The sequence below is a fragment of the Actinomadura rupiterrae genome (genome assembly GCF_024172125.1).
In the GTDB taxonomy this organism is placed as follows: Bacteria; Actinomycetota; Actinomycetes; order Streptosporangiales; family Streptosporangiaceae; genus Spirillospora; species Spirillospora rupiterrae.
Genome location: NZ_JAMZEA010000004.1, coordinates 343,507 through 456,881, shown reverse-complemented (window position 1 = coordinate 456,881; position 113,375 = coordinate 343,507). Strand labels below are relative to the sequence as shown.

The window sequence follows — 113,375 nt, the reverse complement described above, 5'->3', positions numbered from 1 at the left end:
ATCGCCCACTGGTTGTTCTGGCAGAAGAACACGATCGGCGCGTTGAACACGCTGGCGAACACGAACGACTCGTTCACATCGCCCTGGGACGTCGCGCCGTCGCCGAAGTAGGCGATGGTCGCGCCGGCCTTGTCGGACCCGAGAACGCCGTCCCGCTGGACCCCCATCGCGTACCCGGTCGCATGCAGCGTCTGCGACCCGATCACGATCGTGTACAGGTGGAACCCGTGCTCCTTCGGGTCCCAGCCGCTGTGGTTGACGCCGCGGAACAGTCCCAGCAGACTCAGCGGCTCCACATTGCGGCAATAGGCGACGCCATGCTCCCGGTACGTGGGAAACACCATGTCGTTGCCGGTCAGCGCCCTGCCGGAGCCGATCTGCGCGGCCTCCTGGCCCAGCAGCGACGCCCAGATGCCCAGCTCGCCCTGCCGGGTGAGCGCCACGGCCTCCAGGTCGATCCGCCGGACCGTGACCAGGTCGCGGTACAGTCCCCGCACCTGCTCGGCGGTGAGCTCCAGCGGGTAGTCGGGATGGTCGACGCGCTCACCCTCCGGGGTGAGCAGCTGCACGAGTTCGGAGTCGGCGAGCTCGCCGCTGCCCGGCGCGCCGCGCACGGAGTCGATCGTCATTGATGACACTCCTCGTTCGGGGCCGGTCCTCGGGATCGCCGCGAACCGACCGACCTCAGTGGCCTTCTTCCCCCGGGTAAAAGGGGACGAATGCCGCTCATGCCATCGTGGCAGACATCACACCCATGAACGCAAGACCCTGCTTACGAGGTTCCCTACCCCGCCCAGCCCCCCGCCATCCTGCCCTCCCACGTCACAGCCCCCTACACAAAGGCTCTAGCGCCCCCCACCACCCCCCAAACCAAAGATCAAAACCCCACCCCCACCCCCGCAGCCGACCCCACCAAACCCGCCGGGGCCACATCGCCCTCCAGCCGACAACCCACCGAAAGCGCACCCGCCCACCGGCACCGCAAGAGCCCCCCACCATCCCCCGCCCCCAACCACGCAAGGCCCGCAAGCAGCCGCCAACCACGCAAGCCCCCTTGAAGCACGCCGACCACGCGAGCCCCATTGGGAACCCAGCTGCAACGCCTCCGCCTCCGCGCCTTACCGCCCTCCGCCCCCACCGGCCCTCTGCCCCCACCGGCCCTCTGCCCCCACCGGCCCTCCGCCCCCACCGGCCCTCTGCCCCCACCGGCCCTTTGCGCCCGACCAGGCCTCGGCGTCTTCCTAGGCGTCAGGCGTGGACGAGCGTGACGGGGCGTCCGGACGGAGTCGTTGCAGCGTCGATCACGGTCCGGTCGGCGATCGCCGGGGCGTTAGTCCGGCGATCGAAGACGATGAGCGTGCCGGTATCGAGACCGAGATCATCGAGGTAACCGTCAAGCTGGTCCAAGCCCTTCGCGACCTGATCACCGGACTTGTCGGTGCGCACCTTCAGCTCGAACGCCGAAAGCTGGACGACCCGACGCCCGTGCTCGTCCAGGTGAGGCTTGCGGACGGCGATGTCCACCCGGTCGCGGCCCACGGCGTACTCGCGGTCGATGAATCCCCCGCCGTTCACCACGCGCTGGAGGTAGGCCATGAAAACGAGCTGGCAGGCGAACTCGTGATACGTCTCGCGCTTGTCCAGGATCTCGCCGTTGGCCTTCCAGAAGGCCACGAACTCGGTGATGAGGCGTGGAATGTCGAGCCGCCCGTCCGGGAGCAGGAAAGTGCGCGGATCCGCGTCGATCGAGGCTTCCACTCCCTGCGAGAGGACCCGGACGATGACCTCCTGGTAGATCGGATTGGCGATCTGAATCGGCAGGTTCTGGGAGACCAGCCCCAGATCGCGGACGAACGAGAGGTCATCGTTGTAGCTCTGGTCCACCGGCGGGAACGTCCCGGCCAGGATCGGCTCGATGACGCGCTGCACGCGAAGCTCCCCGAGCCGCTCGACCAGCGAGTCGAGATGGGTCGCCCGTTCAAGGATGAGGCGCTCGACGGCCTCCTCGATATGGGCGTCGGTGATCGACTCACTCACGGGGACTCGCATCTCACGGGTGACATGCCGTGCCAGGGCGTTCACGAGCCATGGCTGCCCCTGGCTGGCTTCGTAGGCGCGCTGGACGGCGTGAGGCTCGAACTTCTGCCCGGTGTCCTCGGTGTGCTGGCCGTACAGCTCCGCGACCTCGCCAAAGGTGAAATCGCCGAGCCGAAGTGACTCGGCTTTGATGTTGAACGGACTGGAGCCGTCGCCCGAGGCCATCTTGTACTCGCGGACGTCGCGCAGCCCGCAGAGCGCCACCGAATGAGGAAATGCCTCGGGATGGGTCGTGTATCCGCTGCGAAGCTGGCTGAGGACGCTGACCAAGCCCTTCCCGCTCAGGGCGTCGAACTCGTCGAAGAACAGGACGAGAGGACGTGGCGATCTGAGTGCCCACGCGGCCAAGGCACCACAGAGACGCGTACCCGGAAACGATTCAGGCCAGGGCGTCGGCGGTGCGCAGTCCGGCGGGATGTCGAACGCCGCGCAGGACTCGCGGATCGCGGTCAGCACCGCCTCTTCTGCGGCGGCGTAGTCGTCGCCCGTGACCTGTGCGTCCTCGCAGGAGAAATGGGTCGCAACGTATCGTCCCTCGGAGTTGAGGGCCCGGGCCAGAGACGCCAGCGTCGTGGTCTTGCCTGTCTGCCGGGGCGCGTACACGCTGAAGTACAACCCCTCCTCGATCAACTCCCGGGCTTGGAGGAGGCGCGGCTCCGGCGGGAGCATGTAATGCCGACCTTGACGACACGGCCCCGCGATATTGAAAGACCTCACTCTGAGTACGCTATCGGTCACTCAATTGCGTCCGGCAAGGTTTCGCACAGGAAGATCCGCCTTTCGAAGTGCTCCTGGACCGCGAATCAGCGGAGCCGTGTCCGAAGGAAGGCTTCGACGTCCGCACGCCGGAAACGGAGGTGCCCGACGGCGTCCGGGCGTAGGGGAGCAGACCGCGCGCCGCCCACCCGCTCACTGTGGAGCGCGCGACCCGAAACATCGCGGCGACCTCGGTACTGGTGAGCAGCTCGGAGTCTCCATCGCGGGTCACCGCGCGTCGAGATCCTCGTTGCACTGGACGACGACCTCGGCCAGTTCGGTGATGTCGTCGTACGGGTACCGGACGGTCCCGGTGTCCGGCGCGGTGAGAAGCAGCCCGCTGGTCCGCGCCCACAACGTGATCTCAGGCCGGACGGACAGGACGGCCATGCCCCAGCCCTCGCACCGATACACCGGCCCGATCCCGCGCGCGACCAACTCGTCCTCCAGCAACCGCACGGCCGCGTGGCACCCCGGCACCTGCGGCACCGGCCGGCCGCGGGTGTACTCGCCGGCGAGCGGCACGGTGAAGTAGACCGCTTTGCCAGGGCTCGCGACGCTGCCGAGTCGGGCCCGCGAACGCTGCACGCCCCACGCGCCGTTGAGTTCGCGGGACAGTGCGGCCACGATCTCCAGCCCCCCCCGCCCGCCCTCGTCGTCCGGTGCCGCCTGCGGTGGCCGTCCCGGACACGGCCCGCGCCAGGCCGCGGTGTCGAAGATCTTGATGACGAGCTCGGACCGCCGGTTGCGAAGGTGTATCCGCAGTTCAGGAAGCCCGACAGGGGACGTCACGCTCGGCGCCCTGCCGCCGTAGGCGTGCACGAACACGTTCGTCCCGATCTCGGACACGGCAGTGCACACGTCCCCGACAACCTCGGAGCCGAACCCGAGCGCCCCCATGACCTCACGCACCCGCCGCCGCGCCTCGCGAGCACAAGTCCCGTCCACCGGCAACGCCCAAGCGGCGCACCCACCGCCGACCACGACGTCCCGCGCATCCCGAAGTTCCGCATTCTGCTCCTGAGCCCACATGACATCTCCTCCAGTGTCGTCCGTGCACGGAGCGTGTCGTGACGCTTGCATCGTGTGGTCATCCTCTGGTCCAGGGCAAGTGAAACGGCAAATTTGCTACACCGAATTCCGGCGAGTCCCCGCACGGACTGTCAGGAGCCCTGCACACTGAGCGCATGACCGATCGCCCGACGATTCGGATGCGGAAGCTGGCCGGCGAGCTGCGCCGACTGCGTGAGCGCTCGACGCTGACGCTGGAAGAGGCCGTGGCCGCGCTGCGCGCCCGTAAGGACGGCGGGCAGTGGTCGCCTGCGAAGCTGTCTCGCATCGAGACATGTGCTCGCCGGGTGCGAGCGCCGGACCTGGAAGAACTTCTGGAACTCTACGAAGTCCCAGAAGACAGGCGAGCGGCGCTGCGTTCCCTCGGCGCGTCCGCCCGCCAACGCGGCTGGTGGGACGCCTATGCCGACACCCTCAAGGGCGAGGCGCTCGCCGCCATTGAGCTTGAGGCCGAAGCGAGAACGCTGCGCTCGTTCGATGGCCTGGTGCTCAACGGGCTGCTCCAGACGGACGACTATGCGCGCGAGGTCATTCGGGTCGGCCTCATGCAGTTCGCCTCCAGGGCGGAGATGGACCGGAGAGTGGACGTGAGGCGGGAGCGTAGGAGGGTGCTTACTGACAGGCGGCCCGAGCCGCTCCGGCTCTGGACCATCGTGGACGAGGCGGCGTTGCGGAGAGTCGTCGGTGGTCCGGAGCTGATGTGGGAGCAGTACGAGCACCTCCTGTCGGTGGCTGAGCTGCCCAATGTGATGATCCAGGTGCTGCCTTTCGCCGGGGGAGCGCATCCCGGGCTCAGCGGCGAGTTCTCGATCCTGGACTTCGCCGACTCGGCCGTCCCTGACGTCGCCTACTACGACAACCTCTCCGGTGTCGCCTACGTCGAGGACGAGGATGAGGTCTTTCGCTACTCGCTCGCCTTCAATCAGCTCGCGACCGCGGCCCTCGGCCTGGACGAGTCCCTGCGGCTGATCGCGACCCTGGCGCAAGGTCCCCAGTGAGAGGTATTCAGGGTGCATGTACCTGAATGCGGAGATTTGCTGGCGTCGCAGCTCCTGGTCCGGCGAAGGAATGAACTGTGTCGAGCTCGCGGCGCTCCCACCTGGGGATGGGTTCGCGGTGCGTGACTCGAAGGATCCGGACGGCTCGCGCCTGCCGTTGGAGGCGTCCGGCTTGGCGGCGCTGCTGGCCGGGGTGAAGGCATCGGTGAGGTGACCTGTTGGCCGGGCCCGCGCAGGCTCGTGGTGGGGCTGCGCGGGGCGGGGTTCGGTGCCAGGATGGGCGCGTGAGGTGCCTCCGGTCCATCGCCGCCACGACCGTCGCTGCATCTCTCCTCGCCGCGTGCGGTGGCGGGCACAAGAAGTCCGAGCTGGGACACGAGCCGACTCCGCGGCCGACGCGTCCCGGTCAGGTCGTCGTCATCGGTGGCGATCCGGACGCGGCCGGTGCCCGAAGCGGTGCTTACGCCGTGGATGTGCGACTTCCGTCGAACGGCGGCCTCGCCTACGACGCGGCCAAGCACATCGTCTACTTCAACCTGCTCAGTGGCCGCCCGGACGATGCCTTGGTCGGTGGCATCGGGCCTGACGGGCGCCTCGTCACCCGGGTCGTCCCCGCTCAGGCGGATCAGCTCGCCTTCCATGGCGGCGACCTGTGGCCCATGTCGTCGCACGATGGACTCCGTCTGGACCGAGTGAACACCGAGACGGGGCAGGCCCGCACCTACCTCAAATGGCAGGCCGGCGCCCGGGACGGCATTCGCGTTCGTGATGTCTCAGGCGGGACGACCAGCGCGGACGAGGCGGACCGGCTGGCGCGCTACTGGCAGGGGTCGGTCTTCACGGTCCTCAACGATGGCCGGGCTGTGGTGGCGAACCGGCGCGGTGAACTGTTCCTCGTCCCGGCCGAGGGAACGCTGCAGGCTTGGGCGCCCAAGGGGTTCGCTGACGCCTTGACCAAGGCGTCAGGCGGCGCCGACTTCGGCCCGACTGCCGTGACCGCCGACGGTTTGCATGGGTTGGTCGTCCTCGGGCGGCGGGGGCTGATCCGGGTCAGCGACGACGGCGTGACCTCGGCTGTCGCTTTCCCGAAGTCGGTCTGGAGTCTGCCTCCTTGGACGGCGGTGACCGACATCGGAGACGGGACGCTGCTGCTGCTCGGCGGTATAAAGGCCCCCGAGTTCATGCAGGCGCGGCCCGTCCTGGTTCGGCCTGATGGCGCATTGGAAAGCCTCAAGCTCGGCGGCTACACGTCGTGTGGACGCTTCGACGGGTCGATGAATTACGTCGCTGGCGGCAATCCGGGCGGGATTGTTCGACTTGCGGATGGTACGTTCGTTGCATCCGATATTGATTGTCGAAGGATCTATCGTTTCAGGCTGCCCGAGGGGCTTTCGGGGACGCCGCTCAGGTGAAGCCTAGTTTTGCGGAGCATTGTGATCGGCGGGGTTCTGTATCGCCTCGACGAGTTCCCGGCCGGTGACGAACTGCCCGCCCGTGCGGCCGAGGCGCAGGTTCAGCGCCCATCGGATCACTCGCGACGCAGAGGCCTCGTCGAGGGAGGACCGGCGAAGCAGAGCATCGATCTCGCCGTTGCCCGTGTGCTTGTCGTGGGCGAGATAGTAGGCGCGTGCGAGGTCGATGTAGAGCTGGTCTGAATAGGTGGAGACCTTCGCCTTGATGGCTTCGACTCGTTTGTCGAAGTCGGCATCGTCCACCCGGGTCAGGCCGAAGTTCGTGAGCGCGTTGGTCCCGTCCACGGCGCCTGGAATCTCGTCGAACTTGGTGGTGGCCAAGTAGGCGACGATGACGTCGCGAAGAATGCTCAGGTGCTTCGCGGCGTCCTGGTATTGCTGCTGGGTCAGCTTTTCATTATTGGTGCGCTCGGCGATGTATCCACTGATGAGGTTGCCTTCGAGGTAGCCGGAGCGCGTCTCGGCGTCGCCAAGCACCCCGTTGCGCAGCCCCCAGGCCAGGAGGTGCTGGCGGTACTGCTGCGCCGCGAAAGCCAGTTGGGCATAGGTCTTGTCATCGGCCGCGAGCGTCCGGAGGAAGGCCTGGATCGTGTCCCCGGACAGGTTGATGTAGGTGCGGCCCGTGACGGGATCGGTGTCGGGCAGATCGGTTCCGCGCGAGGTCTTGTTCGCATCGGCCAGGGTGGCTAGGTGCATACGGGCGATATCGAGCAGTCCGGCACGCAGACCCGGACCTAGTTCGGCCGCGTAATGCTTGCTGTGCGGCACCCAGCCCGGGGCTTTGCTCTGGTCCGGCAGGATGTCGCCGAACGGCCACCAGTCGGGCGGATTGCCGCTCCTGAGATACGCGCTCAGCTTCTCGCGCCCGCTCTGGTTCCACCACGCGACCGCCTTCATCGCATCGGCGGCATTGCGGGCGGCCTGTCCTTCGTGACCTCTTTCGGGTGTCGTGGCGAGACGGATGACCGAGCCGGCGGTCGTTCCGCCTTCTGGCCAGTCCGGCGAGATGAGCAGCGCCATGTAGGTGCCGCCCATGGCGCGGGTCAGCCAGGTGAGCGGCCTGGCCTTGTCGGCGTCGGCGATGGTGAACGCCTTCTCCAGGCGGGTCGCCGCAAGTTCGCGCGCGGCGGCGAGGTCGTGTTGGGCGGCGATGCGTCCGAGCACGTTCAGCGCCGGGTCGTACTCGCGCAACGCCTTGGCGCGCGGCTGCCCCACGAGATTCGTCAGCCCCCAGTCCTGCCACCACGGATGGTCCGGCTGGTTGACCACTTCGCTATGCGGCTCCCCGGAGAGCACGCCGCTGGACTGATGGATCTCGTAGGACGGGTGGGTCTGGCGCCAGCGGAGGGAGGCTCGGGCCAGATCCAGGAGGATGGATGAGCTCCAGCGGACGTTGGGGGCGCTGAGGCGGACGAGGAGGCCCTGGCCGGGCATGTCGGAGCCGATGGGGCCCAGGGCGTTGTCGACCGGTTGGCGCTGGCGGCGGGAGAGGGCGGCCAGGGCGGTTCCCATGTCGCTGATCAGTGCTTTGTCTTGGACGGTGAGCGGGGTGCCCTCGTGGTGTTTGTAGAGGGTGTAGGGGAGTTTGCCGATGGAGCCCGGCGGGACGCGGGAGAAGAAGGCGGCCAGGTAGTCCGGGTCGTCGGCGTGGTCGCGGAGGCTGCGGGCGATGTCGGTCAGGAGGGGGGACGGGCCGGACGTGCCCGGGGCGGCGCTGAAGGCGAGGGCCTGCATGCGGCCCAGGTCGGCCATCTCGCGGGGGCCGAAGCGTTCAGGGATGGGGACCAAAGGGCCCTGTAGGAGGAGGGCCGGGTTCGCTCGGTTCTCGGCCAGGGCGTAGTGGATGCGGGTGCGCATGCGTTCGGCTTCGGTTTTGCACCACGCGGCGGTGCGCGCGCACTGGCCGACGTCCGGGTCGTCCGGGCAGGTGAGGAAGAGGCGGCGTAAGCGGGAGGCGCAGGCGGGGAGGCCGTCGGCGGCGCGGTTCAGGGCTGCTTCCAGGCGCTGCATGCCGGTCGGGGAGGCCGAGGCCATGCCGGGGGAGCCGGATGCGGGGACGACTCGGGGCATCGGGGGCGGGGCGGTCACCAGGGGGATCTGGTTGTGCGCGGCGACCTGGTCCAGGAGGCGGGACATCATCCGGTCGAGGGAGCGGAGGTGTCCGGCGAGGTCGGTGGTGAAGGCCGCGGCGCCGCCCCCTTGCCAGACCTGGGGGGACAGCGCCCGGCAGACCGCGCCCATCAGCCCGGACACGGCGCGTAACTCGGACTGCACAGCGGCTACGTCGATCTTGGTCGCGACCATCCGGTGCCGTCCCTCTCTGCGCGCGTACGGCACAGATAGCGCAGAGCGTCAGGTGCGTCAACGGCGTCGGTCAGGCACAGCGGGACGATTTCGACGCGTGATGCGCCTTCGTTACTCGCGGGAGAGGGCGCGGGTGATGCCGGCGGCGGCGGTGAAGCCGAGGACGAGGCCGAGCATGGAGATCGTGTAGGCGATCCACTGGTCGATGCCCTTGGGGGCGTACTGGCCGGTCAGGCCGATGTTCCCGATCGGCAGTATGAGGTCGATCGTGTACCAGAACGAGTTGAAGTGGGGGTTCTGGCCGGTGTCGAGGCGCGTCGGGGTGCGGAAGTGGAAGTAGACCGAGCCGAAGACGATCAGGGCGATCAGCCAGGACGCGGCGCGGAACGGGAGGTAGCCGTAGCCGACCAGGATCTCCTGCATCCAGCCGATTGCCTTGCGCGCCGGGCCCTGGGACGCGCGGCGGTCGCGGGACTTGGCGAGCAGCACGTTGCGCCCGTCGGCGTCGAGGCCGAGGGAGCGGTAGGCGGTGGCGAGGCGCTCGTAGGGCTGCGGGGCGTAGCCGTCGGTGTCGCGGTGCAGCCAGTCGAGGCGCTGGCGGGCGTTCAGCGCGGGGTCGAGGTTGTCGTACTGGAAGCCGTCCAGCTGGAGGCGCTCGGGCCATGTTCGCGGGTCGTCGCGGAAGAGGCTGATCTTGGCGTAGGAGAGGTCGACGGCGCCGCGGATGGGCTCGGTCGGGCGGAGCAGGACCTCCTCGGCCTGGAGGCGCTGGACGTTGAGGGCCGTCCCCTCGGCGACGCCGAGGCGCGCGCCGCGCAGGCTCAGCTGGCCGGTGATGCGGGCGCCCGCGAACGAGACCGTGCCGTCCGAGGAGAAGCCGTCCGAGCAGTAGACGTCGGTCTCGACGCCGAGGTCGTCGGCGTTCAGGGCCGTCCCGGACGGGTGGGACAGCTCGGCGCCGACGAACGACAGGTAGCCGCCGACGCGCGCGCCGCGCATGCGGAGCTCGCCCTGCGCCTGGAAGCCGCCGTCGCAGAACACGTTCGCCGCGACGTCCAGCCGGGACGCGTAGAGCGCGACGCCGCCCGGGTTGTGCAGCCGGGCCTCGCGGAAGATCAGCTGGCCGCCGACGCGGGCGCCCGGCAGGCGGACCTCGCCCTGCGCGGTGAACCCGCGGTCGCAGTAGACGTTCGCGTCCACGAGCATCCGGTCGGCGAGCAGCGCGTCGCCCTGCGGGTTGGTCAGGTACACCCCGGACATGTTGAGGATGCCGCTGATGTGCGCGCCGTCCAGCCACAGCCCGCCGTGGACGCGGCTGCCCTCCAGCCACAGGTGCCCGTCGATCCGCGTCCCGGACGCGACCAGGCCCGGCAGGCGGCAGCGCATCAGGTGGACGCTGTTCATCTGCGCCCAGTACAGGTGCGGCGCCTCGTCGAACACGCAGCCGGTCAGCGCGAGCGGGACGGAGACCTGCGCGTGCCCGAGGTTCAGCGACCCGGTGATCCGCGCGCCGGTCAGCCGGACGCCCGGCACCTGCCCCGGCGACTGCTCGACCGCGCCGAGCAGCAGCGCCACCAGGACCTCCGCGCGGACGGTCCGGTCCGGACCCCAGTGCGCGATCTGGTCGCTGACCGTGGGATCGCCGCCGGTCAGGTCCACGGCCTCGCCGCGCGGGAAGGCCTCCCACAGCCTGCGCTCGGGGGCGGAAAGCTCATCGAAGTCCATGGGCGCTCCGGGGGACGGTGGCGGGTCTTGCGGCATGTGCCCTGCCATGGTGCCGTACGCTTCACTTTCGTAGGTAGGCGCAGATCAATGAGGGGGGCGGCCGTGGCTCGCGTCGTCGTCGACGTCATGCTCAAGCCGGAAATCCTGGACCCGCAGGGCCAGGCCATCGCCCGCAAGCTTCCGCAGCTGGGCTTCGAGGGCGTGCCGGCCGTCCGCCAGGGCAAGCGTTTCGAGCTGGAACTGGACGGTCCGGCCGACGAGGCCGCGCTGGAGCGGGCCCGCAAGATCGCCGAGACGCTGCTGGCGAACCCGGTCATCGAGACCTTCGAGGTCCACGCGCTCTGACGCGTCCTCCGGATGTTGCCTTTCTTGTGTGGAAAGGTACGCGTTCGGCGGGGTGCGGCCTGGTTCTCGCCGCTTGACCTGATCTGTCAGCGGCATCTGACCCGGGATCAGCGGTGCGGACGGCCCGGCGGAACGCGCGTTCGTCCGAACAGGGCCCGGCTTCCGTTCTGCTGGCCGTCCCGGGCGTTTTTTGAGCGCTCGGTCACGGTGGACGGGGTCCGGGCGGCGGATGTGGTGCGTTCCACAAAACCCGCGCCCCCGGTCAGTCGATCAGACTTTTTCTTCGTCTCACACGCAGTTCACGTAAAGACCTGACACCCTGGCGATTACGGCGCTTTGGGGCGGGGAAGCCTTACATGAGTTGAGACGTTGCCAGCGAGCGCGCTCCGGGCCGAGTCCGCGCACGGCGTGACGCGGCCCGGGGGACGGACCGAGGTGCACGGTGGACATGAAGTTCTCCCTCGCCTTGCCCCGAGAGGCCCTGAGCATCCCCGTGGTCAGACGGGTCGTGGGGGACGCGCTGCGCGGGCTCGGCGTCGCCGAGGACTGCGTCTCCGACATCCTCGTCGCGACCTCCGAGGCCTGCACCAACGTCGTCCAGCACGCCCGCAACTGCAGCGACTACGAGGTCGTCGGGCACGTCGACGACGGCGTCTGCCTGCTGCAGGTCACCGACTGGGGGCACGGGCACGGGCCCCGGCACACCCCCGAGCCGTCAGGGGACGGCCTCCCGCTCGACGCGTCGGGATCGTTCGACCCCGGCGCTTTGCGCGAGTCCGGCCGCGGACTGCGCATCATGCGCGCCCTCCTCGACGACCTCACCATCGAGACCGCCCCCGACCGCGGGACGGTCGTCCAGATGCACAAGCGCCTGACCTGGCGCGACGAGTCCCTGATCCGCCGCCTGGAACACCCCCTGGCCCGCAGCGCCGGCTAGGCGGTGTTTACGCAGTCACGGCCCACTGCGCTCGCCTAGCGGCTCGCTCCGTGACCGTGCCGGGGCGAACGCGGCATCGCTTCGCGATCAACCCGGGTGCCGCTCGCCTTCGGCGTCGCGGCACCCGGGTTGGTCACGCGTTCGCGCGCGTGGCCGAGGCCACTTCGAAACAGGCCCTAGCCCCCGCCCGTCCCGCCGACGCGGACGCGCGGCGGCGTCGGTCTCAGCGCAAAGGCGTGGCGTCGCTCAACGGCACGAGCAGCGCGGGGCGCGGTGCCGGTCAGCGGCCGGGCGCGGCCGGGCGCGGACGCGGCGGAGGGTAGGTGGTCGCGCTGGGTGAGGGGTAGGGGCTTGTGCGCAGTGTCGGGCGGGGGGATGCGCGGCGCCGGTAGGGCTCAACGCGTGACGCCGGGTAGATTGGGACACGCGCGGGGGGATTGTGACGCGCGCGCGGGAGTGATCGGCGGCGCAGAGCTGCAGCTCAGGGCTGGACCAGCCCGTCCCGGCCGCCCTCATTTCGGAGGAATGACAAGAGATGGACGCTGCCCGGGTTGGGGTCATCACCTTCCCAGGTTCTCTCGACGACCGTGACGCGGCACGCGCCGTACGGCTCGCGGGGGCCGAACCGGTCTCGCTGTGGCACGCCGAGCACGACCTGCAGGGGGTCGACGCGGTGGTGCTGCCCGGAGGTTTCTCCTACGGCGACTACCTGCGCGCGGGCGCCATCGCCCGGTTCGCGCCGATCATGACCGAGGTGATCGCGGCCGCCAGGGACGGCCTGCCCGTGCTCGGAATCTGCAACGGCTTCCAGGTGCTGTGCGAGTCGCACCTGCTGCCGGGCGCCCTGCTGCCCAACGCCGGGCTGCACTTCGTCTGCCGCGACCAGCGGCTCCGCCTGGACAACACCTCCACCGCCTGGACGGGCGAGTACCGGTCCGGGCAGGAGCTGGTGATCCCGATCAAGAACGCGGACGGGCGGTACGTCGCCGACGCCGACACGATCGACGAGCTGGAGACCTCCGGCCGGATCGTGGCGCGCTACCTCGACGTGAACCCGAACGGCTCGCAGAACGACATCGCGGGCATCACCAACGAGGCCGGGAACGTGGTCGGCCTCATGCCGCACCCCGAGCACGCCGTGGAGTCCCTGACCGGGCCGTCCGCCGACGGGCTCGGCTTCTTCACCTCGATCGTCAAGAGACTGGTCAACGCATGAGCGAGCAGCGCCCCGACAAGTCCGGCGCGGCCCACGAGGAGGCGACCTACGAGTGGTTCGCCGACCTCAAGGACGACTCCGACGACCCCGAGCTGCAGCCCGTCGACCCCTCGGTGACGCAGGCGTTCGCGGCGGTCGTGGACGAGGCCGACGCCGCGCCCTCGACCGGCCCGATCCCGGGCGTCCCGGGCGAGGAGGGCGCGGCCGCGGACGAGGCGTCCGACGACACGCCGCTGCCGCCTCCCCCCACCACGCCTGACCCCGACCTCGTCCGCGCCATGCGCGACGAGGCCGCCGACGTGCCCGTCCCCGGTCTGGACGACCAGGCCGCCGCCGCGCAGCAGGCCGCCGCCGGGCACAGCGCCTCCGGCCCGCGCGCCGCCGCCGCTGCGTCCCCGTCCGCGTCCGGGCCGCTCGGTTCGGGTTCCGGCCCGCTCGGCGTCCCGCACGGCGGTTCCGGTTCGCAGGCCGCTCCGGTTCCCGGCGCGTCCCCGGTGCCCGGCTCGGACCCGCAGGCCGTGATCTTCCCGGACCCGCAGGCCGCCGCGCTGTTCGCCGCGTCCGCCGCCAACGCCGGCGAGGGCGCTCCTGCCGCGCAGCCGACGTTCGGCTCCGCCTTCGACTCCGGCCCGCAGGCCCTCGGCCAGGACCTCGGCTCCCAGGCGCCGCTCGGCTCGAACCCCGCGCCGCAGCCGCCCGTCCCGCATGCCGAGTCGCCGCTCGACGGCGGTTTCGGTTCGGGCCCGCAGCCGTCCTACGGCTCCGGTCCGCAGGTCGTCGCCGCATCCAACACCGGCCCGCAGCCAGCGGTCGGCTCGAACACGGGTCCTCAGCCCGCTGTCGGTTCGAACACTGGGCCTCAGCCTGCCGTCGGTTCCAACACCGGGCCTCAGCCCGCCGTGAACACCGGTCCGCAGCCGACCGTCGGTTCCAGCACGGGCCCGCAGCCTGCTGTCGGCTCCAACACCGGGCCGCAGCCTGCCGTTTCGGACGACCCGAATGCCGCGGGCCAGGACGCGACCGCCGCGCTCGTCGCGATGTCGAACGCCCAGCAGCAGCCCGGCCAGGCCGGTCAGCCTGGGCAGCCCGGCCAGCGCGACAGCCGGCCGACCCCCGTCCCCGACCAGGGCACCGACACGGTCGAGATCGCCGCGCGGACGCCCGACAAGCCGCAGCCGTGGGCCGAGCTCGGCATGGCCGAGGACGAGTACCGGCGCGTCCGGGACATCCTGGGCCGCCGCCCGACCTCCGCCGAGCTGGCGATCTACTCGGTGATGTGGTCGGAGCACTGCTCCTACAAGTCGTCCAAGGTGCACCTGCGCCAGTTCGGCGACAAGGCCCCGCAGACCGACGCGCTGCTGGTCGGCATGGGCGAGAACGCCGGTGTCGTGGACGTCGGCCAGGGCTGGGCGGTGACCTTCAAGGTCGAGTCGCACAACCACCCGTCCTACGTCGAGCCGTACCAGGGCGCCGCGACCGGCGTCGGCGGCATCGTCCGCGACATCATGTCGATGGGCGCGCGTCCCGTCGCCGTCATGGACGCGCTGCGGTTCGGCCCGGCGGACGCCCCCGACACCCACCGCGTCCTGCCCGGCGTGGTCGCGGGCATCGGCGGCTACGGCAACTCGCTCGGCCTGCCGAACATCGGCGGCGAGACCGTCTTCGACGCCTGCTACGCCGCGAACCCGCTGGTCAACGCGCTGTGCGTGGGCGTGATGAAGCACGAGGACATCAAGCTCGCCACCGCCCCCGGCCCCGGCAACCAGGTGATCCTGTTCGGCGCCATGACCGGCCCGGACGGCATCGGCGGCGCGTCCGTGCTCGCCTCGGCGAACTTCGACGACGCGTCCCAGGCCAAGCGGCCCTCGGTGCAGGTCGGCGACCCGTTCATGGAGAAGCTGCTGATCGAGTGCTGCCTGGAGCTGTTCCGGGCGGACCTGGTCGTCGGCATCCAGGACCTCGGCGCGGCGGGCGTGTCCTGCGCGACGACCGAGCTCGCCGCCGCCGGCACCGGCGGCATGGACGTGGACCTCGACGCCGTCCCGCTGCGCGACCAGACGCTGCGCCCCGAAGAGATCCTCATGTCGGAGTCGCAGGAGCGCATGATGGCGGTCGTCGAGCCCGCCAAGGTGGACGACTTCCTGGCGATCTGCGGCAAGTACGAGATCCCCGCGACCGTCATCGGCGTGGTCACCGACACCGGCCGGCTCACCATGACCTGGCGCGGCGAGAAGATCGTCGACATCCCGCCGGGCACCGCCGCCGACGAGGGCCCGGTCTACGAGCGGCCGATCGCGCCGCCCGCCGACCTCGCCGCGATCCAGTCCGACACGCCGGGACGGCTGACCAGGCCGTCCAGCGGCGACGAGATCCGCCGGACGGTGCTGTGGCTCGCCGGGTCCCCGAACCTGGCCAGCAAGACCTGGGTCACCTCGCAGTACGACCGGTACGTGCTGGGCAACACCGTCCTCGCGATGCCGGAGGACGCGGGCGTCGTCCGCATCGACGACGCGTCCGGGCTGGGCATCGCGCTCTCGCTGGACGGCAACGGGCGCTACACGCGGCTCGACCCGTACGCGGGCGCGCAGCTCGCGCTGTCCGAGGCGTACCGGAACGTCGCCGCGACGGGCGCCCGTCCACTCGCCGTGACGAACTGCCTGAACTTCGGCTCCCCGGAGGACCCGGGCGTCATGTGGCAGTTCGCCCAGGCCGTGACGGGCCTCGCGGACGCCTGCCAGTACCTCGGCACCCCGGTGACCGGCGGCAACGTCTCGTTCTACAACCAGACGGGCGACCAGGCGATCAACCCGACCCCGGTCATCGGCGTCCTCGGCGTGCACGACGACGTCCGCCGCCGGGTGAACATGGCGTTCGTCAGCGAGGGCGCGACGCTCGCGCTGCTCGGCGAGACGCGCGAGGAGTTCGGCGGCTCGGAGTGGGCGCACGTCGTCTACGGCCACATGGGCGGCCTGCCGCCGAAGGTGGACCTCGCCGCCGAGACCGCCCTCGCGTCCGTGCTGGTCACCGCCGCCCGCGAGGGGCTGCTGTCGGCCGCGCACGACCTGTCGGACGGCGGCCTGTCCCAGGCGCTCGTCGAGTCCTGCCTCCGCGGCGGCCTCGGCGCGCGGATCACGCTGCACGGCGACCCGTTCGTCCAGCTGTTCAGCGAGTCGGTCGCGCGCGCGGTCGTCGCGATCCGCCCGGGCTCGGAGTCCCGCGTCGCCGCGCTGTGCGAGCAGTACGGCGTCCCGGTCAGCCAGATCGGCGTCGCGGGCGGCGACTCCCTCACCGTCACCGGCGGCGACCAGCAGGAGGTCTTCTCCATCTCCCTCGCCGAACTCCGCGAAGCCCACGAGCGAACCCTGCCGAGCTACGCGTCCTGATTTGAGCCCCGGCTCCGAGAGGCTCGCCTAGCGGCTCGCCTCTCGGCCCGGTTGCTCATGCGAGCGCTGCATCGCTTCGCGATCTACCGTGCCGCGCTCGCTGTGCGGGATGCGGTTGTCGCGTTGAGGGGGGCCCAGGCCGTTGGTCTGGGCCCCCTTCGCGCTTGGGGGTCAGTCGCCGAAGGCGAGGCGGAGGCCGAAGGCGGCTATGACGGTGCCGGTGACGCGGTCCATGAGGCGGCGGGCGGACGGCTTGGCGAGCCACGAGCGCAGCGCGTGCGCGAAGGTGACGAGGACGGACGACCAGGCGAGGCCGAACGCGACGTGGATGCTCGCCAGCGCCATCCCGAACGGCAGGTGCGGGACGTCCGCAGGGATGAACTGCGGGAGCAGCGCCATGTACATGGCGCCGACCTTCGGGTTGAGGAGGTTCGTGAACGCGCCGCGGCGCAGGCCGTCCCGCAGTCGGTCGGGCTCGGGTTCGGCGTCCGCGGCGGCCTCGGCGGACAGGTGGCGGCGGCTCGTCCAGATCATGCGGACGCCCATCCACAGCAGGTAGGCGGCGCCGACCCAGCGCAGCGTCGTGTAGGCGAGGTGCGAGGCGGTGAGCAGGGCGGTGATGCCGAGCGACGCGAACGCGCCCCAGACGAGCGTCCCCGCCTGGATCCCGAGGACGACGCCCCAGGCGCGGCGGCGCTGCCCGAGCGCCGCGGTCCGGAGGATGAGCGCGGTGTCGAGGCCGGGGGTGAGCGTCATCAGCCCGGCGACCAGAGCAAAGGACCACAAAGCAGTGGAAATTGTCACGGAAGCCCAGCATATTGCCTGGGTCGCTGGTCAGGGGCGGTTGAGCTTCGAGCGGCGCCAGGCGTTCCTCACGACGTTCAGGTTCGTCTCGAACTGCGCCGGAGGCCCGCCGAACGACCTGCCTTCGGCATAGAGGCCGGGGAGCTTCCGGGACCGGCCCTGCTTGAGCCGCACCCGGACGATCCAGTACCCGCTGCCGCGTCCCGCGTTGACCGGCTGGATGTCGGCGACCCGGTCCCACGGGATGAACCCGCGGGAGAACATGCCGTCCAGCCGCAGGCCCTCGTCCTTGATCACGGTCGTGCCGAGCACGAGCGAGACCAGGTAGACGACGGTCGGCACCCAGACCACCAGGAAGATCGTCACCGGCCCGAGCGCCATCATGTCCCCGCGCCGCGCCATCGGCAGCGCGAATGCCGCCCAGGGCGCCGCCCAGATCACCGAGAACACCCCGAGCCCGATCCACACCCGGCGCCGCGTCTGCGGAATGATCCCGATCCGCTCGTCCATCATGCGCCCGAATGGTACGGCCTGCCCGGCGCGTCCTCTACCGCCGCTCGGGATCCGCGGCCTGGGCCTCGACGGCGCGCATGACCTCTGCCGGGACGTCCTTCCCGAGGTCGCTGCTCAGCCACCTCTCGGGGAGCATCCGGATCAGTACGGATTCCTTGGTGAGGGCGCCGTCCACATAGACGTCCGCCACCTTTCCCGGCAGGTAGCGCCGCGCGATGGTGAGCGCCTGCTCGCGGGACGGTTGCTCGTCGGCGGAGACCACGCGGCCTTCCACGGTGACGTACTTGTAGGGCAGCTCCTCCGACTGCGCCGCGAGGCTGAACCGTCCTGCCGCGCGGATGGCCTTGCCCTTCACCGAATCGCGTCCGGTCCAGAGGACGATCTGGCCTCCGGGCTCGTAGTCGTACCAGATCGGAACGGCCAGCGGCGCCCGGCCTTCCCTTTCGACGGCGAGAACCCCGACGTGCGCCTCGGCGAGAAACGCCTCGCGCTCCTCGACCGTCATCACCGCAGGCATCGCCCACTCCCTCGCGCCGACGCTCCTCACCTTTGTACATCGACCGTCCGCGTCCGCAAGGCTCTGTCGGAACGAGCGGAGCCGGCGCGGTCGGAGCATGCGAGGTCACCGTCGCCGCCTTCGCCACACTCTCCGGCCTGGTCACGCAGGCCGTCGGGGCCGCCCCCGCGCCGCAGTGGCGCATCAAGCGTCACGCCGCTGCCGTCCGAGTTCCGCCGGACGAACGACAGCCGGTGGCGTAACGAGCTGAACCTTGTCGCGGCGTCCGGGAGCAGGAACGCGTGGGCGTTCGGAAGCAGTTACGCCGGGAGCAGGAACCAGCGCTACCAGTACGCGTTCCACTGGGACGGCAAGCGCTGGAAGGTCGGCCACCGGTGGAAGACTTACGGGCAGTTCTCCGACGCGGTCGCGTTCTCGTCCAAGAACGTCTGGCTCTTCGGTAACCGCGGCGGCGGTGACAGCCCGGTCGGGGACTGGCACTACGACGGCAGGACGTGGACGCGCGTCACGCCGCCCGGGTTCGCCGTCCTCAAGGTCAGCGCGCTGTCGTCCAAGGACATGTGGGCGATCGTCGCCCAGCCCGACCAGATGGGCGAGGGCACGTCCCAGGTCGCGCACTACGACGGACGGTCCTGGAAGCTCGTCCCGACGCCGAAGATCGTCGGTGCGTACGGCGAGGGGCCGAAGCTCGTGGCCGTCTCCGCCCGCTCGTCCCGCGAGGTCCTGGTGGCCGGGACGCTGGAGATGGACGTCAACGGGGAAGCGAAGGCGCACCCGATCGTCCTGCGCTGGGACGGGAAGGCCTGGCGCCGTTTCGACGGCCCGGGCAAGCACGGCGGCGTCGCTTCGATCCTGCCGGACGGCAAGGGCGGCTTCTGGACGACCCTGGGGGCAGGACTCGGCTGCCCGGTTTACCACGTGACCGGCGGCAGGTGGCTTCCGACGCCGCTGCCGAAGGTCAAGGGCAAGTGGGTCGCCGCGCGCGACCTGTTCACGATCCCCGGCAGCCCGTCCCTCTGGTCCACCGGCCTCACCGAGTGGGGCGCCTACCCCGCGACGAACGGCCTCATCCTCAAGTACTCCCGCTGACCTGCGCCGGACGACGGACCCTGCGTCCTTCTGTGGCCTGGGCCGTCCTTCCGGAGAGCCGGGCGCCAATCGCGGCGAGCGGCCCGTGTGCGTTCTGAGCGGTGGCTTCGCGGCCACCGCTCAGGCGCGGTCGTTCCGGTCGTCCGCTACTGCGCTTATGCGGACGGGTCAGAAGACCGAGATGTGGACGTGGTCGAAGTGGTTGGCGGTGATGCCGCCGCGGTCGCTCATGCCGCGCCAGCCCGGGTTGCGCATGTCGTAGATCTGCTGGCGCCAGATGATGTACTTGATGCCGAGGTCGGACGCGTGCGCGATCGCGTACTTGGCGACGGAGTAGCCGTTGGCGATGCGGTCCGCGGTGGGCATGACGCCGCCGGACGACTCCATGAAGTCGCAGGCCGTGCCGGTCGCGTGGTCCTGGGCGTCCGCGCCGCCGCGGTAGCAGCCGATCGTGGGGAACGGGCCGAACTCGGCGTCGATGGTCTGCTTCACCTTGAGCATGCGCGGGGTCACGTTGCCCATGCCGACGCTCGGCGACTCCGGCTTGTACTTCTTGATGAGCTTCTGCACCTGGGACTTGCGGGTCTTCAGGTCGGCGAGGTTCTTCTGCAGGTCGGAGATCTTCCCCTGCGCGGCCTGGCGGGCCTTCTCCTGGTCGGCGACCAGCTTGGCGATCTGCTGCACGCGCGCGGACTGGTTCTGCGCGACGTGGCTGGCCAGGCTCATCGTGTTCAGCAGGTCGGACGGGTCGCCCGCCGCGACGACCGTGATGCCCGGGTCCTGCCCGCCGGTCATGTACTGGTTCGCGGCGAGACGGGCGACGAGGGTGCGCGAGGCGTCGAGCTGCCCGCGCAGGTCGTCGGCCTTCTTGATGGCCTGCTTAGCGGCCCACTGCGCGTCCTTGAGCTGGGCCAGGTCGCCGCCGTACTCCTTGTCGAGCTGGGCGATCTGCTTGTTCAGCTTGTCCATCTTGTCGCTGTCGCCGGGCGCGGCGTCCGCCGGGACGGTGCTCGACAGCATCGGCAGCACGACGGCGGCCGCGGCGGCGGCCAGCGCCGCGCGGCGTCCACGCCGGCGTCCGGTGGGGGCCTGGGGGGTGGCCAGGGTGAAGCGGCGCCTGCGTCGGGTGGAGGTCGGGCGCTCCACGTCCTCTCCTCTCCTGGTCGGCCTACCGGGTTAGCTGACGGGTTCGGGCGCGGGAGTCCGCCCTATCGCGGCGCCGTGCGGCGTCCGCGAACTCACCCCGGCCGGACGGGGAGGCGTCCGGCGGATGGGTCCCCGGCTCCCGGACGGGGGCGTCCGGGACTCGGCTCGTCCGGCCAGCCTGCCGCCTCGATCACGGGCGGTCACCGACCGGACACCAACAAACTGCAAGGAACTGGGTGTTGCCTCGCCAAAGATTAAACCCCTGGGGCTGCTGGGACGACCCCTGGCGCGGAACGGGATGGGGCGGTCCCGCCGGACGCGGGACGACCCGGCCCCGAAGGCGGGACCGGGTCGTCCTGACGGTGCGTGAGCGTCCTACAGTCCGCCCTTGTAGAGCAGGCGGTTGGGCGTGCCCGTCTTCAGGTTCTTGAGGACGTTGGTGGTCGCGTTGTCCTTCAGCCACTTCTGGACGGTCGGGAAGTCCGCCTTCGGGTGCGACTGGAGGTACAGCGCCGCGACGCCCGCGACGTACGGGGACGCCATGGACGTGCCGCTCTCGACCTCGGTGCCGCCGCCCGGCCAGGTGGACGTGATGCCGTAGCCCGGGGCCAGGATGTCGACGCACTTGCCGTAGTTCGAGAAGTCCGCGCGGTTGTCGTGCGAGGTGGTCGCGCCGACGGCCTCGACCCACGGGGCGCCCGACGGCGAGAACCGGCAGGCGTCCTTGTTGTCGTTGCCCGCCGCGACGGTCACGAAGACCCGCGACTTCGACAGGTTCGCGACGGCGGTGTCGAGCGCCGCGGACTTGCCGCCGCCGATCGACAGGTTCGCCACGGCCGGACGGGCCGCGTGGCCGCGCAGCCACTTCACCGCGGCGACGACGTCGGACACGGGGGCGCTGCCGTTCTCGTCCAGCACCCGAAGCGCGCGCAGCTGCACGCTCTTGGCGGCGCCGTACTTGGCGGAGCCGACGATGCCGGCGACGTGCGTGCCGTGGCCGTTGTAGTCCCAGCCGTTGCTCTTGAAGCGCGGCGCGGTCCACACGACCTTGGCGCGCCCGCCGAACTGCGGGTGGCTCCAGGCGATGCCGCTGTCGATGACGTACGCGGTGACGCCCTTGCCGGTCGCCTTGTAGGAGTAGGACTTCGACAGCGGCAGCCTGCGCTGGTCGATGCGGTCCAGGCCCCACGGGAGCGGCGACTTCTGGGTGGTGGTCGCGTGCACGAGCTGGTCCTGCTCGATCGCGGCGACGCGCTTGTCCTTGCGCAGCTTGTCCAGCTGGCCGGGGTTGAGGCGGGCGACGAACCCGTTGAGGACGTCGCCGAAGTCCTGGACGGAGGTCGCGCCGACCTGGCCCGCCGCGGCGGTGGGCGACGAGCCGTCCTTCAGCGTGACGATGTACTGGCCCGCGATGGGCGTGCCCTCGGCGGCGGTCACCTGGACCGGCTTGGGCTTGGAATCGGCGGAGGCGAGGGCGGGGATCGCCGCCGCGGCGCCCACGCAGGACGCGATCGCACCGGCCAGCAGCAGCCTTCGGGGGACGGCCCGCAAGAGAGCTCCTTCTGCCACGGCATCGGACGCACCGCGGCCAAGATCGAGGTCACCGACCCCGGAACCCTAATGCACCTTCCACACCACAATCCCCATAACGGACATATCAATCGGGTGAACTTCCCCCGCCCTTAATTGATCTTGCCCGCCCCCACCCCTGCTCAGCCGCCCCTTCCCCGCCCCCACCCCGTCCCATTCCGGACACCACCCCACCAGCCCAGCCCGGGCGAGCGGCGCTGGCGTGGGGCGTGGGTCATCCCTTGGTGAGGCTGCCCTGATAGGCGAGGCTCGTGCCCGGCTTCGTCCAGGCGTACTTGAGCGAGCCGTCCGGCTGCTTGCTGATCTTCACGTCGCCGCTCGTGCAGGGCTTGCTGATCGACAGCGCCAGCTGGAGCTCGGCGCCGGTGCCCTTCGTCAGAGCGAGCGTGCCGGAGCACCCTTCCTTGGGATACACCGCGGTGCCCGACTTCGCGCCCGCCTGCAGCGTGACCTGGAGCGGGAACGACTCGCCGCGCTGCGGGTTGACGGCCGTCCCCTTCCAGGTGCCGGCGAAGGCGTCCGGGATCGTGCTGACGGGATGCCCGTCCGCCGCGGTGTTGCGTCCGGAATGACTGTCCCCGTCGTCCCCGCGCAACTGCGGCCAGAGCACCAGCGCGATGATCGCGATCCCCACCAGGACGCCGATGGCCAGCGACACCGCGACACCGATCACATGATTGCCAGGCCGCCGCCACCGCGGCCGCGCCGCCCGCAACCCGGCCAACGACAGCACGGCCGTCTCCGGCCCCTTGTCATCGGCGCCCACAGGCCGCATCCCCGGAATCAACGAATCCGGCCCACCGGACCCAGCCCCCGGAACCGCACCCCCGGAGCCACCTGAAACCGCGCCGCCCGGTCCGCCGGGGCCTGGGGAGGGCACGCCGGAGCTCGGTGCCGCGCCGGTGACCGGAAGATCCCGCGCCGTGGCCCGACTGCTCCCCTGCCACCCACCAGGCGGACGAGGCGTGCTCGGCACCGGAGGCCCACCTGCGAGCGGCGGCGAAACGTTCCCGGAAGCCGCGTCGACCGTCCCGGGCGCAGCTCCCTGCGGAGCGCCAGGCGGCAACACCCTGGGCAGATCCAACATCGTGCTAGGCCCGTCACTTGCCGCCCCGGACGCCTTATCTCCAGACGACGTGCCCGAAGCCGAACCGACTTCCGCATCAAGCGCTGAGGTCGGCAACCCACCGCCCGAAGAACTCCCAGAAGCAGCCGCTCCGCCCCCGAACGCAGCAGGCACACCCCCATGAGACGCAGATGGCGAACCCCCCGAAACAGCGGCCCCACCCCCACCCTCAGACGAAGGCCGACCAGCCGCGAACGGCCCAGCCCCCGGCACGCCGGTTCCGCCGCCCGGGGAGTCCGCCCCAGGCACCGACGGAACGCCCGCCGCCCCCGGCACGCCGCCACTCCCAGACGGCACGCTGCTACCAAAGCCACCAGGCGCCCCGAGCCCGGGCGCAGCCGCCGAACCACCACCTCCCGAACCCACTTGCATAGCGCCAGAAGAGCCAGTCCCACCAGTCCCGCCAGACGCGCTGGGCGTGCCGGACGGAGTGGACCCGCCGGGCGTAGCGGACGGACCGGACGCGCCGGGCGAGCCGGACTGGCCAGGTGTGGAGGGCAGGCCGGGAGTGGCGGATGCGCTGGGCGGGCCGGGCGTGGCGGTCGGGCCGGGGGTGGTGGAGGCGTCTCGTGTGGATTGTGCGGGGTCGTGGGTGCCGGTGGCGGTGCTCGTGCTGGCGCCGGTGGCGAGGGCTTCGGCTTCGGCGCGGAGGGAGGCGGGCATGCGTCCGGCGAGCGGGCCGTCCAGGAGGCGGCGGAGTAGGTCGGCGGCCGTGGGGCGCTCGGAGGGGGACTTGTCCAGCGCGTCCGCGACCGCATCGCGGACGGCCTCGGGCAGGACGGCGGTGTCCGGGTCGTCGTAGACGATGCTCTGCATGATCTCGGCGGGGGAGCCGTCCCCGAAGGGGGCTTCGCCGGTCGCCGCGAACAGGAGGGTCGTCGCCCACGCGAAGATGTCGGCGGGCTCCCCGACCGCCTGCCCGCTGAGCTGCTCGGGCGCCAGGTAGGACGGACTTTCGGCGGCACGCGTCGCCGGGGCGGCGTTGACCGCCTCCAGCGCGGAGATCACGCCGAGGTCGGTCACGCGCGGACCGACCTGCGCGAGCAGCACGTTGGCGGGCTTGAGGTCATGGTGGACCGCTCCGGCCCGGTGCGCGGCGGCCAGCGAGACGGCGAGGCCGACCGCGAGGCGCTCGACCACGACCGGTCCGCGCGGGCCCTCGTCCGCGACCAGCTCGGCCAGGGACGGCCCGTCCACGAGCTCGGACACCACGTAGGGACGATCGCCCTCGACATCCGCGGCCAGGACCTCGGCGGTGCAGAACCCGGTGACGCGGCGGGTGCCGGCGAACGCGGCGGCGAACCGGGCGCGCGCCTCGGGCTCACCGCTCAGCCGCACATGCAGCAGCTTCACCGCAACGGACCGTCCGGACGCGGCGCGGCCGACGAAGACCGCGCCCTGCTCGCCGACGCCGATCCGGCCGGTAATCGGGAAGTCGCCCAGCCGCTCGGGATCGCCGGGTTGCAGGGGCAGAGCCTCTGCCATCTACGCACCCTCCGTGTTCTACCACCGGGGGAGAAGCCCCCCGTACTTCCGTGAAATCTGTTTCGTCCCCCGCGTCGGCACCGCTCCCCTTTCTACCGGTTGCCGGCCGATGGCGCGGCGGAGACGACCGCACCCGATCCGTCACCAGCCAACCCCCGCCCGCGCCGCCCCAACGAGACTCCAGTTCTTCCCCCACCTCCACCAGCGGCACCGAACGCCCGTTTCGTCACACTCGTCCTCACCCCCTGTCTTCCCCCACCAGCCCCCTCTCCCATCCAGCCCCAATCCGCCCGCACCCGCACCCGCGCCTTCCCTGTGTCCGCCCCGCGCCCGCTCCCGCCTGGACCGCGTCCGCGTTTGCGCCGCGCCCGGTTCGCGTCGACCATGCGTCCGCCCCCGCATCTTCGCCGCGCTGGTCCGTGCCCGCGTCCGGTCCGCTTCTGGCTGGCGCCCAGGCCGCGTCTGGCCGCGCTCGGTCCGCGAACGCGCTCGGTTCATGGGCTGGGTTTGGTCGGGGTTCTGGCGGTCTGTGTTGGGGGACGGCCGGGGGGTGTGGTTCTCGGCGCTCGCTGGCTTGGTTGCTTGATTCGTTTTGGGTCTCCTCTGTCTTTGTGGGGGGTTGGGGCGCTGTTCGGTTTGGGGCGCGGCATGTGGGGCGGGGGTTGGGTAGCGTCGGCGGGGATGCCGCGTAAACCGCTTTCCCGTGAGCTGCTGGATGAGCAGCGCGCCCTGCTCGGGCTGCCCGCGTATGCCGGGTCGGACGAGACGCCCGCTCTTCGCCTCGCCGCGCTCGACACCTTGCTCGCCGCCCGCGCGGCAGGTGTCGAGCCCGCGCGTCCGATCGTCACCGGGGCCGTCCGGCTGCTGCTCGACCGGCTTGCCGAGCTGGCTCCGGGACGGTCGGTGGAGGTGCGCGTCCCACCGCACGCCGCCGTCCAGGCGATCGAGGGGCCGCACCACACGCGCGGCACCCCGCCCAACGTGGTCGAAATGGACGCCGACACCTGGATCGCCCTCGCCCTGGGCGACCTGGCCTGGGACGACGCCCTCCGCGACCGCCGTGTCCGGGCCAGCGGGTCCCGTGCGGACCTCTCCGACCATCTGCCTCTCTCACCTACCTAAACGAGCGGCGGGCTTGGAACGTTGGGGGCGGATTTCTTGATTCTTCGGCGGTGGTGCCAAGCTCCGGCCCCGCCCGGTCCGGCTCACCCCTCTCGGCCCGGTCCGGTCCCGGTTCAGGCCGCCCCGGTCCCGGTCCGGTTGCCTCCGGTCCCGGTTCGGTCATGGTTGGGGGGCCGGTCCGAGGCGTTCTTGGCGGCCGGGTGCGTTGGGGCTTAGCTGCCCGGGTCAGCTGTCGGAGTCCAGGTGCCGGGTTGGTGGTGCCGAGGCTGGGCAGGGGATCTTGGGCGGAGGGGTTGGGCCTTGTTCGTGGGGGCGGGCGCTGGGACGGTGGAGGGCACCGGTCAGGCCCGGACGCCGCGCCCGGATGCCGGGAGGAGGTGGGCGCCGTGCTCGTCGCGCACTGGAGTTTCGAGGTCGAGGACATCGATGGCCGCCGGGTGGCCGACGCCACCGGCGGGGGGTCGGCGATGACCTTGGACGAGGGGGTCCGGATCGTCCCCGGAGGCGATGGGGAGGCGCTGGCCTTCGACGGGACGGGCGGGCGCGCGGTCGTGCCGGCGGTTCCGCAGCTGGTGCTCAGCCAGGTCTTCGGCTTCACCACGGCGTTCCGCGTCAGCGTCGCGGAGGGCCCGACGGGGGAGTGGCGCGCGCTGCTGTTCAAGGAGGTCGCCGAGGGGGACGCCCGCGCGATCGGGATCTGGCTGCATCCGGACGCGATGCGCCTGCGCGTCCAGCTCTTCACGATCAAGGGCCCCGAGTACATGGACAGCCACGCCCGCCTCGCCCTGGACGCGTGGACGCACCTGGCGTTCGTCGTCGACACCCAGGGCATGTTCCTGTACGTGGACGGCCAGCTCGATGTGGCCATTCCGCTAGAGCATCCGGTGGTGACGCCGAGCGGCCCGCTGTCGCTGGGGGCCGAGCCCGGAAAGCTCGGGATGTCCGGGATGCTGGCCGACGTCCGCGTCTACTCCGCCGCCCTGGACGAGCAGGCCGTCCGCGCTCTGGCGGCAAAAGAGTGACGATCGCCGCGTCGCTCCCGATCAGGCACGAAGGTGTAGCCGATCTCACATCGCCCCCAAACCGGAAGCCTGGTCCAAAGCCGGACCGGAGATCAGGGAGCGTGGGAGCCGCTCGTGAACGGGAACTCGCGGTCGATGCACCGCTGCCGCCCGTAGTCGTCCGGATACCGGGACGTATCGGCGCATTGGGCGGCCTTGCTCAGCAGCCAGACCAGGGACACCGCGCCGACCGCGAGTGTCACCGCGCAGCACACGACCCCCGCCACCGCCAGGCCCCGGGACTGCCCCCGCAGCGCCGCGACCGCACCCAGCACGAGCCCCACCAGCGCCGCCGCGAGCCCCGCCCCGCACAGCAGCAGCGCGGGGAGGCCGACCAGACCCAGCACCAGGGACGCCGTGGCCAGGCCCCGCCGCTCCGGAGCCCTCGGCGGCGTCCGCGTCTGGTAGCCCGGCATGGTCATCGGCAACGGCCCTCCCCCTGAAGTCGAGTCCCCACACTCGCGCGCCCGGACGTCCGGCCGTGGCGCGGGCGGGTAAAGGTCCATTAAGGACTCCACCGATCGGAGCAGAACGGACAGGCCTTTAGACTGGCCAGCGTGCCTCTCGGTGATGGACGACTGAGCCATGACATCGATCCCTCCGACCGCCCTCCGCAGGACGCCTGCGGCGTGTTCGGCGTCTGGGTCCCACAGGACCAGGCCGCCAGGGCGGAGGTCAGCAAACTCACCTACTACGGCCTGTACGCGCTGCAGCACCGCGGACAGGAGTCGGCGGGCATCGCGGTCAGCGACGGCTCGCGGATCGTCGTGTTCAAGGACATGGGCCTGGTCGCCCAGGTCTTCGACGAGTCCGTCCTGAACACGCTGCGCGGCCACATCGCGGTCGGGCACTGCCGGTACTCCACCACCGGCTCGCCGACCTGGGAGAACGCGCAGCCCACCTTCCGGTCCACCGACCACGGCGGGCTGGCCCTCACGCACAACGGCAACCTGATCAACACCCCGGACCTGGCCGCCCGGCTGGACGGCGGGGCGCTCACCGCGACCTCCGACACCGAGGTGCTGACCGCGCTGCTGGCCACCCGCGAGGGCGGCCCGATGGCGGCCGCGCGCGAGATCCTCCCGGTCACGCGCGGCGCGTTCTCGCTGGTCTTCATGGACGAGACGACCCTGTACGCCGCCCGCGACCCGGAGGGCATCCGGCCGCTGGTGCTGGGCTCCCTGGAGGAGAACGGCGGCTGGGTCGTGGCGTCGGAGACCGCCGGGCTCGACATCGTCGGCGCCCGGTTCGTCCGCGAGATCGAGCCGGGCGAGCTGATCGCGATCGACGCCGCCGGCGTCCGGTCCGAGCGGTTCGCCGAGGCCCGGCCCAAGGGCTGCCTGTTCGAGTACGTCTACCTCGCGCGCCCCGACACCACGATCGCCGGGCGGTCCGTCCAGGCGACGCGGGTCGAGGTCGGGCGCCGGCTCGCCGCCGAGCACCCGGTCGAGGCCGACATGGTCATCCCGACGCCGGAGTCCGGCACCCCGGCGGCGATCGGCTACGCCGAGGCGTCCGGCATCCCCTACGGGCAGGGCCTGGTCAAGAACTCCTACGTCGGCCGGACGTTCATCCAGCCGTCCCAGACCATCCGGCAGCTCGGCATCCGGCTGAAGCTGAACCCGCTGCGCGAGGCGATCGAGGGCAAGCGCCTGGTCGTCGTGGACGACTCGATCGTCCGCGGCAACACCCAGCGCCAGGTCGTGTCCCTGCTCCGCGACGCCGGCGCGGCGGAGGTGCACGTCCGGATCTCCAGCCCGCCGGTCGCCTGGCCCTGCTTCTACGGCATCGACTTCGCCACCCGCGCCGAGCTGATCGCCGGGAACCTGGACGTTGAGGGCATCCGCGACTCGATCGGCGCGGACTCGCTCGGCTTCATCTCCCTGGACGAGCTGATCGCCGCGTCCCAGATCCAGAAGGACCGGCTCTGCCGGGCCTGCTTCGACGGCGTCTACCCGATCGCCGTCGAGGAGGCCGCCCGCGGCAAGCACCTGCTGGAGACCATCCGCCGCTGACCGTCGCCTCAGCCCGTCCCGGACGGCGGGCTGAGGCGCATAAAAGGCCGACCGCCTTCAGACGCGCGGGCGCACGAGCCTCAGACGCGAGGGTGGACGAGCTTCAGACGCGCGGTGCACGACCCTCAGACGTGCGGGCGCACGAGCCCGGGCATACAACCGAAGAAACGCAGGAGCCCGCGGTAGCGCGGGCGTTGGTGGAGGCTCGCGGATCAGGGCGGGCCGAGGACGCGACCCGCCGTGCGGCGGGCCGGGGGGATCATGAGCACCTCGTACGAGGCGGCCGGAGTCGACATCGCGGCGGGCGAGCGCGCCGTGGAGCTGATGAAGGCGCGGGTGGCGCGGTCGCGCCGTCCGGAGGTCGTGGACGACGCGAGCGGCTTCGCGGGCCTGTTCGACGCCTCGGCGTTCCTGAAGTACCGGCGGCCGCTGCTGGCGACCTCGACCGACGGCGTCGGCACCAAGGTCGACCTGGCCCGCCGCCTCGGGACCTACGACACGATCGGGCACGACCTGGTCGGGATGGTCCTGGACGACCTGGCCGTGTGCGGCGCCGAGCCGCTGTTCATGACCGACTACATCGCCTGCGGCAAGGTAGTCCCGGAGCGGATCGCCGACATCGTGGGCGGCATCGCCGAGGGCTGCGCGCTCGCGGGCGCGGCGCTGGTCGGCGGCGAGACCGCCGAGCACCCGGGCCTCCTCGGCGCGGACGAGTTCGACGTCGCGGGCGCCGGTACCGGCGTCGTCGAGGCGGACGAGCTGCTCGGCCCCGACCGCGTCCGCCCCGGAGACGCCGTCGTCGCGATGGCCTCGTCCGGCATCCACTCCAACGGGTACTCGCTGGTCAGGCACATCCTCGCGAACAGCGACCTGACGATCGAGGCGCGTCCGGACGAGCTCGGCCGCACCCTCGGCGAGGAGCTGCTGACCCCCACCCGGATCTACGCCAAGGACATGCTCGCCCTGGTGAAGGAGACGGGCGGCGTCCGCGCGTTCGCCCACATCACCGGCGGCGGCCTCACCAGCAACCTTGCCCGCTCGCTCCCGGAAACCGTCGACGCCGTCCTGCGCCGCGACTCCTGGACGATCCCGCCGCTCTTCGAGATCCTCCGTGCCCACGGCGACGTCCCCCAGGCCGAGATGGACAAGACCTTCAACCTCGGTGTCGGCATGGTCGCGATCGTGGCCCCCGACACGGCCGACGCCGCCATCGCCCTCCTCAACGCCCGAGGCGTCCCGTCCTGGCTGCTGGGCGAAACCGTCGAAGGCACCGGCAACTCCACCTACGCCTGAGCAAGGCCCCCCACGCCTGGGCAAGGCACCTACGCCTGGGCAAGGCGCCCACGCCTGAGCAGGGCGCCTACGCCCGAGCGAGGCACCTACGCCTGCGCTACGCGCCGCTCCGCTCCCCGCGACCGGCGGTGGCGGCGCGAACTTTCGTGATCTCGGCCGCGTCTTACAGGGTGTGAGCGGTAGCGGGATGGGGACGCGGGCGGTGCGGGCCGCCGGGACGGCGCTGGTGAAGGCCAGGGCCAAGCTGCGGCACCGCGCCGGGCCGCTGGCGGTTCTGGCCGGTCTCGGAGTGTTCGCGGCTCTGCTGCCGACTGGCTGGGCTTATGCGGATACCGCCCGCTACCGGCATACGCCCGAGAGCGTGCCGGAGACGCCTGTCGCGCTGGTGCTGGGGGCCGGGATCGCCAACGGCGAGCCGTCGCCGCTGCTGGCCCGCAGGCTCGACCTCGCGGCCGAGCTGTACCGGCGCGGCAAGGTCAAGGTGCTGCTGGTCTCCGGGGACAACCGGACCAAGCAGTACGACGAGCCGACGACCATGCGCGACTACCTGATCAGGGCAGGGATTCCCGCGGACCGGATCGTCCGGGACTTCGCGGGGCTCGACACGTGGGACTCGTGTGTCCGGGCCAAGCAGATCTTCGGTGTGACGCGCGCCACCGTGGTCACCCAGCGGTTCCACCTGCCGCGCGCGGTCGCGCTGTGCCGGGCGGCCGGGATCGACGCGTACGGCGTCGGCGACCAGAGCATGGGCGGCGGACGCACCGATGCCACGATCAACGGCTACCTGCGGGAGCCGCTCGCGATGCTCAAGGCCGTCGGCAGCGTCACGATCAAGCCCGGCCCGAAGATCGGCGGCGCGCCCGAACCCGGCGTCCACACCGCCCTGGCCGTCCCCGAGCCCCGCCACTAGCCGCGCAGCCGACATCGGGCTCTTACGAACCGGCTACGGACTCGCCGCTAGCGGCCAATCACGAGCATTCCGCTAATGACCGGCGTGCTGCCGCCCGTCCGAAGGGCGAAACGGGCTGCTGCTCGTCCAAAGGACGAAGCGGACAAGCGGGGAGTGTGATGTGCGTCGCTTGTGGGACGGGTCACAGAAACGCGAACGCCACCGCGCGGGACGGGAGCGTCCCTGCGGTGGCGTTTCGCCAAGAGCCGATCAGTGACCCGAGGTGCCGTTCTTGCGCTGGCCCTCGTAGTCGTCGGCGTAGTCGGCGTACTTCTCCGCGAGCTCGTCATAGGCGTCGTCGGCCGGAGAGTCCGGAACACCCAGCTCTTTCTGCAGGCGGTCGAGGTCTGTGTTGCCGCTGCTGTACTTGAGCTGCCTGGCAACCTTTACCTGCTTGGCCTTGGCTCGGCCGCGACCCATTGGCTCGACCCCCTCGATGGTCAGGGCTTTCGTGGGCCCATCAACGCGCGCGTGTACCACACGAACCGATGCCTGATGAGCCATGCGTCAGTCACGGATACAACCGTACCCGTTTTGCGCCCGGCTCGGTACATCGTCAGCCCGTGGCGGAGATGCTCGTTGCGGAGGACACCAGTGTATCCGGTGGTCGGAGGGCGGATTCCGGGGCCCGACACGCGGCCGCGCGCCGCGTCGGCGGACGTGCCCGGGACGCCCCGGACCCGCCGGGGAGAGCCGCGTCGGAACCGCGGATCGCCCCGGCGGGCAAGGGGATCAGAGCAGGATGCCGCGCAGCCGTCCGATCTCCGACATGCGCCGCTCGGCGAGCCGGTCGGCGGCGACCGCGGGCGGGACGCCCTCCTCGGCGGCGAGCGCGAAGATCTTCCCGGTGGTGTCGAAGATCTTCGTCGCGCGGGCCTTCGCGCGGTCGAAGTCGAAGCCCTCGATCTCGTCCGCGACCTGGATCACACCGCCGGAGTTGACCACGTAGTCGGGGGCGTAGAGCACGCCGCGGTCGGCCAGCTGCTTCTCGATGCCGAGGTGGGCGAGCTGGTTGTTGGCCGCGCCGCAGACGATCTTGGCGCTGAGCACGGCGACGTTCTCGTCCGAGAGGGAGCCGCCGAGGGCGCAGGGGGCGTAGACGTCCAGCTGCTCGCGGACGAGCGCGGCGCTGTCGGCGGCCGTGGCGACCTCGGGGTGCCGCTCGCGCACGCGCGCGACGGCCGCCTCGCTGACGTCGCTGATCACGACCTCCGCGCCGTCCTCCAGAAGGTGCTCCACCAGGCGGTGCCCGACCTTGCCGACGCCTTCGACTCCCACCCGCCTGCCGCGCAGCGTGGGCGAGCCCCACACGTGCTCGGCCGCGGCCCGCATGCCCTGGAAGACGCCGAACGCGGTCAGGATCGAGGAGTCGCCCGCTCCGCCGTGCTCGACCGTCCGTCCGGTGACGAACTCGCTCTCGCGGGCGACCAGGTCCATGTCGGGGCTGAAGGTGCCCACGTCGCAGGCGGTGATGTAGCGGCCGTTCAGCGACTGGACGAACCGCCCGTAGGCGCGCAGCAGCGCCTCGGACTTGTCGGTGCCGGGGTCACCGATGATCACGGCCTTGCCGCCGCCGAGGTCGAGCCCTGCCAGCGCGTTCTTGTAGGACATGCCGCGGGACAGGTTGAGCACGTCGGTGAGGGCCTCCTCCTCCGACGCGTAGGGGTAGAAGCGCGTCCCGCCGAGCGACGGGCCGAGGGCCGTGGAGTGGATCGCGATGATCGCGCGCAGGCCGCTGGCCTCGTCCTGGCAGAAGACGACCTGCTCGTGTCGGGGTTCGGTGCCCTTGTGGGGCGACCCGAAGACATTAGGCACGGTAGTGCCCTCCTCTCTGTCTTGAGATCAGCCTAAAGGTGGTGGATGTCACCACGGCGGCAGAACCCCGCTACGGAGCGCGGTGTCGTGTGGCGGGACGGTTCCCCGGGGCGGCACGGCCTGTCCGAAAGGACGGTCCGGACGTCCCGCGAGGCGCCCGGAACCCCTTGATCAGGGACGGAGAGGTAACACGCGCGTCTCACGCGGCCCAACCGGCCCGCATTTCGGCCGGACTCATGTAACGATGCGGTGGTGTTTCCGTACGCCGCGTACCTACGGGTATATGAGCCGGTTACCGCCTTCCCGGAACCGGCCCGGACCCTGTGGACGGCCTACGCCGACTCCCGGCGGCGGCCGCGGCGGATCCACGCCCTGGAGGTCGAGCACCGGCGCGCCGCGCGCCGCCTCGCCGGCTACCCGCCCGAGGTCGCGCCGCGGCTGGAGTGCCGGGACGCCTACGTCCGGCGGACCGGCGGCATGATCTACGTGTGCCCGTGGCAGACCCGGCTGCGGTCCTGGCTGGCGTTCGAGCGGTTCCGCGAGGAGACGCCGGCGTCGGTCGCCGCCGCGTTCGTCCCGCCGGACGAGGCGGAGCGGGCCGAGCGCGCGTTCGCGCACTGGCGGGACGGCGGCCGGACGCTGCGGCCGCACATCCGGACGAGCACCTGGCACGTGCCGATCGACTGGTTCGTGCCGTTCGACCCGTCCGAGCGGTTCCTGCTGCTCGGGCGGAGCGCGGCACGCGGCCACCTGGAGGAACCCGGCCTCGCCTCGCGCGGGACGGGCGCCGCCGCGAGCACCGGGCCGCCTTCGGGCGCGGGTCCGACCGCGACGGTCGGCGCCGGACCGGGCGGGGCCGGACCCGGCGAGGGCGGCGGACCCGGCGAGGACGGCGGACCGAGCGAGGGCGAAGCGCCTTCCGTAGGGGATTCGCCGGACGAATGCGGTGAACACGCCCGTCGCGGGCCGACGACGGCCTCCGCTACGCGTACCCTCATCTACGTCACGCCGATGGCGGAGGCGCGCCGCCGGATCGCCGCCGCGCTCCCCGTCGTCCGCGAACACCTCGGCGAGCGGGCCCACGAGCCGGTCGCGCTGGCGGCCGGACGGCTCGCGGCGCTCGGCTCCTGGCTGGAGGAGTTCCATCCGCGCTCGCTGGTGGAGCTCGACTACGGCGGGCTCGTCCACCTGCTGGACGACGCCGCGCTGCGGGCCGACGAGTCGGTCGGGGAGACCGCCGTGGCCCTCGCCGGGATGGCGCGCGGCGAGGCCGAGCTGACGGCCGCGATGTACCGGCGCCTGCTCGCCCGCTGGCGGCCCGTCCGGGCCCGCCGCACGGCGAACTGAACAAATTTCCTGAATCCCTGCGCGATACGACTATACGTGTCGCTAGAATCACTGAGCGTGACCCAGTGACCACACGGATGCGACACGAATCCCTACGAGGGGTGGCAAAGGTACTTGCTTGTTGCGATGAGTGGTGGCAAGGTTACACGTTGTGATGTCATAGTGGCTCTTTCGGGCCATAGGGGACATCAGTGACCGCGCGAGATCAAATCGCAGGATCGCTGTCATTCGGTCCACGGAGGAGAGGCCGCACACATGTCAGCACGTACACCCGAGGCCGAGCCGCTGCTCACGCCGGCGGAGGTGGCGACGATGTTCCGTGTCGACCCCAAGACGGTGACGCGGTGGGCGAAGGCGGGGAAGCTCACGTCCATCCGCACCCTGGGGGGCCACCGGCGCTACCGCGAGGCGGAGGTGCGGGCACTGCTCGCGGGCATCCCGCAGCAGCGTTCGGAGTGAGGCGCGCCGTCCCGCCGAGCCCTCGGCGCGGACGGTCGTGTACAGCAGGAACAGGGGGGCGGCCAGGAGGCCGCTGAACGGAACCGTCCGCAGGGCGGGGGTTCAGCCGCTTCCTGGCCGACGGTCCGGCACCGCGGTCATCCGAGAACCGCGGTCTCGGACCACTCACCGCTCGAAACGGATGTCCCGTTCGCCACGCGACCGGGACATCCGCCATGCCCGGCCCCTGACAGCGTTCCGTGACGGAGCGACCACCCTGTCCGCCGCGACATCACATCAACGCGCCCGCGTCGTCCCCTTCACAGTGACGATGTCCTCACCCCGCAGTGACCACACCCTCGACCGGACGCGGGCGTGGAACGGCCGGGCAGGGCGGCGGAGCGGACGCGGGTCGCGCAACGGCCGAGCGTGATGCCGGTGCGGGCTCGTAACGGCCGAGCGTGATGCCGGTGCGGGCTCGTAACGGCCGAGGGTGACGCGGGCGCGGGTGCGTAACCGCCGAGCGTGACGCGGGCGCGGGACGGTCGGGGCGGGAGGCTGCGCGCGCCGGGCGGGTGGGGTGGTCAGTCGGTGGTGCCGAGCTCGGCTTCGGCGAGGCGGTCGAAGAGCTCGGCGATGTCGGGGGTGTGCTGGCCCGCGACGTGCAGCAGGACGATCAGCTGGTCGACCAGGAGCCGTTCGAGCTCGGGCCGGGTGACGTCGCGGTTCTCCAGCCAGTCCAGGCCGGCGGTCTCGACCGAGGCCATCCACGAGCGGAGCGTGATGCGCAGGACCGGCGTCGGGGTCTCGACCTCCATCGCGGACAGGATGCGGCCGAGCAGCAGCTGCCGGATGCCGTCCACGATCTCGCCGACCTCGCCGGAGCGGTCGGCCGGGCCGCCGCGCAGCAGCGCGGTGAAGCCCGCGGCGTGGCTCTCCACGAAGTCGAAGTAACGCTCCAGCGAGATGCGGAGCCGGTCGATCGGGGTCCCCTCGGTGGGCGGTTCGAGCAGCACCGCCAGCTTGCGCGCGGCGTTGCCGAGGGCGGCGAGGTACAGCTCGTACTTGCCGCCGAAGTAGTGGTAGACCAGGGCGCGCGACGCGCCCGCCGCCGCGGCGACGTCGTCGATCGAGACGTCCTCGGGCGGACGGGTGCTGAACAGTTCGAGCGCGGCCTCGATCAGCTCGTCGCGCCGCTCGTCGACGCTGAGCCGGCGCCGGCCCTGGCGGGCGCCGCCGGGACGCCGCTCGCGGGTGTTCGGACGCCGAGCGCCCCCGGTCGCTGCACGATCTGCCACCCAGGAAGGGTATCCGAGGCCGCGTCCGGGTACGGCCGCGCCGCCGCGCGCACGCTGTCCTTTTCCCCGGACGCGCCGGGCCCGCGACGGCGCGGTGACGGGCGGAAACGGCGGCGGCGCGCCGGGTAAGGCTGCCCTGAACTCCGATTGGCGGCTGCCCGTTACTCGCTGTCGCACCGAATTCGGGCGAAGCCGAGGCATCATGGCATCTCCTCCCGTGCGAGGACGGTGCTCCGGACGGCCCGTGCGTCCGGCGCGCCGCGTGTGGCATGACCCGCAAGGCCCCCCGGACGGAGTGCCATGTCTGACGGAGAAACGACCCCGCCGCGCGGCGGGGACCTGCGCAGGGCGATCCCGCTCCCGCGCGAGGGCTCGATGCCCCTGCCCGCGCCCAAGCCGACGATCCGCAACGTGGCCGAGCGCGCCGGGGTGTCCAAGTCGCTGGTGTCGCTGGTGATGCGCGGCTCGCCGCACGTGAGCGAACGCCGGCGGCAGGCCGTGCTGCAGGCGGCGCGCGAGCTCGGCTACCGGCCGAACGCGGTCGCGCGGAGCCTGGTCGAAGGCCGCACCCGGCTGATCGGCGCGATCGTCGCCGACCTGCACAACCCGTTCTTCGCCGAGTTCCTGGACGGCCTGCAGGAGTCGCTGCACGGCGCGGGCCTGCGGATGCTCGTCGGGTCCGGCCGCTGGGACCCGCTGTTCGAGGCCGAGGCCGTCGAGGCGTTCCTGGAGATGCGGGTGGACGGCCTGGTGCTGCTCAGCGTCGTCCCGGAGTCGCTGAAGGAGGCGGCCTCGTCCGTCCCGGTGGTGGTGGTCGGCGAGCGCGACGTCCAGGGCGTGGACATCGTGGTCGACGACGACGAGCTCGGCGCGTCCCTCGCGGTCGACCACCTGGTCGAGCTCGGCCACCGGCGTATCGCGCACATCGAGGGCGCGCGCTCCACAACGGCCCGGTACCGGCGCGCGGGCTACGAGAAGGCGATGCGGCGGCACGGCCTCGCGGACGAGATCGTCGTCGAGCCCGGCGACTTCACCGAGGAGGGCGGCTACCGCGCGGCGCGCACGCTGCTGTCCCGCCCGCACCGGCCCACCGCGATCTTCGCGCCGAACGACCTGGTCGCGACCGGCGCGCTCTCGGCTGCGGACGAGCTGGACCTGCCCGTCCCGCAGAAGGTGTCGATCGTCGGCTACGACAACACCCACCTCGCCGCGATCCGGCACATCTCGCTGACCAGCGTGAACCAGCCGCGCCGCGACATGGGCCGCGTGGCAGCCGAGCTGCTCACCGCCCGCATCGCCGACCCGGCGCGGCTCGCCCGGCAGAACCTGGTCGTCCCGCACCTGGTAGTCCGCTCCTCCACCGGCCCGGCCCCCACCGCCTAACCGCCCACCCTCGCAAGCCCGCGCAACCAACGCGCGCCGCGTGACCGACGCGCGCCTGCCTGACCAAGGCGTACCTGCATGACCGACGCGCGGTGCGGGACCAAGGCGCGCTGCGTGACCTGCGCGCGCCTGCGTGACCAACGCGCGCCTGCGTGGCCAAGGTGCGCTGCGTGGCCTGCGCACGGCTGCGTGGCCTGCGCACGGCTGCGTGGCCTGCGCACGGCTGCGTGGCCTGGGCGCTGGGCGTGGACGGGGTGCCGTGGGTGGTCGGCGCGTGCCGGTCCGCGTGTGATCGTCGTGCGGGTCGGGTGCGTTCCGTCCTGGAGGGTGGCGTTGTGGCGGAGAACCCGTCGGCGTGCCGCCGGTGCGTCATCGGCGGGTAGGGGACAGGTCGATCATCGTCCCGATGTGGTGGCGCGCAGGTAAGGGCACGGCCAAGCCTGGCGCATTCGCGGGCCCGCGCCGGGCCGTCCGGTGGTTAATGGTTCCACCGTTCGGCGGATTCGGGGGAACCGCTGGTCCGGGCCGGTTCTCGGGGGAGGCCGGCCCGGGCGGGGCCCCGCCGCCCGGCACGGGAAGGTCAGGTACACCCAGGGGGGTCGAGTGTCCGTGCGTGATCCGGAATTGGTGTCGTGCGCCCAGCGGGCGGCCAACGAGTTGGAACGTGCCTGGTCGGAGTGGCGCAACCAGCGCGGTCTCGACGAGCAGGCCGCGGAGTCGGTGGCCAGCTACGTGGCCCATTCCATCGACCATCCGTGGGGCCGTCCGCGCGTGGTCCTGGGCCTGGACGCCGAGGAGGCGCGGGCGCTCGCCGAGCTCCTGGCCGCCCCACGCGGCTTCTGATTTTTCGCGGAGTTCGTTTGACGAACGCCTCGCGGTGTGCAGACTGGCAGGGTCGTTGGTCACGGAAGCATCACGAGAGGACGGCTCGGTGCGCACTCTTTCAGCGCGCGGCCCGGTGGCGGTGGGATTGGCCCTGTGTCTCGGGGCGCTGACCGCCTGCGGGGGCGGGTCGTCCCACGACCGGACGCAGTCGACGGCCGATACGGCGACGCCTCCGTCAGCGGACGGAGGCGGCACCGGCGTGCCGTCCGGTGAGCCGTCGGCCGCGCCGTCCGCGCTGGCCGGGTCGCTGCGCGGCAAGACCGTCGCGATCGATCCGGGGCACAACGGCGGCAACGACAAAGCGCCGTCCGAGATCAACAAGCAGGTGGACGTCGGCAACGGTCACAAGGAGTGCGACACCACCGGCACCCAGACCGCCGGCGGCTACACCGAGCACGCGTTCACCTGGGACGTGTCGAAGCGGCTGCGCAAGCTGCTGGAGGCGCAGGGCGCCAAGGTCGTGCTGACCAGGAAGAACGACACGGGTGTCGGGCCGTGCATCACGCAGCGCGCCGCGACCGGGAACAAGGCGCACGCGGACGCGGCGATCTCGATCCACGGCGACGGCGCGCCGAAGTCCGGGCACGGCTTCCACATCATCGAGCCGCTGCCGGTCCCGGCGGGCGGCAACACCAAGATCGTCGAGCCGTCCGCGCGGCTCGGCGAGGCCGTCCGCGACGCCTACCACTCCGGGACGGGCATCCCGTACTCCACCTACGTCGGCACCAAGGCGATCGACAAGCGCGACGACCTGGGCGGACTCAACCTGTCCACGGTGCCGAAGATCTTCATCGAGTGCGGCAACATGCAGAACCCGGGCGACGCGACCAAGATGTCCGACCCCGCCTTCCGCCAGCGCGCCGCCGCCGCCCTCGACCAGGGCATCACCGCCTTCCTAAGCGGCCGCTAACCCACCCACCCCCGGCGCCCCGAGCCCGCCCGCATCCTGCGCACTCGCAACCGCCCGCGTCGCGCGCGCCCCGCCTGCGTCCTGAGCGCGCGGCTCGCCCACGTCCTGCGGCTCCACGCCTCTTGGGTGCCGGCGTATCCACGGCCCGCCCGCGTCCAGCGCGCCCGCGTCCTGTGCGTCTGCGGCCTGCCCGCGTCCTGCGCGCTGCCCGCGTCCTGGGCGCCCGGCTTCGTCCTGCGCGGTCGGCTCGGCCACGGCCTGCGCGTCTGCGGCGCGCCCACAGGGTGTCTGTGGCTCGCGCGCGGTCTGCGTGTTTGCGGCTCGCGCGCGTGCTGCGTGGCCTGTGGGCTGCTCGCGGCCTGCGTGTGCGTGTTGCGTGGTGGGTTCGGCGGCGGGGCGGGAGCGCGGGGTGGGGTGTTGGCGGGAGGATGGACGTGTGGGAGAACTGCTGGGGCGTCTCGGGGCGCGTTTCGAAGAGGCCGGATACACCGTTGCGGATGTCCGGGAAATGCTGGGGCCGGTCGCGGGCGGGGCGCTCGCGCGGGACGAGATCGTGCCGGCGCTGCGCGCCACGGCGGACGGGTCGCCGCTCGCCGAGCTGACCAGGCTGTTCTGGTTGCAGGTGCCGGTCGCGGCGTCGCGGCTGCCGGGGTTCGCCGGCGATCTGGTGGACGCGGGGCTGGCGACGCTCGATTCGGACGAGCTGTATCCCGCTTTCCATGTCGAGCCGGTGGAGTCGGTGGCGGGTTCGGGCCATCTGGGATACGTCGTTTCGGACCTCAAGGTCCGGCCCGGCGAGGGCCGCCTGCCCCGGCCGGATCACGTCGTCGGGACGGGCGGAGCGGCCACCAGCCTGGCCCGCCTCATTGTCCACAAGCCTGTGGATAACGTGCTCGATCTCGGTACCGGATGCGGCGTGCAGGTGCTGCACCTGGCCGACCCGGCGATCCGCGCGAAACCCGCGTCCCTCACTGCAACGGACATCAATCCGCGTGCTTTGGAACTGGCCGAAAAGAGCTTCGCGCTGTCCCGCCTGGACGGGGTGGAACTGCTCCGGGGATCGCTGCTGGAGCCCGTCCGCGACCGCCGGTTCGACCTGATCGTGTCCAACCCGCCGTTCGTCATCGGGCCGCCCGAAAGCGGCTTCACTTACCGCGAATCCGGCATGCACGGGGACGAGTTCTGTGCCCGGCTCGTCGCCGAGGCGCCCGCGCTGCTGAACGAGGGCGGAACGGTCCAGCTCCTCGCGAACTGGCTGCATATCCAGGGCGAACCGTGGCAGGAGCGGGTCGGCGCGTGGGTCGAGGCGTCCGGTTGCGACGCGTGGGTGGTGCAGCGGGACGTCCAGGATCCGGCGGAGTACGCCGAGTTGTGGCTGCGCGACTCGGCCGAGGCGGGCACGCCCGAGCACGGCCGCCGCTACAAGGAGTGGCTGGACTACTTCGACGCCCGGCGCGTCGAGGGCGTCGGCTTCGGCTGGATCACGTTGCGGACGCGCGGAACCGACCGTCCGGCCGTCCGAATCGAGGAGCTGCGGCACGCCGTGGACCAGCCCGTCGGCGCATATGCGGGCGCGGTCCTGGACGGCCAGGTCGCCGCGCGAGAGTTTTCCACAGCCTGTGGACGAGTGGACGGACTGGAGCAGATCCGGTTGCGTTCCGTGCCCGGGCTCGTCCAGGAGCAGATCGGCCCGCCCGGCGAGGAGCACCCCGAGCGGATCCTGCTCCGGCAGGCCGACCGGCTGCGCCGCGTGGCCGGAGTCGGCACCGCCGAGGCGGGCCTCGCCGGCGTCTGCGACGGCTCGCTCCCGCTCGCGCCGCTGCTGGAGGCGATCGCGCAGCTCATGGACATGGACGGGGACCAGATCCGGGCGCACGCCGCCGCCGTCCTACCCGAACTCATCGCCGACGGCTTCTTCGAGGTCGCCTCACTAGGCTGACCCGCCCGGCCTTGGCTTGGCCCTACCTGGTCCCAAGCTGGCCCGCGTCCTGGGGCCTGAACTGGGGCAGGGCGACGGTCGGGGCGGTTCGCGGGGTGGTCAGTCGTCGGGTTGGCGGGGGGTTGGGCGGACGACGGCGCGCATGGCGGCGGCCAGGTCGTCCCGCTTCATCATCAGGACGGTGAAGCCGAGCGCGAGGTAGACCAGCGAGAGGAACAGGCGCGCGCCCTGCCACGGCAGCAGGAACTGGATCACGAAGAGGCCGAACAGCAGGGCCGCCTCGCGCCGCTGGAACACCAGGTCGACGAGGATGGCGAGGCCGAGGACGGTCTGCGCGGCGGTCAGCAGCATCTCCTCGGTCTGCCGCGAGTCCAGCGGCAGCGACCATTCGCCGCCGCCGAGCCGGTAGGCGAACGGCAGCGTGCCGACCAGCAGCGTCCACTGGTTGACCTTGCTGGACAGGAGCGCTCCGATCGCGTCCCCGTCGCGCAGCCGCCAGGCGAACACGACCGCGACGATCAGCTCGGGTGCCTCGGACGCCAGCGGCGCGAGCCACTGGACGAGCAGGAACCGGTCGATGCCGAGCGACGAGCCCGCGTCCACGAGCGAGTCCGCGAACGGCTCGGCGCAGGCGAAGATGACGACCGCGCCGAGCAGGAACAGCCCGGCCGTCGTCAGGCGCCGCGTCTGCTGGGGGAGTTCGGAGAGCCGCGCGGCGATGCCGACCGGCTGCTCCTCGCCCTCGCCGCCGCCCTTCGCGATCCGGAGGACGTAGAGGACGTACAGCGCGATCAGGATGACCGCGACGTACCATCCGATCTCGCCGGTCAGTGCCGGGATGAACGCGATCACCGCGGCGACCGCCAGGAATCCCAGCTCGATCCGGTGATGCCGCCGCAACCGGACATCCCGGCGAACCTCGCCTGCGGCCTCGTCCCCGTTTCGGGCATGTCCTCGGGACGCGACGAGGCGACGCGTCCCGAGGGTGAAGGCGAGGACCACCAGAGCCCAGCCGACGCCGACGAGAAGCCGGTTCGCACCGGTCATGTTGGCGGCCGCATACGCCGTGTACTCGGGTTTCGACCCGGCGGCGTACGCGTAGTAGAGGTCGACGGCGTACTCGGGAAGCACCGCGATCAGCGCGAGCAGCGCCAGCGCGAGCGCCCCGGACATGTCGCGCCGCGCCGTTTCGGCCGCCCACATCAGCAGGATGGCCGAGCCCAGCACGCCGGCGCCGAAAAGGATCATGCCGGCCACCGGGGCCGGATGCGTGCCGGACAGCCGCATCAGGACCGATGGGACCACCAGCACGGCGACACCCGCGATGCGCGCCGCGACGGTCCTCTCCAGCAGCGCTGACTCAGCCGACATACCCCGATCCCTGCCGCCGACCGGGTAGAGCTACGTCCTCCCCACGGCAAAGAACCCGCCGCCGCCAACCCGCAACCCCCGCGAACAAGCCGACGCGGCATCCGCCCGGTCGCAGGTCAGCAGGTAGCGACGTGCGCAAGGTTGCGCGCGGGCCGCGCGGCTCGCGACGTCCGGAGGGCCGGCGAGCGTCAGGTGGTCTGCACGGCCCGGGGCGTCGGCGCAGGCCGGGTGGTTGCGACGTCCGCGATCGCTGGGCGCGGCTTGCAGCGTTTGGGGTGTTGGGTGGTGGTCAGGCGGCTTCGGGTGTTTTGGGGCGGGCTTCGGCGAGGGTGGGGAAGGTGCTCTGGCGGAGGCGGCGGGAGAGGTCGCGGTGGATGCGCCAGGCCCAGAGCGGGCCGCCGTAGATCATGCCGGTGAAGCCCTGCACGAGGGTGGCGCCGGCGCGGATGCGTTCCCACACGTCGTCGGCGGTCTCGATGCCGCCGACGGAGATCAGGACGAGCCGGTCGCCGGTGCGGGCGCGCAGCCGGCGCAGGACTTCGAGGGAGCGGGCCTTCACCGGCGCGCCGGACAGGCCGCCGGTCTCCTTGGTCAGCGTGGCCGGGCTCGCCAGGCCCTCGCGGGAGATCGTGGTGTTCGTCGCGATGATGCCGTCCAGGCCGAGCTCCAGCGCGAGGTCCGCGACGGCGTCGACGTCCTCGTCCGCGAGGTCGGGCGCGATCTTGACCAGGAGGGGGACGTGCCGGTCCGGCGCGGCGCGGTCGGCGGCCTCGCGGACGGCGGCCAGCAGCGGGCGCAGCACCTCGACGGCCTGGAGGTTCCGCAGGCCGGGCGTGTTCGGCGAGCTGACGTTGACGACGAGGTAGTCGGCGAGCGGGGCGAGGCGCTCGGCGCTCGCGACGTAGTCGGCGGCGGCCTCGGCCTCCGGGACGGCCTTGGTCTTGCCGATGTTCACGCCGACGATCGTCGCGTCCGGGCCGCGGCGGCGGGCGCGCAGGCGGCGCGCGGCGTCCTCGGACCCGCGGTTGTTGAAGCCCATCCGGTTGATGATCGCCCGGTCGGGGAGCAGCCGGAACAGGCGCGGGCGGGGGTTGCCCGGCTGCGCCTGCCCGGTCAGGGTGCCGATCTCCACGTGCCCGAACCCGAACGCGCCGAGGGCCTCGTAGGCGATCGCGTCCTTGTCGAAGCCCGCCGCCAGGCCGAGCGGTCCGGGGAACTCCAGGCCGAGCGCGGCGACCCGCAGCGCCGGGTCGCGCGGCGCGAGGACGCGGCGCACCAGCGGCGCCGCGCCGGGCGTCATCTGGATCGTCCGCAGTGCCCGCATCGTCAGGTGGTGGACGTCCTCGGCGTCCAGGAACCGGGCGACGACATGGCGGAAGAGCAGTGAGTACAGCATCCCCACGAGTATCTCAGGCGGCCCGACCGAAAACCGTTTGAGGGCGTCCGGACGGCCCGCCTACGCTGGCGCACATGATCGAGAACCTGCTGGTCACGGCGTGGCGGGGCGTTCCGCGCCGCGTCTTCCGCGACCGCGCCGCCGCCTGACGGACGGCCCCGCGGAAACCTCCCGCTCGGGCCGGACGAGGACGAGTCAGTCATCGCCTGCCATCACGGGAGCGGCTTCACCATGTCCAAGAACAGGAACGACATGCTCGGCGTCGGCGGTCAGCGGCGCAAGGTGTCGCGCGCTGACCTGCGCGGCGCGCCGTCCGGCGGCCGCGGGTCGGCGAAGGGCGGCGCGGACGCCAAGCGCGCCCTCGCCGACGAGATGCGCGAGCGCCTCGACAAGCAGCGGCTCGACGCGCGGCGGCGCGCGGCCGAGGACGCCGCCGAGGAGTGATCACCCCCGGCGCCCGTCCCCTCCCTGCGGAGGGGGTGGGCGCCGGTCTCTTTGCGTAGTCGAGCCGACACGCCGGGTCAGAATTCGGGATTTCCGCCACTTGTTGCAAGAAAACCATCACGATCAGTAAGGGACATGCGTCACGGTGGAGTCGTTGGTAGCTGACACCACTGGGGGGCGATGTGAAGCTGACCTTCTCCACCGGGGCCGGAACCGACGACGCGACGGGCCGCCATGCCCGCGTCCGGCGGCGCGACCGCACCGAGCCCTGGCCCGCCGAGCCGCTCTGGCCCGCGCCCGACGTGTCCCGCGACCGGGAGATCCTGCTGGACCTGGCGTCCCGCGAGGCCGGGGCCGAGGCCCGGCTCTACGACGCGTACGCCGCGCGCCTGCACGACTACGCCGCTTCCGTCCTGCGCGAGGGGCCCGCCGCGGACGTCGTCCATGACGTCCTGGTGGACGCCGCGCGCCGCGCCGCCCGCGTCCGCGACCGGGAACGGCTCGGCGCCTGGCTGTACGGGGCGACCCGCGCCCGGCTCCGCCGCCGCACCTTCCCGCGCCCGCACTGGGATTGGACGCCGGCCGCCGGGGAGTCGCGGCCCGCCGTCCCGTTCGAGGTCCGCGCAGCCCTGGACCACCTGATGGACGCGACCGGCCCGACCGAACGCGAGCTCCTGCTGCTCACCGGCCGACACGGACTCACCGCGGACGACCTCGAAGCCGTCCTCGGCCGTCCGGCCCGCCAACTCCGGCGCCGCTGCGCCCAGGCCTGGCGTCACGCCGCCGAGATCGTGGCGGCCCACACGGCCGCGCACATCCCGGCCGGCGCGCTGAGCACCGTCCCGATCAAGGTCCAAGGCGCGACCGCGCCCAACGGCCTGCCCTACACGACGACCCGACCCGCTCACCCTCCCTCGTCCTATCCCGTCGACCCGCAACCGCCGCACGCCACCCCGCCCTTCGGCACCCGACTTCCGTCCCTGCCGCCCACCGGTCTCGCTGGGCCGCAACCCCACAGCGCCCCGCCCGTCCCTGGCACTCCGCCTTTCGGCACGCGCGCTTCAGGCGAGGCGCCTGTCGTCCCGGACGCGCTGGGCAACGCACCCTTTGGAGCGCCGGGCGGCCCGCCAACCTCGCCGCAGGCGCTCGGGACGCCGAGACCTTGGCCCTTCGCGACTTCGGACGCGTCGCAGGAGCAGGCGGCCGAGACGCAGCCGTTCGGGACGGCGAGCACTTCGCCGTTCGCGACTCCGGAGGCGGCGCACGAGCAGGCGGCCGAGACGTCGGCGTTCGGGTCGCCGAGACCTTGGCCCTTCGCGGCTTCGGAGGCGGCGCATGAGCAGGCGGCCGGGACGCAGCCGTTCGGGTCGCCGAGACCTTGGCCCTTCGCGGCTTCGGAGGCGGCGCATGAGCAGGCGGCCGGGACGCAGCCGTTCGGGACGCCGAGCACTTCGCCGTTCGCGACTCCGGAGGCGGCGCGGAATCAGGCGGGCGGGACGGCCAGGTCGGACGAACCGTTCTGGGGGCGTTGGGAAGGCGCGCCTGGCGATCCGGCGCTGCGAGTGGAGGCCTTGCTGGTCGCGCCGGGAGCGGCGATTCCGCCGCAGCGGTTGCGGATGCGGGTGCTGCACACGCTCGCCGACCCTGCCCTCGCGCCCTACCGCGCCGAGATCAGCGCGCGCGGCGGACGGCTCACGCCCGAGGGCCTGCCTCGCCAAGCCGACGCGACCTCTCCGGTCGTACGCCGGACGCGCCGGGCGACGTTGCGCACGACGCTGACCGGGGCGGCCGCCGCGACCGGCGTGCGGACGTCCGCCGCCGCGACCGCCACGGTCGGGACGGCGCTCGTGCCGCTCTTCCTCGTTCCCGTGTCGACCCCGAGCGCTGGACCGGGCCTCTCGACCGGCGGACATGCCGGACACAGTGTCGCGATCCGGCTCGGCAACGACCTCACGCGGCCCGCGCTTCCGGCGAAGGACGCGCAAGACCCGGTCGCGGACGTTCCGCTGCCGACCGACGAGCTGCCGATAGCGCCCTTTGATCCGCCAAGCGGGCAGGTCACGCCGCCGATCGTTGAGCCGCCGAAGTATCCCGAGTTCCCGGCGATCTCCGGCGGGGTGCCGGGCGGCCCGGCGCTCCCCGTCCATCCGCCCGCCGTGCCGCTGCCGACCGAGCCGCATCACCTCCTCCAGGACGTCCCGCAGGTCGTGCGAGACGTCCCCACCCTCGTCCGGAACCTTCCGCAGGACGTCCCGCAGATGCTCCAAGACGTCCCGCGCGTCGTTCAGGACGTCCCCGAGACGGTTCGGGACGTCCCCAAGGCGGTCCAAGACGTCCCGCGTGTGGTCCAGGACGTCCCGAAAGTGGTGCAGGACGTCCCCCAAGCGCTGCCGGAGGTCGTCTCCGGGCTGACCGGAACGGCCGCGCCCTCCGCGAAGGGCGGCCAGGACGCTCCGAACCCCACGCCCGACGCTGGCAGCAGCGGCGGCGACGAGCAGCACTGACCCACGCCCGCCCGCCCGCGCCGACCTGCGGTCGCGCTTGCGTGGCTGCGGTCGGCGCGGGGCGGGTTGCTTGTGTGTGGGCGATGAGTTTGCCAGGGGGAGGTGGTCCATCTCGGGAGCGAACTGGAAGGTGGAGTTAAGGGGATCGTCTACACCGAAGCGTCCGTCTCGCTGGACGGATACATCGCGGGGCCTGATGAGACGGGCTTCGACCGGCTGTTCCGGTGGTACGAGAACGGGGACGTCGTCTGGGAGACGACGCGTCCCGGGCTCACGTTCCGGATGACCGAGGAGAGCATCCGGGCGATGCGCGAGACGCTGGAGAACACCGGCGTCTTCGTCGTCGGCCGCAGGCTCTTCGACCTCACCAACGGCTGGGACGGCAGGCATCCGTTCGACATCCCGGTGGTGGTGCTGACGCACGAGGTGCCGAAGGACTGGGAGCACCTCGGGACCGCGCCGTTCACGTTCGTCACCGAGGGCGGCATCGAGGCGGCGGTCGCGAAGGCCAAGGAGATCGCGCAGGGCAAGGACATCGGCGTGAACGGCGGGACGATCGCCACCCAGTGCCTCGACGCGGGCCTGCTGGACGAGGTGGGCATGGCGCTCGTCCCGGTGATGCTGGGCGGCGGCGTGCCGTACTTCGGCCCGCTCCAGAACGGTCCGCTCGACCTGGAAGGCCCGGTCAGGACCGTCCAGGGCAAGGAGGTCACGCACCTGCGCTACCGCGTCCGTCGCTCCTGACCACACGGGCATCATGCGGCGCCGGGCCAGTCCCAGCCGAGCTGGGCGAACAGGCCGAGCCGGTCGGAGACGCAGCGGATCTCGCTGATCAGGCCGTCCCGCAGCGTGAAGATGAAGATCAGCTCGGTCTCGAAGGCGCGGCCGGTGGGCTCCGGCATGCGGGGATGGGTGCCCGTGTGGACGCCGGTGTGCGTGCAGCGCGCGACGGCGGTCGTGCCGGACACCACGAGCTGGTCGACGCGGCAGTGGTAGTCGCCGAAGGCGGCCAGCTGCATGGCGATGCCCTCGAACGCGGCGCCCGGCTCGTCCGGCTCGCCGTGAATGATCTTGTTGTGGTCGACCACGTCGGCGGCCATGACGCGGCGCAGGTCGGCGAGGCGGCGCTCGTTCACGGCGGCGAAGAACTCGGTGACGACTTCGGCAACGGCGGACATGTTCGGCCTCTCTCTTACGACGTAAGACTCTCGGACGCGTCTATGATGCTCTTACGCCGTAAGAGAGTCAAGGAGCACCGTGGGAAAACCCGTCGGCCTGACCCGTGAACGCGTCCTCGACGCCGCGCTGGCCCTGGTGGACCGGGACGGCCTGGCCAAGCTGTCCATGCGCCGGCTGGGCGCCGAGCTGGGCGTGGAGGCGATGACGCTGTACCACTACGTCCCGAACAAGGACGCCCTGCTGGACGGCGTCATCGAGCAGGTGATCGCCGGAGCCGAGCCGCAGCCCGCGCCCGGGCTCGACTGGATCGCCGAGTTCGCGCGGTCGCTGCGCCGCGAACTCCTCGCGCACCCGCGTGTCGTCCCGCTGCTGGCGTCCCGGCCGATCAGCACGCCGGGCGGGCTCGACATGCTCGAACGGGCGCTGGAGGCGCTGGCCGGGGTCGGCCTCTCGCCCCTCGAAGCGGCCTGCCTGCTGAACGCCGTCGCCACGTTCACGGTCGGGCACGTCCTCGCGGAGATCCCGGACGAGGACGCGGCCGAACTCCCCGACCTCGCGCGGTATCCGCACGTGGCGCGGGCTGTCGCGGACGGTCTGGGCACGCCGTCCGACCACCGGGCCCGCTTCGACCGCGCGCTCCAGGCGCTCGTCGCCGGGCTGTCCCCGGGGCGCTGAATGGCGGCGCGGTGAGGGCGCTGGGGCGGAAGGTGAGTGAATTCCCGCCCCCGGGGAGGGCCTGGCGGCGCATGCTTGGGGTGTCCCGGTTCGGGTGCTGGCGGGAGGGCGCATGAGGGTGGTCACTCTGTGGCGCACTCGGGACGGCACCTACGCGGTGAGGGACGACCAGATGCGCCTGCTCGCCGAGTTCTGGGCCGAGAAGGAGGGCTGGTGGCGGGGCGAGATGGCCGACGGGACGGTCCGCCGGCTGTGGGTCCCGGTCAAGGACGACGACGAGGAGGCCGCCGCCCGCGAGGTCACCAAACGCCTGCTGAGCAAGTGACCGGACGCCGAGGGACGGGACGGCGTAGACCCACCCGGTGGCGCCCGCCGCCCGGTGGCGCCCGCCGCCCGGTGGCGCCCGGCTATCCGGTGGCGCCCGCCACCCGGCGTCCGCGTAGCAGCCGCCAGAACACCCAGGCCTGGACGGGGCTGGCGAACGTCATGTAGCCGACGAAGTCCACGTCGAACACGAAGAGCGGCAGGATCGCCGGCCCGAGCAGCGGGAAGAGCCAGACTCCGGCCATGCTCCCGTCCGTCGTGGACGCCTCGTACAGCACCCAGACGGCCACGGTGAACACGAGCGCCGCATAAGTCGCAGCCACTCGGAAAACCGCCGGGCCGTGGCTGAATTCGCGAACGTGTTCGCCGACCGTCTTCCGCCAAGGACGCGTCCGCCACCGCGCCAGCCCCCACACAGCCAGAGCCTGGAACAGTCCGAGAACCAGCAGCGCGCTTTCCACCGAACGGTTCGTCCCGTCGTGGTCGACGTGCAGGCCGAGCGGCTTGAGCAGGTAGAAGGACGGTCCGGCGAGTTCGGCCAGCGCCACCTGCCTCCCGTCCCCTCCGCCGGTGCCGGGGAGGAAGTAGAAGAAGACGAGAAGGGCGGAGTAGAGCAGGGCAAAGGCCGTGACGACGCGGCCGATGGTGATGCGTGGCATGAGGGTCTTCCTGATCGGGACCGGAGGAATTCGCGGTCACGACCAGCATTCCGAGCGACCGGACGCGCCCGGAATCCGTCGCGCTACTCAGATCGGGTGAGTAGTCAGCGTCCCGGCGTGGAGAAGATCTCGTTCAGCCAGCGGAAGACCGGGCCGAACGTCGCGTCCCAGACGGCGCGCAGCGCGCGGCCGACCGGCCGGACCAGGTTCGTCCAGACCCAGCGGACGGGCAGCGCGACCAGGTACTTCAGCGGGACGACCAGCGTGTAGTACAGCACGCGTCCGGCGGCCCACCACGCCCAGCTCAGCACCGGGAACAGGGCGTTCTCCCAGAACCAGGCGATGCCGCGTCCGATCGGGGCCAGCACGTACCGCCAGAGCGCCATCAGAGGCAGGACGATCAGGATGTTCAGCACCCAGCCGATCCCGATCGCGATCGGCCGCAGGACGTACCGGCCGATCCAGGCGAGTCCGGCCCACAGGCCGCGCCCGATCCACGCGAGGAACGCGCCGAGCAGCCGCAGCGGCGGCATCAGCAGCGTCTCCCACACCCAGATCACGGGCTTGACCAGCAGGTAGTAGAGCGCGATGCCGATCGGCCGCAGGACGAACCGGCCGAACTGGACCAGCACCCAGCCGATGCCGCGGCCGATCAGCTTGAGCAGCTCCCAGGCCAGCCGGAAGGGCAGCACGATCACCATGACCGGCCACAGCAGGCAGCTCGGCCCCGAGTAGTTGTTCGGCCTGGTCACGGTGTGTCCCCCATGTCGTGCGGTGTCCCGACTAGGACGGATTCGGGCGCGAGGTGGTTCAAAACCGTACCGGCGCTTGAACCCTCCGGGCGCGCCTCCTCGTACTGCCCCTCGTCCGGGACGACGGACGACAGCGGACGGCGACGGACGACGAGCCGGCGGACGACGAGGGGCCGGCGGACGAGGAACCGACTCACATGAGGGGACAGGCCATGCGGGACCAGCGGTGGACGATCTCGGCGGCGGCGGTGCTGGCCGCGTCGGGGCTGGCGCTCGGCGCGTGCGGGACGCATCACGCGGGGCAGAAGGACGCGGCGGCCGGATCGCCGGCGACGCCGGCGGCGGCGAACCCGGGCACGGTGCAGCCGGCGACCCTGGAGGTCGCGGCCATCGACAAGATCGGCAAGGTCGTGACGGACGGGCAGGGCCGGACGCTGTACCGGTTCGACAAGGACACCGCCAAGCCGTCCGGGTCGAGCTGCCTGGACGCCTGCGCGAAGACCTGGCCGCCGGTCTGGGCGGGCGCGGAGGACACCAAGGTCCGGGGCATCGACCGGGCGCTGCTCGGGAAGGTCAAGCGGCCGGACGGCAAGTGGCAGGTCACGCTCGCCGGATGGCCGCTGTACCGGTTCGCGAAGGACGCAGGTCCGGGCGAGGCGAAGGGCCAGGGTGTCGGCGGGACGTGGTTCGCGAGCGCTCCGGACGGCAAGAAGGCAGGTTCGGCGCCGTCCGGAAAGCAGCCGCGCTGGACGGGCTGGACCGTCCTGAAGGCCAAGGGCGACCCGAAACTCGGCAAGATCATCACCGACGGCCAGGGCCGGACGCTCTACCGCTTCGACAAGGACACCCCGAAGCCACCGACGTCCAACTGCTCCGGCGCCTGCCGCCAGACCTGGCCGGTAGTGGTGTTCAACGGCTGGAAGCACCTCAAGCTGGACGGCATCGACCGCAAGGCCGTCGGCTTCATCGAGCGCAAGGACGACGGCGTGTGCCAGGTGACCGTCAACGGCTGGCCGCTCTACACCTACTCCAAGGACGTCGTCCCCGGCGACACCAAGGGCCAGGGCGTCGGCGGCACCTGGTTCGCGAGCACCCCGGACGGCAAGAAGGCCATGGCCCCGGCCGGCAGCGGCGGCAGCGGCGACGGCTCGGGCGGTGGCGGGTACGGCGGTGGCGGGTACGGCTACTGACGCCCGTCCAGGTGGCCGGACGACGGCAGCAGATGGTGAACCGGCGCGCCCGGAACCCCGGTCGCGACCCCGCCCGGAACGCCGTGCTCGTACGCGGACTCGGCGTGCAGCGCCAGGTCGACGCCCTCGGCCTCCTGCTCCGGCGTGACGCGCATCCCGACCACCTTGTCCAGCAGCTTCCCCAGGACGAAGGTCACCGTGAACGCGTACAGCCCGACGGCCGGCACCGCGACCGCCTGCTTGCCGAGCAGCGCGAGCCCGCCCCCGGCGAGCAGCCCGGACGCGCCGCCCGTCATGATCTTCGCCGCGAGCAGCCCGATGAGCAGCGTGCCGATGACGCCGCCGACGAGGTGGACGCCCACGACGTCCAGCGAGTCGTCGTAGCCGAACCGGAACTTCCAGCCGACCGCGTACGAGCAGACGACGCCCGCGACGAGCCCCACGACCAGCGCGCCGAGCACGTTCACCGACCCGCAGGACGGCGTGATCGCGACGAGCCCGGCGACCGCTCCGGACGCCGCGCCGAACGTGGTCGGGTGGCCGTCGCGGCGCTGCTCGACCAGCAGCCAGCCGAGCAGCCCGGTGCATCCGGCGGCGAGCGTGTTGAGGAAGACCGCGGCGGCGACGCCGTTGGCGTCCAGCGCGGATCCGGCGTTGAACCCGAACCAGCCGAACCAGAGGAGCCCGACGCCGAGCAGCACCATGGGCAGGTTGTGCGGGCGCATCGCGTCCCGCCGGAACCCGATCCGCGGCCCGAGGACGAGCGCCATCGCCAGCCCGGACGCGCCGGACGCGATCTCCACGACGAGCCCGCCCGCGTAGTCGAGCGCGCCGAGCTTGGCGATCCAGCCGTCCGGGCTCCAGACCCAGTGCGCGATCGGGGTGTAGACGAGCAGCGCCCAGAGCGGGACGAACAGCATCCACGCGGAGAACTTCACCCGGTCCGCGACGGCGCCGCTGATCAGCGCGGCGGTGAGGATCGCGAAGGTGAGCTGGAAGGTGACGAACAGCAGCTCGGGGACGTGCCCGTGCGCGGTGCGCGGCGTGATCCCCTCCAGCCCGGCGTGCCCGAGGGTGCCGATCAGCCCGAGGCCGCCCGCGTCCGACCCGAAGGCCAGGCTGTAGCCCACCGCCAGCCACACCAATGTCACCAGCGCGATCGCGACCAGGCTCATCATGATCATGTTCAGCGTGGACTTGGCGCGGACCATCCCGCCGTAGAACAGCGCGAGGCCCGGCGTCATCAGGAGCACGAGCGCGGTGCTCGCGAGCAGCCAGGCGGTGGCTCCGGCGTCGATCGTGTTCGGCATGCGGCCCTCCTCGGTCCGGTCGAGGATCACCGCCATCCGTTTCGCGACGTATGCCGGATTGTTTCGAGTGTGTTTCGTGTTACTGGCGGGTTGCCTTTTCCTCACCAGGTCCGAAACGTTCCGGATGCGGTCCGAAACCGGTCCTCGACAGGCCCCGGCCCCGGTGCTGTGATGAAGCCATCCCGCCGCGACCGCGGGCGGGCGAGGGCGGACCGAGCCCCCGCCGCGCGTCCCCAGCGGACGTCCCGCGAAGCTGCTCCCGCCGTGGCGGGACGGCTTCGGGAGGCCGGATGGTCGAGCGAGCGAGAACGAGCCCCGGACGGGGCGCGCTGCGGAGCGCGGTGGCGCTGGCGCTGCTGGCGGGCGGGCTCGCCGCCTGCGGGGGAGGCAGCGGGACACCGGCGCTGAACTGGTACATCAACCCCGACAACGGCGCGCAGGACCGGTTGGCGAAGGCGTGCTCCGCCGCGTCCGGCGGGAGGTATCGGATCAAGACGTCGCTGCTGCCGACCGACGCGAGCCAGCAGCGCGAGCAGCTCGTCCGGAGGCTGGCCGCGAAGGACTCCGGGCTCGACCTGATGAGCCTCGACCCGGTGTTCGTCGCGGAGGCCGCCAACGCCGGGTTCCTGCGCCCGTTCACCGGCAGCGAGGCGCCGCAGTTCACGCAGGGCGTGTTCCCGGCGGCCGTGCAGAGCTCCACCTGGAAGGGGAGGCTGTACGCGGCGCCGTTCTGGGCGAACACGCAGGTGCTCTGGTACCGGAAGTCCGTCGTGGCGAAGGCGGGCGTCGATCCGAACGCCCCCGGCTTCACCTGGGACAAGCTCATCGACGTGGCCGAGCGGACCGGCACAACGGTCGGCGAGCAGGGCAACAAGTACGAGGGCTACATGGTGTGGATCAACGCCCTCGTCGAGTCGGCCGGCGGGCACGTCCTCACCGGCGGCGAGAACGGCGCGAAGGCGCAGATCACGATCAGCAGCCCGGCCGGGCAGCAGGCCGCGCGGATCGTCCAGCGGCTCGCGCACTCCAAGGCGGCCAGCCCGTCCCTCGCGACCGACATCGAGGAGCAGGCGCGGTCGATGCTGAACGGCCCGCACGGCGGGTTCCTCCTGAACTGGGGCTACGTCTGGCAGGCCGAGAACGGCGACGCCAAGTCCGGCACGATCCCCAAATCGGTCATCGGCGACCTCGGCTGGGCGCCGTACCCGCAGGTCACCGAGGGGGTGAAGGCCAGGCCGCCGTTCGGCGGGATCGAGCTGGCCGTCGGCGCGTACGGCAAGCACACGGCCGAGGCCGTGGACGCCGTCCGGTGCATCACGACCGCGGGCAACATGAAGAAGTACATGCTCGACTCGGGCAACCCGGCCGCGCGCGCCGCCGTCTACGACGAGCCGGACGTGATCAAGCAGTACCCGATGGCGCGCCTGCTGCGCGACTCGATCAATGTCGCCGCGCCGCGTCCGATCACCCCGTACTACGGCGACGTGTCCGCCGCGATCCAGTCCCGCTGGCACCCGCCGACCTCGGTGGACCCGGCGACCACGCCGCGCCGGTCGGCGTCGTTCATCGGCCTGGTGCTGCGCGACAAGGCCCTGCTGTGAGCGGGGCGGAGCCGAGGAGGCGGCGGCCTGCCGAACCGTCCGTCCCGTCCGGATTCGAGGGGCTTCTCAGGAGGCATCAGATGAGCGTGGCCGCGCGCGCCGCCGCCCAGCCGTCCCCGTCCCCGTCTTCGCGAGCTGAACTCTCCGACCGCAGCCGGTCCGAGCGCCGCCTGGGCCTGCTGCTGTCCGCGCCGGCCGTCGCGGTGATGCTGCTGGTCACCGCGTACCCGCTGGTGAACGCGCTGTACCTGTCGCTGTTCCGGTACCGGCTGACCGCGCCGGACGACCGGAGGTTCGTCTGGTTCGCCAACTACGCGACCGCGCTGAGCGACCCGCTGTTCTGGCAGGACGTGCTGACCACGCTGATCATCACGGCCGTGACGGTCGCCGTCGAGCTGGTGATCGGGTTCGGCTTCGCGATGGTGATGCACCGCGCGCTGTTCGCCCGCCGGACGGTCCGGACGGCGATCCTGCTGCCGTACGGGATCGTCACCGTGATCTCGGCGTTCGCCTGGAAGTACGCCTTCGACCTCCAGTCCGGGTTCGTGAACTCGTGGTTCGGCGCGGGCGACTACGCGTGGTTCTCGCATCGCTGGGCGTCGATGCTCGTGATCGTCCTGTCGGAGATCTGGAAGACGACGCCGTTCGTGTCGCTGCTGCTGCTCGCCGGGCTGGCGCAGGTGCCGCGCGACCTCGGCGAGGCCGCGACCGTGGACGGCGCGACCGCCTGGCAGCGGCTGTGGCGGGTGACCGTGCCGAACATGAAGGCCGCGATCCTGGTCGCGGTGCTGTTCCGCACCCTCGACGCGTGGCGGATCTTCGACAACGTCTTCGTCATGACGTCCGGCCAGCAGAAGACCGAGACGCTGTCGTTCCTCACCTACCGGCAGACGATCACCCGGACCGCGATCGGGCTCGGGGACGCCGTCGGGGTGCTGCTGTTCCTGTCCGTGGTGCTGATAGCGGCCGTGTTCATCCGGGGGTTCCGGGTGGACCTCTCCCAGGTGCGAGGTGACCGGTAGCGATGGACCGAACCAACCGGACAGTCGCGGATTGGGGTGACCGGTAGTCATGGAGACCGCTCGCTCGAAATGGCTGTGGGCCGCCGGCTCGCTGCTCATCCTGGTCTGGACGGTCTTCCCGATCCTGTGGATCGTGATGCTGTCGTTCAAGCAGCCCGGCGAGATCGGCAACCGGCACGGCTTCCTCCCGCACACCTGGACCTGGGAGAACTACCGGACGGTCTTCAGGACCGGCCTGTTCACCTCCGCGCTGGTGAACTCGATCGGCATCTCGCTGATCGCGACCGTCGTCGGCGTGACGTTCGCGACGCTCGTCGCCTACGCCATCGCGCGCCTGGAGTTCCCCGGCAAGCGCCTGATCCTGTCGTTCGCGCTCGCGATCGCGATGTTCCCGGTCGTGTCGCTGGTCGGTCCGCTGTTCAACCTGTGGCGCGACATCGGCCTGTACGACACCTGGCCGGGGCTGATCATCCCGTACATCTCCTTCGCGCTGCCGCTGGCGATCTGGACGCTGTCGGCGTTCTTCCGCGAGATCCCGTGGGAGATGGAGCAGGCGGCGCAGGTGGACGGCGCGACGACCTGGCAGGCGTTCCGGAAGGTGATCGTCCCGCTGGCGGCGCCCGGGGTGTTCACCGCCGCGATCCTGACCTTCTTCTTCTGCTGGAACGACTTCGTGTTCGGCATCTCGCTGACCTCGACGGACAACGCCCGGCCCGTCCCGGCCGCGCTGGCGTTCTTCACCGGGGCCAGCTACTTCCAGCAGCCCACGACCGCGATCTGCGCCGCCGCCGTGGTGGTGACGGTGCCGGTCGTGGTGATCGTCCTGTTGTTCCAGCGCCGCATCGTCGCGGGGCTGACCGCCGGCGCCGTGAAGGGATAGCCGCGATGGCCGCCATCACCATGTCCGACATCGTCAAGCGGTACGGCGACGGGTTCCCGGCCGTGAACCGGGTCTCCCTGGACGTCCAGGACGGCGAGTTCATGATCCTGGTCGGGCCGTCCGGGTGCGGCAAGTCCACGTTGCTCCGGATGATCGTCGGGCTGGAGGACATCACGTCCGGCGAGATGCGGATCGGCGACCGGATCGTCAACACCGTCGCGCCGCGGCAGCGGAACCTGTCGATGGTGTTCCAGAACTACGCGCTCTACCCGCACCTGACCGTGTTCGAGAACATCGCGTTCCCGCTGCGGCTGGCCAAGGTGCCGGGGGACGAGGTGGACCGGCGCGTCCGGGACACCGCGGCGCTGCTGGAGCTGACCGAGCACCTGGACCGCAAGCCCGCGCACCTGTCCGGCGGGCAGCGGCAGCGCGTCGCGATGGGCCGGGCGATCGTCCGGCAGGCCGACGCGTTCCTGTTCGACGAGCCGCTGTCCAACCTGGACGCCAAGCTGCGCGGGCAGATGCGCACCGAGATCTCCCGCCTGCAGCGGCGGCTCGGCGTGACGACCGTGTACGTCACGCACGACCAGACCGAGGCGATGACGCTGGGGGACCGGGTCGCGGTGCTCCGCAAGGGCGAGCTGCAGCAGGTCGGCAGCCCGCGCGAGCTGTACGAGCAGCCGGAGAACCTGTTCGTCGCGGGATTCATCGGCTCGCCGTCGATGAACTTCCTGCCCGCGACGCCGTCCGGCACCGAGCTGCGCACCCCGCTCGGCACCCTGCGCCTGGACGACCAGCGCAAGGTGGACGCGATCGGCGACCGGAGGATCGTGCTCGTCGGCATCCGTCCGGCGGACTTCGAGGACGCGTCGCTGGTCAGCCACGGGAAGCGGGCGCGCGGCGCGGTGGTCCGCGCCCGCGTGGACGTCACCGAATGGCTCGGCAACGAGCTGTACGCGTACGTCCCCTACGAGGCGCCGGAGGACGTCGCGATGCGGCTCCGGGACCTTTCCCGCGAGCTGGACAGCGACCAGCTCCGCACCCAGGCCGTCGTCGCGCTCGACCCGTCCAGCCGGATCCACGCGGGCGACGACGTCGAGCTGTGGGTGAACACCGCGCGCCTGCACCTGTTCGACCCGTCCAGCGGCCTCAACCTGACCCGCGACGAGGACGCCGTCGCAGCCCTCGCGGCCCAGTCCGACGCGTCCCGCGAGGCGCAGCGCGCGGCGCAGCGCACCGAGACCCAGGAGGTCCCCCCGATCGACCCGGACTGATGCCGCCCTCGGCGGCCGTGGAGGCGGCGGTTGCAGGTCAGCCTTGGAGGCGGCGGTCGCGGGTCAGCCTTGGAGGCGGCGGTTGCGGGTCAGCCTTGGAGGCGGCGGCGGAGGACGGGGAGGTGGCTCGCCTCGATCTCCTTGGTCGCGGTCAGCAGCGTGACCGGGCCCTTCTCGGCGAGCTCGCGCAGGTGGTCGACGATCTCCGCGCGCTCCGGGTCGTCCAGTTCGGCCCGGTAGCGGCGGGTGAACTCGTCCTTCCTGGCCGGGTCGTGGCCGTACCATTTGCGCAGTTCGTCCGAGGGAGCGACCTGCTTGTCCCACTCGGTCAGGTCCGCGCGCTCCTTCGACAGGCCGCGCGGCCAGAGCCGGTCGACCAGGACGCGCGCGCCGTCCGCCTCCTCGGGCGCGTCGTACGCACGCCGCATCCGGAATTCCCCCATGTCCGCCTCCTACCCGGGAACCGAAGGTTAGCCCCCTCCGCCCCCGGGGATCTTGCGGAAGATGATCGTTTCATCGGGGGAGGCGCGGACATGGCGACGGTCGCCGAGCAGCTCATCGAGGTCCTTGGACAGGCGGGCGTCAGGCGGATCTACGGCGTGGTGGGGGACAGCCTCAACCCGGTCGTGGAGGCCGTCCGCCGGACCGCCGGAATCGACTGGGTCCACGTCCGCAACGAGGAGGCCGGCGCGTTCGCGGCCGCCGCCGAGGCACAGCTCACCGGGCGGCTCGCGGTCTGCGCGGGCAGCTGCGGGCCGGGCAACACGCACCTGATCAACGGCCTCTACGACGCGCAGCGCACGGGCGCGCCGGTGCTCGCGATCGCGTCCCAGATCCCGAGCGCGCAGATCGGCACCGGTTTCTTCCAGGAGACCCATCCCGAGCACGTCTTCTCCGAGTGCAGCGTCTACAGCGAGCTGGTCAGCGGGCCCGGGCAGATGCCCCGGATCGTCCGGACGGCGATGCAGCACGCGATCGGCCTCGGCGGCGTCGCGGTGCTCACGCTGCCCGGCGACGTCGCCGACAAGGACGTCCAGGCGCCGGTCGGGCACTCCGACCTGCTGGTGGACAAGGGCGTGCTGCATCCGCGCGCGGACCAGGTCGAGCAGCTCGCGAACCTGGTCAACGGCGCGTCCAAGGTGATGCTGTTCTGCGGGGACGGCGTCCGGGACGCGCACGACGAGGTGATCGACCTCGCCGGGCTCGCGCTGTCGCCGATCGGGCACACGCTGCGCGGCAAGGAGTGGATCCAGTACGGCAACCGGTTCGACGTCGGGATGAGCGGCCTGCTCGGCTACGGCGCCTGCTACGAGGCGATGCATGAGGCCGACCTGGTCGTCCTGCTCGGCACCGACTTCCCGTACGACCAGTTCCTGCCGGGCAGGCGGACCGTCCAGGTCGACAGCGACGCGTCCCGGTTCGGCCGCCGGACGCCGCTGGAGCTGGCCGTCCACGGGGACGTGGGGGAGACGATGCGGCAGCTCATCCCGAAGGTCCGGCAGAAGAAGGACGTGTCGTACCTGGACGGCATGCTCCGCAAGCACACCCGCTCGCTGGAACGGGTCGTCGACGCCTACACCCGCGACATCGAGCACCACACGCCGATCCATCCCGAGTACGCCGCGTCCGTGCTGGACGACGTGGCCGCCGACGACGCGGTGTTCACCGTGGACACCGGCATGTGCAACGTCTGGGCCGCCCGCTACATCACCCCGAACGGGCGCCGCCGCATCATCGGCTCGTTCCGGCACGGCTCGATGGCGAACGCGATGCCGCACGCGATCGGCGCCCAGTTCGCCTACCCGGACAGGCAGGTCATCTCGGTTTCGGGGGACGGCGGGCTGAGCATGCTGCTCGGCGACCTGATCACGATCCGGCAGCACCGGCTGCCGGTGAAGATCGTCCTGTTCGACAACGGCTCGCTCGGCATGGTCGAGCTGGAGATGCTCGTGGACGGCCTGCCCGCCTACGGCACCGACAACGGCGAGGTCGACTACGCGGCCATCGCGCGCGGCGTCGGCATCGACTCCGAGCGCGTCGAGGACCCGGGCCGCGTGCGCGCCGCGCTCACCGAGGCGTTCGCGGCGGACGGCCCGTTCCTGGTCCACCTGCTCACCGACCCGAACGCGCTGTCCATCCCGCCGAAGATCACCGGCGCGCAGGTCAAGGGCTTCGCCCTCGCCGCCGGCCGGACCGTCCTCAACGGCGGTGTCGGCAAGATGCTCGGCATCGCCCGCAGCAACCTCCGCAACATCCCCCGCCCCTGACCCGGGAGCCCAGCCGGGACCTCAGCCGGACGGGACCGGACCTCAGCCGGACGGGCCGGGGGCTCAGCCGGGCGGGCCGGGGCCTCAGCCGGGCGGGCCGGGGAGGTCGACGTCGAACCACAGGTGGGTACCGGTCGGGGACTGCTCCAGGCCCCACTCGGCGGCGAGGACGTCGATGACGCCGAGGCCGCGGCCGTGGTCGATGCGGTCGGTGCCCTGCTCGTCGTCGGGGTGCCGGGCGGGGCCGCCGTCGCGGACCGCGACCCGCAGCCGCTTGCCGTCCGCCGCGATCCGGACCCGGATCGGTCCGGTGCCGTGCAGCACCGCGTTCGCTATCGCCTCGGCCCCCATCAGCTCGACGTCGTCGAGCAGCGACGGGTCGTCGATGAGCTTCGCCGCGCGCTCGCGGACGGTGCGCCGCGCGGCCTGCCCCTCCGTCCGTCCGCCGGTCAGGACGAGCTCGTCGCCGAGGAGCTGCATCACGCCGGTCACGACCCGCGGCCGATGTCGACGGGGCCGGACGGGCGGGGAGCCGATGCCGTTGTGCCGAGTGTCACTGGATCACCACACTGTGAGAGCGGAGACGCATCGCAATCATTCACCTCCGGTGCGTGACCGGGCAAGACGCCACGAGACTTGGTCTTGACCTGTTCCGGTCGGGTGTCTCGCCTGCCCCCGGGAGTGGCCGCGGCCGCCTGGTGGGCGGGCCGGGCCGGTGCCGGGTCCTCGGTGCGAGTCCCGGCGGGGACCGCTCCAAGATAGGCCGGAAGCCCGGCGCCGCGCAGGACAACGGGCCGGAACCCGCCGGTACGGCACCCGCGCGCACCCCCGCGACGTGCGCCGACACCGCGGCGGCGGGGTACTCAACGGGTGCTCAAGAACGCGGAAATCTCCGTCCCCGCCGACGATTCGCGGGACGTCACGGGCGTGTCACGATCGCAGTTCCGTGAATCCCACCCCGGAGTCGCGTCATGCAACCCGTGCTCCCGGCCTGCGCCGCGCAGGCGGTCTACGTCGTCGCATTCGTCCTGTTCCGTTCGGCCTCCGCGGGAATGGCGCCGCTGTCCGGCCGCCGGCCCGTCCTGGTGATGGCCGAGGTCTCGCGAAGCCCCCGCTGGCTGCTCGGACTGCTCCTTCTCGGTGCCGGTTTCGCCCTTGGCGACACCGCTCTGCTCCGCCTCCCGGTCGCCGCGTCCCTGCCCGCGTTCGGTGTCGCCCTGGCGCTGCTGCTGGGCATCGCCGCCGGACGCCTCGGGGAGCGGCCGACCGTCCGCGAGTGGCTCGCGCTCGCGCTGACCGTCGCCGGGATGGCCGCCGTCTCGTTCTCGATGGCGCAGGGGCTGACGTCGGCCCCGGCCCGCCAGGGCGACCCGGCCGCCTGGCAGCTCGGCCTGGTCGCCGCGCCGTCCGTGCTGCTGCCGGGCTGGCTGTTCTGCACCCGCGACCGGACCTCGCAGGGACGCCACGCGCGCCGCCAGACCGGCGTCGCCTACGGCATGGGCGCCGGGATCTTCCTGGGGGCGGCCGAAGCGGCGGGCCTGGGCTTCGCCCTGCGGCTTGCCCACCACACCGGGCCGGGCATCGTCGAGGCCGTCCTGTTCGTCGTGGCGGGTGGCCTCGGCCTGGGGCTCGCGACCGTGGGGCTGCAGCACTGCCGGATGATCGTCCTGGTGACGGTCACGACGGTCACCGCGAAGATCCACCTGCTGATCGCCGCGACCTGGCTGTACGCCGAGCCGTGGCCTACCGCTCCCGTCCCGCTGGCGACCCGGCTCGCCGGGGCTCTGCTGCCCGCGCTGGCCGTCGTCCTCTTCCCGCGGCACGAGCCGCTGCCGCCGCGCATCGCCCGCCACCGCCAGGTCCGCGATGCGCAGTCCGCCTCCTCCCGTTCCTGGACGTCGCAGCAGCGCGGCGAGGCCCCCGTCCAGAGCTGACCCGCCCTCCGCGCCGCGCTTCCCGCGCGCGCCGCGCTTCCCGCGCGCGTGCGCGCCTTGCCTTCTGCGCGCCTGCGCGCGTCCCTTCCTCCGCGGTGCGCGGGTGGTCAGCGGGCGGTACGTGGACGGTCAGCACCCGCCCCGACTCTGAGGTCACGCAAACGCGAACCGAGCGGATGGAGCGGGACCATGGAGAACACCAGCGTGCTGATCTCGGGTGCGAGCATCGGCGGACCGGCCCTGGCCTACTGGCTGACCCGGTACGGGTTCGACGTCACGATCGTGGAGATCTCGGACGGCCCGCGCCCCGGCGGCCAGGCGATCGACGTCCGCGGACCGGCGCTGGAGGTCGCCGAGCGGATGGGCGTCCTGGACGACATCAGGGCGGCGCGGGTCCGGATGCGCGGCATGTCGATGGTGGACGCCGAGGGCAACGAGCTGTTCCGCAGCGAGGAGCGCACGATCACCGGCGGCGACCTGGACAGCCCGGACGTCGAGATCCTGCGGGACGACCTGTCCCGGATCCTCGCCGAGGCGGCCGGTGACCGCGTCGAGTACCTGTACGGCGACTCGATCGCGGGCCTGGAGCAGGACGCGGACCGCGTGCGCGTCTACTTCGCGTCCGGTCTCCAGCGCGACTTCGACCTGGTCGTCGGCGCGGACGGCCTGCACTCCAACACCCGCCGGCTGGCCTTCGGCCCGGAGGACGCCTTCATCACCCACCTCGGCACCTACCTCGGAGTCTGGACCGCGCCGAACTTCCTCGGCCTGGACGAGTGGCAGGTCTTCCACCAGGTCCCGGGCAGCTCGTGGGGAGGCGGCGCGATGAGCGTCCGGGACAACCGGGAGGTCCGCGTCTACCTGGGCTTCGAGGCGCCCGAGCCGCTCGACTACGACTACCGCGACACCTCCGAGCAGCAGCGGCTGCTGGCCGAGCGGCTCGCGGGCGGCGGCTGGGAGCTGCCGCGCCTGCTGGAGACGATGAAGGACGCGCCGGACTTCCACTTCGACGCGATGGCGCAGGTGCACATGGACTCCTGGTCGTCCGGACGGGTCGTCCTACTGGGCGACGCCGGGTACTGCGGCTCGCCGCTCTCGGGGCAGGGCACGTCGATGGCGATGGTCGGCGCGTACGTCCTGGCGGGCGAGCTGAAGGAGGCGGACGGCAACCACCGGAAGGCCTTCGATGCCTACGAGCGCGAGCTGCGCGACTACGTCTCCGCCAACCAGGAGCTCGCCCTCACGAACAAGGCGCGCGTGGAAGCCCAGCAGGCCGCCGCCATGACGTCCGAGACCGACGCCGACGCCGACGCCGCCGGACACCCGGACCAGGCCGCGGTCGGGCACCCCGATGAGGTCATCGACTTCCAGGACTTCGGCGAGATCGTCAACTCGCTGACCCTCAAGGCTTACTGAACCACCTCCTGCCTGGTCGCCCGTCCTCGTTCCGGGGGCGGGCAAGGCGTGTTGGTGGTGCGGATGGCGGTTTCGGTCGGATACTCCCTGGGAGATGAGATCCACACGGGAGGACCGGCCCGGCGACTGGGGATGGTGGACGATCGCCGGGGGCGTGGCGGCGCTGCTGTTCGCCGCGCTCGCCGTGACCGTCGTGCTGCGGGACGGGCGGACGCTGCCGGGGGATCTGTGGCTGCATGACTGGTGTGTGGCGCATCGTCCGGCGGCGATGCGGACGGCCGCGACGGTCGTCACCGACACCGGAACCGGCCTTGTCCCCTACCTGCTGGCGGTCGGGTCGGGGGTCGTCGCGGGACGTGTTCTGGCCAGGTCCGGATGGGTTTGGCGGGTTTGGCGGGGTGTGGAGGGGCTGCTGCTGCTCCTGGTCGTCCAGATCGTCCGGTATTGGGTGATGGAGTGGATCGCAAGGCCGCGGCCGCCGCGCGCGGACTGGGTGAGCCATCCGTCCGGTTTGTCGTTTCCGTCCGGACATGCCACGACGTCGGCGACGGCCGCCCTGCTGGTCGCCGGCGCGGCGGTCCTGACCTTGCGCGGGACGGCGGCGCGTGCCGCGGTCGTGGCGATCGCCGCCCTCTGGGCCGTCCTGGTCGGTCTCAGCCGGATCTATCTCGGCGTCCATTGGCCGACGGACGTCCTCGGCGGCTGGCTCCTCGTCCTCACGGTGGGCGGGCTGGTCTGGACGCTGCCCTGGCGCCGCGTCCCTCCGCCTCCTTCACGAACGGTGCAAGACGCCCAAGAGTGACTTCCGTATAACGCACCCATAACCGTCGTGTGCTTACCATCGGCCTCATGACGAGAACCGAGGTTCCCGCCAACGTCGACATCGAGGAGTGGCGACGTTCGGGTGTCCGGACCGCAGCCCTCTGGATGTGGCCCTGGTGCCTGCTGATGGCGACCGCCGCGGCCTGCGCCGTCGCGGCCGTCGCCGCCGACGCGCCCTACGCCGACGACGGCGCCCTCGACATCCTCGGCGGATGGGGACGCGACGCCCTCGGCGGTCTCGACGGCGTGCCCTGGGCCGTCGTCCCGCTGCTGGTGTTCCTGACCGTCACGCACTACGCCTGCACGGCGAAGGCGCTGCGCTCGGCGTCCGGACGCCCGCTGCCCAAGGGCGAGACGTTCGCCGTGCAGATCGCCGCCGCCGCGGCGAGCCGGCTCGTCCCCGCCGGGATCGGCAGCCTCGCCGTCCTCAGCCGGTACCTGAACCGGCGCGGACACACCGGTGCCGAGGCCGTCGCAGCCGTCGGCCTGACCCGCCTCGCGGGCGCCCTCTCCAGCCTCGGACTCTTCTTCGCCCTAGGCGCGGGGCATCTGCCGAACCCGTCCGCGCTCGGTTCGCACCTGCGGCACGTGCGGGTGTCCGACTCGTCCGCTGCGGGGCTTGCGGTGGTGGTGCTGGGCGCGACGACCGCGACGTTCGTGGCGCGCCGCCGCTCCGCCCCGGACGGACGGTTCGCCGGCCTGCGGCGACGCGTTCGGCGGGCGGTCGGGGACGCCGTCCACCAGGCCACCGAGCTCCGGCACCGTCCGCGCGCCTGCGTGACGCTGCTGCTCGCGACCCTGGGCACGCCGCTCGCGCTCGGCACCGCCTTCGCGGTCAGCGTGATCGCCGCGCCCGGCGGCCCCGGATTCCGGCACGCCGGAACGCTGCTGCTCGTCTACATGGTCGGCAACGCCGCCGGTACAGCCGTCCCGCTCCCGGCCGGGACGGGCGCGAACGAGGCCGCCCTGATCGGCGCACTCGTCGCGACCGGAATCGCGGGAACCGCCGCCGTCCAGGGCGTCCTGCTGTTCCGCGCCGTCACCTTCTGGGCGCCCGTCCCGTTCGGCGTCGTGGCCGCCCGCCGCCTCCGCCGCTCCCACGCCCTCTGAAATCCCGTACCGCACCCCGTCCGGCCCGAAGCAGCCGGACGTGCCCGTGGGGCCAAAGCCGGGGACGTGCCTGCGGGCCGAAACCCGGGGCGTGCCCCGCCACCGAAACCTGCGAGCGTGCCTTCGGGCCGAAGCCGGTGGACGCGAGCCCGATCGAGGTCAGCGGACGTGGGCGCGCGGGCGGGGGCGGGGCGTGTGAGCGGGGGCGTAGAGGCGGGGTCAGCGGGCGTGGGAGCGGAGGCAGGGTCGGGTCAGCGGGCGTGGGAGCGGGGGCGGAAGACGCCGACCAGGACGCGCAGGGCTAGGATCGAGCAGATCACGAGCATCCCGTAGCCGAGGAACTGGTAGAGCGTGACCGCGTCGGTCATGTTCGGGCCGTTCTTGAGGCCGAGGAGCAGGACGGCCATGATCCCGGCCGTGGACGCCAGCAGCGTCAGCAGGAACTGGTGGAGCAGGCCGGTGACCGTGGCGCGGTCCCGATCGTCCCCGAACAGCCGGACGTTCACCGTGAGGCGGCCGCCCTCGATCGCCGAGGTGATCCGGTCCAGCCGACGGGGGAGGCGGCGCAGGGTCGGCAGCAGCGCGATCAGCTCGCCCGCCGCCGCGTCCTTCAGCGCGCCGGGATGCAGCCGCTCGGCGAGGTGCGTCCCGCCGAACGCGCGCGCCTCGCCGACCATGTCGAAGCCTGGCGCGAGTTCGGTCAGGCCGCCCTCCAGCGTCCCGAGCGCCCGGAACACCGCCGCGAACTCCGCCGGGACGGCCAGCGCGAATCGCGTCATCACGCGGAACAGCTCGGTGAACATCGCCGCGTCCGGTGCCTGGCCGACGGCGAGGTGGCGCGCCATGAACGCGCCGATCGCGCGTTCGAGGGCCTGCTCGTCCAACTCGTCCGGACGCGGCGTGACCTCCAGGAGCGCGTCGGTCAGCGCGACCGGATCGGCGCGGTTCACCGCGAGCAGGATGCGGCCGAGCGAGTTGCGCAGCTCACCGTCCAGCCGTCCCACCGAGCCGAAGTCGATCAGGCCGAGGCGGCCGTCGTCGAGCAGCAGCAGGTTCCCCGGATGCGGGTCGGCGTGGAAGACGCCGTCCAGCATGATCTGGCGCAGCATCTCGTCCAGCAGGTCGCGGGCGAGCGCCACGCGGTCCAGCCCCCTGCTCGCGATCGTCGGGCCCGCCTGGCTCAGCGGCGTCCCGGCGAACCGCTCCATCACCAGGACGCGCGCGGTGCACAGGTCCTCGTGCGGACGCGGGATCCGCACCTGCGGATCGCGCGCGGACGAGGCGGCCGCGACCGCCGCCATGTTTCGCGTCTCGACATGGAAATCCAGCTCCTCGCGTAGCGCGATGGCGAATCCGTCCGCCAGGTCGACGATGCCTATGGCGCGTCCCCAGCCGGCGCGCGAGTCGACCGTCCGCGCCAGCCGCCGGACGATGTCGAGGTCGCGCTCCACGACCGTCCGCACGCCGGGCCGCTGCACCTTCACCACGACCTCCTCACCCGTCCGCAGCCGCGCTTTGTGCACCTGCGCGACGGAAGCGGCGGCCAGCGGCTCGCGGTCGAACTCGGCGAACACCTCCTCGACCGGCGCGCCCAGCTCGTCCCGCAGGACCCGCTCGATCCGCTCCCACGGAACCGGCGCGGCCCTGTCCCGCAGCCGTCCCAGCTCGCTGACGAACTCCTCCGGCAGGACGTCCCGCCGCGTCGACAGCACCTGCCCGAGCTTCACGAACGTCACCCCGCCCCGGTCGAGCGCCGCCGCCAGCGAATGCGCCAGCCGCGACCGCGACTCGCCCCCGTCCGGCCGCTGCCGCCCGCGCAGGTATGGCCCGAGCCCGGCCCGGACGAAGATCCAGCTGATCTGCCAGTAACGCCGCGTCCGCGCCGCTCGCGCGCGCACCGACCGCACCCAGAACACCGGCGAAGGAACCGTCCCCGTCGGGACGAACGCCTCCCACACCACCAGCACGATCATCGCCGCGAGCATCGCGCACGCCCACCCGAGCACCCCGAACCACACCGTCGCCGAGACGTCCGGATGCGCCGGATCCAGCCCGCTCATCAGCCCCTTGAGCACCGGGCTCGACACGGCCTCCCCGATGCCCGCCGCAAGGACCGTCCTGAGCAGCGAGAACCGCGTATTGAGCAGCCGCCGCGCGCCGAACGCCAGCAGCCCGGTGATCAGCGCGGAACCCGCAAGGTAGCTGAACCAAAGAACCATGATCGAAACGTAGGCCCGCCACCCCACCCCACCCATCCCCCATCCGACCGACCCCCTTCCCCCACACGAACGAACTTCCCCCGCACCGACAAACCCCCCACGACAAACCACAAGCGCGGTGCAGGCAACCCCTCCAGCTCGGCGAAGCCCCCTGGACAGAGCGCCCACGAGGCACGAGCGAGCTTCCGCCGCTTCGACAAAGCCCACACGACGGAAGCGCCCGCGAGGATACGGACGAACTTCTCGCCGGACCGGCCAAGCGCCCGCCGCGTGCGAGCAATCCCTCCAGGTCGGCGAACCCTCTGGGCAGAGCGCCCGCGAGGTTACGAGCGAGCTTCCGCCCCTTCGGTGAAGCCCATGCGGCGGAAGCGCCCGCGAGGATACGGACGAACCTCCCGGCCGGCCGGCGAAGAAGCCTTCGGCGAAGCGCAGGCGCGGTTACGAGCAAACCTCTCTCCCGGTTGGCGAACCGCGTGCATCGAACGCCCCCCGCTGCGGGCGTCATGCGGCCCGCCCCGGACGGCGCGACCGGGTCTGTCCGGCGGGTCGCGCAGACCCTCGGCGCCGCGGCCGAGGGCCTGGCGTCGCTCCAGTCGGCCCAGGCCCAGGCCGCCCGCCGCCGCACCGACCTCGCTGCGGACGACCGCCCGCGAGGTTGCGAGCGGACTTCCCGCCGGACTGGCGAAGCGCGTGCGTCGAAGCGCCCGCGAGGTTGCGGGCGACCTTCTCGCCGGGCCGACGAAGCCCACGGGCGGTTAATGAAGTTCTTACGAGGTTCATACGGCTGGCGCTGATCCGGTCCACCGCGGGTCTCCGCGACCTACGTTCGCCCCATGCGAGTGCTGCTCACGGGATCAGCGGGCTTCATCGGCTCCCACATAGCCGACGCCCTCGAAGCGTCCGGCCACGAAGTCCGTCCCCTGGACATAACCACCTCCGTGCCTGCCCCTGCACACCCGCCCGCGACCGCCAACGTCACGCTCCGCACCGAGGAGCCGCGTTACTCGGCGCCGCCGCGCCACCCGAACGGGACGAACTGGCTGGACGCGACGGACCGCACGAACAGGTCGGGCTCTTCCGGCGTGCCGAGCCACGCGGACGCGCCGCGTCCCGGCAGCGCCGACAGGACGCGACGCACGAACGCAACGAGCAGCCCGGACGAGACGCGCGGCATCGACGGAACCCTCAGCCCGGACGGGACGCGCAGCCCGGGTGGGAACGGTGTTGCGGGCGGGAGCCGTGGCGCGGACGGGACGAGCCGGGCCGTGAGCGAGAACCGTGGCGTGGGCGGGACGCGTCCGGGCGTGCCTTGGGCTGGGGCTGGGGGCGGGGATGTGCGGGATGCGGAGACGGTCGCTCGCGCGCTCGAAGGTGTGGACGCCGTCTGTCACCAGGCCGCGATGGTCGGACTCGGCGTGGACGTGTACGACATGCCCGCCTACACGTCCGCGAACGTGCAGGGGACGGCCGTCCTCTTGGCGGAGATGGCGCGCGCGGGCGTCACGAAGCTGGTGCTGGCGTCGTCCATGGTCATCTATGGCGAAGGCTCCTACACGTGCGTCCGGCATGGCTCGGTGAGGCCGGGCCCGCGCGCCAAGGACGCCCTGGACGCCGGGGTTTTCGAGCCTCCCTGCCCGCACTGCGCGCAACCCCTGATGCCCGGAACGGTCGACGAAAGCGTCCCGGCCGACCCGCGCAACGTGTACGCCGACACGAAACTCGCCCAGGAACACCTGGCCGCCTCGTGGGCGCGCATGACAGGCGGCTCGGTCACCGCGCTTCGCTACCACAACGTGTACGGCCCGCGGATGCCGCGCGACACCCCCTACGCAGGCGTGGCCGCACTGTTCCGCTCAGCCCTGCTCCGTGGCGAGGCCCCCAAGGTCTTCGAGGACGGTCAGCAGCGCCGTGATTTCGTGCACGTCCGCGATGTGGCGCGAGCCAACGTCCTGGCACTGGAGCAGAAGGCCCCGTTCGCCGCGTACAACATCGCGAGCGGACGCCCCCGCACGATCGCCGACCTGGCGAAAGCCCTCTCCGCCGCCTGCGACGGACCGCCCCCGGTGGTCACCGGCGACTACCGCCTCGGCGACGTCCGCCACATCGTGGCCAGCCCGGCCCGCGCCGCCGCCGACCTGGGCTTCACCGCCGAGATCGCCTTCGAGGACGGCATGGCCGAGTTCGCGGCGGTGAACGCATGACGACCGTCGACGTGATCCTGCCGTGCCTGAACGAGGCGGACGCCCTGCCCTGGGTCCTGAGCCGCATGCCGTCCGGGTACGTCCCGATCGTGGTGGACAACGCGTCCACCGACGCGTCCGCCGAGATCGCGGCCCGTCACGGCGCCCGAGTCGTCCCCGCGCCCCGGCGCGGCTTCGGCGAGGCCTGCCACACCGGCCTCCTCGCCGCGACCGCCGAAACCGTCTGCTTCATGGACGCCGACGCCTCCCTGGACCCCCAACACCTCCCCCTCCTGGTCGCAGCCCTCTACACGGCCGCCCCGACTGCCGCAGCTACCCCGACGCCCACATCCGAGGCAGCGGCCCAGAAAAGCCCACCATCCATCCCCGCAAGAACGACCGCCCTTGCAGCGACGACCGACCTCCCGGCAACGACCGCCCTCCCCGCAACGACTGGCCTCAACGCAACGACTGGCCTCAACGCAACGACTGGCCTCAACGCGACGACCGGCGTCCCCGCGACGACCGGCGTCCCCGCGACGACCGGCGTCCCCGCGACGACCGGCGTCCCCGCGACGACCGGCGTCCCCGCGACGACAGGCCTCCCAGTAACGCCAGGTCTCCCGCCAACCACAGGTCTCCCAGCGACGACTGGCGTCCCGGCAACGACCGCCCTCCCGGCGACGAGTGGCATTGCGGGGGCGCCAGGCCCTGTGATGAAGACTGGTGTTGCGACAACGACAGGGCCCGCGACGACGGCAGGCGGTCACCTCGCCGAACCGTCGTCCGCTGGCTGGGCGTCGCCCCCTGCGGACCACCCCGCCCTGGTCCTGGGACGGCGCCGTCCGACCGAATGGCGCTCCTGGCCGCCGCACGCCCGTGCGGCGAACCGGATCCTCGCGCGCGAGCTGAACCGCCGAGCCGGGACGTCCCTCCACGACCTGGGCCCGATGCGCGCCGCACGCCGCACCGACCTGCTCGCCCTGGCGCTGGCCGACCGGCGCTTCGGCTACCCGCTGGAGATGGTCCTCAAGGCCGCCCGCGCGAACTGGCGCATCACCGAACTGGACGTTCCCTACCGCCCGAGGACGGGCCGCTCCAAGGTCACCGGCACCCTTCGCGGGACGATCCGGGCCGTCCAGGACATGCGCCGCGTCCTCTCCGAGGTCGATGCCGCATGAACGCCGACCTGATCGTCATCGCGAAGCAACCGATTCCCGGACGGGTGAAAACCCGCCTTACTCCACCTTTCACTCCCTTCCAGGCGGCCTCGCTGGCCGAGGCCTCCCTTGCAGACACGCTCAACACGGTCGCCGCGACCCCGGCGACCCGCCGAATCCTGGCCCTCTCCGGAACCCCGGGACCCTGGCTCCCGGACGGCTTCGACGTCATCGCCCAACGCGGCGACGGCCTCGACGAACGCCTGGCCAACGCGTTCGACGACGCCTACCGGGGCCGTCCCCTGGTTCTAGTCGGCATGGACACTCCGCAACTGACACCCGCCATCCTGGCGACCGCCGCAACAGCACTGGCTGGCCACGACGCCGCCTTCGCCCCGGCCGCCGACGGAGGCTTCTGGCTCCTCGGCCTAACCAAGCCGAACGCGGCCCTCCTCCGAGGCGTCCCCATGTCCCGCCCCGATACCGGTCATCACCAGCTGGCCCGCCTCACCAGCGCGGGCCTGAACATCGCGCACCTCCCCGAACTCACCGACGTGGACACCCTGGAAGACGCCGCAAAGGTCGCCGCCGAAGCCCCCCAAACCCGCTTCGCCGCCACCTACCAGTCCCTCACCGCCCCCTCCCACGAGGGACAGAGGTCCACAGCACCTACAGCTCACACGCCAGGCGGCCACCTTGAGAAGGCGGGCGCTCATGATCGGTGAGCTCTACGAGCGAGCCCTGGGCAACGCTCAGGACTACGCCATACCGACCAGCAGCGAACTCGGCTTCACGGGCAAACCGCACTCCCCGCTGTACCTGGACGACCGGTCCGGCGTCCAGATCGAGGACGCATCGGGCACGCGCCGCCCCCTTCCAGTCAAGGACTGGCTCCGGCTGCGCCCAGGCGACGAAGGCCTGCTGTCGCGCTCCGCCGGCCCCGTCCTGGACGTCGGTTCCGGACCGGGCAGGCTGACCGTCACGCTCACCGAACGCGGCGTCCTCGCCCTCGGCATCGACATCGCCCCGACCGCCGTGGCGATGACCGTCGCCGCAGGCGGTCCCGCTCTGGTCGGAGACGTGTTCGCCCAGGTCCCGGGCGCCGGCCTCTGGCGGACAATCCTCCTCGCGGACGGCAACATCGGCATTGGCGGCGACCCCGCCATGCTCCTGCGCCGCCTAGCCCAGCTCCTCGCGCCCAACGGCCGAATCCTCGCGGAGGTGAACGCCCCCGGCGTCCCGTCCCGCCGCGAACAAGTCCGCCTCCGCAGCGGCGAAACCGTAGGCCCCTGGTTCCCCTGGGCCCAAGTGGCCGCCGACGACCTCCCGCAATGCGGCCTGACCACATCCGAACACTGGGAGGAGGCCAACCGATGCTTCGTAGCCCTAACCCCCTAACCCCGCCCCACAAAACCAACCCCCCAACCAACCACCCCCACAACCCAACCCACTCCTCCCAAGAGCCGGCCCCCCTGCCGTCCCACAACCCCGCCACCCGAACACCCCACAGCCCTGCCGTCCAGCCGCCCCACGAGCCGACCGCCTGCCCGTCGCACGAGTCGGCCGCCTGGTCGCCCAGCGCCCCCGTCGCCGGAGCGTCCCAGGAGTCCGTCCGGACGCTCCACGGCCCCGACCCTCGGACGTCCTACGGCCCCACCCCACAGGCGTCTCACGAGTCGGCCGTCCGGCTGTCCTACGAGTCAGCCGTCCGGCCGTCCTGCGGCTCTGCCTCCGGGCCGTCGCACTCGTCGGCTATCTGGCCGTCCTGCGGCTCCGCCGCTGGGGCGTTCCACGGGTCCGTTGACTGGTCGTCGCGCGGTCCCATCGCCCGCACGTCCGCCGTCCGCACGTCTGGCGGCCCCGCCGTCTGGATGCAAGACGGTCCCGCCGTGTGGTGGTTCCGCGGGGCCTCTGTCGGGGCGTTCTTCGAGTCCGCTGTCTGGTCGTTGCGCGAGGTTGCCGTCTGGATGTCGCGCGGATCTGCTTTGCGGGTGTGGGGCGCTTGCGGTGTGAGGGGTGGACGAGCGCCGGGTGGGCGTTCGGTTTGCGTGGGTGATGGTGGGGCGGGCTGGGTGGGCGTTGGCTTGCGGGGCGCTTCGGACACCTCCTTTTTGGTTGTGGGGCGAGTGGCATGGCGATGAGGTCTCGGATCTCGGCTGGGGTTGGCGGGTTGTCTGGTGGGCGGCTTCGGGATCAGGTCGTCCGGTTCCCCAAGAGTCTGGAGGGACGCTTTAGGAGTCGGCTTCATGACGAGCGGATCGCGGCGTGGCTGGGCATCGCGCTCGGGGTCTCGTTCAGCACGGCGTTCATCACCGGGCTGATCAGCCACTTCATGCAGCATCCGCCGGACTGGCTGCACTGGCCGTCCCGGCCGATCAACTTCTACCGCGTCACGCAGGGCCTCCATGTCATCGGTGGCCTGGCGACGATCCCACTGCTTCTGGCGAAGCTCTGGACGGTCTACCCCAAGCTCTTCCAGTGGCCGCCGTTCCGCTCGCTCGCCCATGCGGTCGAGCGCGGACTGGTCTTCGTGCTCGTTGGCGGATCGTTGTTTCAGCTGGTCACAGGCCTCCTGAACATCTCGTACTGGTACGCCTTCCCCTTCTTCTTCACGGTCGCCCACTACTGGACGGCCTACCTCGTCTTCGGCGCGCTGATCATCCACATCGCGAACGAGTGGGCCAAGGCCCGTCACACCGTGATGCGCAAGCCGAACGACGACCTCGACCGTCGCTCCTTCCTCCTTTCGGTCTTCGCCGCGTCAGGCACGGTGGCCCTGTTCACGGTCGGCGAGGCGTTCTCGCCGCTGGGACGGTTGGCCCTGCTGGCTCCGCGCCGTCCGGGCGTCGGCCCGCAGCGGCTTCCGGTGAACCGCACCGCCCTGGCGGCCGGGGTCACCGTTTCCGCACGTGATCCGCGCTGGCGCCTGAGCGTGACTGGACGCGTCCAACGCGAGCTCTCGCTGTCGCTCGCGGAACTGCGCGCCATGCCGCAGCACACCGTCCGCCTGCCGATCACGTGCGTTGAAGGCTGGTCGGTCTCCGGAACGTGGACGGGCGTGCGGCTGAGCGACGTCCTGGCCCGGGCCGGGGCGTCCGCCGAAGCGCGCATCCGCGTCGTGTCCCTGCAAGGGGGCGGCGCCTACCGGACGTCCGAAGTGGACACCGCGCACTGGCGCGACCCCGACACGCTCCTGGCGCTGTCCCTGAACGGGGAGCCTCTGGCCCTGGACCACGGCTTTCCCTGCCGACTGATCGCTCCCAACCGTCCCGGCGTCCTCCAGACCAAATGGATCACCTCCTTGGTAGCCGAATGACTCACGACGACACCGATCCCACGCCGCCGCAGTCCGGCGGCCGGCCTCATGCCCGCGCCGATGCTGCCGCGAGCCCTTCTCGTCGTAGGAGTGATGGAGGCACCGATACCGGACGTCTTCGGCGCGGTGGTGGGAGTGCTGGTGCTGAGGTCGGCGCCCAAGCTCGTGACGGTGGAGGTGCTGCCGTCGGTTCTGGTCGTCCTGGGAGTGAGGGCGCGGATGCTGGTGGCGGTCCTGCTCTTCGTGGGGGAGGTGGGGCGGCTAACGGCGGGTCTCGTCTTGGCGGGGGAGGTTCCGGGGGGACGGGCCGGGGCTTGTGGAGGACGTTCGGAGGGTTCGGGGGCTGGGGGATCGGGCGCTGGGCTGCGTACGCGGTCGGTCTGGTGTTCATCGGGATCGGCCTTTCGGGTGTGGTGGCGCATTCGCGGCCAGGTGGATGGGCGGTGTGGGTCGGCGGCGGCGTGGTCGCGCACGATGCGCTGCTCACGCCGGCCGTCCTTGTTGCCGGGACGCTGTTGAGGCGTTGGCGGCGGCTCAGGTTCGGGATGTTCGTCGCGGGTGTCCTGGCCTTGGTGGCGTTGCCGATGGTGCTCGGGTACGGGCGGCATCCGGACAATCCGTCGATTCTTCCTTCGAATTACCTCCTCAATCTGGTGGTGGCGGTGGCTCTTGTCATGGGTGCTGTGGCGGTTCCATGGCGGTGGGTCGGGCGCGTTCTCGGGAGTGGGTTCAGGAGAGCGGCTGGTCGGTCAGGTGGCGACCGCAAGGGACGTGGCTGACGTGGGGGACGACGTGTTGGTCGGGGCCGGTGGATCGGGTGATGTGTCTTCGGTGAGTCCTCGCGGTTCGGCGGGCGGAGGTGGAGAGGTTGCGGCGCCCGAGGAGGCCGGGGTGGACGTGGCGCTGCGGTCGGAGGCTCCAGGAGTCGAGGTGCCGCGATCGGAGGCTCCGGGGGGTGAGGCGGCGCCGCCGGGGGTGCTCGGGGCCGAGGAGATTCGGGGGCGGGGTGGCTGGTTCGCGGGGCTTCGGGGTGTTGGGGGCTGGAGTCTCGGGGTTTGGGCTGGGCTGATTGTTGGGGCGTTCGTTGTCGGTGAGGTGATGCGGCGGGCTGGGCTGGCCACTGAGGATGCGTTGCCGCCTCTGCATGCGAAGGCGCGGCTGCTCACATGGCAGATGGGGCCGGCCGTCGGGTATGCGGTGGTAGCCGTCGGTGCGTTGCCCGTGGTGGCGCGGCGGTTGGGGTGGCGGAGGCTCCTCGGGGTTTCGTGGGTGGCCGGGGTCGGGTGGGCCGTTGTTCTGGCGGTCAGTGATGGGGGCGGGGCATTGGCCCGGCCGCTGGACGCGCCGACCGAGTATCCGGCGGGGCTGGCGGCGGTCGGCGGGGACCCGTCGGGCTGGCTGCGGACGTTCACCGCTGAGCTGTACCGGTACCCGACGCATGTGCGGGGGCACCCGCCGCTGCCGACGCTGGTGTTCTGGGCGCTGCACGCGGCCGGGCTGCACGGGACGGTCTGGGCGGCCCTGCTGATCATCGGCGTTGGCGCGTCGTCCGCGGTGGCCATCGCCCTGACGTTGAAGGTGCTGGCCGGGGAGCAGGTGGCCCGGCGGGCGCTGCCGTTCCTGGTGCTGTCTCCGCTCGCGCTCTGGATCGCCACGTCCATGGATGCCTTCTTTCTCGGTGTGGGGGCCTGGGGAGTCGCCTTTCTCGCGCTTCGCCGGCCCGTGATCGGTGGATTGCTTCTCGGCGCCTTGCCCTACCTAAGCTATGGACTGCTCCCCCTCCTGGCCGTACCGAGCGCCGTTCTGTGGATAACTCGTCCACAGGTGAGGTTCTGGATAGCGATGGCGGCCGGATTCGCCGTCATCCCCGTGGCCTTCACGCTCGCCGGGTTCTGGTGGCCGGACGGCGTGCACGCCACGCTCGACACGTATCTCGTCAGCGGCGGCTCGGCGCGCAGGTCCTACTGGTACTTCCTCGTCGCGGACATCGCGGTACTGGGAATCCTCACCGGGCCTGTCGTGGCGTACGTCCTGCCGTCGCTTCTGAAGCGAGTCACGGTGTTCCGAGGAAAAGGGCTGAAAGCGCTAAGGGACGAGCCGGTTCTCCTACTGGCGGCCGCAGCTCTCCTGGCCGTCCTCAGCCTGGACGTAGCGGGAGTCACGAAAGGCGAAGTCGAACGCATCTGGCTGCCGTTCGCCGCATGGCTACTGCCGGCGGCAAGCGTCCTACGCGCGCCCGCGCGAGGCTGGCTGAGCGCGCAGGTGCTGACCGCGCTCCTCGTCCAAGCCCTGGTGCTTTCGGAGTGGTGAGGCCGTAGGAACGCTCAGGGAGTGGAGGGTTCTGTAGCCGGGGCCTCTGCCGACGGGGCCGTGGCAGGAACCTTTCGAGCCAGCGCGGCGAGCCGGTTCCGCCGGAGAAGCCAGAACATCGGGACGCACAACACCATCACCGTCACGTGCCCGACCGCGGCTACCTCCAGTTGGCCGAGGCCCACGAACAGGTAGGGCCAGAGCGCCCACATGGCCGCCGCGGCGACCGGACGCCACCACCATGAGCCGAACAGGATCACCAGTACGAGCCCGGGCACGAGGACGAACGACGGTCCTACGTCCAACTGGTACCGCGCGGCCTCCGGGATCGTCCCGTGTGCGAGACGCCAGGCGACGATGCCTTCGCTTAGCAGCGTCCCCACCACGTGTAGGAAGACGAACAGGAAGACCGTCCGCCGGTTCCCCAACAGCGTGTTGACAGGGAAAAGTGCGACCACCGCTGTGCCCACCCACACCAGCGGATAGGAATCGGGAACGAACGCGGACCCGGCCAGCGAGCCCAAGGGGTGGTGGGACAGGTTCGCCACGTTCGTGCTCACCCAGTCCACCAGGCGTGCCTTGTGCTCCGGCGACAACAACCAGACCACGGCTTCGGCTATGGCGAGTGCCGCAACGTAACCCCAGGTGGCCGCTCTGGTCCTCAGCACGACTCCATAGTGCACCCTCGTCCGGGCACGATTCGCCACCGGAGTATGCCTTGGCACCGGCTCGTCCTCCGTCTCACATCCAGTACCGCACGTCGCGCATTGCCCGCGCTCGTGCGTCGCGCATTGCCCCGCGCTCGTGCGCGCGCGTCAGCGTGCTCTGCCGCGCCTACGGGGAGACGCAAGGCGGCCCGGGCTTCTCGGGGAGGAGAAGCGCCGGGCCGCGTCTGAGGGCCGGGAGACGGCCGCGCGCCGGAGGGCGGGGAGTCGCGCCTACGGGGTGGGCGGCGTCGAGGGCTGCGCCGGGGGAGCGGACGGGGAGGTCTGGCCGCCGAGGGCCGCGGTGGTGATGGGCTGGCCGAGCTTGCTGCCGGACGTCCACTTCTCGAACGGGAGCTGCCAGTAGCCCCAGCCGTTGGACCACTGCAGGTCGCGTCCGGTGCCGTTGATGGTCACCAGGTCGCCGCGATAGGACCAGCCGAAGAACCACTCCGCGTCCGAGGCGGGGGAGCGGACGCAGCCGTGCGAGCAGTTGCGGTCGCCCAGGCAGGACGGGTCGTCCATGTTCTGGTGGATGTACTCGCCGCTGTTGGAGATGCGCGTGGCGAACGGCACCTGCTCGTCGTAGTAGCCCGGGTCGCCCTTCTTCTTGCCGGGCGCGACCATCCGCTCAAGGCGGCTGTGGTCCATGGTCAGGTGGACGCCGCTGGTGGTCTTCAGGTGGTCCACGCCGTCGCCCTGGACGTCGCCGCCGGTGCCGAGGCTGACGCCCCACTTGCGGACGACCGAGCCGTTCTTCTTCACGGTCAGCTTGTGCGTCCTGTTGTTGACCGTGATGACGTGGGAGTCACCGATGCGGAACTTGCGGGTGACGTCCTTGTCACCGTAGACCGCGTCGCCGATCTTCAGGCCCGCGTAGTGGACGACCAGCTCGACCTTCTGGTTCGGCTGCCACGGGTCCTTGGTGCGGAACACCAGGGACGGCAGGCCGTTGAAGGACTCGCCCGCGTCCAGCCACCGCCACGCGCCGACCGTCGGGTAGGTCGACTTGATCTCGATGGCCTTCTCGATGATCGGCTTGGCCTTGTCCGGGACCTCCTTGTTGAACTGGATGAAGATCGGCATGCCGGTGCCGACCTTCTCGTTCGGGTCCGGGATGACGTTGCTGATCGTCGTCCGCGCGGTGTCGTCGATGGTCCTGAACGAGCTGGTGGCGTTCGCCGTCTTGCCCTTGCTGTTCGCCGCGACCGCCTGGACGGTGTACTTCCCGCCCGGGATCAGGGTCCAGGACGAGTGCCAGGTCTTCTTGTCGGCCGAGAGCGTGCCGGGCACGTCCGCGTCCTTCAGCTTGACCAGCACCTGGCTCAACGTCCCGCCGCTCGCCGTCACGGTCACGCCCGCGTCCGGCTTCGCCTTGGCGGTGCCGTTGGCCGGGGTGATCGAAATCGTGGGGACGCCTTCCTCGTGTCCGGCGGTCCCGGCCTTGCCGCTTCCGCCGCCACCGCCGCACGCCGTCGCCAGTCCCAGAACCAGCGCCACCACCAGGGCCTTACCTCGCACGGTTCTCCCTCATCAGCCCGCAATCCGCAGATAGCACATTAGCGACAAGAATGCCGGTCCTCGTCCGTCTTCCCCTCCCGGCCCCGACCTGGGAGCGCATCCAACCGGCACCTTCCGCCCCCTCCGGACGGAGTGTCGATCATTTGAGACGCCGGAAACCTCCCGCGGGTTCGGATCTTCCGCGGAGGAAACGGCGGTTCGTCCCGCGATGCACGGGTGCCGCCCGCGGTGCACGGGCGCCGGACCGCCCCGGTTTCGGCCCCTTCCTACCTTGGACGGGCGCCGGATTCGCCTTCGGACCACTTTCGGCCACACCTAAGAGGGCATTTCGTCCGCTTCCGTTCGGCCGGGCGGGGTGCGGTGCCGCCGCAGCGTGACCGGTCGGGACGGTCCGTGACGCGAGCTGTGGCGGAGAACACAAGGGCTTGTACCGGACGCGTACCGGGGTGCGTCACCCTTGCGGCTTCCCGTCCGATACCCCGCTCGTCCGGGCGAACGCTCGCACTTTCGCGCGGACGTGCAGAACCGAAACGGACCGTAATGACTACCAAGCTCTTCAGGTCGGAGCGCCAGCGGACCAGGCCGAAGGCGCTGCTCGCGCTCTCCGCGACGGCGGCACTGGTCATGACCGGGGGCCCGGCGCTCGCCGGACACCTCCCGGAGGCGCTCGCGCTCCGCGCCGGACATCCCGAGGCGCTCGTGTTGCGAGCCGGGCAGCCTTCCGGGGCGTCCGGGCGGACGGTCGGGGAGGCCCGATTGGCCGGATCCGCGCAGGTGCCGGCGGCCTTCCGCGTCTTCCAGACCAACATGTGCATGTGGGGGCCCGACTCGTCCGGGCCCTGCTTCCCCAAGGGGAGCAACGCCGCGCTCGCGAAGACCGCCGAGGCCAAGCGCGCCTCGCTGGTCTCCCAGATCGAGCACTGGAAACCGGACGCGGTCACCGTCAACGAGGGATGCAGCGGTGACATCGCCGAAGTCGTCAGACGCCTGCGCAAGGCGGGATACGACTACACCTCCGTGGACCAGGAGGCTGGTGCGGCCGATTCCGGCCATCCGCGGCCGTGCTGGTCCTCGTCCGCGCGCGGGCATTCCGACAACGCGATCATCGCGCGCGGGCTCGACGCGTCCTCCCGTACGGGCGGCTACTTCGAACCGGTGGCGAAGGGCAGCGTCTTCCAGCACAACCGGTCATGGCTTTGCGCGCGCGTGAAGGGCGTCCGCGTCTGCACGGCCCACCTCGCGCTCGCCGACCAGGACACCAACGGCAAGGCTCCGGGCGGAACCTTGCTCCAACTGCGCGAATGCGCCTACGTCCGGGACAAGCTCCTCGCGCCCTACAAGGCTGGCGCAACCGTCTTCGCGGGCGACACGAACATCTCGTACAGGCGCGCGAAGGCGCACTGCGCCCCCACGGGTTACTGGGGGCTGCACGATATGGAGACCAACGGCAAGTACAGCGGCGTCAGCGGCCTCCAGCACATCTACTACTCGGGCGGCCTCACGCGCGCGAACTCCTGTGGCGAGATGCACGTCGTCGCGCATACCGACCACAAGGGCTTCCTCCTGGACCTCCACCCGGTGAAGACCCCAACCCGAGGCGCCTCCTGCACCTGGCGCGACATCCGCCGCACCCCCTGACCGCCTGCGCCGTGCGTGGGGGACGTTGACCGGTGTGGGTGGGGCGCTGATCATCGGGATGGTTCACAGCCGGATCATCGAGAGGCCGTATGAGCCACGGATCAGCCTCCGCCCGGCCCGACCCCGCCGGCCGCCGCGACGACGCCTGGGACACCGGGCCGGTCGAGGACGTCCTCAATCGCCTCCTGCCCGCGTCCGCGCGTCGCCGCATCGAACTCCTCGCCCAGCCGCTGCCGACGGACGAGGCCGCAGCTCAGGCCCGCACGGAGCGCTATCTGGTCGGACGGCACGACGGTGCGGTGCGGATCAGCGCGACCACGCCGAGTGCCATGCTCGCGGGCTTCAACGCGTACCTGGAGCGCGTCGTCGGCGTCAGCGTCTCCTGGAACGGCGATTCGCTCGACCGGCTCGTACGCGCGCGTCTGCCGCTGCCTACGCACGACATCTCAGGCGAGGCCCTCGTCCGGCACCGTTACGCCGGGAACGACACGGACGACGCCTACACAGGCCCGTACCGAAGCTGGGAGCAGTGGGAGCGCGAGATCGACATCCTCGCGCTCCACGGCATCAACGAGGTCTTCCTCCCTGTAGGCGCGGAAGCGGTCTATCTCGACACGTTCCAGCAGTTCGGCTACACGCAGGACGAGTTGCTTCACTGGATCCCTCAGCCCGGGCACCAACCTTGGTGGCTTCTACAGAACCTCTCCGGCTTCCCTAGCGCGCCGAGCATCGCCCTAGTGGAGAAGCGAGCTGCTCTAGGACGACGCATCGCCTCGCGTTTGCGCGAACTCGGGATCACGCCCGTCCTACCCGGATACTTCGGGACGGTCCCTCCGGACTTCGCAGAGCGGAATCCGGGCGCGCGCGTAGTGCCGCAGCCTGACTGGATCGGTTTCCGGCGTCCGGACTGGCTCGACCCCACGACAACGACGTTCGCGCAGGTTGCACACGCCTTCTATGCCAGCTCTGAGCGCTGCTTCGGCTCGTCCACCGCCTACAAGATGGATCTGCTCCACGAAGGCGGGACCGCTGGATCCGTGGACATCGCCGCTCCTACCAGAGGCGTCCAGGACGCACTGCATGCGGACCGTCCGGGCGCGACCTGGGTCCTGCTCGGCTGGCAGAAGAACCCGCGCGCCGAAATCCTCGCCGCCGCCGACCGCGGCGCGCTGTTCATCGTGGACGGCCTGTCCGACCGGCGAGCCGGCCTTGACCGCGACCGGGACTGGCTCGGCACGCCCTACGCGTTCGGTTCCATCTGGAACTTCGGAGGGCACACGTCGATGGGCGCGAACACCGCCGTCTGGCCAGGTCTCTTCCACGAATGGCGCACGCGGCCAGGATCCGCCCTGGATGGCATAGCCGTCCTTCCCGAGGCGTCCGACAACAACCCTGCCGCGTTCGCCCTCCTCACCGACCTCGCCTGGCACACCACCGAACCCGCCCGCACTGAAGCAGGGGGCATCGACCAGGCGGCCTGGTTCGCTGCCTGGGCGGATCGACGCTATGGCGCTCCGGACCCGCATGCCGCGCGGGCCTGGGAGGTTCTTGCCGCGACCGCCTACGCGATGCCGCAGGACGGATGGTCCGAGCCGCATGACGGCCTCTTCGCCGCCACGCCGTCGCTGACCGCCCGTTCGGCGGCGGCGTGGTCGCCCAAGAGGTTCCGCTACGACGCGGAGGCTTTCGCGCATGCTCTGCCCGCGCTGCTCGCAGTCGCCCCCGAACTGCGCGCGAGCAGCGCGTATCGCTATGACCTGGCGGACGTCGCCCGGCAGGTCCTTTCCAACCACAGCCGCACCCTGCTGCCCAAGCTAGAGGCCGCCTACGACAGAACCGACCGGGCCGCCCTCGACCGCCTCGCCGGGGAGTGGACGGCCTCGCTCGCCCTGCTGGACGAGATCACCGCCACCAACCCGCAGACGATGCTCGGCCCCTGGCTCGCCGCCGCCCGCCGCGCTGCGTCGCAGGGCGTCGGCGAGGCGGGTTTGCTGGAGCGGGACGTGCGGACGTTGATCAGCGTGTGGGGTGACCGCGTCGGCGCCGAGGCGGGGCTGAGCGACTACGCCAACCGCGAATGGTCCGGACTCATCGGCGGCTACTACGCGCCCCGGTGGAAGCTTTTCCTGGACGAATGCTCGGCGGCCCTCGCGGAGAAGCGGGACCCGCGTCCCATCGACTGGTATCGGTTCGGCGCGGACTGGGCGGCGGCGACCGATCCTCTTCCGGAACACCCGAGCGGGGACGTCCACGAAATCGCGACGCGCATTCTTCAAAGTCTCCAGGAAGCTTCCTGAACGTCAACTGAAACCGGTCCGTTGACAGATGACGAGCCGGTTTCGGCGTGTACACGCACTTCGAGCGGCCGTTCCGAGGGCGGTAAGCCCTGCTCCAACCGGGCGTGTTGAGGAACGCACACATGTGATAGTGCGTTCCTCACAATCAACTGCTGAGATTCCAACTTGGCGCAGGACCGGGCGTCAGCCATGCTCCTTTCAGTCGAGCTGTCGGAAGGAGTTGCGGTGGACCAGTACGAGCCCTACTGCCTGGCCGACCTGTTCTTCTACGACAAACTCGGCCGGCGCCAGAACGAGGTGTCGGACTTTCCGATCGTCGCGCGTCCGGTGCCCGAAGGATGGGTCCGCCACGACTCCGACGTATGGATGTACTACGCGCCGAATGGCGAGGGGACGCTGCCGCCGCAGGGCTGGAAGATCCATGTGTCCGCCCGCCTCGACGACGCCGAGCGCGCGCTCGACGCGGTCTGGGACTACTGCGTCCCGCGCGGGATCGTGTTCAAGTACCTGCGCGGACGGTCCGTCCTGCTCATGCGCAACTCCAAGGCGGCCTCGCGGGGCGCGAGCGGCAAACTCGTCACGATCTACCCGCGTGACGAGAACGAATGCGAAGTCATTCTCAAAGAGCTGGACGAGTTGCTCGACGGCGTCGAGGGCCCGTACATCCTGAGCGATCTGCGCTACGCGGACGGCCCGCTCTTCGTGCGTTACGGCGGATTCGCCGAACGCCGCTGCCCCGGCAAGGACGGCGAGCTGGTCGCGGCAATCGAGAACGCCGACGGAGAACTCATCCCGGACGTTCGAGGCGCGACGTTCGCGGTGCCCGAATGGGTGACGCTGCCGTCCTTCCTGGAGCCGCATCTGGAAGCCAGGAACTCCGTCCGCGTCGACGAGATGCCGTACGACTTCGAGAGCGTGCTGCATTTCTCGAACGGCGGCGGCGTCTACCTCGCCCGGGACCGGAGTTCCGGCGAGCGGGTCGTCCTGAAGGAGGCCCGCCCGCACGCCGGACTCGACGTCATCGGGCGGGACGCGGTGACCCGGCTGAAGCACGAGCGCGACATTCTCCAGCGCCTCGCCGGCCTGGACGCGGTGCCCGCGCTGCTCGGCTACTTCGTCCTCGGCGAGCACCATTTCCTGGTCGAGGAGTTCGTGGACGGCAACCCGCTGCAGCGGCAGATCGTCCAGCGGTACCCGCTGACGAAGGCGGGCGCCGGCGAGGACGCGATCGCCGAGTACGCCGCCTGGGCGCTGGGCATGCACGCCGAGGTCGAGGCGCTCGTCGGGCAGCTGCACGAGCGCGGCGTGGTCTTCGGCGACCTGCACCCGAACAACATCCTCGTGACCGCGTCCGGACGGCTCTGCCTGATCGACTACGAGGTGGCGGTCCTGGCGTCCGAGCAGGCCCGGACGACCCTCGCGAACCCGGCGTTCCTGGCGCCGCGCGACCGGCGCGGCCTCGACGTCGACAGGTACGCGCTCGCCTGCCTGCGCTACTACCTGTTCGCCCCGCAGACCACGATCACGCTGCTGATGCACCGCCCGAAGGCGCGGCAGCTCGCGGACGTGATCGCCGAGACGTTCGGGGTGCCGCGCGCCGGCTTCGACGACGCGATCGCCACGCTGATGGGACCGGACGCGACGTCCGAACCGTCCCCGCTCGACACGCTCCCGCTGCCCGGCCAGGCACCGTGGCCGGACGTCCGGGACGCGCTGCACCGCGCGATCCTCGCCTCGGCGACCCCGGACCGGGACGACCGGCTCTACCCCGGCGACCCCGCGCAGTTCCGCGATGGTGGCGGTGTCAACATCGCGCACGGCGCGGCCGGCGTCCTCTACGCTCTGGCCGAAACCGGCGCGGACGTCCCGCCGGAACACGTCGACTGGCTGGCCGTGCACGCGCTGAACCCCGAGGTCGGCACGCCGCTCGGCTTCTACGACGGGCTGCACGGCGCCGCGTTCGTCCTGGACCGCCTCGGCCGCCGCCGGGCCGCGCTGGACCTCGCGGACATCTGCCTGCGCGAGAACTGGGAAAAGCTCAGCCTGAACCTCTGTTCCGGACTGGCTGGAACCGGCCTCAACCTCTTCCACCTGGGCGAATCCACAGGCGAGAGCGCGCTGACCGACGCCGCGTCCCGCATGGTCGAGCTGTGCGCCGACCGGCTCGGGGGCCCGGACGACGTCCCGGAGATCAGCGGCGGCGTCCACCCGCGAGCGGGGCTGATGCACGGTTCGTCCGGTGTGGCGCTGCTCTTCCTGCACGCCTACGAACGCGGCGGATCGTCCGACCTGCTCGACCGCGCCGCCGACGCCCTCCGGCAGGACCTGCGCCGCTGCCTCCTCGCCGAGGACGGCTCGCTCCAGGTCAACCAGGACTGGCGCACCCTGCCCTACCTGGACGAGGGCTCGGTCGGCATCGCGCTCGTCCTCGCCCGCTACCTGCGCCACCGCCGCGACGAGGAGTTCGAGGTCGCGCTGAGCCGCCTCGCCCGCGTCGGCGAATCCGGATATTTCGTCCAGTCCGGCCTGTTCACCGGCCGCGCCGGCCTCATCGTCGCCCTCGCCGCGGACCTCCGTCCTCCGACGCACTCCGCGCAGTCCAACGGCCAAGCGCCGTCCAACGGGCACGCACAGGCAGGCGGCCACGCGTATTTCCTGCCTAATGGTGATGCCCTGGCCAACGGCGATGCGCAGTCCGGTGGACGCGCGCAGCCTGGCAGGACGTGGCGTGATCCGCGCCTGGACGCGCTGATCCGAGGACTTCGCTGGCACGCGATGCCTTACGAGGACGGGCTCGCCTTCACCGGCGACCAGCTCATGCGGCTGTCGATGGACTTCGCCACCGGAACCGCCGGGGTGCTGTTCGCGCTGGCGTCCGCCCTCGACGACAGGCGGCCCGCGCTGCCCTTCCTGACCACGGACGGAACGCCCCGGTCCACCGGCGTCCCGTCCCGCCCCCTGGCCGGCTCGTCCGGCCTCATAGTCGGTCCTTCCGGTCGCGTGGAGACCCTGGCCAAGGCGCCTTCATCGCGAGTCACACCGGAGCGGCCCGAAACCGTCCACCCACGGAAGGGAAAGGAGGTGTAGCACCCACTATGGCGCTTCTCGACCTGCAGGGCCTCCAGGCCCCCACCGCTTCCGGCGGTGCCAGCGGCGGCAGCGGACTGACGGTTCTGACCTGCCAGTCGCACACGCCGAGCAACCTCAGCCTCGCGCTCTGCCACTGAGCCCAGGCAACCGGGCGCACCAGCCCGGCCGGCCGCCCCTGAGCCGACCGTCCGGGACGCCCACGCCGCCGTGTGCGGTGCGGTGACCCCGCGCCGCACGCGGCGGCACTCCCATGCCCCTCCGCCGCCTCGGCCCGAGACCAAGGCGAGCCGACCCGACCCGAGCCCAACCGACCCGAACCGACCCGAGCCCAAGCGACCCGAACCGAGCCCGACCGACCCGAGCCCTCGACACCCGGAAGGAGCGCGCCGATGCGGACGATGGCGGCCGCCGACCGGACAGTGGCGCGGACGACTCGCGACGGCGGCCTCTGGACGGCGGTCCTCGCCCTCGGCGCCCTCGGCGGGGCCGCGCTCCAACTGCTGCTGCCGTCCGCGATCGGACGTGCGATCGACGGCCTCGTCTCCGGGAACGCCTCGCATGACCGCTGGACGTTCGTCGCGGCGGGCGTCGTCGCCGGGATCGCGGCCTGCGAGGTGCTGACGGCCTGGGCGACCGGCGTCACCGGCGCCGAATCGGCCGCCCGGCTGCGCCGCGTCCTGCTCGACCGCGTGCTGGGCGCGGGACCGGCGATCACCCGGCGGCATCCGGAAGGCGACCTCGCGACCCGGACCGGGCTCAACGCGGAGGAACTCGGCCAGGCGCCGGCCGCGCTGGTCACCGCGGCCGCGCTGCTCATCCCGACCGTCGGGGGACTGGTCGCGCTCGCGTTCATCGACCTGTGGTTGCTCGGCGCGCTGGTCGCCGGGCTGGTGGTGATCACGTTCGTCCTGCGCGGGTTCCTGCGCGCCACGACCGTCCACGCTGCCGGGTACCAGCGGACGCAGAGCGACATCGCTGGCCGCCTGACCGACGCGCTCGCCGGGATTCGCACGATCGCCGCCGCCGGGACGGCCGATCTGGAGGCCCGGAGGATCCTCACGCCGCTTCCCACGCTGCGCGAGCACGGGCTCCGGCTGTGGCGCGCCAATGCGCGGGCCGGTGTCCAGGCGGGGCTGGCCGTCCCGTTGCTGGAGGTCGTCGTCCTCACGGTCGGGGGATGGCGGCTCGTCTCGGGCGGACTGACGCTGGGCGCGCTGTATGCGGCGGCCCGATATGCGGTGTTGGGGGCGGGCCTTTCTGGAGCTCTCGGCCAGGTCGGGCAGCTCGCCCGGTCGCGCGCCGCCGCCGCGCGGGTCAACGAGGTCCTCTCCGAACCCGTCACCGCCTACGGCAATCGGACGCTTCCGGACGACCGTCCAGGAACCCTGGAATTCCGGGACGTCACGGTCGGCACGCCGGACGGCGAAGGCCTCCGAGGCGTCGACTTCGTCGTTCCCGGCGGCGCGGCCACGGCCGTGGTCGGACGCTCCGGAGCCGGCAAGTCCCTGCTCGCCGCACTTGCGGGCCGACTCCTAGACCCGGACGAGGGGACCGTCCTGCTCGACGGCGTTCCCTTGCCCGAGCTTTCGCGCGCCGAACTGCGAGCGGCCGTCGGCTACGCCTTCGAGCGGCCCGTCCTGCTGGGGGAGACCGTCACGGATGCGGTCGCGCTCGGTCTCTCGCGAGGTGGCCTCGCGGGCGCGCATGAGGAACGAGTGCTGAGCGCCGTTTCCGCTGCGCGCGCTGACACTTTCCTAGAGCGGCTTCCGTCCGGCTATGACACCGCCCTAGAGGACGCCCCGATGTCCGGCGGGGAAAGCCAACGCATGGGCATCGCTCGTGCGCTCGCGCAGGGGGAGCGCCTGCTCGTCCTGGACGACGCGACCTCCAGCCTCGACACCGTCACCGAACGCGAAATCGGCGCGGCCCTCACCGGCGCAGCGGACGGCCGGACCCGCCTCCTCGTAGCGCACCGGATCACCACGGCCGCTGAAGCCGACCACGTCCTGTGGCTGGACGGCGGCCGCGTCCGCGCGCAGGGCCCTCACGACGAACTCTGGCAAGCGCATCCGGGATACCGAGCGGTCTTCGCCGAGGACGCCCCGCCAGACCAGCCGGCATGCCTCCGCGAGGAGGACGGCCTCGACGGCGAGGCGTCCGTCCACGAACGTCCTGCTGAGGGGGACGGATGAGTTCCTCGCGGCGGTTCATTGTCCGGGCGCTGGTGGCCGATCCGCCCTCGGTGCTGCGCGTCCTCGCGTGGTCGGTCGTGGAGGCCGCGCCCGCGCTGCTCGTCGGGCAGGCGGTCGCGCGCGCGATCGGCGACGGGTTCGCGGCCGGGCACCCGTGGGTCGGGACGGGCTGGCTCGCGGCGCTCGCGCTGGTGTGGGGCGCGGCGGCGGTCGGCGCGCGTCAGGTCGTCCTCGCGGTGGCGGCGATCGTCGAGCCGTTCCGCGACAGGTTGCTGACCAGGGCGGTCACCGGGACGCTCCGGAACGCCGCCGCATCCGGCCGCCCGCCGGGATCGGCGGCCGTCGCGCGCGTGAACCTCCAGGTCGAGCTGGCCCGGGACGCGCTCGCCGCGCTCGTCACGGTCGTCCGGTCGTTCGCGTTCACCGCGGGCAGCGTCGTCCTCGGGCTGGCCACGTTGGAGCCGCTCGTCCTGCCGTGGGTGCTGCCGCCGTTCATCGTCGGCCTGCTGCTGTTCGTGGCGTCGCTGCCCGCGCTGGCCCGGCGGCAGCGCGACTACCTGCTCGCGGACGAGCGGACGGTCGCCGCGACGGCCGAGGCGATCGGGGGACTTCGGGACATCGCGGCCTGCGGCGCCGAAGACCGGGTCGGGGACGGCGTCCGCGAACGCGTGGACACGCAGGCGGCGGCGGGCCGGGCGCTGGCCGGCGTGACCGCGTTGCGCACGGTTGCGCTGACCGTCGGCGGCTGGGCCCCCGTCGTGCTGCTGCTGATCGCGGTGCCCTGGCTCGGACGCCACGGCGTCGGCGCGGCCGTCGCGATCGGCGCGCTCACCTACCTCACGCAGTCACTCGTCCCCGCCTTCAGCGGATTGGTTCGCGGCCTCGGAGTCAGCGCCGTCCGGCTTCGTGTCGCTGTGGACCGGGTCCTGACGGCATCGGCTTCATCGGCTTCATTGGCTTCACCTGCGGAAACTCGTCCGGGGGTGTCGGCCAGGGCTATCGGGGTGGGCAGAGTTGAGTTGCGCGGGGTGACGGCGGCCTACCGTCCGGACGCCCCACCCGTGATCGATGCGCTGGATCTGGACGTCCGGCCGGGCGAGCACCTGGCGGTCGTCGGACCGAGCGGGATCGGGAAGTCCACGCTCGCCGCGCTCATCACCGGCATGCTGCGTCCTCGCGACGGAACGGTCGAGATCGATGGGATCCCGGCGGATGCGGTCGAGACGGATATGCGGGTGTTGATCCCGCAAGAGGCGTACGTCTTCCGCGGCACCGTCCGCGAGAACCTGGCCTACCTCACGCCCGCCGAGACGGCATTTGAGCAGGCCATGGCCGCGGTCGGCGCGGACGGGCTGGTCGCCCGGCTCGGAGGCTTGGACGCCGAGATCGATCCCGGCGCCCTGTCGGCAGGTGAGCGGCAGCTGATCGCGCTGACCCGCGCCTACCTCGCATCCGCGCCGCTGGTCGTCCTGGACGAGGCGACCTGCCACCTCGATCCCGCCGCCGAGGCCCGCGCCGAGACGGCCTTCGCGCGCAGGGGTGGCACCTTGATCGTCGTCGCGCACCGGATCAGCTCTGCCCGCCGCGCCGACCGTGTCCTGCTGATGGACGGCACGCGCACGCACCTTGGAACCCATGACGAGCTGGTCCGATCCACACCCGCTTATGCCGCGCTGGCCGGGCACGACCGGCGGCGGCCCGGCGACCGCGACCGCGAACCCGAACGGGAGCTTGCCCCATGAACCGTCCCGAAGCCGAGCGTGGCCCGGTCGTCGAGGAGCTGCACGGTCACCGCGTCGCCGACCCGTACCGCTGGCTGGAGGATCCCGACGCGCCGGCCACCCGCGCCTGGCTGGACGCCCAGGACGCGGCATACCAGGACGATATCGACGCATCCCTCCGGGACGCGTTCCGCGAGCGGCTCGTGGAGCTGGCCGACACCGGCACGGTCAGCGCTCCCGTCTGGCGCGGCGAGCGGCGCTTCACGCTGCGTCGCGCCGCAGGTCAGGAGCACGCCGTGCTCTCCGTGGCGGACGGCGGCGGCGCGCCCAGGACGCTGGTCGACCCCGCCGCGATCGATCCGTCCGGTGGGACGACGCTCGACGCCTGGCGGCCCGACCCGTCCGGGCGGCTGCTGGCCTGCCAGCTCTCGCAAGGCGGGACGGAACGGGCCGAACTGTACGTCCTGGACGTCGAGACCGGCGAGGCGGTCGACGGACCGCTCGACCGCTGCCGCTACTCGCCCGTGGCCTGGCTGCCGGACGGAAGCGGCTTCTACTACGTGCGCGCCGAGCCGGACGACGAGATGATGCGCCGCGTCCGGCTGCACCTCGTCGGCGAGCCGCCCGAGCACGACACCGCCGTCACCGGACCGGCCGCGACGCACGGCGTCGGCATCAGCGAGGACGGCCGCTGGCTCGTCGTCTCCACGGCGGACGGCGTCGAACCGCGCAACGACCTGTTCGTGGCCGATCTCGCGTCCGGTGACCTGTCCGAACCGCGGTTCCGGGTCGTCCAGAAGGGGGTGGACGCGCGCGCCGCCGCGATCGTCGGACGCGACGGACGCCTCTACATCGTCACCGACCTCCACGCGCCGCGCGTCCGGCTCTGCGTCGCAGACCCCTCAGAACCGGACGTTTGGACGGACCTGATCCCCGAGGACGAAGGCGCCGTCCTCACCGATTTCACCCTCCTGAACGACCTGGTCGCCGTCACCCGCGTCCGGCAGGGGACGGCCGAACTGACCCTGCACGACGCGCTCACGGGGAAGCGCGTATCGGACATCCCGCTTCCGGGGCCCGGCGTTCTCGGCCCGCTGGCGGCACGTCCCGGCGGCGGCCACGAGCTCTGGTTCACCCACAGCGGCATCGTCACGCCCGAGACGGTCTGGCATTACGACACGCGCACCGGAACGCCGGCGCTCTGGGAGGCGTCGCCGGGCTCGCCCGTCCTGCCCCCGATCGAAACGCACCATCTGACCTGCACGTCGGCCGACGGCACGCCCGTCCGGATCACGATCATCGCCCGTCCGGACGGCGCGGAGGACGGGCCGCGCCCGGCGATCCTTTACGGCTATGGCGGATTCGGGATTCCGGTGACGCCGACCTACGCCGCCGACTCGCTGGCCTGGGTGGAGTCCGGAGGCGTGCTCGCCATCGCGCACCTGCGCGGCGGCGGCGAGGACGGCACCGCCTCGCACCGCGCCGGGATGCTCGGCAAGAAGCAGCGCGTCTTCGACGACTTCCTCGCGGTCGCCGAGCGGCTCGTCGCCGACGGCTGGACGGCCCCGGACCGGCTCGCGATCTGGGGCGAGTCCAACGGCGGCCTGCTCGTCGGCGCGGCGCTGACGCAGCGTCCGGACCTGTTCGCCGCGGCCGTCTGCGTCGCGCCGCTGCTGGACATGCTGCGTTACGACCTGTCCGGAATGGGCGCCGCCTGGCACAGCGAGTACGGCTCGCCCGCGGACGCCGAGGCCTTCGAGTGGCTGCACGCCTACTCGCCGTACCACCGCGTCCGGCAGGGCGTCGACTATCCGGCCACCCTGTTCGCGGTCTTCGACGGCGACTCCAGGGTCGACCCGCTGCACGCGCGCAAGATGTGCGCCGCGATGCAGTGGGCGAGCGCCGGCGACCGGCCCGTCCTGCTGCGTCGCGAAGCGGGCGTGGGGCACGCCGCGCGCTCGGTCGGACGCTCGTTCGACCTGGCGTCCGAACTGCTGGCCTTCGTCGCCCGCCACACCTCCGCCGTAGTCGCACCGACCTGACCCCTGGCCCCTGTGGCGAGCGGTGAGGTCTGGGCCGCTGATGCCCTGCGCCGGAGGGGGACATCCGACCGCAAGCCAGGACGACTGGCTTGGGCAGGACGACTGGCTAGGGCGGGACGACGGGTTGGGGCAGGACGACAAGCTGGGGCAGAGCGACGGGTTGGAGTGGGACGGCGGGCTCGGGCAGGACGGCGGGCTCGGGCAGGACGGCGGGCTCGGGCAGGACGGCGGGCTCGGGCAGGACGGCGGGCTCGGGCAGGACGGCGGGCTCGGGCAGGACGGCGGGCTAGGCAGGACGACGAGCGGGGCGGGGCGTTAGCGTTCGGGGCGGTATCGGCGGCGTGAGCGGGACGTTCCGTTCCAGAGCCAGCCGTTCTCCTCGGCTATCGCGACCGCTTCCAACCGGGTGCGCGCGCCGACCTTGGAGACGATGCGGGCCAGGTAGTTCCGGACGGTCCCGGCGGCCAGGAACAGCGACCGGGCGATCTCGGCCACCGTCGCGCCGTCCGCCGTCGCGCGCAGGACGTCCAGCTCGCGCGGGGTCAGCGGGCTCTGCGACGCGGTGAGCTCGGAGAACGCCAGGTCGGCGTCGATGACCCGCTCGCCGTTGGCGACGTCGCGGATCGCCTGGACGAGCCGGGCGGGCGAGGTGTCCTTGAGCAGGAAGCCGCCCGCGCCCGCGGCGGCGGCGCGGCGCAGGTCGCCCGGGCGGCGGTGCTCCGCCATGATGATCACGGCGCAGTCCGGGACCCGTTCCAGCAGCATCGCGCCGGTGTCGATGCCGTCCAGGTCGGGCAGGCCGAGGTCCACGAGCGCCACCTCCGGACGGCAGTGCGCCGTCGCGGCGAGCAGCTTGCTCCCGCAGTCCACGGTCTCGACCACGCTGATGTCGGGCTCGCCGTCGAGCAGGGCGACCAGCCCGCTGCGGAACAGGTGCACGTTCTCGGCGATGAGTACGCGGATCACATTCGCCTTCCCGGGATCGTGACCTGCCTTGACGGGGGATCGGCGGCGATCTCGGAGAGTCGGTCAGGGCATGAAGGGGCAGCACGGAAGGGCATCATGTCGTCGCCTCGGGGTGGGCTGGGGGCGCGGCAGACGCAAGCGTGCTGGAGACGACTGCCCACGTCAAATGCGATATGTCGGAAATTGTTCCGGCGACATACCTTCCAGGTGAGAATCTTCGTGCCTACCGTCGCGTAGCGTGTCCGCCCGCACACCCCGGACCATAGGCGATCACGCTCCGGCAGCGGCGGACGTAGCAGGGCGTACTGGGGCGGCCGAAACCGGTCACTGACCGATACCGATCGGTATTCGAATACCGCGGGAATTGCAGCGGCCGGTCAAACGCCGCGGTGGCGCCTCCGGCCACCGCGATCGCTATTCCAGAACGTTGTTCATGGCGAATTGGCGCCGGGTTTTCCCGGCGCCCGAAGACTTGGTCAGGACGAACGCGCCGTGAACAGCGCGCGTATCGAACAAGGCGGCGTCCCATGTTCGATGCGTGCGGCCTCGCGCTGAACAGCGGCTCGGCGCCGCGAACGCCACATCCACGACGCCGCGGCGTCCCGCTTCTGTCATCCGGACCGTCCGCCAGGACCGTCCAATAGGCCCCCTTCACGCCCCGCCCCCACCTGCCCGCCACGGCGCCGCCCGCCCCGCCGCCGCGCCAGCCGCCCCGCCGCCGCGCCAGCCGCCCCGCAGCGGCCACACGCCCGCCTCGCCACGGCGCTGCCTGCCGCCGCCACGGTGACGGGCGGTCGCCCCGCCACACCGCCGCCTGCCTCGCCACGCCGCCGCCTGCCCCGTCACGGGCGATGTCGGTAGGGCCAGTGGGGCTCACTCCCGGGAGAGGTTGGCCTTTGCCGTCTCGTAGTCGCCCGTGGGGGCCGACTCGTCCTTCGTATAGACGAGGTGCACGACACCGGTCTTGAACGTCGTCGAGGACAGGAGCTTCAGCGGCAGCGAGGCGCCGGCCTCCTCGAACAGCCGCATCCCCTGCCGGACCGCGATCGGGTGGACGAACAGGTGCAGCTCATCCAGCAGCCCCGCTTCCAGCAGTTCCCGGACGATCGACACCGAACCGCTCATCGCGATGTCCGAGCCCGGTTCCTGCTTCAGCGCGGTGACGCCTTCGACCAGGTCCCCTTGGAGCAGCTCGGAGTTGCGCCACGTGAACTCCAAATTCTGCCGCGACACGACGACCTTGCGCGCGTCCCCGAGCGCCTTGGCCATCCCCGCGTCCTCGCCACCCGCGGTCTCGCGCTCCGGCCAGGCCTCGGCGAAGCCCTCATAGGTCTTCCGTCCGAGCAGGACCGTGTCCGCGCCGCCGAGCTGCTCGGTCACCGCCTGGCCCATCTCCTCGTTGAAGTACGGGAAGTGCCAGTCCTGCGGGTCCTGCACCACGCCGTCCAGCGCGATGAACAGCCCTGCCGTGATCTTCCGCATCGAACCACTCCTCACGGGAACATCTGTCTCCTCTACAGACCGTCCCCGCGCCCAGATCTCATCGAACCCGCCATGTCCGCCGCGGCGAGGGGGAGCTGCCGGCGGGCGGTTCGCCAGATTTGGGGGAGGTCGAGCGATTCCACGGTCCAGGACTCCGTGCGGATGCGGCCGCGGCGCCGGTAGTGCCGCATGATCTCCACGTGCGGGCGCCAGCCGACGAAGGCCCGCAGCGACGCCTCGTCCGTCCAGACCGAGACGGAGCCGACGGTGCGGCGGAGGGGAGCGGTCCAGAGCCAGAGGCCGACCGCGCCGTCCAGCTCGGGCCAGCCGCGGCGGAGGCGCAGGCCGGCGCGGGCGATGCCCGGGAGGTCGAGCGCGCGGTCGGCGGTGAACTCGGTGAGGCTGACGAGCAGCGGTCCGGCCGAGCCCGCGGCGGGCCCGGCGGACCAGTGCGAACGCAGGATGTCCATGAGCCGGACCGTAATCCGCCCGACCGGCCCATCAGAAGAGCCAATATTTGGCTATCCGATTAGACCAATCCCTCATGCGTGCGCGCGCAGGCGCTGGACGGCGGCGGCGATGCCCTTCCTGTCGTAGCTGCTGATGGGCATGGTCGCCGCATGGGCGTGGCGGACGACGCCGTCCGCGTCCACCAGGACGCTGCCCGACTGCTGCATCGAGCCGAACATCTTCCGGTTCAGCCCGAGCATCTCGTGCGGCGTGCCGCTCCGGCCGACCAGGACCCGGAACGGGACGCCGCGCTTCGCCTTCCACGCGGCCGCCTCATTACGGTCCGCCGGAACGGCGATGCACACCTCGACGCCGTTCGCCGCGTACTCCTCGCGGGACCGGACGAGGTCCTGGACGTGCCGGTTGCAGATCGGGCACGACGCCGACCGCATGAAGTAGATCAACGTGGCCTGTCCGGACAGGCGGACGGCCTGGCCGTCGGTGTCCTCCAGCGCGACGTCGGCGGGCGCGGGCGATCCGGTTTCGAGCATGGCGAAATCCCCTTCTCGGGTCTGTCGGAACAAGGTCGGAGCGCGAAGAGCGCCAGGTCAGGACTGGGAGGAGTCCGCCAGGTCGGGACTGGGAGGAGTCCGCCAGGTCGGGACTGGGCGGAGTCCGCCAGGTCAGGGGCGAGCGGAGTCCGCCAGACCGAGGCGGAGCCGGGTTCGGGCGCGGTGCAGATGGGACTTCATCGCGGCGTTGCTCAGGCCGAGCGCCTCCGCGACCGTCCGCCCGGGATAGCCCAGGACGTCCCGCATGATGAGCACTCGCCGCTGGACGTCCGGCAAGTCCTGGATCGCCCGCGCGACGAGCTCGGCCTCCATCCGCCGGAGCGCCTCGTCCTCGGCGGACGTCGCCAGCCCGGGCTCGACGTCCTCGGGCGGGACGACCAGCATCCGCGCCCGGCGCAGGCACTCGTTTCGGACGATCCGGAACATCCACGAGGCCAGCGCCCCGGTGGCGCGCAGCGTGCCGATCTTCCGGTACAGGATGATCAGCGCCTCCTGCGCCGCGTCCTCGGCGTCCTGGGGGGAAGCGCACAGGTGCTCCGCGAACCGCCGGACGTGCGCGTGCGCGCCGTACAGCACCTCGGCGATCGACTCGCGATCACCGTCCTGCGCGGCCCGGATGAGCTGCGCACTAGCCCAGCCCCGCTCAGCCACGCCCGCCCCCCCGCCGCCGCCGCTCCCAGCGCGCCGCCACCCGCGCCTAGCGCGACGTCACCCGCTGCGCCCGGCGCGCCGTCGCCCGCTGCGCACGGCAGACCATCACCCGCGCCCGCTGCGCCCCGCCCGCCCATTGCCGTCTCCTCTTCGCTGTGCCCAACGCCCGTAAGAGGCAGCCGGACCGCAAAAGGATTCACCCTGGAGCCGAAGTTCAGGACTTTCCGAGGATCCGCCGGACCGCCGCGTCCACCAGATCGTGCGCCTCCTCCTCGGAGAAGATCCCGGGCAGGGTCAGCCGCTCCAGGATCAGCCAGTTCAGCGCCATGTACAGGAGCAGCACCGTCGTCGCGTCCCCGGGCAGGTCAGAGGCCTCCTGGTGGGCGATGTTGGCGTCGATGTCCGTGCGGATCCGCTCGGTCAGGACGTCCCGGAGCTCCGGCCGCCGCGTCGACTCCAGCCGCAGCTCCAGCAGCGCGAGGTATCCCGAGTTGAAGGACGACACCCGGTCGACCACCTCGTGCATCAGCTCGGCGTAGCGCGCCTCGTCCTGCGTGCCCTCCCGGCTGCGGGCCATCGTGGCCTCGTCGGGCAGCAGCCGGTCGTAGATCCGCCCGCCGATCTGCGTGAACAGGTCGTCCCGGTTCGCGAAGTAGTTGGACGCGGTGCCCGGCGGGACACCCGCCTCGGTGTCCACCGCGCGGAAGGTCAGCCCGCGCGCGCCCTCCCTGGCCAGCACCTCGATGGCCGCGTCGATCAGCGCCAGCCGCCGCTCCGGATTCGTCCGCACCTTGACACCACTCCATCCGTAGTACTACGGTCAAAACCACTTCAAGCAGAGTACTACGGCAGGAGCGCATCCATGCGAAAGCTCGTCTACTACGTCGGCGCCTCCCTCGACGGCTACATCGCCGGCCCGTCCGAAGAGATCGACTTCTACCCGCTCAGCGCCGAGATGTCCGCCTGGATCGGCGCCACCTACCCCGAGACGATCCCCGTCCAGGCGCGCGCGCACTTCGGCGTCGAAGGCGTCCCCAACGCGGCCTTCGACACCATCCTGATGGGCCGCGGCACCTACGAGCCCGGCCTCCGGATCGGCCTCACCAGCCCCTACCCCCACCTGCGCCAGTACGTCGTCTCCACCACCCTGGAGATCGACGACCCGTCCGTCCGCGTCGAGTCGGACGACCCGCCGGCCCTCGTCCGCCGCCTGAAGGCCGAGGACACCGGCAAGGACATCTGGCTCTGCGGCGGCGGCAAGCTGGCGGGCGCCCTCCTGCCGGAGATCGACGAGATCGTCCTCAAGACCTACCCCGTCATCGCCGGCACCGGCATCCCCATGACCGCCGGCCCCTTCGACCCCACCCTCTTCACCCCCACCCGCCGCCACACCTTCGAAAACGGCGCCCAAACCACCTGGCTAACCCGCGCCTGACCCAAGCCCGCCGCGGCCGGGCGCCCCCTCCTCGTTCCCTGAGCAGGAGCGTAAAGCCCGCCTCCGACAACCCGAGCTCTCTGCCGCGGACGCGCTGTCAGCTGCGCATGTAGTCGTCGGGGTAGAAGGCGTCGGTGTCCTCGTCGGGGTGGGTGGGGGCGTACTGCTGCACCCTGCCGTCTCGGAGCATCCAGAGCCGGAAGTAGCTCTGCTCCTGGTCCATGATGAACAGCTGCAGGGCGTTCGGGACGCGCCAGGCGGTGCCGCGGACGCGTTCTAGGAGCGCGCGCAGATCTGCGTGGTTCAGGGCTCCCGCGTACACCGTGCATTCGGGGGACTTCCAGCCTCCCCACGCCGAGTCCCCACCGGTCGTTTCGGACAAGAAGCCGCAGCCGCCGCTGGCCTTGTTCTGAAGCGGGGCGTCTGAGCGCAGCCACTCGCTCAGGGCCTCCACGTTCCGCCGATCGGCGGGATTGACCGACACCATCACGTTCGCCACCCAGCTCACCGGATCGATTATCCGGCACCTGGGTGGTCGTGGGCTGCGTGGGTGCATAGCGTTTGCCGGCAGCCTAGTGCAACGGCGGCCGGTGCGTGTTGTTGCGTTATTTGGCAGGCTGTTGCAATGATTTCTCTGTGTTGGGCTGCGGAAACACTTGTCGTACGCAACGAGTGTGTTGCGTGACTCTGGAAAGCAACGTAGCGTTTGCGTTGTCGGAAAGAGCGCGGCGGGTGCCGCGGAGGCAAGGAGAAGACGATGCGGAAGTTCGACACCGCCGCGCCGATCACCGCGGTCCTGGAGATCCCCGCCGGGCGGGTGCAGCTGATCGCCGCCGAGCGGCGGGACGCGACGGTCGAGGTCCGGCCGGCGGACGCGTCCAAGGGACGGGACGTCAAGGCCGCCGAGCAGACCACGGTGGAGTACCGGGACGGCGTCCTCCAGGTGCAGGGCCCGAGCGGCCGGCAGTACTTCGGGCCGTCCGGATCGGTCGAGGTGACGGTCATGCTGCCGGCCGGGTCCCGGGTCGAGGCGAAGACCGCCAGCGCCGAGTTCCGGGGTGTCGGACGGCTCGGGGACGTCAGCTACGAGAGCTCGCACGGCGAGGTCAAGGTGGACGAGGCCGCCAGCCTCCGGCTCACCACCGCCGCGGGCGACGTGCGGATCGGACGGCTCACCGGGCCCGCCGAGATCACCACCGCCAAGGGCGACATCAGCATCGCCGAGGCCGCGTCCGGGACGGTCGTGCTGCGCACGCAGGCCGGGGACGTGGAGGTCGGCGCGGCGGCCGGGGTCTCGGCCTCGCTGGACGCCAGCACCTCCCGCGGCCGGATCAGCAACGGCCTCAAGAACAACGGCACCGCCGGACTGGAGATCCACGCCACCACCGCCTTCGGCGACATCACCGCCCGCAGCCTGTGACCTGCTGAGATCTGAGGAGCCCCCCATGACGAACCTGGCAATCTCCGCGACCGGGCTGAAGAAGTCCTACCGCGACAAGCACGGCGAGAAGGTCGTGCTCGACGGAATCGACCTGTCCGTCCCGGAAGGGACGATCTTCTCCCTGCTCGGGCCGAACGGCGCGGGCAAGACCACCACCGTCCAGATCCTGTCCACGCTCATCGCGGCGGACGCCGGCACCGTCCAGGTCGCCGGGTTCGACCTGGCCCGCCAGGCGGACGACGTGCGCGGCGCGATCGGCGTCACCGGCCAGTACTCGGCCGTCGACAAGCTGCTCACAGGCGAGGAGAACCTGCTCCTCATGGCCGACCTCAAGCACCTGCCCCGCAAGGAGGGCAGGCGGAAGGCCGCCGAGCTGCTGGAGCGGTTCGACCTGGTCGAGGCGGCGCGCAAGCCCGCCAGCACCTACTCCGGCGGCATGCAGCGCCGGCTGGACCTGGCGATGACGCTGGTCGGCGACCCGCGGCTGATCTTCCTGGACGAGCCGAGCACCGGCCTCGACCCGCGCAGCCGGCGCGGCATGTGGCAGATCGTCCGGGAGCTGGTCGCGAGCGGCGTCACGATCTTCCTCACCACGCAGTACCTGGAGGAGGCCGACCAGCTCGCCGACAACATCGCCCTGCTCGACCACGGGCGGCTGATCGCCCAGGGCACCGCGGACGAGCTGAAGCGGCTCATCCCCGGCGGCCACGTGTCGCTGCGCTTCGGCGACGACGACGCCCTCAAGGAAGCGCTGGACGCGCTCGGCCGCGGCTTCGTCGACCCGTCCGACGACGACCGGCTCACCCTCCAGGTCCCGTCCGACGGCGGCGTCGCGTCCCTGCGCGAGCTGCTCGCCCGGCTGGACGCGGCGGGCATCGAGCCGGCCGACCTCAGCGTCCACACCCCCGACCTCGACGACGTGTTCCTCACCCTGACCGGCGACCAGCAGAAGGAGACCACTCGATGAGCACCCTCACCCTGGCCATGCGCGACAACTCCACGATGGTCCGCCGCCAGCTCAAGCGCCTGGTCCGCTACCCGGCCATGACCGTCCAGCTGGTCGTCACGCCCGTCATCATGCTGCTGCTGTTCGCCTACGTCTTCGGCGGCACCCTCGGCGCCGGTCTTGGCGGAAGCCGCAGCTCCTACATCAACTACGTCGTCCCCGGCGTCCTGCTCATGGCGGCCGCCACCGCCGCCACCGGAACCGCCGTCATGGTCGCCACCGACATGACCGAAGGGATCATCGCCCGGTTCCGGACGATGCGGATCTCCCGGGCCTCGGTCCTGACCGGCCACGTCGTCGCCAGCGTCATCCAGCAGCTGCTCAGCATCGCGGTCGTGATCCTCATCGCCCTCGCGATTGGGTTCCGGCCCAAGGCCGACGTGCTCGACTGGCTGGGCGCCGCCGGGATGCTCACCCTGTTCGTCGTCGCGATCACCTGGCTGACCGTCGCGCTCGGCCTGAAGTCCTCGACCCCCGAGGCCGCGGGCAACGCCCCGATGCCGCTGGTCTTCCTGCCCTTCCTCGGCAGCGGCTTCGTCCCGACCGACTCGATGCCGACCGTCCTGCGCTGGTTCGCCCAGTACCAGCCCTTCACCCCGATCATGCAGACCGTCCGCGGCCTCCTGCTCGGCACCCCGGTCGGCAACAACGCCGCGATCGCCGTCGCCTGGTGCGCCGGCATCACCCTCCTCTCCTACCTGTGGGCCAAGCGCACCTACAACAAGGCGTGACCCCGCGTCCTCGCCGAAACGGCGAGCCTCAACGAGTCCGCAAGCCTCGCCGAACCCGCGAGCATCACCGAGTCCGCGAGCATCACCGAATCCGCGAGCATCACCGAATCCGCGAGCATCACCGAATCCGCGAGCCGGCCCCTAACAAACCCGCCAAGAAGGCCCGAACGCCCAGCGCGTTCGGGCCTTCTGCTCGTTGCCTCCCGCGCTGGATTCTGTACCTATTAGTATGTACAGTCTCGTCCCGGGGATGAGGGAGGGCCTCATCGCGCGCGCTCGCCACCCGAATGCCCGGGCGGCGGCTGCGTCGCAACGTCCCCGCGACACCCAGGGAGCCGAAACCATGCGCATTTCCCCCGCTCCGCGTACCAGCGCGTCCGCCCCGTCCGAATGGATCACCGGGTACGCCCGCATCGAGAGCCTTGCCACGCCCCAAGGCCCGTCGCGGACGAAGGTGGACAGCGTCCGCTTCGCCCCCGGCGCCCGGACGCACTGGCACCGCCATCCGCTCGGTCAGGTGCTCGTGGTCACCGAGGGCACCGGCCTCGTCCAGCGCCGCGGCGGCGAGGTCGAGACCATCCGCGTAGGGGACACCGTCCGGATCGAGCCCGGCGAGTGGCACTGGCACGGCGCGACGCCCACCAGCGCGATGCGCCACCTCGCCGTCGAGGAACTCCCGGCGGACGGCCGGACCGCAGAACGCGCCGAACCCGTGTCCGACGCCGAGTACCACTCCGTCCAAAGCGGTGAGGACGAGGGTCAGGCGCCACCGCTCAGCCGCGTGATCGTCATGGACCAGAAGCTGCCGGAGGCGCTGGCCACCCACCGCGTCGAGATCCGGCGGATCACCATCGCGCCCGGCCACGCCGCGGGACTCCATGTCCACAACGGCCCGGTCTTCGGGAGCATCGAGACGGGCTCGGCGGTCTACCAGCTCGAAGGCGAACCCGAGACCGTCCTCGAACCCGGCGACGTCTTCTACGAGCCCGAAGGCGCGCGCGTCGCGCGCTTCGACGCGCAGGACGAAGGCGTCACCTTCCTCGGCTACTTCCTGCTGCCCGACGGCATGAACCCGGACATCACCTTCCCCGACGCGTGAAACCGCCACGGCAGCGACGTTCAGCGAGAGTTCAGCAGCCGCACACGGAATTTGGAGGCGACCAGTTCAGCGCGGCCCTGGCCGAATGCGGATCAGGGCCGGAGCGAACCTGACCGCTCCTGCTGACCGTGACACCGGTGCCGAGTCATGACCGAGGACCCTGTTCCTTTCCGGCCGGTCTGCCGGCATCAGTGCCCACGCGTTGGGCAAAGCGAAGGGAATCTCCCATGTCAGGTAAGCGGGCGATGGTCGCGGCGGTGGCCGCGGCGGTCCTCGGTGCCGGTCTGGCGGTTCACGCCGGAGTCGCGTCAGGGGCCGACAGCACCGACTTCCCCCACCGCGGCGACATCGTGAGCCTGCCCAAGGACCTGAAGGACCGGCTCATCGAGCAAGCGGGACGTCCGAGCACCTACCAGCCGATGCAGGCGTTCGCGGAGGCGACGAACGCGGACGGCAGCCCCAAGCCGAGCCAGCTCGTCCAGTACGCGCTGCTGGACACCAAGAACTTCCAGCCGAACCAGTTCACGAGCATCATCCCCGGCGTCAACGACGGTGTCCCGCCGACGGCGACCGGTCCCAACCACAACCAGCCCACGATCGGCGCGACGCGCGTGGTGGTCGAGCCCAAGCCGGGCCTGCCCACCGACCCGAACGACCCGGGCGCCTTCATCGACATGTTCACCGACATCTCGGGCCTGTTCGTCATCAACAACGAGTCGGGCTGGTACGAGGGCTGGATGATCCACGACGTGACCGTCCCGCAGGTCGCCGCGCCGCGCGCCGACAAGCACGCCGCCTTCGGCACCATCACCCAGGCGGACGCGGACGCGCTGAAGAAGCGCGGCACCGGCAACAACACCCCGGGACACGTCTTCTCGGTCGACGGCAACGCCCCGCACACCCCCGCCGCCACCGACCACTACCCGGACAAGGTATCCAACACCGTCCCGGTCCAGCTCTCGCTCGGTGCCTACAACGCCACGCAGCAGAGCGACCTGCACTCCTACTGGGAGTTCAACGAGTACACCGACTGGACGCCGCCGACCTACGAACTGCCCTTCACCGGCGGCCTCCCCGGCACTCCGCAGTTCGCCCAGAACAGCCCGTCGATCGTCCCCGGCTCGGGTCCCGCCGGCAAGAAGAACTCCCCGCAGAAGTTCGGGGACGTCCCCAACCTGCCGCGCGACCCCGACCGAATCCTGGACAACGACGCCTCGACACCCACCAACGACGACCACAAGGAGCAGCGCCTGCGCTTCCTGCCGTCCGGACTGTCCAACGAGGTCCTGCTCGACGCCTACGTCCGCCCGGCGTCCTTCGAGCCGTACAAGACCAACCTCTCCGAGCGCATCTTCGACGCCTACGCCCAGGAGGTCGCGCGGATCGACACCAACCACGACGGCGTCGTCCAGGCGACCGAGGCCGACGTCGAGGGCACCTCTGACGGCGGCCAGTCCAACGACCGCCTCTTCCTGCCCGCCCCCGCCTTCAACCGCATGGCCGTGACCCGCGAGATCAACGACGGCCTCCTCTCGCCCCGCTTCGCCCCCAGCCAGCGCGCCTGGGTCCTGAGCGGCGACTTCACCCTCCTCAAGCCCCCCTTCCCACCCGCCTCAACCGCCCAAGACGGCGACAACCGCTAACCCCTCAAACCCAGGGGCCATGCCCAACCAGGCATGGCCCCTGACCACGCGCCCAGACGCAGCCGAAACCAACGTCTCAGGTAGGTGGCCGCCGGGCAGTGAAATACCGGTTGGACCTTCTCAGGAAGACCAGCGCGATGAATGCGCCCATCGTGATCAGATCCAGCGCGCTTCGCGCGTAGTCCAGCACGACATACGAACCCGGGAACTCGAAGAACGGGGGCTTGTCCGCGGTCGTGAAGCCCTGGGTGTCACCCTGGATCAGCGCGATGAGGCTGGTCACGGCCCACAGGGAGGCGGCAACGGTCAGCGCGGTCCGCGCCCAGTTCCGGCCGCCGCGCATCATGAGGCCGAGCAGGAACCAGAGACCGCTCAGGAGCAGGTAGACGGCCGTGAAGAAGACGAACTGGACGAGCAGGAGCCCGTTCACCTTGTCATGGAGCTCGTACATCGACGCCTGCATGTCGCCGCCCGTCGTGCCGTACACGTCGTCCACGGCCCTCTTGACGACCATGAAGGCGGCCACGCTGAGCACGGTTGCCAGCGGCGGCACCACCACCGCTATCCAGAACGCGATCTCGACCGCGGCCGGTCGCCTGCCAGTGAAACCGTAAGAGCGCGGGGGCGAAGTCACGCGACAGAACTGTAGGCGTCCTCTTCCACTCGCCGCGCGAAAGCCGTACGAAAGTCGTTAAGAGACGGGCTTGACCAGCGGAGCGGCTCACGGGAATCGAACCCTCATGGGCGGCTTGGAAGATAGGCCGGGCTACCGGGGCCTTTGGCTGTTCGGGGAATGCGCGCAGAGACAGGGGAAGGGGTAGGGACGAGCCGGTGTGCGCCCGCGACTGGCGCTGGTGCCTGCTGTTGCCGTCGCCCGCCACCAGGAAGGTCGCGCAACCTGGCCATCTGGCTCCGATCGGTCGGCGAGCCGGCGGAGCACGTCGGCCGGACACTGCCCGGCGTGTTGCCTGATCCACCTGCGGGTGGTACTCTGATGGTAGTTGCAGTTGTGGTTCCCATGAGCTTATGTGCGCCTGCTGGTTCTCGCCTCAGGCGCATTTTTTTGTTTCCCCGGTAGTCAGTCCGTCCGGATGGGGTCATTACGGCGACGCGTGGCTCGCAGAGTGCGGGCTCCGTAAATGCCTTTCGGAAGGGACGAGTATGACCACCGGCACCGTGAAGTGGTTCAACGCGGAAAAGGGCTTCGGCTTCATCGAGCAGGACGGCGGCGGCAGCGACGTCTTCGCCCACTACTCCAACATCGCCGCCCAGGGCTTCCGCGAGCTCCAGGAGGGCCAGAAGGTCCAGTTCGACATCACGCAGGGCCAGAAGGGCCTGCAGGCGGAGAACATCGTTCCCGCCTGAGTGCCGAACAGTGCGGTGCCGGGCCCACACCTGGGCCCGGCACCCCGCCTGCCGGCAGGAAACGACCTTCCTGTCGTCTGATCCTTCAGGGGCATAGCCCTTCTATGGCGTTCTGCCATACGGCTCCCCCAAATACTTGGCTGCGGATTCTCGGCTGTACACAGCTCAGCCCAGAGCCCGTCCTTCAGCCGCCTTCCGCGATATCACGCGCCGCCCTTTTCGGCTTCGGCGTTGCTTCGCGGTTCACTTTGGTTCGTTCTTGCGATCGCTCCGGCCACGGGCTGCGGAGTCTTCCTCGAAACGTGCCACTTCAGGGAAGGCTCGCACATGACCCATGGCACCCGTCCGTCTCAACGTCGCTTCTCCCACTCGCCTACCAGGGCCTCGCGCCGACCGGCCGCCCGGCAGCAGAACGACTTCGCGCTTCCCGTCAGTTCCACGCCGCCACTGCCCCCGGCCGCGTCGTTCGCCGAGTTGGACATGCCGGCGGCCCTGCTGTCCACATTGACTCGACAGGGGATGGCCGAGCCGTTCGCCATCCAGGCCTCGACGCTTCCGGACGCGTTGAACGGCCGCGATGTCCTCGGCCGCGGACGTACCGGCTCGGGAAAGACCCTCGCCTTCGGCCTGGCGATGCTCGCCCGTAGCGCCGGTAAGCGCGCCGAGCCGCGTAAGCCGCTGGCCCTGGTACTCGTCCCGACTCGCGAACTGGCCGTGCAGGTCACCGACGCCCTCTTGCCCTACGCCCAGTCGCTCAGGCTTCGGTCGGCCACCGTCGTCGGCGGCGTATCGATCTCCCGGCAGGCCGCCGCCCTCCATCGCGGCGCGGAGATCCTGGTCGCCACTCCGGGACGCCTCACGGACCTGATCAACCGGGGCGCCTGCAGCCTGGAACACGTCAGCATCACCGTCCTGGACGAGGCGGACCAGATGGCCGACATGGGTTTCCTGCCGCAGGTCACCGCGTTGCTCGACCAGGTCGCCCCGGGCGGTCAGCGGATGCTGTTCTCCGCGACGCTGGATCGCAATGTCGACCGCCTGGTCCGGCGCTTCCTCACCGACCCGGTCGTTCACTCCGTCGATCCGTCGGCGGGAGCGGTGACCACCATGGAGCACCACCTGCTGCACGTCATGGAGGCGGACAAGCAGGATGCCGCCACGCACATCGCCGCCCGCGACGGCCGCGTCATCATGTTCGTCGACATGAAGCATGCCGCCGACCGGCTGGCCCGCAACCTCCTGAACAGCGGCGTACGCGCCGCGGCGCTGCACGGGGGCAAGTCGCAGCCGCAGCGCAACCGCACTCTGGAGCAGTTCCGCAACGGGGACGTCTCCGTCCTCGTCGCCACGAACGTGGCCGCGCGCGGCATCCATGTCGATGGTCTGGATCTGGTCGTCAACGTCGACCCGCCCAACGACCACAAGGACTACCTGCACCGAGGCGGCCGCACCGCACGCGCGGGCGAGTCCGGCACCGTGGTCACCCTGGTGCTGCCGAGGCAGCGCCGTGAGATGGACCGGTTGATGGTGACGGCCGGTATCACGCCGCACTCGACGCAGGTGCGGTCCGGTGATCCCGAACTCAACCGCATCACCGGTGCCCGACCGCCCTCCGGCGTCCCCGTCACCATCTCCGCTCCGGCCTCCGAAGGACGGCGTGACCGCAGAGCCGGACGTAACCGCCGTCCCGCACGAAACAGCCGCTCCCAGCGTTTCGCGACAACCGAGCGCGCCAGCAGATAGGCAACCGCTCGACGCCCGCGGCTCGTCGAGCCAAGCCGACGTCGAGAGCCGCGGGTGGACGGCAATGGGCCGGCCACCCCGAGGCTCAGCCGGTCGCCCATCCTTCTTGGGCGACCAGCTGCACCCTGAACTGGTCACCACGAGAGGCCGACTCAGAATCAGGCGAGGCCGACCGTCAGAGTCGCTTGGCTGCGTTCGCGACGGCTGCCCCGCCGTGATCGGCCCGCTGGAGCGTTCCCGCCATCCGAAGAGTTCCCCACCATGCTCCATGAGGCCGTCAGAAGGCCCTATAGCCGAGCACCTTCCCGTCTGGCCCGTTGCGTCGCGCCGCCCACGAGGCGCAAGGCGGACGGTCCTCGCTGGCGCGTCGCTGTCAAAAAGTAGGCCCCGAGACAACCGTCTCGGGGCCTTTCGACTGTTCAGAGAATGTCGGCAGGGCCGGGGTCAAACCGCCGACCTTCCGCTTTTCAGGTCACCCAGCCCGAACGCTGTACTGACCTGCAAAGACGCACGTTACCAACGAGCGAAAATCCGATAAGCGGATTGTGCTGTCACGGTGAGTCTACCCCCGCTCCCGCTGAGAACCTGCCCCGGCGATCCCGCGGCGCTCTTGCCGTAGCGGCGGAGCATCTGCGGGGACGTCCAGCCGTTCAGTTCCATCAGGTCGCCCTCCGCGCCGCCGCGGTCGAGCCAAGTGTGGGAGAAGTGGTGGCGGAACTTGTGGGGGTTGACGGGGACGCCGCACTCCGCGTCGCGGCGGGCGACCATCTGGTAGATGCCGTTCGCGGTCATGGGCGGGCGGTTGTTGACGCCCAGCCAGAGGGAGCGGTTTGAGGCGTAGGTGTGCTTGCTGCGGACGCGATGTAGCGGTCGGTTGCGCGGGCGGCATCGTGGCCGAAGCGGACGATGCGCTGCTTGTTACCTTTGCCGGTGAGGCCGGTCGAGCGGAAGAGCATCAGGATCGCGTAGTCGCGGCGCTGGACGAAGGTCTTGTCTTCGCAGTGCTTGAGGAGCTTGGCCATCGGGTTCGGCAGCTCTTCGTCTTCGGACCACCACTTGAAGAACTGCTGGAGGGCTCGGTACTGGTTGTTCGCGTAGCTGTCGGAGTAGGTCTCCAGGAGCCAGACCATCCAGGCTCGGACGTCCTCGGCGATGACCTGGTCCCAGTCTTTGTGGGTGGTCTTTTCGAGGAGGCGCGCGGCGAACCCGGCCTTGCTGGGCGCTGTGGTGCGAGCTGGCGGGAGAGGATCTCGATGGGTGAAGCTAACAACTCATGGCCACGGCTTGGTGCGGTTGAGCGATGTGGAGTGGCTTGAGTCGTCCGGGGTGTCGTGGCTTCGTTAGGCGGAAGGTCTTGGGGGGGGTTGGGCAAAGGACAGGCGGTCGGGGCTGTTGGCGGGGCTTGAGCATCTGCTGGTCAGGACGGCAGAAGGCCCGGACACAAGAGTATCCGGGCCTTCTGATCGTTCAGAGGATGTGGGCAGGGGCGGGGTCGAACCGCCGACCTTCCGCTTTTCAGGCGGACGCTCGTACCGACTGAGCTACCTACCCATGACGCGCGATCGGCGCGTCTTGCGGTCCTGACGGGATTTGAACCCGCGGCCTCCACCTTGACAGGGTGGCGAGCACTCCTAGCTGCTCCACAGGACCTTGCGTGCTCCGAGTCTAGCCGGTTCGGAGGTGTTCCGTGACCGGGGCTTTCGGGGCCCTCGCTCTCGGCGACAGGCATGAGCTTACGGGATGCCCGAGGTGAGTGCCAACTCGTTAAGCAGGGGGTTGGTTCGGGTGGGTTTGAACCTTTGAGGGGGGAGTGGCATCTGACGTTCTGGACTCTCGATGAGGAAGGCGGAACGGATGACGAGCATGCTGAGGCTGGGCGTCGTGGCCGGGGCGGTCGCGGTGGTCGCCACGGGGATGGCTGCTCCGGCCATGGCGGACGAGGGGGCGTCCGTGTGCGGCGGGAAGTCCCAGAAGGTGATGGAGCTCAAGCGGGGGAGCGTCCACGGGGCCAGGCTGACGGGGCGGTACGCCAAGTGGCACACGTCCAAGGAGGCCGAGGGGTACTACGCGCCTTACGGGAAGGCGCACAGCAAGGTGCTGTCGTCGCACGCGGTGGTGTGCCTGGTGTCGCAGAAGGGCGGACGGATCTCGATTCGGCCGGCCAGCCGGGCGCAACTGCAGGCCGTGGTGAACAAGCCCTGGACGTGGCGGTACTTCGGGGTGAGCTTCAACAGGTACGGGCACGTGAACAAGATCGTCCAGCAGTATCACCCGTGATGTGACAGGGCGCGGCGTTCCACGGCGAGGAACGCCGCGTTCAGGGTGAGGCCCAGGACGCCCAGCAGGACGATGCAGGCCCAGACGCCGGGGATGTCGGTGGTGCTCTGGGCCAGCATCTGCAGGTAGCCGATGCCGTTGACGCTGCCGACGAGCTCCGAGATCACCATGAGGATCAGGGCCGTGGAGAGGCTGAGCCGGAGGCCGGCGAAGATCTTCGGGGCGGCGGCCGGGAGCAGGACGCGGAACAGGCGGGTGGCCGGGGGCAGGCGGAAGGCCCGGGCGGTTTCGAGCTGGAGGGGGTCGACGTTCCTCGCGCCGTCCAGGGTGTTCAGCAGGACGGGCCAGATGACGCCGAAGACGATCGTGGCCAGCTGCATGCTGGTGCCGATCTTGAACGTGGCGAGGAAGACGGGGGCGAGCGCGGGGGGCGGGATCGCTCGGAAGAAATGGATGAGGGGGGCCAGGTGGTCGGCTACCAGGGGGATGCGGCCGGCCATGAGGCCGATGGCGATGCCGAGCAGGCAGGCCAGGGCCCAGCCGGTCAGCAGGCGGGTGAGGCTCGGGAAGATGTTGTCCGTTGCCTGGGTGGTCAGGAACAGGTGGGACGGCGAGCCTGAGAACCAGTCCTTGTGCATTCGGGCGAGGATCTTGGTCGGGGGCGGGAAGAACGGGTCGTTCGCGCGGCGGGTCGCCACTTCCCAGAGGGCGACGGCGAGCGGGAGGGATGCCAGGCGGGCCAGGAAGTAGATCACCGGGACGTCCTCCAGCGGAACAGGCGGCGTTCCAGGAGGGCCAGGGCGCCGTTGCCCAGCAGGCCGAGGACGCCGGCCCACAGCGCGGCGGCGAGCATCGGCTCCAGGCGGGCGGAGCTTCCGGCGGTGTTGATGAACGTGCCGATCCCCGCCGAGCCGCTCGCGAACAGCTCGGCGCTGATCGTGGCGATCAGGGCGATGCCCGCCGACATCCGGACGCCGGTGGCGATGAACGGGGCGGTCGAGGGGAGCGAGACGCGCAGGAGGACGGCCAGGGGCCCGAAGCCGAAGGAGCGGAGCGCGTCCTGGGCCACCGGGTCGACCTCGCGCAGGCCGTAGACGGTGTTGATCAGCACCGGCCAGCAGGACGCGTAGACCGCGATCGTCGTCTTCATGTCCAGCGCGTCCGGGAACAGCAGCATGGCGAGCGGGATGATCGCCACCGCCGGGATCGGGCGCAGGAACTCCAGCACCGGCCGGACGACCGCCTCCACGCGCGGCAGCGAGCCGAACAGCAGGCCGAGCGGGACGGCGAGCGCGACCGCCTCGGCCAGGCCGAGGAGCCAGGCGGTGACGGTGGCGCGGACGTCGGCGAGGAACGCCGCGTCCCCGGCGAGGCGGACGGCCTCCAGCAGGACGGACGAGATCGGCGGCAGGACGGACCGGTCCACCAGGCCCGTCCTGGACGCCAGCTCGGCCAGGACGAGGAACGCGGCGACGCCCTGCGCGCCGCGTCGAGTCCGGGTCAGCGCGATCCGTCCGGGCGCCGCCGCCGGACGGGCGGCCACCGGACCGGCCGCCTGACGGGCCGCCGCGCCCAGCGGCGCGTCCGCCTCCGCGTTCGCCGTGGCGGTCACTTCGGCGGGGCCACGATCATCTTCCGGACGTCGGGGGCGTTCTGGAGGTAGCCGTACTCCTTCATGAGCGCGGCGACCTTCTGCAGCTTCGCGGCGTCCAGGTCGGGCGGGTAGGCGCCGAGCGAGATCTTCCCGGCGGTGGCGGCCGGGATCTGGGTGTAGGTCGGGATCACCCGGGTGACCTCGTCGCGGTCGGCGGCGACCTTCAGGGCCTTGGCGATGGCGCGCTGGAAGGCGGCGACCGTCTTGGGATTCCTCTCGGCGAACTTGGCGGTGCCGCCCCACCCGGAGATCGGGAACTCCTCGGTCGGGCCGGTGACCAGGTCGGCGAGCAGGTGGCCGCCCTGCGCGGCCTGGATGTCGGTGACGAACGGCTCGACCGCCGCGACCGCGTCGACCGTCCCCTGCTTGAGGGCGGCGCCCATGTTCGGCAGCGGGACGGGGACGACCGTGACGTCCTTGGCGGGGTCGAGGCCCGCGCTCTTCAGCTGGACGGCCAGGAGCAGGTCGGTGATGCTCTTCAGCGCCGGGACGGCGACCTTGCGGCCCTTCAGCCCGGCGAGGCCGCGGACGTCGGAGTCCTTGCCGGTGAGCAGCGCGAACGAGCCGTTGGCGCCCTGGTAGGAGTCGGCGACCAGGCGGAACGAGACGGCGCCCTTGTCCTGCGCGGTGAAGGTGGAGACGTAGTTCAGCAGGGCGAGGTCCATCGAGCCGTTGAGGAGCAGCGGTGTGGCCTCGGGGGACGCCTTGATGGGACGGGTCCGGACGGTCAGGCCCTCGTCCTTGAAGAAGCCCTTCTGCTGGGCGATGGCGAGGGGCGCGGAGTCGGGGACGGGCACGACGCCCACGTTCAGGACGGGCTTTTCGAGCCCTTTCGGGTTGCCCGCGCCGGACGCGGACCCGCAGGCGGACAGGGCGAGGCAGGCGGCGGCCGCCGCGAGCCCGAGCAGTGAGCGCTTCATGGGGGGATTCCTCGTCGGGGGGAGCTACGAAGAGGCGTCAGCGTACTGAAGATCATCTCTCCCGGCGGGCGAGCGCTGAAACGTCCGACGCAACTCCGACCGAAACCCCCGCGAATCGGCTTCCGAAACATGCGCAACGGGTGTGGCACGGGTGATGGAGGCCGAATCGGGGCAGGATAGGGCGACACCAGGTAACGGGCCGGTAGCGGTCGGATACCGGGTTTGGTGCGAAGTGTGGCGCTAAAAGCATGATGTTCGCTTTTGTAGCCTCTTGCACCTGCCCCCGTGGCGGCGCGCGGCTCCCACCGGGCGCGTCCGAGACGAGAAAGGCGGCTCATGGCTGAATCCACTGGGTCCACCCCTGCCGAGGGGTATCAGAGAGGGCTCGGCACCCGGCAGATCCAGATGCTCGCGATCGGCGGCACGATCGGCACGGGCCTGTTCCTCGGCGCGGGCAAGAACATCGCCAAGGCGGGGCCGGGTCTGATCGTGACCTACCTGGTCGCCGGGCTGATGCTGTTCTTCGTCGTCCGCGCGCTCGGCGAGCTGCTCATGTACCGCCGGGCGGAGGGCGGCTTCGCCGGGTACGCGCGCGAGTTCCTCGGCCCGTTCTGGGGCTACGCCACCACCTGGACGTACTGGATCATCTGGGTCACCACCGGCATGGCCGAGCTGACCGCCGCCGGGAAGTACATCCAGAAGTGGTTCCCGCACTTCGCGCAGTGGAAGACCGCGCTGATCGCGCTGATCATCCTGTTCGTGGTGAACCTGATCTCGGTGAAGCTCTTCGGCGAGCTGGAGTTCTGGTTCGCGATGATCAAGGTGGTCGCGATCGTGGCGATGATCGCGATCGGCGTCGCGGTGGTCGCGTTCGGGTTCGGCGACGCGGGCAAGGACGCCGCGGTGAGCAACCTGTGGTCGCACGGCGGGTTCTTCCCCGAGGGCGGCACACCGGTGATCATGACCTTGCAGATGGTGCTGTTCGCCTACCTCGGCGTCGAGCTGGTCGGCGTGACGGCCGCCGAGGCCAAGGACCCGGAGAAGAACATCCCGCGCGCGATCAACGCGCTGCCGGTCCGGTTCGCGCTGTTCTACATCGGCTCGCTGCTGGTCATCCTGTCGGTCGTGCCGTGGACGGCGTTCCAGCCCGACTCCAGCCCGTTCGTGCTCGCCTTCGACAGGATCGGCATCGCGCACGGCGGCGACATCGTCAACTTCGTCGTGCTGACCTCGGCGCTGTCGTCCTGCAACGCGGGCGGGCTGTACTCCACGTCCCGGATGCTGCGGACGGCCGGCGTGAACGGCGACGGCCCGGCGATCCTCAGCCGGCTGAACGGGCGCGGCGTGCCGGTGCTGACCGTCGTCATCTCCGCGCTGGTCATGTGCGTCGGCGTGGTCGTGAACGCGGTCGCGCCGGGCAAGGCGTTCGACTACATCACCTCGGTCTCGACCGGCGGCGCGCTGCTCGTCTGGGCCGTCATCGTCGTGTCGCACCTGGTGTACCGGCGGCGCGTCGCGCGCGGCGAGCTGCCCGGGTCGTCCTACCGGATGCCGGGCGCGCCCTACACCAGCTACCTGGTGCTGGCGTTCTTCGCGTTCGTGGTCGTCACGATCGCGTGGGAGTCCGACACCCGCGTCGCGCTCTGGGTGATGCTCGGCTGGGCCGCGATCATGCTGGTCGGCTGGCCGTTCGTGCGCCGCTCCTCGGTGCGCCGCGCCGCGGCCGCCGCCGAAGAGGCCCCCGCCACCGTCTGACCCCGCCCAGCTTGGACGCGCCCCCCGCGTCCGGACGCGCCACCCCGCGCCCGGTCCGTCGTTTCCGCGACGGGCCGGGCGCGCTGCTGTGAAGTGCGTGTGAACGTGGTCATAGCCGGGCGAGTTGGGCTGGGCCGCCGGTCCTTGCCGATCTATCGTGGTCCCACCCGACGGGGGAGGGACCGGTGACCGGCAGGACCGTGGGGCGCGGCCTCGCCGCGCGGCTCGACCTGATCCCCGTCGTGCCCCGGACGATGCTGGAGCTGCGCGTCCGCTGGGTGCTGCTGGTCGTGGTCGCGACCGCGAACGCGGGCGGCGCGCTGGTGGTGCTGCTGTTCGCGACGTTCGTGATCCCGGACCCGCCGATCCACGACATCCAGCACGTCCGGATCGTGAACACGGTCGCGTTCTTCAGCTACCCGGCGTTCGCCGGGCCGATCGCGATGGTCACCGGCCTGTACCTGTGGCGGCCGGTGATCAGGCTGGCCCGCGAGGGCGGCGTACCGGACAAGGCGCAGCGCCGCGCCGTGCTGCTCGGGCCGCTCCGGCTGACCGTCCTCGTCGGGATGCTGTGGACGGTCGGCGCGATCGGCTGGGCCGCCCTGGACGCGGCGATGTTCAACGAGCGGATGGCGA

General features: G+C 71.2%; 101 protein-coding genes, 2 tRNA genes, 1 pseudogene and 1 riboswitch (2 of these 105 only partly in view). Of the genes and pseudogenes, 61 read left to right on the top strand and 43 right to left on the bottom strand.

The genetic code is table 11. The features are described from left to right. The 4 genes from pdhA to FHU30_RS15065 form a co-directional block, all read right to left on the bottom strand. Positions 1-629 carry the 5' portion of a pyruvate dehydrogenase (acetyl-transferring) E1 component subunit alpha gene (gene pdhA, locus FHU30_RS15080; RefSeq protein WP_253876237.1) on the bottom strand. Its footprint begins 508 nt before the window's first position, so 629 of the gene's 1,137 nt are visible here — the first part of the coding sequence; its start codon is at positions 627-629; its stop codon lies off the left edge, out of view. Positions 630-1,248: 619 nt separating this feature from the next. After that, positions 1,249-2,766 carry a hypothetical protein gene (locus FHU30_RS15075; RefSeq protein ID WP_253876235.1) on the bottom strand — a complete coding sequence of 506 codons (1,518 nt, stop codon included), beginning with the start codon at positions 2,764-2,766 and terminating at the stop codon, positions 1,249-1,251. 58 nt (positions 2,767-2,824) lie between these two features. Continuing rightward, positions 2,825-3,085, bottom strand: coding sequence for a helix-turn-helix domain-containing protein (locus FHU30_RS47655; RefSeq protein ID WP_372503885.1), 261 nt, complete (start codon positions 3,083-3,085; stop codon positions 2,825-2,827). Then, positions 3,082-3,885, bottom strand: a complete 804-nt coding sequence (locus FHU30_RS15065; protein WP_253876234.1) for an ATP-binding protein — start codon at positions 3,883-3,885, stop codon at positions 3,082-3,084. Before FHU30_RS15065 ends, FHU30_RS47655 begins: the two co-directional genes overlap by 4 nt. 155 nt (positions 3,886-4,040) lie before the next feature. On the opposite strand from FHU30_RS15065, the gene FHU30_RS15060 reads away from it, so the two are divergent. The 3 genes from FHU30_RS15060 to FHU30_RS15050 all read left to right on the top strand — a co-directional run bounded on the left by FHU30_RS15060 (position 4,041) and on the right by FHU30_RS15050 (position 6,334). Then, positions 4,041-4,922 carry a DUF5753 domain-containing protein gene (locus FHU30_RS15060; RefSeq protein ID WP_253876233.1) on the top strand — a complete coding sequence of 294 codons (882 nt, stop codon included), beginning with the start codon at positions 4,041-4,043 and terminating at the stop codon, positions 4,920-4,922. Positions 4,923-4,938: 16 nt separating this feature from the next. After that, on the top strand, positions 4,939-5,136 hold the full coding sequence (locus tag FHU30_RS15055) for a DUF397 domain-containing protein (protein ID WP_301323132.1): 198 nt from the start codon (positions 4,939-4,941) through the stop codon (positions 5,134-5,136). Between the two features lie 70 nt (positions 5,137-5,206). Further along, on the top strand, positions 5,207-6,334 hold the full coding sequence (locus FHU30_RS15050) for a hypothetical protein (protein ID WP_253876232.1): 1,128 nt from the start codon (positions 5,207-5,209) through the stop codon (positions 6,332-6,334). 3 nt (positions 6,335-6,337) lie between these two features. On the opposite strand, the gene FHU30_RS15045 is transcribed toward FHU30_RS15050, so the two are convergent. Both FHU30_RS15045 and FHU30_RS15040 read right to left on the bottom strand, forming a co-directional pair. Continuing rightward, positions 6,338-8,428 carry a hypothetical protein gene (locus FHU30_RS15045; RefSeq protein WP_253876230.1) on the bottom strand — a complete coding sequence of 697 codons (2,091 nt, stop codon included), beginning with the start codon at positions 8,426-8,428 and terminating at the stop codon, positions 6,338-6,340. Between the two features lie 381 nt (positions 8,429-8,809). Further along, positions 8,810-10,423 (bottom strand): hypothetical protein, encoded by a 1,614-nt coding sequence (locus FHU30_RS15040; protein WP_253876228.1) that lies wholly within the window; start codon positions 10,421-10,423, stop codon positions 8,810-8,812. 102 nt (positions 10,424-10,525) lie between these two features. Between FHU30_RS15040 and purS the strand changes: the two genes are divergently transcribed. The 4 genes from purS to purL all read left to right on the top strand — a co-directional run bounded on the left by purS (position 10,526) and on the right by purL (position 16,304). Next, entirely contained in the window at positions 10,526-10,768 is a 243-nt protein-coding gene (gene purS, locus FHU30_RS15035; protein WP_253876227.1) for a phosphoribosylformylglycinamidine synthase subunit PurS, read from the top strand. 448 nt (positions 10,769-11,216) lie between these two features. Then, a complete protein-coding gene (locus FHU30_RS15030; RefSeq protein ID WP_253876226.1) occupies positions 11,217-11,705 on the top strand; it encodes an ATP-binding protein in 489 nt (162 codons plus the stop codon). Positions 11,706-12,240: 535 nt separating this feature from the next. Further along, positions 12,241-12,921, top strand: a complete 681-nt coding sequence (gene purQ / locus FHU30_RS15025; RefSeq protein ID WP_253876225.1) for a phosphoribosylformylglycinamidine synthase subunit PurQ — start codon at positions 12,241-12,243, stop codon at positions 12,919-12,921. Positions 12,922-14,114: 1,193 nt separating this feature from the next. After that, positions 14,115-16,304, top strand: coding sequence for a phosphoribosylformylglycinamidine synthase subunit PurL (purL, locus tag FHU30_RS15020; protein ID WP_253876845.1), 2,190 nt, complete (start codon positions 14,115-14,117; stop codon positions 16,302-16,304). Between the two features lie 171 nt (positions 16,305-16,475). Here purL and FHU30_RS15015 read toward each other — a convergent pair whose 3' ends face one another. From FHU30_RS15015 to FHU30_RS15005, 3 genes are read right to left on the bottom strand one after another with little or no spacing between them, the layout of a single operon-like run. Beyond that, complete coding sequence (locus FHU30_RS15015; RefSeq protein ID WP_253876224.1) at positions 16,476-17,108, bottom strand: LysE family translocator; 633 nt, start codon at positions 17,106-17,108, stop codon at positions 16,476-16,478. 30 nt (positions 17,109-17,138) lie between these two features. Continuing rightward, a complete protein-coding gene (locus FHU30_RS15010) occupies positions 17,139-17,621 on the bottom strand; it encodes a hypothetical protein (protein WP_253876223.1) in 483 nt (160 codons plus the stop codon). A 34-nt stretch (positions 17,622-17,655) separates the two neighbouring features. Continuing rightward, complete coding sequence (locus tag FHU30_RS15005) at positions 17,656-18,138, bottom strand: pyridoxamine 5'-phosphate oxidase family protein (RefSeq protein WP_253876221.1); 483 nt, start codon at positions 18,136-18,138, stop codon at positions 17,656-17,658. Here FHU30_RS15005 and FHU30_RS15000 point away from each other — a divergent pair. After that, complete coding sequence (locus FHU30_RS15000) at positions 18,085-19,227, top strand: hypothetical protein (protein ID WP_253876220.1); 1,143 nt, start codon at positions 18,085-18,087, stop codon at positions 19,225-19,227. The genes FHU30_RS15005 and FHU30_RS15000 overlap by 54 nt on opposite strands. Before the next feature lie 168 nt (positions 19,228-19,395). On the opposite strand, the gene FHU30_RS14995 is transcribed toward FHU30_RS15000, so the two are convergent. The 3 genes from FHU30_RS14995 to FHU30_RS14985 form a co-directional block, all read right to left on the bottom strand. Then, positions 19,396-20,373, bottom strand: coding sequence for a coiled-coil domain-containing protein (locus tag FHU30_RS14995; RefSeq protein ID WP_253876218.1), 978 nt, complete (start codon positions 20,371-20,373; stop codon positions 19,396-19,398). Positions 20,374-20,376: 3 nt separating this feature from the next. Beyond that, positions 20,377-20,549, bottom strand: a riboswitch (cyclic di-AMP (ydaO/yuaA leader). Between the two features lie 199 nt (positions 20,550-20,748). Next, the gene (locus FHU30_RS14990; RefSeq protein WP_253876216.1) at positions 20,749-21,924 is read right to left on the bottom strand and encodes a S8 family peptidase; all 1,176 of its coding nucleotides are present in this window, start codon (positions 21,922-21,924) and stop codon (positions 20,749-20,751) included. 253 nt (positions 21,925-22,177) lie between these two features. Then, positions 22,178-24,574: a serine/threonine-protein kinase gene (locus FHU30_RS14985; RefSeq protein ID WP_253876215.1), complete on the bottom strand. Its 2,397-nt coding sequence runs from the start codon at positions 24,572-24,574 to the stop codon at positions 22,178-22,180. Between the two features lie 681 nt (positions 24,575-25,255). Here FHU30_RS14985 and FHU30_RS14980 point away from each other — a divergent pair. Together FHU30_RS14980 and FHU30_RS14975 are read left to right on the top strand one after the other, a co-directional pair. Further along, a complete protein-coding gene (locus FHU30_RS14980; protein WP_253876214.1) occupies positions 25,256-25,696 on the top strand; it encodes a sterol carrier family protein in 441 nt (146 codons plus the stop codon). 377 nt (positions 25,697-26,073) lie between these two features. Further along, the gene (locus FHU30_RS14975) at positions 26,074-26,718 is read left to right on the top strand and encodes a LamG domain-containing protein (RefSeq protein WP_253876212.1); all 645 of its coding nucleotides are present in this window, start codon (positions 26,074-26,076) and stop codon (positions 26,716-26,718) included. A 92-nt stretch (positions 26,719-26,810) separates the two neighbouring features. On the opposite strand, the gene FHU30_RS14970 is transcribed toward FHU30_RS14975, so the two are convergent. Next, a complete protein-coding gene (locus tag FHU30_RS14970) occupies positions 26,811-27,179 on the bottom strand; it encodes a DUF4190 domain-containing protein (protein WP_253876211.1) in 369 nt (122 codons plus the stop codon). 135 nt (positions 27,180-27,314) lie between these two features. Between FHU30_RS14970 and purF the strand changes: the two genes are divergently transcribed. The 3 genes from purF (at position 27,315) to FHU30_RS14955 (ending at position 30,975) form a co-directional block, all read left to right on the top strand. Then, complete coding sequence (gene purF, locus FHU30_RS14965; RefSeq protein WP_253876210.1) at positions 27,315-28,772, top strand: amidophosphoribosyltransferase; 1,458 nt, start codon at positions 27,315-27,317, stop codon at positions 28,770-28,772. Between the two features lie 261 nt (positions 28,773-29,033). Further along, complete coding sequence (purM, locus tag FHU30_RS14960) at positions 29,034-30,065, top strand: phosphoribosylformylglycinamidine cyclo-ligase (RefSeq protein ID WP_253876209.1); 1,032 nt, start codon at positions 29,034-29,036, stop codon at positions 30,063-30,065. A gap of 187 nt (positions 30,066-30,252) precedes the next feature. Further along, positions 30,253-30,975 (top strand): SanA/YdcF family protein, encoded by a 723-nt coding sequence (locus tag FHU30_RS14955; RefSeq protein WP_253876208.1) that lies wholly within the window; start codon positions 30,253-30,255, stop codon positions 30,973-30,975. A gap of 249 nt (positions 30,976-31,224) precedes the next feature. On the opposite strand, the gene FHU30_RS14950 is transcribed toward FHU30_RS14955, so the two are convergent. Both FHU30_RS14950 and FHU30_RS47065 read right to left on the bottom strand, forming a co-directional pair. Continuing rightward, positions 31,225-31,434 carry a DUF3073 domain-containing protein gene (locus tag FHU30_RS14950; protein WP_253876843.1) on the bottom strand — a complete coding sequence of 70 codons (210 nt, stop codon included), beginning with the start codon at positions 31,432-31,434 and terminating at the stop codon, positions 31,225-31,227. Between the two features lie 312 nt (positions 31,435-31,746). Further along, entirely contained in the window at positions 31,747-32,829 is a 1,083-nt protein-coding gene (locus FHU30_RS47065) for a Glu/Leu/Phe/Val family dehydrogenase (RefSeq protein ID WP_253876206.1), read from the bottom strand. 249 nt (positions 32,830-33,078) lie between these two features. Between FHU30_RS47065 and FHU30_RS14940 the strand changes: the two genes are divergently transcribed. Both FHU30_RS14940 and bldC read left to right on the top strand, forming a co-directional pair. After that, positions 33,079-34,176, top strand: a complete 1,098-nt coding sequence (locus tag FHU30_RS14940) for a DUF8083 family protein (protein WP_253876205.1) — start codon at positions 33,079-33,081, stop codon at positions 34,174-34,176. Between the two features lie 255 nt (positions 34,177-34,431). Further along, a complete protein-coding gene (gene bldC / locus FHU30_RS14935) occupies positions 34,432-34,635 on the top strand; it encodes a developmental transcriptional regulator BldC (RefSeq protein WP_012850682.1) in 204 nt (67 codons plus the stop codon). 563 nt (positions 34,636-35,198) lie between these two features. On the opposite strand, the gene FHU30_RS14930 is transcribed toward bldC, so the two are convergent. After that, positions 35,199-35,912, bottom strand: a complete 714-nt coding sequence (locus FHU30_RS14930) for a TetR/AcrR family transcriptional regulator (protein WP_253876204.1) — start codon at positions 35,910-35,912, stop codon at positions 35,199-35,201. A gap of 300 nt (positions 35,913-36,212) precedes the next feature. Here FHU30_RS14930 and FHU30_RS14925 point away from each other — a divergent pair, with 300 nt between their 5' ends. The 4 genes from FHU30_RS14925 (at position 36,213) to FHU30_RS14910 (ending at position 41,029) form a co-directional block, all read left to right on the top strand. Continuing rightward, positions 36,213-37,295 carry a LacI family DNA-binding transcriptional regulator gene (locus FHU30_RS14925; RefSeq protein WP_253876203.1) on the top strand — a complete coding sequence of 361 codons (1,083 nt, stop codon included), beginning with the start codon at positions 36,213-36,215 and terminating at the stop codon, positions 37,293-37,295. 603 nt (positions 37,296-37,898) lie between these two features. Next, entirely contained in the window at positions 37,899-38,138 is a 240-nt protein-coding gene (locus FHU30_RS14920; protein ID WP_253876201.1) for a hypothetical protein, read from the top strand. Between the two features lie 88 nt (positions 38,139-38,226). Then, a complete protein-coding gene (locus tag FHU30_RS14915) occupies positions 38,227-39,090 on the top strand; it encodes an N-acetylmuramoyl-L-alanine amidase (protein ID WP_253876198.1) in 864 nt (287 codons plus the stop codon). Positions 39,091-39,526: 436 nt separating this feature from the next. Next, positions 39,527-41,029, top strand: a complete 1,503-nt coding sequence (locus tag FHU30_RS14910; RefSeq protein WP_308211295.1) for a DUF7059 domain-containing protein — start codon at positions 39,527-39,529, stop codon at positions 41,027-41,029. A gap of 99 nt (positions 41,030-41,128) precedes the next feature. On the opposite strand, the gene FHU30_RS14905 is transcribed toward FHU30_RS14910, so the two are convergent. After that, positions 41,129-42,400 (bottom strand): calcium:cation antiporter family protein, encoded by a 1,272-nt coding sequence (locus tag FHU30_RS14905; RefSeq protein ID WP_253876195.1) that lies wholly within the window; start codon positions 42,398-42,400, stop codon positions 41,129-41,131. A 289-nt stretch (positions 42,401-42,689) separates the two neighbouring features. Then, a complete protein-coding gene (locus tag FHU30_RS14900) occupies positions 42,690-43,796 on the bottom strand; it encodes a quinone-dependent dihydroorotate dehydrogenase (protein ID WP_253876192.1) in 1,107 nt (368 codons plus the stop codon). A gap of 231 nt (positions 43,797-44,027) precedes the next feature. On the opposite strand from FHU30_RS14900, the gene FHU30_RS14895 reads away from it, so the two are divergent. From FHU30_RS14895 to FHU30_RS14885, 3 genes are all read left to right on the top strand, one after another. Then, positions 44,028-44,240, top strand: a complete 213-nt coding sequence (locus FHU30_RS14895) for a DUF6243 family protein (protein WP_253876189.1) — start codon at positions 44,028-44,030, stop codon at positions 44,238-44,240. Between the two features lie 182 nt (positions 44,241-44,422). Further along, on the top strand, positions 44,423-46,744 hold the full coding sequence (locus FHU30_RS14890) for an RNA polymerase sigma factor (protein ID WP_253876186.1): 2,322 nt from the start codon (positions 44,423-44,425) through the stop codon (positions 46,742-46,744). A gap of 102 nt (positions 46,745-46,846) precedes the next feature. Then, the gene (locus FHU30_RS14885) at positions 46,847-47,488 is read left to right on the top strand and encodes a dihydrofolate reductase family protein (RefSeq protein WP_253876184.1); all 642 of its coding nucleotides are present in this window, start codon (positions 46,847-46,849) and stop codon (positions 47,486-47,488) included. An 11-nt stretch (positions 47,489-47,499) separates the two neighbouring features. Here FHU30_RS14885 and FHU30_RS14880 read toward each other — a convergent pair whose 3' ends face one another. Then, positions 47,500-47,922, bottom strand: a complete 423-nt coding sequence (locus FHU30_RS14880) for an ester cyclase (RefSeq protein ID WP_253876181.1) — start codon at positions 47,920-47,922, stop codon at positions 47,500-47,502. A 79-nt stretch (positions 47,923-48,001) separates the two neighbouring features. Between FHU30_RS14880 and FHU30_RS14875 the strand changes: the two genes are divergently transcribed. Beyond that, the gene (locus tag FHU30_RS14875; protein WP_253876179.1) at positions 48,002-48,598 is read left to right on the top strand and encodes a TetR/AcrR family transcriptional regulator C-terminal domain-containing protein; all 597 of its coding nucleotides are present in this window, start codon (positions 48,002-48,004) and stop codon (positions 48,596-48,598) included. 112 nt (positions 48,599-48,710) lie between these two features. Continuing rightward, positions 48,711-48,923 carry a hypothetical protein gene (locus tag FHU30_RS14870; RefSeq protein WP_253876177.1) on the top strand — a complete coding sequence of 71 codons (213 nt, stop codon included), beginning with the start codon at positions 48,711-48,713 and terminating at the stop codon, positions 48,921-48,923. A gap of 82 nt (positions 48,924-49,005) precedes the next feature. Here the strand turns inward: FHU30_RS14870 and FHU30_RS14865 are convergent, their stop codons facing one another. Continuing rightward, positions 49,006-49,581, bottom strand: coding sequence for an SCO4225 family membrane protein (locus FHU30_RS14865; protein WP_253876175.1), 576 nt, complete (start codon positions 49,579-49,581; stop codon positions 49,006-49,008). A 104-nt stretch (positions 49,582-49,685) separates the two neighbouring features. Next, positions 49,686-50,333 (bottom strand): hypothetical protein, encoded by a 648-nt coding sequence (locus tag FHU30_RS14860; protein ID WP_253876172.1) that lies wholly within the window; start codon positions 50,331-50,333, stop codon positions 49,686-49,688. Positions 50,334-50,545: 212 nt separating this feature from the next. On the opposite strand from FHU30_RS14860, the gene FHU30_RS14855 reads away from it, so the two are divergent. Then, positions 50,546-51,523, top strand: a complete 978-nt coding sequence (locus tag FHU30_RS14855; protein WP_253876170.1) for a hypothetical protein — start codon at positions 50,546-50,548, stop codon at positions 51,521-51,523. Here the strand turns inward: FHU30_RS14855 and FHU30_RS14850 are convergent. Continuing rightward, positions 51,517-52,833, bottom strand: a complete 1,317-nt coding sequence (locus FHU30_RS14850; RefSeq protein ID WP_253876167.1) for an ammonium transporter — start codon at positions 52,831-52,833, stop codon at positions 51,517-51,519. The two genes, FHU30_RS14855 and FHU30_RS14850, sit on opposite strands and share 7 nt — an antisense overlap. 290 nt (positions 52,834-53,123) lie before the next feature. Between FHU30_RS14850 and FHU30_RS14845 the strand changes: the two genes are divergently transcribed. The 4 genes from FHU30_RS14845 to FHU30_RS14830 all read left to right on the top strand — a co-directional run bounded on the left by FHU30_RS14845 (position 53,124) and on the right by FHU30_RS14830 (position 57,610). Continuing rightward, a complete protein-coding gene (locus FHU30_RS14845) occupies positions 53,124-54,434 on the top strand; it encodes an extracellular solute-binding protein (protein ID WP_253876164.1) in 1,311 nt (436 codons plus the stop codon). Positions 54,435-54,514: 80 nt separating this feature from the next. Continuing rightward, entirely contained in the window at positions 54,515-55,456 is a 942-nt protein-coding gene (locus tag FHU30_RS14840; protein ID WP_253876161.1) for a carbohydrate ABC transporter permease, read from the top strand. 49 nt (positions 55,457-55,505) lie between these two features. Then, a complete protein-coding gene (locus FHU30_RS14835; RefSeq protein WP_253876159.1) occupies positions 55,506-56,336 on the top strand; it encodes a carbohydrate ABC transporter permease in 831 nt (276 codons plus the stop codon). 5 nt (positions 56,337-56,341) lie between these two features. Then, entirely contained in the window at positions 56,342-57,610 is a 1,269-nt protein-coding gene (locus tag FHU30_RS14830; RefSeq protein WP_253876156.1) for an ABC transporter ATP-binding protein, read from the top strand. A gap of 89 nt (positions 57,611-57,699) precedes the next feature. Here FHU30_RS14830 and FHU30_RS14825 read toward each other — a convergent pair whose 3' ends face one another. Further along, the gene (locus FHU30_RS14825) at positions 57,700-58,053 is read right to left on the bottom strand and encodes a DUF488 domain-containing protein (protein WP_253876154.1); all 354 of its coding nucleotides are present in this window, start codon (positions 58,051-58,053) and stop codon (positions 57,700-57,702) included. A gap of 90 nt (positions 58,054-58,143) precedes the next feature. Here FHU30_RS14825 and FHU30_RS14820 point away from each other — a divergent pair, with 90 nt between their 5' ends. Beyond that, positions 58,144-59,877, top strand: a complete 1,734-nt coding sequence (locus FHU30_RS14820) for a pyruvate dehydrogenase (protein WP_253876151.1) — start codon at positions 58,144-58,146, stop codon at positions 59,875-59,877. Between the two features lie 84 nt (positions 59,878-59,961). On the opposite strand, the gene FHU30_RS14815 is transcribed toward FHU30_RS14820, so the two are convergent. Then, a complete protein-coding gene (locus FHU30_RS14815) occupies positions 59,962-60,369 on the bottom strand; it encodes an ATP-binding protein (RefSeq protein WP_253876148.1) in 408 nt (135 codons plus the stop codon). A gap of 479 nt (positions 60,370-60,848) precedes the next feature. On the opposite strand from FHU30_RS14815, the gene FHU30_RS14810 reads away from it, so the two are divergent. From FHU30_RS14810 to FHU30_RS14795, 4 genes are all read left to right on the top strand, one after another. Further along, the gene (locus FHU30_RS14810; protein WP_253876145.1) at positions 60,849-61,811 is read left to right on the top strand and encodes a hypothetical protein; all 963 of its coding nucleotides are present in this window, start codon (positions 60,849-60,851) and stop codon (positions 61,809-61,811) included. Positions 61,812-62,000: 189 nt separating this feature from the next. Continuing rightward, positions 62,001-63,227, top strand: a complete 1,227-nt coding sequence (locus FHU30_RS14805; protein WP_253876143.1) for an FAD-dependent monooxygenase — start codon at positions 62,001-62,003, stop codon at positions 63,225-63,227. Positions 63,228-63,321: 94 nt separating this feature from the next. Beyond that, positions 63,322-64,029 carry a phosphatase PAP2 family protein gene (locus FHU30_RS14800; protein WP_253876141.1) on the top strand — a complete coding sequence of 236 codons (708 nt, stop codon included), beginning with the start codon at positions 63,322-63,324 and terminating at the stop codon, positions 64,027-64,029. A 47-nt stretch (positions 64,030-64,076) separates the two neighbouring features. After that, a complete protein-coding gene (locus FHU30_RS14795; RefSeq protein ID WP_253876138.1) occupies positions 64,077-65,159 on the top strand; it encodes a lysylphosphatidylglycerol synthase transmembrane domain-containing protein in 1,083 nt (360 codons plus the stop codon). A 251-nt stretch (positions 65,160-65,410) separates the two neighbouring features. On the opposite strand, the gene FHU30_RS14790 is transcribed toward FHU30_RS14795, so the two are convergent. Next, positions 65,411-67,378: an ABC1 kinase family protein gene (locus FHU30_RS14790; protein WP_253876135.1), complete on the bottom strand. Its 1,968-nt coding sequence runs from the start codon at positions 67,376-67,378 to the stop codon at positions 65,411-65,413. Between the two features lie 833 nt (positions 67,379-68,211). Between FHU30_RS14790 and FHU30_RS46075 the strand changes: the two are divergent. Continuing rightward, a pseudogene (locus FHU30_RS46075) lies at positions 68,212-68,328 on the top strand (NAD-dependent epimerase/dehydratase family protein); the annotation flags it as partial. A gap of 50 nt (positions 68,329-68,378) precedes the next feature. On the opposite strand, the gene FHU30_RS14780 reads toward FHU30_RS46075, so the two are convergent. After that, the gene (locus FHU30_RS14780; RefSeq protein ID WP_253876869.1) at positions 68,379-68,552 is read right to left on the bottom strand and encodes a hypothetical protein; all 174 of its coding nucleotides are present in this window, start codon (positions 68,550-68,552) and stop codon (positions 68,379-68,381) included. Positions 68,553-68,661: 109 nt separating this feature from the next. Between FHU30_RS14780 and FHU30_RS14775 the strand changes: the two genes are divergently transcribed. The 7 genes from FHU30_RS14775 to FHU30_RS14745 all read left to right on the top strand — a co-directional run bounded on the left by FHU30_RS14775 (position 68,662) and on the right by FHU30_RS14745 (position 76,344). Beyond that, on the top strand, positions 68,662-69,579 hold the full coding sequence (locus FHU30_RS14775) for an NAD-dependent epimerase/dehydratase family protein (RefSeq protein ID WP_253876840.1): 918 nt from the start codon (positions 68,662-68,664) through the stop codon (positions 69,577-69,579). Then, positions 69,576-70,739 (top strand): glycosyltransferase, encoded by a 1,164-nt coding sequence (locus tag FHU30_RS14770; protein WP_253876131.1) that lies wholly within the window; start codon positions 69,576-69,578, stop codon positions 70,737-70,739. Before FHU30_RS14775 ends, FHU30_RS14770 begins: the two co-directional genes overlap by 4 nt. Then, on the top strand, positions 70,736-71,443 hold the full coding sequence (locus FHU30_RS14765) for a TIGR04282 family arsenosugar biosynthesis glycosyltransferase (protein ID WP_253876128.1): 708 nt from the start codon (positions 70,736-70,738) through the stop codon (positions 71,441-71,443). Before FHU30_RS14770 ends, FHU30_RS14765 begins: the two co-directional genes overlap by 4 nt. After that, positions 71,433-72,116 (top strand): class I SAM-dependent methyltransferase, encoded by a 684-nt coding sequence (locus FHU30_RS14760; RefSeq protein ID WP_253876125.1) that lies wholly within the window; start codon positions 71,433-71,435, stop codon positions 72,114-72,116. Before FHU30_RS14765 ends, FHU30_RS14760 begins: the two co-directional genes overlap by 11 nt. Before the next feature lie 772 nt (positions 72,117-72,888). Then, complete coding sequence (locus FHU30_RS14755; RefSeq protein ID WP_253876123.1) at positions 72,889-74,034, top strand: molybdopterin-dependent oxidoreductase; 1,146 nt, start codon at positions 72,889-72,891, stop codon at positions 74,032-74,034. Between the two features lie 383 nt (positions 74,035-74,417). Next, entirely contained in the window at positions 74,418-74,813 is a 396-nt protein-coding gene (locus FHU30_RS14750) for a hypothetical protein (RefSeq protein ID WP_253876121.1), read from the top strand. 490 nt (positions 74,814-75,303) lie between these two features. Continuing rightward, positions 75,304-76,344 carry a hypothetical protein gene (locus tag FHU30_RS14745; protein WP_253876118.1) on the top strand — a complete coding sequence of 347 codons (1,041 nt, stop codon included), beginning with the start codon at positions 75,304-75,306 and terminating at the stop codon, positions 76,342-76,344. 14 nt (positions 76,345-76,358) lie between these two features. Here the strand turns inward: FHU30_RS14745 and FHU30_RS14740 are convergent, their stop codons facing one another. Further along, positions 76,359-77,012: a rhomboid-like protein gene (locus FHU30_RS14740; protein ID WP_253876115.1), complete on the bottom strand. Its 654-nt coding sequence runs from the start codon at positions 77,010-77,012 to the stop codon at positions 76,359-76,361. A 270-nt stretch (positions 77,013-77,282) separates the two neighbouring features. Next, positions 77,283-78,569: a L,D-transpeptidase gene (locus tag FHU30_RS14735; RefSeq protein WP_253876113.1), complete on the bottom strand. Its 1,287-nt coding sequence runs from the start codon at positions 78,567-78,569 to the stop codon at positions 77,283-77,285. A gap of 540 nt (positions 78,570-79,109) precedes the next feature. Between FHU30_RS14735 and FHU30_RS14730 the strand changes: the two genes are divergently transcribed. The 8 genes from FHU30_RS14730 to FHU30_RS14695 all read left to right on the top strand — a co-directional run bounded on the left by FHU30_RS14730 (position 79,110) and on the right by FHU30_RS14695 (position 91,868). Next, positions 79,110-80,207, top strand: a complete 1,098-nt coding sequence (locus tag FHU30_RS14730) for a hypothetical protein (RefSeq protein WP_253876110.1) — start codon at positions 79,110-79,112, stop codon at positions 80,205-80,207. An 89-nt stretch (positions 80,208-80,296) separates the two neighbouring features. Then, positions 80,297-82,504, top strand: a complete 2,208-nt coding sequence (locus FHU30_RS14725; protein ID WP_253876108.1) for an alpha-N-acetylglucosaminidase — start codon at positions 80,297-80,299, stop codon at positions 82,502-82,504. 225 nt (positions 82,505-82,729) lie between these two features. Further along, entirely contained in the window at positions 82,730-85,591 is a 2,862-nt protein-coding gene (gene lanKC, locus FHU30_RS14720; RefSeq protein ID WP_253876105.1) for a class III lanthionine synthetase LanKC, read from the top strand. Between the two features lie 8 nt (positions 85,592-85,599). Then, positions 85,600-85,731: a SapB/AmfS family lanthipeptide gene (locus FHU30_RS14715; RefSeq protein ID WP_253876103.1), complete on the top strand. Its 132-nt coding sequence runs from the start codon at positions 85,600-85,602 to the stop codon at positions 85,729-85,731. A 252-nt stretch (positions 85,732-85,983) separates the two neighbouring features. Beyond that, a complete protein-coding gene (locus tag FHU30_RS14710) occupies positions 85,984-87,786 on the top strand; it encodes an ABC transporter ATP-binding protein (RefSeq protein WP_253876100.1) in 1,803 nt (600 codons plus the stop codon). Beyond that, positions 87,783-89,528 (top strand): ATP-binding cassette domain-containing protein, encoded by a 1,746-nt coding sequence (locus tag FHU30_RS14705; protein WP_253876098.1) that lies wholly within the window; start codon positions 87,783-87,785, stop codon positions 89,526-89,528. The genes FHU30_RS14710 and FHU30_RS14705 overlap by 4 nt, the downstream gene beginning before the upstream one ends. After that, positions 89,525-91,549: a prolyl oligopeptidase family serine peptidase gene (locus FHU30_RS14700; protein WP_253876096.1), complete on the top strand. Its 2,025-nt coding sequence runs from the start codon at positions 89,525-89,527 to the stop codon at positions 91,547-91,549. Before FHU30_RS14705 ends, FHU30_RS14700 begins: the two co-directional genes overlap by 4 nt. Positions 91,550-91,589: 40 nt before the next feature. Further along, complete coding sequence (locus tag FHU30_RS14695) at positions 91,590-91,868, top strand: hypothetical protein (RefSeq protein ID WP_253876095.1); 279 nt, start codon at positions 91,590-91,592, stop codon at positions 91,866-91,868. Here the strand turns inward: FHU30_RS14695 and FHU30_RS14690 are convergent. The 6 genes from FHU30_RS14690 to FHU30_RS14665 all read right to left on the bottom strand — a co-directional run bounded on the left by FHU30_RS14690 (position 91,865) and on the right by FHU30_RS14665 (position 96,460). Next, entirely contained in the window at positions 91,865-92,515 is a 651-nt protein-coding gene (locus FHU30_RS14690; protein WP_253876093.1) for a response regulator, read from the bottom strand. The genes FHU30_RS14695 and FHU30_RS14690 overlap by 4 nt on opposite strands. Before the next feature lie 873 nt (positions 92,516-93,388). Continuing rightward, positions 93,389-93,997 carry a dihydrofolate reductase family protein gene (locus FHU30_RS14685; RefSeq protein WP_253876092.1) on the bottom strand — a complete coding sequence of 203 codons (609 nt, stop codon included), beginning with the start codon at positions 93,995-93,997 and terminating at the stop codon, positions 93,389-93,391. A 32-nt stretch (positions 93,998-94,029) separates the two neighbouring features. Beyond that, positions 94,030-94,467, bottom strand: coding sequence for a hypothetical protein (locus FHU30_RS14680; protein ID WP_253876090.1), 438 nt, complete (start codon positions 94,465-94,467; stop codon positions 94,030-94,032). A gap of 72 nt (positions 94,468-94,539) precedes the next feature. After that, positions 94,540-94,998: a peroxiredoxin family protein gene (locus tag FHU30_RS14675; protein WP_253876088.1), complete on the bottom strand. Its 459-nt coding sequence runs from the start codon at positions 94,996-94,998 to the stop codon at positions 94,540-94,542. Positions 94,999-95,130: 132 nt separating this feature from the next. After that, the gene (locus tag FHU30_RS14670; protein ID WP_253876087.1) at positions 95,131-95,670 is read right to left on the bottom strand and encodes an RNA polymerase sigma factor; all 540 of its coding nucleotides are present in this window, start codon (positions 95,668-95,670) and stop codon (positions 95,131-95,133) included. A gap of 214 nt (positions 95,671-95,884) precedes the next feature. Beyond that, the gene (locus FHU30_RS14665; protein WP_253876085.1) at positions 95,885-96,460 is read right to left on the bottom strand and encodes a TetR/AcrR family transcriptional regulator; all 576 of its coding nucleotides are present in this window, start codon (positions 96,458-96,460) and stop codon (positions 95,885-95,887) included. 72 nt (positions 96,461-96,532) lie between these two features. Here FHU30_RS14665 and FHU30_RS14660 point away from each other — a divergent pair, with 72 nt between their 5' ends. Next, on the top strand, positions 96,533-97,105 hold the full coding sequence (locus tag FHU30_RS14660) for a dihydrofolate reductase family protein (protein WP_253876083.1): 573 nt from the start codon (positions 96,533-96,535) through the stop codon (positions 97,103-97,105). Between the two features lie 97 nt (positions 97,106-97,202). Here FHU30_RS14660 and FHU30_RS14655 read toward each other — a convergent pair whose 3' ends face one another. After that, positions 97,203-97,613: a hypothetical protein gene (locus tag FHU30_RS14655; protein WP_253876080.1), complete on the bottom strand. Its 411-nt coding sequence runs from the start codon at positions 97,611-97,613 to the stop codon at positions 97,203-97,205. A gap of 249 nt (positions 97,614-97,862) precedes the next feature. Here FHU30_RS14655 and FHU30_RS14650 point away from each other — a divergent pair, with 249 nt between their 5' ends. From FHU30_RS14650 to FHU30_RS14630, 5 genes are all read left to right on the top strand, one after another. After that, the gene (locus FHU30_RS14650) at positions 97,863-98,525 is read left to right on the top strand and encodes a DUF4097 family beta strand repeat-containing protein (RefSeq protein WP_253876078.1); all 663 of its coding nucleotides are present in this window, start codon (positions 97,863-97,865) and stop codon (positions 98,523-98,525) included. Between the two features lie 25 nt (positions 98,526-98,550). After that, positions 98,551-99,513, top strand: a complete 963-nt coding sequence (locus FHU30_RS14645; RefSeq protein ID WP_253876075.1) for an ATP-binding cassette domain-containing protein — start codon at positions 98,551-98,553, stop codon at positions 99,511-99,513. Continuing rightward, the gene (locus tag FHU30_RS14640) at positions 99,510-100,283 is read left to right on the top strand and encodes an ABC transporter permease (RefSeq protein ID WP_253876072.1); all 774 of its coding nucleotides are present in this window, start codon (positions 99,510-99,512) and stop codon (positions 100,281-100,283) included. The genes FHU30_RS14645 and FHU30_RS14640 overlap by 4 nt, the downstream gene beginning before the upstream one ends. Before the next feature lie 343 nt (positions 100,284-100,626). Next, on the top strand, positions 100,627-101,382 hold the full coding sequence (locus FHU30_RS14635) for a (R)-mandelonitrile lyase (protein ID WP_253876069.1): 756 nt from the start codon (positions 100,627-100,629) through the stop codon (positions 101,380-101,382). Between the two features lie 227 nt (positions 101,383-101,609). Further along, positions 101,610-103,025 carry a hypothetical protein gene (locus tag FHU30_RS14630; RefSeq protein ID WP_253876066.1) on the top strand — a complete coding sequence of 472 codons (1,416 nt, stop codon included), beginning with the start codon at positions 101,610-101,612 and terminating at the stop codon, positions 103,023-103,025. Positions 103,026-103,101: 76 nt separating this feature from the next. Here the strand turns inward: FHU30_RS14630 and FHU30_RS14625 are convergent, their stop codons facing one another. Further along, positions 103,102-103,659, bottom strand: a complete 558-nt coding sequence (locus FHU30_RS14625; protein ID WP_253876064.1) for a hypothetical protein — start codon at positions 103,657-103,659, stop codon at positions 103,102-103,104. A 527-nt stretch (positions 103,660-104,186) separates the two neighbouring features. Here FHU30_RS14625 and FHU30_RS14620 point away from each other — a divergent pair. Both FHU30_RS14620 and FHU30_RS14615 read left to right on the top strand, forming a co-directional pair. Further along, on the top strand, positions 104,187-104,390 hold the full coding sequence (locus FHU30_RS14620; RefSeq protein ID WP_089315009.1) for a cold-shock protein: 204 nt from the start codon (positions 104,187-104,189) through the stop codon (positions 104,388-104,390). Between the two features lie 327 nt (positions 104,391-104,717). After that, positions 104,718-106,133, top strand: a complete 1,416-nt coding sequence (locus tag FHU30_RS14615) for a DEAD/DEAH box helicase (RefSeq protein WP_253876061.1) — start codon at positions 104,718-104,720, stop codon at positions 106,131-106,133. A 513-nt stretch (positions 106,134-106,646) separates the two neighbouring features. On the opposite strand, the gene FHU30_RS14610 is transcribed toward FHU30_RS14615, so the two are convergent. The 4 genes from FHU30_RS14610 to FHU30_RS14595 form a co-directional block, all read right to left on the bottom strand. Further along, positions 106,647-106,949, bottom strand: a complete 303-nt coding sequence (locus FHU30_RS14610; protein WP_372503902.1) for a site-specific integrase — start codon at positions 106,947-106,949, stop codon at positions 106,647-106,649. Then, positions 106,922-107,263, bottom strand: a complete 342-nt coding sequence (locus FHU30_RS14605; protein ID WP_253876055.1) for a site-specific integrase — start codon at positions 107,261-107,263, stop codon at positions 106,922-106,924. The genes FHU30_RS14610 and FHU30_RS14605 overlap by 28 nt, the downstream gene beginning before the upstream one ends. A 347-nt stretch (positions 107,264-107,610) precedes the next feature. Beyond that, positions 107,611-107,684, bottom strand: a tRNA-Phe gene (locus FHU30_RS14600). Positions 107,685-107,708: 24 nt separating this feature from the next. Next, a tRNA-Asp gene (locus FHU30_RS14595) sits at positions 107,709-107,783 on the bottom strand. A 204-nt stretch (positions 107,784-107,987) separates the two neighbouring features. Between FHU30_RS14595 and FHU30_RS14590 the strand changes: the two genes are divergently transcribed. Continuing rightward, positions 107,988-108,410: a hypothetical protein gene (locus tag FHU30_RS14590; RefSeq protein WP_253876052.1), complete on the top strand. Its 423-nt coding sequence runs from the start codon at positions 107,988-107,990 to the stop codon at positions 108,408-108,410. Here FHU30_RS14590 and FHU30_RS14585 read toward each other — a convergent pair. The 3 genes from FHU30_RS14585 to FHU30_RS14575 are packed head-to-tail and all read right to left on the bottom strand — an operon-like array spanning position 108,401 to position 110,984. Next, on the bottom strand, positions 108,401-109,165 hold the full coding sequence (locus tag FHU30_RS14585; protein ID WP_253876049.1) for an ABC transporter permease: 765 nt from the start codon (positions 109,163-109,165) through the stop codon (positions 108,401-108,403). The genes FHU30_RS14590 and FHU30_RS14585 overlap by 10 nt on opposite strands. Continuing rightward, entirely contained in the window at positions 109,162-110,022 is an 861-nt protein-coding gene (locus tag FHU30_RS14580) for an ABC transporter permease (RefSeq protein ID WP_253876047.1), read from the bottom strand. Before FHU30_RS14580 ends, FHU30_RS14585 begins: the two co-directional genes overlap by 4 nt. Beyond that, positions 110,019-110,984 (bottom strand): ABC transporter substrate-binding protein, encoded by a 966-nt coding sequence (locus tag FHU30_RS14575; RefSeq protein ID WP_253876046.1) that lies wholly within the window; start codon positions 110,982-110,984, stop codon positions 110,019-110,021. Before FHU30_RS14575 ends, FHU30_RS14580 begins: the two co-directional genes overlap by 4 nt. 336 nt (positions 110,985-111,320) lie before the next feature. On the opposite strand from FHU30_RS14575, the gene FHU30_RS14570 reads away from it, so the two are divergent. Together FHU30_RS14570 and FHU30_RS14565 are read left to right on the top strand one after the other, a co-directional pair. Next, positions 111,321-112,739: an amino acid permease gene (locus FHU30_RS14570; protein ID WP_253876042.1), complete on the top strand. Its 1,419-nt coding sequence runs from the start codon at positions 111,321-111,323 to the stop codon at positions 112,737-112,739. Positions 112,740-112,924: 185 nt separating this feature from the next. Continuing rightward, on the top strand, positions 112,925-113,375 hold the 5' portion of the coding sequence (locus tag FHU30_RS14565; RefSeq protein ID WP_253876040.1) for an adenylate/guanylate cyclase domain-containing protein. The gene runs 1,238 nt beyond the window's last position; 451 of the gene's 1,689 nt are visible here — the first part of the coding sequence; it begins with the start codon at positions 112,925-112,927; the stop codon falls past the right edge of the window.

What these genes read in the sequence shown, in the direction of transcription:
- FHU30_RS14770 (WP_253876131.1), top strand. Translation starts at nt 69,576, where the DNA reads ATGACGACCGTCGACGTGATCCTGCCGTGCCTGAACGAGGCGGACGCC.
- FHU30_RS14760 (WP_253876125.1), top strand. Translation starts at nt 71,433, where the DNA reads ATGATCGGTGAGCTCTACGAGCGAGCCCTGGGCAACGCTCAGGACTAC.
- FHU30_RS14895 (WP_253876189.1), top strand. Translation starts at nt 44,028, where the DNA reads ATGTCCAAGAACAGGAACGACATGCTCGGCGTCGGCGGTCAGCGGCGC.
- FHU30_RS14575 (WP_253876046.1), bottom strand. Translation starts at nt 110,984, where the DNA reads ATGAAGCGCTCACTGCTCGGGCTCGCGGCGGCCGCCGCCTGCCTCGCC.
- FHU30_RS15055 (WP_301323132.1), top strand. Translation starts at nt 4,939, where the DNA reads ATGTACCTGAATGCGGAGATTTGCTGGCGTCGCAGCTCCTGGTCCGGC.
- FHU30_RS14795 (WP_253876138.1), top strand. Translation starts at nt 64,077, where the DNA reads ATGACGAGAACCGAGGTTCCCGCCAACGTCGACATCGAGGAGTGGCGA.
- FHU30_RS14640 (WP_253876072.1), top strand. Translation starts at nt 99,510, where the DNA reads ATGAGCACCCTCACCCTGGCCATGCGCGACAACTCCACGATGGTCCGC.
- FHU30_RS14900 (WP_253876192.1), bottom strand. Translation starts at nt 43,796, where the DNA reads ATGCTGTACTCACTGCTCTTCCGCCATGTCGTCGCCCGGTTCCTGGAC.
- FHU30_RS14570 (WP_253876042.1), top strand. Translation starts at nt 111,321, where the DNA reads ATGGCTGAATCCACTGGGTCCACCCCTGCCGAGGGGTATCAGAGAGGG.
- FHU30_RS14905 (WP_253876195.1), bottom strand. Translation starts at nt 42,400, where the DNA reads ATGTCGGCTGAGTCAGCGCTGCTGGAGAGGACCGTCGCGGCGCGCATC.
- FHU30_RS14845 (WP_253876164.1), top strand. Translation starts at nt 53,124, where the DNA reads ATGGTCGAGCGAGCGAGAACGAGCCCCGGACGGGGCGCGCTGCGGAGC.
- FHU30_RS14985 (WP_253876215.1), bottom strand. Translation starts at nt 24,574, where the DNA reads ATGGCAGAGGCTCTGCCCCTGCAACCCGGCGATCCCGAGCGGCTGGGC.
- FHU30_RS14715 (WP_253876103.1), top strand. Translation starts at nt 85,600, where the DNA reads ATGGCGCTTCTCGACCTGCAGGGCCTCCAGGCCCCCACCGCTTCCGGC.
- FHU30_RS14810 (WP_253876145.1), top strand. Translation starts at nt 60,849, where the DNA reads ATGCAACCCGTGCTCCCGGCCTGCGCCGCGCAGGCGGTCTACGTCGTC.
- FHU30_RS14675 (WP_253876088.1), bottom strand. Translation starts at nt 94,998, where the DNA reads ATGCTCGAAACCGGATCGCCCGCGCCCGCCGACGTCGCGCTGGAGGAC.
- FHU30_RS14590 (WP_253876052.1), top strand. Translation starts at nt 107,988, where the DNA reads ATGACGAGCATGCTGAGGCTGGGCGTCGTGGCCGGGGCGGTCGCGGTG.
- FHU30_RS15005 (WP_253876221.1), bottom strand. Translation starts at nt 18,138, where the DNA reads ATGCCTGCGGTGATGACGGTCGAGGAGCGCGAGGCGTTTCTCGCCGAG.
- FHU30_RS14855 (WP_253876170.1), top strand. Translation starts at nt 50,546, where the DNA reads ATGCGGGACCAGCGGTGGACGATCTCGGCGGCGGCGGTGCTGGCCGCG.
- FHU30_RS15060 (WP_253876233.1), top strand. Translation starts at nt 4,041, where the DNA reads ATGACCGATCGCCCGACGATTCGGATGCGGAAGCTGGCCGGCGAGCTG.
- FHU30_RS14870 (WP_253876177.1), top strand. Translation starts at nt 48,711, where the DNA reads ATGAGGGTGGTCACTCTGTGGCGCACTCGGGACGGCACCTACGCGGTG.
- FHU30_RS14825 (WP_253876154.1), bottom strand. Translation starts at nt 58,053, where the DNA reads ATGGGGGAATTCCGGATGCGGCGTGCGTACGACGCGCCCGAGGAGGCG.
- FHU30_RS14615 (WP_253876061.1), top strand. Translation starts at nt 104,718, where the DNA reads ATGACCCATGGCACCCGTCCGTCTCAACGTCGCTTCTCCCACTCGCCT.
- FHU30_RS14925 (WP_253876203.1), top strand. Translation starts at nt 36,213, where the DNA reads ATGTCTGACGGAGAAACGACCCCGCCGCGCGGCGGGGACCTGCGCAGG.
- FHU30_RS14645 (WP_253876075.1), top strand. Translation starts at nt 98,551, where the DNA reads ATGACGAACCTGGCAATCTCCGCGACCGGGCTGAAGAAGTCCTACCGC.
- FHU30_RS15075 (WP_253876235.1), bottom strand. Translation starts at nt 2,766, where the DNA reads ATGCTCCCGCCGGAGCCGCGCCTCCTCCAAGCCCGGGAGTTGATCGAG.
- FHU30_RS14950 (WP_253876843.1), bottom strand. Translation starts at nt 31,434, where the DNA reads ATGGGTCGCGGCCGAGCCAAGGCCAAGCAGGTAAAGGTTGCCAGGCAG.
- FHU30_RS14660 (WP_253876083.1), top strand. Translation starts at nt 96,533, where the DNA reads ATGCGAAAGCTCGTCTACTACGTCGGCGCCTCCCTCGACGGCTACATC.
- FHU30_RS14830 (WP_253876156.1), top strand. Translation starts at nt 56,342, where the DNA reads ATGGCCGCCATCACCATGTCCGACATCGTCAAGCGGTACGGCGACGGG.
- FHU30_RS15045 (WP_253876230.1), bottom strand. Translation starts at nt 8,428, where the DNA reads ATGGCCTCGGCCTCCCCGACCGGCATGCAGCGCCTGGAAGCAGCCCTG.
- FHU30_RS14680 (WP_253876090.1), bottom strand. Translation starts at nt 94,467, where the DNA reads ATGGACATCCTGCGTTCGCACTGGTCCGCCGGGCCCGCCGCGGGCTCG.
- FHU30_RS14790 (WP_253876135.1), bottom strand. Translation starts at nt 67,378, where the DNA reads ATGGTTCTTTGGTTCAGCTACCTTGCGGGTTCCGCGCTGATCACCGGG.
- FHU30_RS14835 (WP_253876159.1), top strand. Translation starts at nt 55,506, where the DNA reads ATGGAGACCGCTCGCTCGAAATGGCTGTGGGCCGCCGGCTCGCTGCTC.
- FHU30_RS14635 (WP_253876069.1), top strand. Translation starts at nt 100,627, where the DNA reads ATGCGCATTTCCCCCGCTCCGCGTACCAGCGCGTCCGCCCCGTCCGAA.
- FHU30_RS14765 (WP_253876128.1), top strand. Translation starts at nt 70,736, where the DNA reads ATGAACGCCGACCTGATCGTCATCGCGAAGCAACCGATTCCCGGACGG.
- FHU30_RS14800 (WP_253876141.1), top strand. Translation starts at nt 63,322, where the DNA reads ATGAGATCCACACGGGAGGACCGGCCCGGCGACTGGGGATGGTGGACG.
- FHU30_RS14955 (WP_253876208.1), top strand. Translation starts at nt 30,253, where the DNA reads ATGGGGACGCGGGCGGTGCGGGCCGCCGGGACGGCGCTGGTGAAGGCC.
- FHU30_RS14710 (WP_253876100.1), top strand. Translation starts at nt 85,984, where the DNA reads ATGCGGACGATGGCGGCCGCCGACCGGACAGTGGCGCGGACGACTCGC.
- FHU30_RS14980 (WP_253876214.1), top strand. Translation starts at nt 25,256, where the DNA reads ATGCCGCGTAAACCGCTTTCCCGTGAGCTGCTGGATGAGCAGCGCGCC.
- FHU30_RS14705 (WP_253876098.1), top strand. Translation starts at nt 87,783, where the DNA reads ATGAGTTCCTCGCGGCGGTTCATTGTCCGGGCGCTGGTGGCCGATCCG.
- FHU30_RS14630 (WP_253876066.1), top strand. Translation starts at nt 101,610, where the DNA reads ATGTCAGGTAAGCGGGCGATGGTCGCGGCGGTGGCCGCGGCGGTCCTC.
- FHU30_RS14865 (WP_253876175.1), bottom strand. Translation starts at nt 49,581, where the DNA reads ATGCCACGCATCACCATCGGCCGCGTCGTCACGGCCTTTGCCCTGCTC.
- bldC (WP_012850682.1), top strand. Translation starts at nt 34,432, where the DNA reads ATGTCAGCACGTACACCCGAGGCCGAGCCGCTGCTCACGCCGGCGGAG.
- purQ (WP_253876225.1), top strand. Translation starts at nt 12,241, where the DNA reads ATGGACGCTGCCCGGGTTGGGGTCATCACCTTCCCAGGTTCTCTCGAC.
- FHU30_RS14650 (WP_253876078.1), top strand. Translation starts at nt 97,863, where the DNA reads ATGCGGAAGTTCGACACCGCCGCGCCGATCACCGCGGTCCTGGAGATC.
- FHU30_RS14695 (WP_253876095.1), top strand. Translation starts at nt 91,590, where the DNA reads ATGCCCTGCGCCGGAGGGGGACATCCGACCGCAAGCCAGGACGACTGG.
- FHU30_RS14700 (WP_253876096.1), top strand. Translation starts at nt 89,525, where the DNA reads ATGAACCGTCCCGAAGCCGAGCGTGGCCCGGTCGTCGAGGAGCTGCAC.
- FHU30_RS15065 (WP_253876234.1), bottom strand. Translation starts at nt 3,885, where the DNA reads ATGTGGGCTCAGGAGCAGAATGCGGAACTTCGGGATGCGCGGGACGTC.
- FHU30_RS14970 (WP_253876211.1), bottom strand. Translation starts at nt 27,179, where the DNA reads ATGACCATGCCGGGCTACCAGACGCGGACGCCGCCGAGGGCTCCGGAG.
- FHU30_RS14725 (WP_253876108.1), top strand. Translation starts at nt 80,297, where the DNA reads ATGAGCCACGGATCAGCCTCCGCCCGGCCCGACCCCGCCGGCCGCCGC.
- purL (WP_253876845.1), top strand. Translation starts at nt 14,115, where the DNA reads ATGGCCGAGGACGAGTACCGGCGCGTCCGGGACATCCTGGGCCGCCGC.
- FHU30_RS14820 (WP_253876151.1), top strand. Translation starts at nt 58,144, where the DNA reads ATGGCGACGGTCGCCGAGCAGCTCATCGAGGTCCTTGGACAGGCGGGC.
- purM (WP_253876209.1), top strand. Translation starts at nt 29,034, where the DNA reads ATGAGCACCTCGTACGAGGCGGCCGGAGTCGACATCGCGGCGGGCGAG.
- FHU30_RS14805 (WP_253876143.1), top strand. Translation starts at nt 62,001, where the DNA reads ATGGAGAACACCAGCGTGCTGATCTCGGGTGCGAGCATCGGCGGACCG.
- FHU30_RS14780 (WP_253876869.1), bottom strand. Translation starts at nt 68,552, where the DNA reads ATGCCGCGCGTCTCGTCCGGGCTGCTCGTTGCGTTCGTGCGTCGCGTC.
- FHU30_RS15030 (WP_253876226.1), top strand. Translation starts at nt 11,217, where the DNA reads ATGAAGTTCTCCCTCGCCTTGCCCCGAGAGGCCCTGAGCATCCCCGTG.
- FHU30_RS14605 (WP_253876055.1), bottom strand. Translation starts at nt 107,263, where the DNA reads ATGGTCTGGCTCCTGGAGACCTACTCCGACAGCTACGCGAACAACCAG.
- FHU30_RS14840 (WP_253876161.1), top strand. Translation starts at nt 54,515, where the DNA reads ATGAGCGTGGCCGCGCGCGCCGCCGCCCAGCCGTCCCCGTCCCCGTCT.
- FHU30_RS15040 (WP_253876228.1), bottom strand. Translation starts at nt 10,423, where the DNA reads ATGGACTTCGATGAGCTTTCCGCCCCCGAGCGCAGGCTGTGGGAGGCC.
- FHU30_RS14730 (WP_253876110.1), top strand. Translation starts at nt 79,110, where the DNA reads ATGACTACCAAGCTCTTCAGGTCGGAGCGCCAGCGGACCAGGCCGAAG.
- FHU30_RS14880 (WP_253876181.1), bottom strand. Translation starts at nt 47,922, where the DNA reads ATGTCCGCCGTTGCCGAAGTCGTCACCGAGTTCTTCGCCGCCGTGAAC.
- FHU30_RS14620 (WP_089315009.1), top strand. Translation starts at nt 104,187, where the DNA reads ATGACCACCGGCACCGTGAAGTGGTTCAACGCGGAAAAGGGCTTCGGC.
- FHU30_RS14850 (WP_253876167.1), bottom strand. Translation starts at nt 52,833, where the DNA reads ATGCCGAACACGATCGACGCCGGAGCCACCGCCTGGCTGCTCGCGAGC.
- FHU30_RS14685 (WP_253876092.1), bottom strand. Translation starts at nt 93,997, where the DNA reads ATGCGGAAGATCACGGCAGGGCTGTTCATCGCGCTGGACGGCGTGGTG.
- FHU30_RS15010 (WP_253876223.1), bottom strand. Translation starts at nt 17,621, where the DNA reads ATGATGGACGAGCGGATCGGGATCATTCCGCAGACGCGGCGCCGGGTG.